General features: G+C 66.0%; 99 protein-coding genes, 1 tRNA gene, 1 other RNA gene and 1 pseudogene (2 of these 102 running past the window's edge). 45 read left to right on the forward strand and 57 right to left on the reverse strand.

The window, feature by feature from the left end; genetic code table 11:
• From RR42_RS26110 to aspA, 6 genes are all read right to left on the reverse strand, one after another.
• Positions 1-846, reverse strand: partial view of an NADP-dependent malic enzyme gene (locus tag RR42_RS26110; RefSeq protein ID WP_043354252.1) — the 5' portion only. Its footprint begins 1,449 nt before the window's first position; only the first 846 of its 2,295 coding nucleotides appear in the window; it begins with the start codon at positions 844-846; its stop codon lies beyond the left edge, outside the window.
• 114 nt (positions 847-960) lie between these two features.
• Positions 961-2,730 (reverse strand): dihydrolipoyl dehydrogenase, encoded by a 1,770-nt coding sequence (gene lpdA, locus RR42_RS26115; RefSeq protein ID WP_043354254.1) that lies wholly within the window; start codon positions 2,728-2,730, stop codon positions 961-963.
• A 13-nt stretch (positions 2,731-2,743) separates the two neighbouring features.
• The gene (gene aceF, locus RR42_RS26120) at positions 2,744-4,366 is read right to left on the reverse strand and encodes a dihydrolipoyllysine-residue acetyltransferase (RefSeq protein WP_043354257.1); all 1,623 of its coding nucleotides are present in this window, start codon (positions 4,364-4,366) and stop codon (positions 2,744-2,746) included.
• A 20-nt stretch (positions 4,367-4,386) separates the two neighbouring features.
• Positions 4,387-7,080 (reverse strand): pyruvate dehydrogenase (acetyl-transferring), homodimeric type, encoded by a 2,694-nt coding sequence (gene aceE / locus RR42_RS26125; protein WP_043354259.1) that lies wholly within the window; start codon positions 7,078-7,080, stop codon positions 4,387-4,389.
• Between the two features lie 225 nt (positions 7,081-7,305).
• A complete protein-coding gene (locus tag RR42_RS26130; RefSeq protein ID WP_043354260.1) occupies positions 7,306-8,616 on the reverse strand; it encodes a dicarboxylate/amino acid:cation symporter in 1,311 nt (436 codons plus the stop codon).
• A gap of 110 nt (positions 8,617-8,726) precedes the next feature.
• On the reverse strand, positions 8,727-10,154 hold the full coding sequence (gene aspA / locus RR42_RS26135) for an aspartate ammonia-lyase (protein ID WP_043354262.1): 1,428 nt from the start codon (positions 10,152-10,154) through the stop codon (positions 8,727-8,729).
• Positions 10,155-10,493: 339 nt separating this feature from the next.
• On the opposite strand from aspA, the gene RR42_RS26140 reads away from it, so the two are divergent.
• Both RR42_RS26140 and RR42_RS26145 read left to right on the forward strand, forming a co-directional pair.
• Positions 10,494-11,615 carry an asparaginase gene (locus RR42_RS26140; RefSeq protein WP_043354263.1) on the forward strand — a complete coding sequence of 374 codons (1,122 nt, stop codon included), beginning with the start codon at positions 10,494-10,496 and terminating at the stop codon, positions 11,613-11,615.
• A gap of 203 nt (positions 11,616-11,818) precedes the next feature.
• The gene (locus RR42_RS26145; RefSeq protein ID WP_043354265.1) at positions 11,819-12,784 is read left to right on the forward strand and encodes a LysR substrate-binding domain-containing protein; all 966 of its coding nucleotides are present in this window, start codon (positions 11,819-11,821) and stop codon (positions 12,782-12,784) included.
• A gap of 976 nt (positions 12,785-13,760) precedes the next feature.
• Here the strand turns inward: RR42_RS26145 and RR42_RS26150 are convergent.
• The 3 genes from RR42_RS26150 to RR42_RS26160 form a co-directional block, all read right to left on the reverse strand.
• Positions 13,761-14,045: a DUF883 family protein gene (locus RR42_RS26150; RefSeq protein WP_043354268.1), complete on the reverse strand. Its 285-nt coding sequence runs from the start codon at positions 14,043-14,045 to the stop codon at positions 13,761-13,763.
• 182 nt (positions 14,046-14,227) lie between these two features.
• Positions 14,228-15,691 (reverse strand): NAD-dependent succinate-semialdehyde dehydrogenase, encoded by a 1,464-nt coding sequence (locus RR42_RS26155; RefSeq protein ID WP_043354270.1) that lies wholly within the window; start codon positions 15,689-15,691, stop codon positions 14,228-14,230.
• Between the two features lie 11 nt (positions 15,692-15,702).
• Complete coding sequence (locus tag RR42_RS26160; protein ID WP_043354271.1) at positions 15,703-16,977, reverse strand: 4-aminobutyrate--2-oxoglutarate transaminase; 1,275 nt, start codon at positions 16,975-16,977, stop codon at positions 15,703-15,705.
• A gap of 167 nt (positions 16,978-17,144) precedes the next feature.
• Between RR42_RS26160 and RR42_RS26165 the strand changes: the two genes are divergently transcribed.
• Together RR42_RS26165 and RR42_RS26170 are read left to right on the forward strand one after the other, a co-directional pair.
• A complete protein-coding gene (locus tag RR42_RS26165) occupies positions 17,145-18,653 on the forward strand; it encodes a PLP-dependent aminotransferase family protein (RefSeq protein ID WP_082055114.1) in 1,509 nt (502 codons plus the stop codon).
• 469 nt (positions 18,654-19,122) lie between these two features.
• The gene (locus RR42_RS26170) at positions 19,123-20,166 is read left to right on the forward strand and encodes a rod shape-determining protein (protein ID WP_043354275.1); all 1,044 of its coding nucleotides are present in this window, start codon (positions 19,123-19,125) and stop codon (positions 20,164-20,166) included.
• Between the two features lie 108 nt (positions 20,167-20,274).
• Here the strand turns inward: RR42_RS26170 and ggt are convergent, their stop codons facing one another.
• A complete protein-coding gene (ggt, locus tag RR42_RS26175) occupies positions 20,275-22,140 on the reverse strand; it encodes a gamma-glutamyltransferase (protein WP_043354276.1) in 1,866 nt (621 codons plus the stop codon).
• A 29-nt stretch (positions 22,141-22,169) separates the two neighbouring features.
• Positions 22,170-23,042 carry a MurR/RpiR family transcriptional regulator gene (locus tag RR42_RS26180; RefSeq protein ID WP_144409954.1) on the reverse strand — a complete coding sequence of 291 codons (873 nt, stop codon included), beginning with the start codon at positions 23,040-23,042 and terminating at the stop codon, positions 22,170-22,172.
• A gap of 300 nt (positions 23,043-23,342) precedes the next feature.
• On the opposite strand from RR42_RS26180, the gene RR42_RS26185 reads away from it, so the two are divergent.
• Positions 23,343-24,845 carry a PLP-dependent aminotransferase family protein gene (locus tag RR42_RS26185; protein ID WP_043354283.1) on the forward strand — a complete coding sequence of 501 codons (1,503 nt, stop codon included), beginning with the start codon at positions 23,343-23,345 and terminating at the stop codon, positions 24,843-24,845.
• A 113-nt stretch (positions 24,846-24,958) separates the two neighbouring features.
• Here RR42_RS26185 and RR42_RS26190 read toward each other — a convergent pair.
• The 3 genes and pseudogenes from RR42_RS26190 to RR42_RS26200 form a co-directional block, all read right to left on the reverse strand.
• A pseudogene (locus tag RR42_RS26190) lies at positions 24,959-25,449 on the reverse strand (isochorismatase family protein).
• Between the two features lie 281 nt (positions 25,450-25,730).
• Positions 25,731-27,038, reverse strand: a complete 1,308-nt coding sequence (locus tag RR42_RS26195; protein WP_043354286.1) for an NAD(P)/FAD-dependent oxidoreductase — start codon at positions 27,036-27,038, stop codon at positions 25,731-25,733.
• The gene (locus tag RR42_RS26200) at positions 27,035-27,667 is read right to left on the reverse strand and encodes a hypothetical protein (RefSeq protein ID WP_043354290.1); all 633 of its coding nucleotides are present in this window, start codon (positions 27,665-27,667) and stop codon (positions 27,035-27,037) included. The genes RR42_RS26195 and RR42_RS26200 overlap by 4 nt, the downstream gene beginning before the upstream one ends.
• Positions 27,668-27,792: 125 nt before the next feature.
• Here RR42_RS26200 and RR42_RS26205 point away from each other — a divergent pair, with 125 nt between their 5' ends.
• From RR42_RS26205 to RR42_RS26215, 3 genes are all read left to right on the forward strand, one after another.
• Positions 27,793-28,791 (forward strand): LysR family transcriptional regulator, encoded by a 999-nt coding sequence (locus RR42_RS26205; RefSeq protein ID WP_043354293.1) that lies wholly within the window; start codon positions 27,793-27,795, stop codon positions 28,789-28,791.
• Between the two features lie 71 nt (positions 28,792-28,862).
• Positions 28,863-29,249: a hypothetical protein gene (locus RR42_RS26210; protein ID WP_052494977.1), complete on the forward strand. Its 387-nt coding sequence runs from the start codon at positions 28,863-28,865 to the stop codon at positions 29,247-29,249.
• Positions 29,250-29,321: 72 nt separating this feature from the next.
• Positions 29,322-30,353, forward strand: a complete 1,032-nt coding sequence (locus RR42_RS26215) for a sensor domain-containing diguanylate cyclase (RefSeq protein ID WP_082055115.1) — start codon at positions 29,322-29,324, stop codon at positions 30,351-30,353.
• 182 nt (positions 30,354-30,535) lie between these two features.
• Here RR42_RS26215 and RR42_RS26220 read toward each other — a convergent pair whose 3' ends face one another.
• The 4 genes from RR42_RS26220 to RR42_RS26235 all read right to left on the reverse strand — a co-directional run bounded on the left by RR42_RS26220 (position 30,536) and on the right by RR42_RS26235 (position 34,592).
• Positions 30,536-31,453: an HpcH/HpaI aldolase/citrate lyase family protein gene (locus tag RR42_RS26220; protein ID WP_043354296.1), complete on the reverse strand. Its 918-nt coding sequence runs from the start codon at positions 31,451-31,453 to the stop codon at positions 30,536-30,538.
• A complete protein-coding gene (locus tag RR42_RS26225) occupies positions 31,450-32,106 on the reverse strand; it encodes an RraA family protein (RefSeq protein ID WP_043354298.1) in 657 nt (218 codons plus the stop codon). The genes RR42_RS26220 and RR42_RS26225 overlap by 4 nt, the downstream gene beginning before the upstream one ends.
• Positions 32,107-32,115: 9 nt before the next feature.
• Complete coding sequence (locus RR42_RS26230) at positions 32,116-33,468, reverse strand: MFS transporter (RefSeq protein WP_052494978.1); 1,353 nt, start codon at positions 33,466-33,468, stop codon at positions 32,116-32,118.
• A gap of 374 nt (positions 33,469-33,842) precedes the next feature.
• The gene (locus RR42_RS26235; RefSeq protein WP_043354300.1) at positions 33,843-34,592 is read right to left on the reverse strand and encodes a FadR/GntR family transcriptional regulator; all 750 of its coding nucleotides are present in this window, start codon (positions 34,590-34,592) and stop codon (positions 33,843-33,845) included.
• A 500-nt stretch (positions 34,593-35,092) separates the two neighbouring features.
• On the opposite strand from RR42_RS26235, the gene gabT reads away from it, so the two are divergent.
• From gabT to RR42_RS26255, 4 genes are all read left to right on the forward strand, one after another.
• Positions 35,093-36,355, forward strand: coding sequence for a 4-aminobutyrate--2-oxoglutarate transaminase (gabT, locus tag RR42_RS26240; RefSeq protein ID WP_043354303.1), 1,263 nt, complete (start codon positions 35,093-35,095; stop codon positions 36,353-36,355).
• Positions 36,356-36,461: 106 nt separating this feature from the next.
• A complete protein-coding gene (locus tag RR42_RS26245; RefSeq protein ID WP_043354306.1) occupies positions 36,462-38,189 on the forward strand; it encodes a thiamine pyrophosphate-binding protein in 1,728 nt (575 codons plus the stop codon).
• A 26-nt stretch (positions 38,190-38,215) separates the two neighbouring features.
• The gene (locus RR42_RS26250) at positions 38,216-39,463 is read left to right on the forward strand and encodes a Zn-dependent hydrolase (RefSeq protein WP_043354308.1); all 1,248 of its coding nucleotides are present in this window, start codon (positions 38,216-38,218) and stop codon (positions 39,461-39,463) included.
• Positions 39,464-39,499: 36 nt separating this feature from the next.
• Entirely contained in the window at positions 39,500-40,999 is a 1,500-nt protein-coding gene (locus RR42_RS26255; RefSeq protein WP_043354310.1) for an aldehyde dehydrogenase, read from the forward strand.
• Between the two features lie 38 nt (positions 41,000-41,037).
• Here RR42_RS26255 and RR42_RS26260 read toward each other — a convergent pair whose 3' ends face one another.
• The gene (locus RR42_RS26260; protein ID WP_158408314.1) at positions 41,038-41,802 is read right to left on the reverse strand and encodes a DNA-binding response regulator; all 765 of its coding nucleotides are present in this window, start codon (positions 41,800-41,802) and stop codon (positions 41,038-41,040) included.
• Between the two features lie 428 nt (positions 41,803-42,230).
• Positions 42,231-42,686 carry a DUF3331 domain-containing protein gene (locus tag RR42_RS37935; protein ID WP_052495252.1) on the reverse strand — a complete coding sequence of 152 codons (456 nt, stop codon included), beginning with the start codon at positions 42,684-42,686 and terminating at the stop codon, positions 42,231-42,233.
• 559 nt (positions 42,687-43,245) lie between these two features.
• Between RR42_RS37935 and katG the strand changes: the two genes are divergently transcribed.
• The 3 genes from katG to RR42_RS26280 all read left to right on the forward strand — a co-directional run bounded on the left by katG (position 43,246) and on the right by RR42_RS26280 (position 47,298).
• On the forward strand, positions 43,246-45,483 hold the full coding sequence (gene katG / locus RR42_RS26270) for a catalase/peroxidase HPI (RefSeq protein WP_043354312.1): 2,238 nt from the start codon (positions 43,246-43,248) through the stop codon (positions 45,481-45,483).
• Between the two features lie 254 nt (positions 45,484-45,737).
• Positions 45,738-46,169, forward strand: coding sequence for a CopG family transcriptional regulator (locus tag RR42_RS26275; protein ID WP_043354313.1), 432 nt, complete (start codon positions 45,738-45,740; stop codon positions 46,167-46,169).
• Positions 46,170-46,227: 58 nt separating this feature from the next.
• The gene (locus RR42_RS26280; RefSeq protein WP_043354315.1) at positions 46,228-47,298 is read left to right on the forward strand and encodes an alpha/beta hydrolase family esterase; all 1,071 of its coding nucleotides are present in this window, start codon (positions 46,228-46,230) and stop codon (positions 47,296-47,298) included.
• A 100-nt stretch (positions 47,299-47,398) separates the two neighbouring features.
• Here the strand turns inward: RR42_RS26280 and RR42_RS26285 are convergent, their stop codons facing one another.
• Positions 47,399-47,941 (reverse strand): ureidoglycolate lyase, encoded by a 543-nt coding sequence (locus tag RR42_RS26285; protein ID WP_082055117.1) that lies wholly within the window; start codon positions 47,939-47,941, stop codon positions 47,399-47,401.
• A 252-nt stretch (positions 47,942-48,193) separates the two neighbouring features.
• Here RR42_RS26285 and RR42_RS26290 point away from each other — a divergent pair, with 252 nt between their 5' ends.
• The 4 genes from RR42_RS26290 to RR42_RS26305 all read left to right on the forward strand — a co-directional run bounded on the left by RR42_RS26290 (position 48,194) and on the right by RR42_RS26305 (position 52,609).
• On the forward strand, positions 48,194-49,513 hold the full coding sequence (locus RR42_RS26290; RefSeq protein ID WP_043357959.1) for an MFS transporter: 1,320 nt from the start codon (positions 48,194-48,196) through the stop codon (positions 49,511-49,513).
• A gap of 133 nt (positions 49,514-49,646) precedes the next feature.
• Positions 49,647-50,375 carry a FadR/GntR family transcriptional regulator gene (locus RR42_RS26295; protein ID WP_043354317.1) on the forward strand — a complete coding sequence of 243 codons (729 nt, stop codon included), beginning with the start codon at positions 49,647-49,649 and terminating at the stop codon, positions 50,373-50,375.
• Between the two features lie 119 nt (positions 50,376-50,494).
• Positions 50,495-51,691: a methyl-accepting chemotaxis protein gene (locus RR42_RS26300; protein ID WP_043354318.1), complete on the forward strand. Its 1,197-nt coding sequence runs from the start codon at positions 50,495-50,497 to the stop codon at positions 51,689-51,691.
• A gap of 597 nt (positions 51,692-52,288) precedes the next feature.
• The gene (locus RR42_RS26305; RefSeq protein WP_043354321.1) at positions 52,289-52,609 is read left to right on the forward strand and encodes a high-potential iron-sulfur protein; all 321 of its coding nucleotides are present in this window, start codon (positions 52,289-52,291) and stop codon (positions 52,607-52,609) included.
• Between the two features lie 105 nt (positions 52,610-52,714).
• On the opposite strand, the gene RR42_RS26310 is transcribed toward RR42_RS26305, so the two are convergent.
• The gene (locus tag RR42_RS26310) at positions 52,715-54,172 is read right to left on the reverse strand and encodes a M81 family metallopeptidase (protein ID WP_043357962.1); all 1,458 of its coding nucleotides are present in this window, start codon (positions 54,170-54,172) and stop codon (positions 52,715-52,717) included.
• Between the two features lie 11 nt (positions 54,173-54,183).
• Positions 54,184-55,170, reverse strand: coding sequence for a tripartite tricarboxylate transporter substrate binding protein (locus RR42_RS26315; protein ID WP_043354322.1), 987 nt, complete (start codon positions 55,168-55,170; stop codon positions 54,184-54,186).
• 163 nt (positions 55,171-55,333) lie between these two features.
• Here RR42_RS26315 and RR42_RS26320 point away from each other — a divergent pair, with 163 nt between their 5' ends.
• Positions 55,334-56,251 carry a LysR family transcriptional regulator gene (locus RR42_RS26320; RefSeq protein WP_043354324.1) on the forward strand — a complete coding sequence of 306 codons (918 nt, stop codon included), beginning with the start codon at positions 55,334-55,336 and terminating at the stop codon, positions 56,249-56,251.
• A gap of 202 nt (positions 56,252-56,453) precedes the next feature.
• On the opposite strand, the gene RR42_RS26330 is transcribed toward RR42_RS26320, so the two are convergent.
• The 3 genes from RR42_RS26330 to RR42_RS26340 form a co-directional block, all read right to left on the reverse strand.
• A complete protein-coding gene (locus RR42_RS26330) occupies positions 56,454-56,942 on the reverse strand; it encodes a hypothetical protein (protein ID WP_043354326.1) in 489 nt (162 codons plus the stop codon).
• 42 nt (positions 56,943-56,984) lie between these two features.
• Positions 56,985-57,455 carry a hypothetical protein gene (locus RR42_RS26335; RefSeq protein ID WP_052494980.1) on the reverse strand — a complete coding sequence of 157 codons (471 nt, stop codon included), beginning with the start codon at positions 57,453-57,455 and terminating at the stop codon, positions 56,985-56,987.
• 280 nt (positions 57,456-57,735) lie between these two features.
• Complete coding sequence (locus RR42_RS26340) at positions 57,736-58,497, reverse strand: metallophosphoesterase (protein WP_043354328.1); 762 nt, start codon at positions 58,495-58,497, stop codon at positions 57,736-57,738.
• A 149-nt stretch (positions 58,498-58,646) separates the two neighbouring features.
• On the opposite strand from RR42_RS26340, the gene RR42_RS26345 reads away from it, so the two are divergent.
• The 3 genes from RR42_RS26345 to RR42_RS26355 all read left to right on the forward strand — a co-directional run bounded on the left by RR42_RS26345 (position 58,647) and on the right by RR42_RS26355 (position 61,511).
• Entirely contained in the window at positions 58,647-59,441 is a 795-nt protein-coding gene (locus tag RR42_RS26345; RefSeq protein ID WP_419188920.1) for a DUF6597 domain-containing transcriptional factor, read from the forward strand.
• Positions 59,442-59,517: 76 nt separating this feature from the next.
• Complete coding sequence (locus RR42_RS26350) at positions 59,518-59,871, forward strand: VOC family protein (RefSeq protein WP_043354329.1); 354 nt, start codon at positions 59,518-59,520, stop codon at positions 59,869-59,871.
• Between the two features lie 275 nt (positions 59,872-60,146).
• Positions 60,147-61,511 (forward strand): MFS transporter, encoded by a 1,365-nt coding sequence (locus tag RR42_RS26355; RefSeq protein ID WP_043354330.1) that lies wholly within the window; start codon positions 60,147-60,149, stop codon positions 61,509-61,511.
• A 44-nt stretch (positions 61,512-61,555) separates the two neighbouring features.
• Here the strand turns inward: RR42_RS26355 and RR42_RS26360 are convergent, their stop codons facing one another.
• From RR42_RS26360 to RR42_RS26375, 5 genes are all read right to left on the reverse strand, one after another.
• Positions 61,556-62,533, reverse strand: a complete 978-nt coding sequence (locus RR42_RS26360) for an aldo/keto reductase (protein WP_043354332.1) — start codon at positions 62,531-62,533, stop codon at positions 61,556-61,558.
• A 201-nt stretch (positions 62,534-62,734) separates the two neighbouring features.
• Positions 62,735-62,875, reverse strand: a complete 141-nt coding sequence (locus tag RR42_RS40520; RefSeq protein WP_158408315.1) for a hypothetical protein — start codon at positions 62,873-62,875, stop codon at positions 62,735-62,737.
• Between the two features lie 139 nt (positions 62,876-63,014).
• A complete protein-coding gene (locus RR42_RS26365; RefSeq protein WP_052494981.1) occupies positions 63,015-63,869 on the reverse strand; it encodes a dienelactone hydrolase family protein in 855 nt (284 codons plus the stop codon).
• 26 nt (positions 63,870-63,895) lie between these two features.
• Positions 63,896-64,252, reverse strand: a complete 357-nt coding sequence (locus RR42_RS26370) for a tautomerase (RefSeq protein WP_144409958.1) — start codon at positions 64,250-64,252, stop codon at positions 63,896-63,898.
• A 104-nt stretch (positions 64,253-64,356) separates the two neighbouring features.
• Positions 64,357-64,803: a DUF4279 domain-containing protein gene (locus RR42_RS26375; protein WP_043354334.1), complete on the reverse strand. Its 447-nt coding sequence runs from the start codon at positions 64,801-64,803 to the stop codon at positions 64,357-64,359.
• 460 nt (positions 64,804-65,263) lie between these two features.
• On the opposite strand from RR42_RS26375, the gene RR42_RS26380 reads away from it, so the two are divergent.
• On the forward strand, positions 65,264-66,559 hold the full coding sequence (locus RR42_RS26380) for an MFS transporter (RefSeq protein WP_043354336.1): 1,296 nt from the start codon (positions 65,264-65,266) through the stop codon (positions 66,557-66,559).
• Positions 66,560-66,580: 21 nt separating this feature from the next.
• Here RR42_RS26380 and RR42_RS26385 read toward each other — a convergent pair whose 3' ends face one another.
• Genes RR42_RS26385 through macA form a run of 3 tightly spaced genes read right to left on the reverse strand, consistent with a single transcriptional unit; the run spans position 66,581 to position 71,128 of the window.
• A complete protein-coding gene (locus tag RR42_RS26385) occupies positions 66,581-68,005 on the reverse strand; it encodes an efflux transporter outer membrane subunit (RefSeq protein ID WP_082055119.1) in 1,425 nt (474 codons plus the stop codon).
• Positions 67,998-69,998: a MacB family efflux pump subunit gene (locus tag RR42_RS26390; RefSeq protein ID WP_043354338.1), complete on the reverse strand. Its 2,001-nt coding sequence runs from the start codon at positions 69,996-69,998 to the stop codon at positions 67,998-68,000. Before RR42_RS26390 ends, RR42_RS26385 begins: the two co-directional genes overlap by 8 nt.
• Entirely contained in the window at positions 69,995-71,128 is a 1,134-nt protein-coding gene (gene macA / locus RR42_RS26395; RefSeq protein WP_043354339.1) for a macrolide transporter subunit MacA, read from the reverse strand. Before macA ends, RR42_RS26390 begins: the two co-directional genes overlap by 4 nt.
• A gap of 504 nt (positions 71,129-71,632) precedes the next feature.
• Here macA and RR42_RS26400 point away from each other — a divergent pair.
• From RR42_RS26400 to RR42_RS26415, 4 genes are all read left to right on the forward strand, one after another.
• Complete coding sequence (locus RR42_RS26400) at positions 71,633-72,394, forward strand: MipA/OmpV family protein (protein WP_052494984.1); 762 nt, start codon at positions 71,633-71,635, stop codon at positions 72,392-72,394.
• A 54-nt stretch (positions 72,395-72,448) separates the two neighbouring features.
• Positions 72,449-73,189: a polysaccharide deacetylase family protein gene (locus RR42_RS26405; protein ID WP_144409959.1), complete on the forward strand. Its 741-nt coding sequence runs from the start codon at positions 72,449-72,451 to the stop codon at positions 73,187-73,189.
• Positions 73,186-74,391, forward strand: a complete 1,206-nt coding sequence (locus RR42_RS26410; RefSeq protein ID WP_043354343.1) for a glycosyltransferase family 4 protein — start codon at positions 73,186-73,188, stop codon at positions 74,389-74,391. Before RR42_RS26405 ends, RR42_RS26410 begins: the two co-directional genes overlap by 4 nt.
• Positions 74,392-74,465: 74 nt before the next feature.
• Positions 74,466-74,996 carry a MarR family winged helix-turn-helix transcriptional regulator gene (locus RR42_RS26415; RefSeq protein WP_043354345.1) on the forward strand — a complete coding sequence of 177 codons (531 nt, stop codon included), beginning with the start codon at positions 74,466-74,468 and terminating at the stop codon, positions 74,994-74,996.
• Positions 74,997-75,039: 43 nt separating this feature from the next.
• Here the strand turns inward: RR42_RS26415 and RR42_RS26420 are convergent, their stop codons facing one another.
• The 10 genes from RR42_RS26420 to RR42_RS26465 all read right to left on the reverse strand — a co-directional run bounded on the left by RR42_RS26420 (position 75,040) and on the right by RR42_RS26465 (position 85,138).
• Positions 75,040-75,555 carry an aromatic-ring-hydroxylating dioxygenase subunit beta gene (locus RR42_RS26420; RefSeq protein ID WP_043354347.1) on the reverse strand — a complete coding sequence of 172 codons (516 nt, stop codon included), beginning with the start codon at positions 75,553-75,555 and terminating at the stop codon, positions 75,040-75,042.
• A 38-nt stretch (positions 75,556-75,593) separates the two neighbouring features.
• Complete coding sequence (locus RR42_RS26425; protein ID WP_043354349.1) at positions 75,594-76,883, reverse strand: aromatic ring-hydroxylating dioxygenase subunit alpha; 1,290 nt, start codon at positions 76,881-76,883, stop codon at positions 75,594-75,596.
• A 14-nt stretch (positions 76,884-76,897) separates the two neighbouring features.
• Positions 76,898-78,184 (reverse strand): NAD(P)/FAD-dependent oxidoreductase, encoded by a 1,287-nt coding sequence (locus RR42_RS26430; RefSeq protein ID WP_043354351.1) that lies wholly within the window; start codon positions 78,182-78,184, stop codon positions 76,898-76,900.
• Between the two features lie 9 nt (positions 78,185-78,193).
• On the reverse strand, positions 78,194-78,511 hold the full coding sequence (locus tag RR42_RS26435) for a non-heme iron oxygenase ferredoxin subunit (RefSeq protein WP_043354352.1): 318 nt from the start codon (positions 78,509-78,511) through the stop codon (positions 78,194-78,196).
• Positions 78,512-78,585: 74 nt separating this feature from the next.
• The gene (locus RR42_RS26440; RefSeq protein ID WP_043354353.1) at positions 78,586-79,644 is read right to left on the reverse strand and encodes a branched-chain amino acid ABC transporter permease; all 1,059 of its coding nucleotides are present in this window, start codon (positions 79,642-79,644) and stop codon (positions 78,586-78,588) included.
• Complete coding sequence (locus RR42_RS26445; RefSeq protein WP_043354354.1) at positions 79,644-80,528, reverse strand: branched-chain amino acid ABC transporter permease; 885 nt, start codon at positions 80,526-80,528, stop codon at positions 79,644-79,646. Before RR42_RS26445 ends, RR42_RS26440 begins: the two co-directional genes overlap by 1 nt.
• Before the next feature lie 12 nt (positions 80,529-80,540).
• Positions 80,541-81,296: an ABC transporter ATP-binding protein gene (locus RR42_RS26450; RefSeq protein WP_052495253.1), complete on the reverse strand. Its 756-nt coding sequence runs from the start codon at positions 81,294-81,296 to the stop codon at positions 80,541-80,543.
• Positions 81,296-82,072 carry an ABC transporter ATP-binding protein gene (locus RR42_RS26455; protein WP_043354356.1) on the reverse strand — a complete coding sequence of 259 codons (777 nt, stop codon included), beginning with the start codon at positions 82,070-82,072 and terminating at the stop codon, positions 81,296-81,298. Before RR42_RS26455 ends, RR42_RS26450 begins: the two co-directional genes overlap by 1 nt.
• A 46-nt stretch (positions 82,073-82,118) precedes the next feature.
• The gene (locus RR42_RS26460) at positions 82,119-83,291 is read right to left on the reverse strand and encodes an ABC transporter substrate-binding protein (protein WP_052495254.1); all 1,173 of its coding nucleotides are present in this window, start codon (positions 83,289-83,291) and stop codon (positions 82,119-82,121) included.
• Between the two features lie 242 nt (positions 83,292-83,533).
• Entirely contained in the window at positions 83,534-85,138 is a 1,605-nt protein-coding gene (locus tag RR42_RS26465; RefSeq protein ID WP_043354358.1) for an MFS transporter, read from the reverse strand.
• 255 nt (positions 85,139-85,393) lie between these two features.
• On the opposite strand from RR42_RS26465, the gene RR42_RS26470 reads away from it, so the two are divergent.
• The 8 genes from RR42_RS26470 to RR42_RS26505 all read left to right on the forward strand — a co-directional run bounded on the left by RR42_RS26470 (position 85,394) and on the right by RR42_RS26505 (position 94,363).
• Entirely contained in the window at positions 85,394-86,356 is a 963-nt protein-coding gene (locus tag RR42_RS26470; protein ID WP_043354360.1) for an amidohydrolase family protein, read from the forward strand.
• A 74-nt stretch (positions 86,357-86,430) separates the two neighbouring features.
• Positions 86,431-87,132, forward strand: a complete 702-nt coding sequence (locus RR42_RS26475) for an Asp/Glu racemase (protein WP_173430758.1) — start codon at positions 86,431-86,433, stop codon at positions 87,130-87,132.
• Between the two features lies 1 nt (position 87,133).
• Positions 87,134-87,979, forward strand: a complete 846-nt coding sequence (locus tag RR42_RS26480; protein ID WP_043354362.1) for an alpha/beta fold hydrolase — start codon at positions 87,134-87,136, stop codon at positions 87,977-87,979.
• A 39-nt stretch (positions 87,980-88,018) separates the two neighbouring features.
• Complete coding sequence (locus tag RR42_RS26485; RefSeq protein WP_043354365.1) at positions 88,019-89,065, forward strand: 2,5-dihydroxypyridine 5,6-dioxygenase; 1,047 nt, start codon at positions 88,019-88,021, stop codon at positions 89,063-89,065.
• A complete protein-coding gene (locus RR42_RS26490; protein ID WP_052494985.1) occupies positions 89,062-89,691 on the forward strand; it encodes an isochorismatase family protein in 630 nt (209 codons plus the stop codon). Before RR42_RS26485 ends, RR42_RS26490 begins: the two co-directional genes overlap by 4 nt.
• Positions 89,692-89,942: 251 nt before the next feature.
• Entirely contained in the window at positions 89,943-92,351 is a 2,409-nt protein-coding gene (locus RR42_RS26495; RefSeq protein ID WP_043354369.1) for a xanthine dehydrogenase family protein molybdopterin-binding subunit, read from the forward strand.
• 6 nt (positions 92,352-92,357) lie between these two features.
• Complete coding sequence (locus RR42_RS26500; RefSeq protein ID WP_043354371.1) at positions 92,358-93,185, forward strand: FAD binding domain-containing protein; 828 nt, start codon at positions 92,358-92,360, stop codon at positions 93,183-93,185.
• Positions 93,186-93,193: 8 nt separating this feature from the next.
• Positions 93,194-94,363, forward strand: a complete 1,170-nt coding sequence (locus RR42_RS26505; RefSeq protein ID WP_043354373.1) for a xanthine dehydrogenase family Fe-S subunit — start codon at positions 93,194-93,196, stop codon at positions 94,361-94,363.
• Between the two features lie 112 nt (positions 94,364-94,475).
• On the opposite strand, the gene RR42_RS26510 is transcribed toward RR42_RS26505, so the two are convergent.
• Both RR42_RS26510 and RR42_RS26515 read right to left on the reverse strand, forming a co-directional pair.
• A complete protein-coding gene (locus RR42_RS26510) occupies positions 94,476-94,835 on the reverse strand; it encodes a hypothetical protein (protein ID WP_043354375.1) in 360 nt (119 codons plus the stop codon).
• A 33-nt stretch (positions 94,836-94,868) separates the two neighbouring features.
• Positions 94,869-95,669, reverse strand: coding sequence for an OmpA family protein (locus RR42_RS26515; protein WP_236702200.1), 801 nt, complete (start codon positions 95,667-95,669; stop codon positions 94,869-94,871).
• A 555-nt stretch (positions 95,670-96,224) separates the two neighbouring features.
• Here RR42_RS26515 and RR42_RS39940 point away from each other — a divergent pair.
• Complete coding sequence (locus tag RR42_RS39940; protein ID WP_144409960.1) at positions 96,225-96,548, forward strand: hypothetical protein; 324 nt, start codon at positions 96,225-96,227, stop codon at positions 96,546-96,548.
• A 650-nt stretch (positions 96,549-97,198) separates the two neighbouring features.
• On the opposite strand, the gene RR42_RS26520 is transcribed toward RR42_RS39940, so the two are convergent.
• Positions 97,199-97,825 (reverse strand): LysE family translocator, encoded by a 627-nt coding sequence (locus RR42_RS26520; RefSeq protein ID WP_043354377.1) that lies wholly within the window; start codon positions 97,823-97,825, stop codon positions 97,199-97,201.
• 201 nt (positions 97,826-98,026) lie between these two features.
• Positions 98,027-98,803, reverse strand: coding sequence for an IclR family transcriptional regulator (locus RR42_RS26525; RefSeq protein WP_043354378.1), 777 nt, complete (start codon positions 98,801-98,803; stop codon positions 98,027-98,029).
• Between the two features lie 106 nt (positions 98,804-98,909).
• Here RR42_RS26525 and RR42_RS26530 point away from each other — a divergent pair, with 106 nt between their 5' ends.
• The 5 genes from RR42_RS26530 (at position 98,910) to RR42_RS26550 (ending at position 103,631) form a co-directional block, all read left to right on the forward strand.
• Positions 98,910-99,884, forward strand: coding sequence for a Bug family tripartite tricarboxylate transporter substrate binding protein (locus RR42_RS26530; protein ID WP_043354379.1), 975 nt, complete (start codon positions 98,910-98,912; stop codon positions 99,882-99,884).
• A gap of 110 nt (positions 99,885-99,994) precedes the next feature.
• A complete protein-coding gene (locus RR42_RS26535; protein ID WP_043354380.1) occupies positions 99,995-100,678 on the forward strand; it encodes an RraA family protein in 684 nt (227 codons plus the stop codon).
• A complete protein-coding gene (locus tag RR42_RS26540; protein ID WP_043354382.1) occupies positions 100,675-101,610 on the forward strand; it encodes an NAD(P)-dependent oxidoreductase in 936 nt (311 codons plus the stop codon). Before RR42_RS26535 ends, RR42_RS26540 begins: the two co-directional genes overlap by 4 nt.
• A gap of 89 nt (positions 101,611-101,699) precedes the next feature.
• Positions 101,700-102,683: a Bug family tripartite tricarboxylate transporter substrate binding protein gene (locus RR42_RS26545; RefSeq protein WP_043354384.1), complete on the forward strand. Its 984-nt coding sequence runs from the start codon at positions 101,700-101,702 to the stop codon at positions 102,681-102,683.
• A 3-nt stretch (positions 102,684-102,686) separates the two neighbouring features.
• Positions 102,687-103,631 carry an SMP-30/gluconolactonase/LRE family protein gene (locus RR42_RS26550; RefSeq protein WP_043354386.1) on the forward strand — a complete coding sequence of 315 codons (945 nt, stop codon included), beginning with the start codon at positions 102,687-102,689 and terminating at the stop codon, positions 103,629-103,631.
• A gap of 235 nt (positions 103,632-103,866) precedes the next feature.
• Here the strand turns inward: RR42_RS26550 and RR42_RS26555 are convergent.
• Positions 103,867-103,942, reverse strand: a tRNA-Met gene (locus tag RR42_RS26555).
• Positions 103,943-104,211: 269 nt separating this feature from the next.
• A complete protein-coding gene (locus tag RR42_RS26560; RefSeq protein ID WP_043354387.1) occupies positions 104,212-104,451 on the reverse strand; it encodes a hypothetical protein in 240 nt (79 codons plus the stop codon).
• A gap of 166 nt (positions 104,452-104,617) precedes the next feature.
• Between RR42_RS26560 and RR42_RS26565 the strand changes: the two genes are divergently transcribed.
• Complete coding sequence (locus RR42_RS26565) at positions 104,618-105,424, forward strand: 5'-3' exonuclease (protein ID WP_043354389.1); 807 nt, start codon at positions 104,618-104,620, stop codon at positions 105,422-105,424.
• A 148-nt stretch (positions 105,425-105,572) separates the two neighbouring features.
• On the opposite strand, the gene RR42_RS26570 is transcribed toward RR42_RS26565, so the two are convergent.
• Positions 105,573-106,748 carry a serine hydrolase domain-containing protein gene (locus tag RR42_RS26570; protein ID WP_043354391.1) on the reverse strand — a complete coding sequence of 392 codons (1,176 nt, stop codon included), beginning with the start codon at positions 106,746-106,748 and terminating at the stop codon, positions 105,573-105,575.
• A 149-nt stretch (positions 106,749-106,897) separates the two neighbouring features.
• Here RR42_RS26570 and RR42_RS26575 point away from each other — a divergent pair, with 149 nt between their 5' ends.
• Both RR42_RS26575 and ssrA read left to right on the forward strand, forming a co-directional pair.
• Positions 106,898-107,800, forward strand: a complete 903-nt coding sequence (locus tag RR42_RS26575; RefSeq protein WP_043354392.1) for a LysR family transcriptional regulator — start codon at positions 106,898-106,900, stop codon at positions 107,798-107,800.
• A gap of 175 nt (positions 107,801-107,975) precedes the next feature.
• Positions 107,976-108,334: a transfer-messenger RNA gene (ssrA, locus tag RR42_RS38145) on the forward strand.
• Between the two features lie 151 nt (positions 108,335-108,485).
• On the opposite strand, the gene RR42_RS26585 is transcribed toward ssrA, so the two are convergent.
• From RR42_RS26585 to RR42_RS26610, 6 genes are all read right to left on the reverse strand, one after another.
• On the reverse strand, positions 108,486-110,801 hold the full coding sequence (locus RR42_RS26585; RefSeq protein ID WP_052494986.1) for a TonB-dependent receptor: 2,316 nt from the start codon (positions 110,799-110,801) through the stop codon (positions 108,486-108,488).
• A gap of 84 nt (positions 110,802-110,885) precedes the next feature.
• Positions 110,886-111,260 (reverse strand): DUF2946 domain-containing protein, encoded by a 375-nt coding sequence (locus RR42_RS26590; protein WP_043354398.1) that lies wholly within the window; start codon positions 111,258-111,260, stop codon positions 110,886-110,888.
• A gap of 142 nt (positions 111,261-111,402) precedes the next feature.
• A complete protein-coding gene (locus RR42_RS26595; protein WP_236702201.1) occupies positions 111,403-113,316 on the reverse strand; it encodes a Fic family protein in 1,914 nt (637 codons plus the stop codon).
• 139 nt (positions 113,317-113,455) lie between these two features.
• The gene (locus RR42_RS26600; protein ID WP_043354402.1) at positions 113,456-113,908 is read right to left on the reverse strand and encodes a hypothetical protein; all 453 of its coding nucleotides are present in this window, start codon (positions 113,906-113,908) and stop codon (positions 113,456-113,458) included.
• Between the two features lie 601 nt (positions 113,909-114,509).
• The gene (locus RR42_RS26605; RefSeq protein ID WP_043354404.1) at positions 114,510-114,821 is read right to left on the reverse strand and encodes a hypothetical protein; all 312 of its coding nucleotides are present in this window, start codon (positions 114,819-114,821) and stop codon (positions 114,510-114,512) included.
• A 116-nt stretch (positions 114,822-114,937) separates the two neighbouring features.
• Positions 114,938-115,343: the 3' portion of a YbaY family lipoprotein gene (locus RR42_RS26610; RefSeq protein ID WP_043354406.1), read on the reverse strand. Its footprint extends 404 nt past the window's final position; only the last 406 of its 810 coding nucleotides appear in the window; its start codon lies beyond the right edge, outside the window; its stop codon occupies positions 114,938-114,940.

Genomic DNA, 115,343 nt, shown 5'->3' on the forward strand with positions numbered 1-115,343 from the left:
GATGATCGGGTCGCGCGCCATCACCTTGACCATCTCCGGCTTGAGCACGCCACCGGCCGACAGCCCCAGGAAGATGTCCGCGCCGCCGATGATGTCGGCCAGCGTGCGCGCGGACGTGTCCTGCGCATAGCGTGCCTTGTTCGGGTCCATCGCCTCCTTGCGGCCCTGATAGACCACGCCGTTGCTGTCGGAGACGAACACGTTGCCGAGCGGCAGGCCCAGGTTGACGATCAGGTCCAGGCAGGCCAGTGCCGCGGCGCCGGCGCCGGATGCCACCAGCTTGACCTCGGCGATATCCTTGCCAACGTGCTTGAGCGCATTCAGGATGGCCGCGGCGGCCACGATGGCCGTGCCATGCTGGTCGTCATGGAAGACCGGGATCTTCATGCGCTCGCGCAGCTTCTTCTCGATGTAGAAGCACTCGGGCGCCTTGATGTCTTCGAGGTTGATGCCGCCAAAGGTCGGCTCCATGCGGGCGATGGTGTCGATCAGCGCGTCCGGATCGTCCTCCGCCAGCTCGATGTCGAACACATCGATGCCCGCGAACTTCTTGAACAGGCAGCCCTTGCCCTCCATCACCGGCTTGCCCGCCAGCGGCCCGATGTTGCCCAGGCCAAGCACCGCGGTGCCGTTGGTAATCACGGCGACCAGGTTGGCGCGCGACGTGAGGTTCATTGCCTCGGCCGGATCGCGCACGATCTCCATGCAGGCGTCGGCCACGCCGGGCGAGTAGGCGAGGGCGAGGTCGCGCTGCGTGGCCATCGCCTTGGTCGGCGTCACCGAGATCTTGCCCGGCGTCGGGTAGCGGTGGTAGTCCAGTGCGGCTTCGCGCAGGTTGTCGGTCATGTTGTCTCCATGGCGCCGTCGGGGCGCCGGATCAGGTGTGCTTGGTGCGGGATGCAAGGCCGGCGTGGCGGCCTTGATGAATGTCCTGGCGCATCGGGCTAGCGCCAGGAGGCGCTATTTCTTCTTCACCGGCGGCAGGTCGGTGCAATGGCCCTCGAACACCTCGGCGGCCATGCCGATGGATTCGCCCAGCGTCGGGTGCGGGTGGATCGTCTTGCCGATGTCGGCGGGCTCGCAGCCCATCTCGATGGCCAGGCATACCTCGCTGATCAGGTCGCCGGCGTGCGTGCCGACGATGCCGCCGCCGATCACGCGATGCGTGGCCTCGTCGAACAGCAGCTTGGTGAAGCCCTCGTCGCGCCCGTTGGCGATGGCGCGGCCGGACGCGGCCCACGGGAACACTGCCTTGCCGATCTTGATGCCTTCAGCCTTGCACTGCTCTTCGGTCTTGCCGGCCCAGGCCACTTCCGGGTCGGTGTACGCGACCGATGGAATCTGGCGTGCGTCGAAGTATGCCGCTTCACCGTGCGCGGCTTCGGCCGCCACGTGCGCTTCATGCACGGCCTTGTGCGCCAGCATCGGCTGGCCGACGATGTCGCCGATGGCGTGGATGTGCGCAACGTTGGTGCGCATCTGGCGGTCGACGTCGATAAAGCCGCGCTCGGTCACGGCCACGCCGGCCTTCTCAGCGCCGATGGCACGGCCATTCGGGCTGCGGCCCACCGCCACCAGCACCAGGTCATAGACCTGCGGGGCCGGCGCCTTCTCGCCCTCGAAGCTGACTTCGATGCCGGCCGGCGTTGCCTTGGCGCCGATTGTCCTGGTCTTGAGCATGACGTGGTCGAAGCGGTGGGTGTTCTTCTTCTCCCACACCTTGACCAGGTCGCGGTCCGCGCCCTGCATCAGGCCATCGAGCATCTCCACCACGTCGATGCGCGTGCCCAGCGTGGAATAGACGGTGGCCATCTCCAGCCCGATGATGCCGCCGCCCACCACCAGCATGCGCTTGGGGATCGACTTGAGCAGCAGTGCGCCGGTGGAGTCGACCACGCGCTCGTCGTCGGGCATGAACGGCAGCTTCACCGCCTGGCTGCCCGCCGCGATGATGGCCTTGGCGAACTTGATCACGCGCTTGCCGCCATCGGCCGCCACCACTTCCAGGTGATACGGATCGAGGAAGCTGCCGACGCCGGTCACCACCTCGACCTTGCGCGCCTTGGCCATGCCGGCCAGGCCGCCGGTCAGCTTCTTGATGACGCTGTCCTTGAAGCCGCGCAGCTTGTCCAGGTCGATCTCGGGCGCGCCGTAGCGGATGCCGTGGTCCGGCAGCGTCGCCACTTCATCCATGACCGATGCGGTGTGCAGCAACGCCTTGGAGGGGATGCAGCCCACGTTGAGACAGACACCGCCAAGCGTGTCGTAGCGCTCCACCAGGACGGTCTTCATGCCCAGGTCGGCGCTGCGGAACGCGGCGGAATAGCCGCCGGGGCCGGCGCCCAGCACCAGCATTTCGCATTCCTGGTCCGCCTTGCCGGTGTAGCTGGCAGCGTTGGGGACGGGCGCGGCGGCTGGCGCTGGCCCGGGCGGCGCCGACGGGGCCGCAGGCGCTGGCGCGGCGGGCGCGGCAACGGTTGCAGCGGCCGCGGCAGCCTCCACCACCAGGATCACCGATCCCTCGCTCACCTTATCGTTGACCTTGACGGTGATCTCCTTGACCACGCCGGCATGGGTGGAAGGGATCTCCATCGAGGCCTTGTCGGACTCGACCGCGATCAGGCTGGTATCCACGGCGATGATCTCGCCGGGCTTGACCATGACCTCGATCACCGTGACATCCTTGAAATCGCCGATATCCGGCACTTTGACTTCGACACGTTGGGTCATTGCAGCGCGCCCCTCAGAACAGCACACGCCGCAGATCGGCGAGCAGGTTGGCAAAATGGACGTTGAAACGGGCAGCCGCGGCGCCGTCGATGACACGGTGGTCCCATGACAGGGACAGCGGCAGCGTCAGGCGCGAAGCCCAGTTCTTGCCGTCGCTGGAGTGCTGCTTCCAGAAGCTCTTGCATACGCCCATGATCGCGACCTCGGGCGCGTTGATGATGGGGGTGAAGTTGATGCCGCCGATGCCGCCGAGCGAGCTGATGGTGAAGGTGCCGCCCGACATCTGGTCGGGCTTGAGCTTGCCCTCGCGCGCCAGCTTGGCCAGCTCGCCCATCTCCCGCGCGATGTCGGGGATGCTCTTCTTGTCGACGTCGCGGATCACCGGCACCATCAGGCCGTTGGGCGTGTCGGCCGCAAAGCCGATGTGGTAGTACTGCTTGAGCACCAGGGTATCGCCGTCCAGGCTCGCGTTGAACTCGGGGAATGCCTTGAGCGTGGCCACGGCCGCCTTCATCATGAAGGGCAGCATGCTGATCTTGACGCCGCTCTTCTCCAGCTCCTTGTTCATCTGCACGCGGAACAGCTCCAAGTCGGTGATATCGGCTTCGTCGTGCGTGGTGACGTGCGGGATCACTACCCAGTTGCGGTGCAGGTTGGCGCCGGAGATCTTCTTGATGCGGCTCAGTTCCTTGCGCTCGACCGGGCCGAACTTGGCGAAGTCGACCTTGGGCCATGCCAGCAGGTCCAGGCCGGCGCCGCCACCCGCAGGCGCGGCGGCGGGCCTGGCCGCGGGCGCGGCGGGGCCACCGGTGCGGGCGAACGCCTCCACGTCGGCGCGCAGGATGCGGCCGTGCTCGCCGCTGCCGCGCACCTTGCCCAGGTCCACGCCGGTCTCCCGGGCGAGCTTGCGCACTGCCGGGCTGGCGTAGGCGAGGGCAAAAGCGGCTTCGTCGACGCCACCGGATGCGGCGGCGGCGGTGGCAGCGGCGGTGGCAGCGGGCGCGGCAGGAGCAGCAAGCGCGGCTGCCACGGCGGGCGCGGCGCCCGGCGCCGCTGTCGCTGCCACCGCCGGCGCATCGCCGGTGGCCAGCGCCATGATGATGCTGCCTTCGCTGACGGTGTCGCCCACCTTGACGCGGATCTCCCGCACCACGCCGCCCAGCGGGGCCGGCACGTCCATGGTGGCCTTGTCGGACTCCAGCGACAGTAGCGCGTCCTCGGCCCTCACGGTATCGCCGACCTTGACGAAGATCTCGATCACCGGGATGTCCTTGAAGTCGCCGATGTCGGGAATGCGCACTTCGGCCAGCCCGGCGGGCGCGCTGACCGGGGAGGGCGGCGCGCTCACGCTTGGCTTGGTGGCTTGCGCCGGCTCGGCGGCGGCAGTGCCGGCCCCGGCGCCCTCGAACTGCATCAGCACGCTGCCTTCGCTGACGGCATCGCCCAGCTTGACGTGGATCTGCTTGACCACGCCGCCGTGCGGCGCGGGCACTTCCATGGTGGCCTTGTCCGACTCCAGCGAGACGAGCGGGTCCTCGGCCTTGACCAGGTCTCCCACCTTGACGAACAGCTCGATCACCGGCACGTCCCTGAAGTCGCCGATGTCGGGCACCTTGATTTCAATGGCTTGGTTCATTGTCTTTATTCCTTCGCCTGTCAGACCGTCCACGGCGCTGCGCGCTCGCTATCCACCCCGTACCTGGCAATGGCCTCGGCCACCACCGCGGGCCTGATCGCGCCGTCATCGCACAGCGCCTTGAGCGCGGCCACGGCCACGTGGTAGCGGTCCACCTCGAAAAAGCTGCGCAGCTTGGCGCGGTAGTCGCTGCGGCCAAAGCCATCGGTGCCCAGCACCACGTAGCGGCGCCCGGCGGCGTGCACGTACTCGCGCACCTGGTCGGCGTAGTTGCGCATGTAGTCGGTGGAGGCGATCACCGGGCCGTCATGGCCCGCCAGGCTCGCCTCGACCCAGCTCTTGCGGCGTGGCTCGGTGGGGTGCAGCAGGTTCCAGCGCTCAGCGGCCATGCCGTCGCGGCGCAGCTCGTTGTAGCTGGGGGCGCTCCAGATGTCGGCGGTGACGTTGAAGTCCGCCTTGAGCAGCTCGGCCGCCGCGATCACCTCGCGCAGGATGGTGCCGCTGCCCATCAGCTGCACGCGCAGCCCGCCCTTGCCGGCCTTGCCGCCGTCCTTGAGCAGGTAGAGGCCCTTGAGAATGCCTTCCTCGGCGCCGGCGCCCGCGCCCGCTTCGGCCAGCCCAGGGTGCGTGTAGTTCTCGTTCATCAGGGTGATGTAGTAGTACACATCTTCCTGCTGCTCGTACATGCGGCGCATGCCCTCGCGCACGATGGTCACCACTTCATAGGCGAAGGTGGGGTCGTAGGAGACACAGTTCGGGATGGTGCCGGCGATGATGTGGCTGTGGCCGTCCTCGTGCTGCAGGCCTTCCCCGTTGAGCGTGGTGCGCCCGGCGGTGCCGCCCAGCAAGAAGCCGCGCGCGCGGATATCGCCCGCCAGCCACGCCAGGTCGCCCACCCGCTGCAGCCCGAACATCGAGTAGTAGATGTAGAACGGGATCATCGGCACGTTGCTCGTGCTGTACGAGGTCGCGGCCACGATCCAGCTGGACATCGCGCCGCCCTCGTTGATCCCTTCTTGCAGCACCTGGCCGTCCTTGGACTCGCGGTAGTACATCAGCTGGTCGGCATCCTGCGGCTTGTAGAGCTGGCCGACCGACGAATAGATGCCCAGCTGGCGGAACATGCCTTCCATGCCGAAGGTGCGCGATTCGTCAGGCACGATGGGCACCACATGCTTGCCGATGGCCTTGTCCCTGACCAGCGTGCCCAGCATCTGCACGAAGGCCATGGTGGTGGAGATCTCGCGCTCGCCGGTGCTGTCCAGCAGGCGCTGGAAGTTGGACAGCGGCGGGATCTCCAGCGAGGCCGACTTGCTGCGGCGGGCCGGCAGGTAGCCGCCCAGCGCCGCGCGCCGGGCGCGCAGGTACTGCATCTCCGGGCTGTCCTCGGCCGGCTTGATGAAGGGCACGTCGGCCAGTTGCTCGTCGCTGACCGGAATCTGGAAGCGGTCGCGGAAGCCGCGCAGGGCGTCCTGCGTCATCTTCTTGGCCTGGTGGGCGATCATCTGGCCTTCGCCGGATTCGCCCATGCCATAGCCCTTGACCGTCTTGGCCAGGATCAGCGTCGGCTCGCCGGTGTGCTTCACGGCTGCCGCGTAGGCCGCAAACACCTTCTCGGGATCGTGGCCGCCGCGCGTGAGGCCCCAGATCTCGTCATCGCTCATGTCGGCAACCAGTGCCTTGAGTTCCTCGTACTTGCCAAAGAAGTGCTCGCGCACATAAGCGCCGCTCTTGCTCTTGAAATCCTGGTACTCGCCGTCGACGCATTCCTCCATGCGCTTTAGCAGCAGGCCGCTCTTGTCCTTGGCCAGCAGCTTGTCCCAGCCGCCGCCCCAGACCACCTTGATCACGTTCCAGCCGGCGCCGCGGAAGACCGACTCCAGCTCCTGGATGATCTTGCCGTTGCCGCGCACCGGACCGTCCAGGCGCTGCAGGTTGCAATTGATGACGAAGATCAGGTTGTCCAGCCGCTCGCGGCCGGCCAGCGAGATCGCGCCCAGCGATTCGGGCTCGTCCATCTCGCCGTCGCCCATGAAGGCCCAGACCTTGCGCGCCGCCGTGTCCGCCAGGCCACGGCCTTGCAGGTACTTGAGGAAGCGTGCCTGGTAGATCGACATCAGCGGCCCCAGGCCCATCGACACGGTGGGGAACTGCCAGAAATCCGGCATCAGCCAGGGGTGCGGGTAGGAGGACAGCCCGGTGCCCCCGGTCTCTTGGCGGTAGCCCAGCAACTGCTGCTCGGTGAGCCGTCCTTCGACAAAGGCGCGGGCATAGATGCCCGGCGCGCTGTGGCCCTGGATGTAGAGCAGGTCGCCGCCGTGGGTGTCGGTGGGCGCGTGCCAGAAATGGCCAAAGCCGATGTCGTAGAGCGTGGCCGCCGACTGGAAGCTGGCGATGTGGCCACCCAGCTCCGACGATTCCTTGTTGGCGCGCAGGATGATCGCCATGGCGTTCCAGCGGATGATCGAGCGCAGGCGATGCTCGATGGCGCGGTCGCCGGTCGATTGCGCTTCGTCCTTGGGGGCGATGGTGTTGCGGTAGCCCGTGGTCAGGGAGCGCGGCACATAGAGGCCATCGCGCCGCGCCTCGTCCACCAGCGTATTGACCAGCTGGTTAGCGCGCTCGGCTCCGCGGTGTTGGGTCACCGCTTGCAAGGACTCCAGCCATTCCGCGGTCTCGATAGGATCGAGATCGCCCGCTTCTCGTGCGCTCATAGTGTCTCCACGTGTTCTGTTTTGGTTGTGTCAGGTGCTGCAGTGGCAGATCTGTTCAGCAAGAGACATGCCACTGCAAACGCAGTAATGCGGGTTGTGCAAGTCATTGATTGGAAAGGAAACCCGCCATGGCCGGCCGGCAGCCCGGTCGGGAATCCATATTCAGGCGGGGTGATCGTTATGAGTTTTCATGCGAGGCCGTCAGGGAATACCCGCGCCTGGTGTCTAGCCGGCCCGGGGTTGTTGCGCCGGCGCTTGCGCAATGTCCCCGGCCTCCAGGGCAGCCACGGCATCGGGGTCCTGCGTGACGCCAAGCTCGCCTTCCCATTTGGCAACGACGGCCGTGGCGATGCTGTTGCCGATGACGTTGGTGGCGGTGCGGCCCATGTCGAGGAACTGGTCGATGCCCAGGATCAGCAGCAGGCCGGCTTCCGGCAGGTTGAACATCGGCAGGGTTGCCGCCACTACCACGATCGAGGCTCGGGGCACGCCGGCGATGCCCTTGCTGGTGACCATCAGCACCAGCAGCATGGTGATCTGCTGGGTCAGGCTCATCTCGATGTTGTAGGCCTGGGCGATGAACAGCGCGGCAAACGCCTGGTACATCATCGAGCCGTCGAGGTTGAACGAGTAGCCCAGCGGCAGCACGAAGCCGGTCACCTTGTTGGGCACCCCGAACTTCTCCATCTGCTCCATGGTCTTGGGGTAGGCTGCCTCGCTGCTGGCGGTGGAGAACGCCAGGATCGTCGGCTCGCGGATCAGCTTGAGCAGCGTGAACACCCGCCCACCCAGGAACAGGTAGCCCGCCGCGGTCAGCACCAGCCACAGCACCAGCAAGCCCAGGTAGAAGCCGCCGATGAACTTGCCGTAGGTAAACAGCACGCCAATGCCTTGCACCGTGATGGCGGCGGCCACGGCGGCAAACACGCCGAGCGGCGCGAAGCGCATCACGAAGTCGGTGACGCGCAGCATGATCGCCACCAGTTCCTCGATCGACGCCACCAGGTGATGGCCCACCTTGCCCTTGAACGAGGCAATGGCGAAGCCAAAGAACAGCGAGAACACCAGGATCTGCAGGATCTCGTTCTGCGCCATCGCCTCGAACACGCTCTTGGGGAAGACGTGCGTGATGAAGTCCTTCAGGTTCAGCGTGGAGGTCTTGAGGTTGGTGGCCGTGCCGATTTCGGGCAGTGGCAGGTTCAGTGCATGCCCGGGCTGCAGCAGGTCCACGAAGAACATGCCGAGCAGCAGCGATAGCAGCGACGCGGTGATGAACCAGCCGAGCGCCTTGATGCCGATGCGGCCCACGGCGCTGGCGTCTTTCATGCCGGCGATGCCCGCCACCAGCGTGCCGAACACCAGCGGCGCGATGATCATCTTGATCAGCCGCAGGAACACGTCGGTGACGATGGAGAAGTAGCTGGCGATCTCCTTGGCCATCGCCGCATCGGGCACGAAGCGGTTGCAGAGATAGCCGGTGACGATGCCCAGGACCATGGCGATCATGATCCGGGTTGTGAGCTTGTTTGCCTTCATGATGCGTTGTCTCCAGCGGTTGCGGCCAGATCCTGGTCTGACCGTCGGTATCGGGGCAGGGCGGGGCCGGCTGGGCCCTGCCTGGCGCCGGGCGCGCCTTGCCCCCCGGATCAGCGTGCGCGGGGCGCCAGGCTCAGCGGGGTCGGCTGCGTCAGCACTTCCGGGCGCAGGATCTGGTCCAGTTCATCCCGGGTCAGCAAGCCCTTTTGCAGCACGATCTCGTACACGCTGCCGCCCGTGGCATGGGCCTCTTGCGCCACGGCGGTGGCATTGGCATAGCCGATATACGGGTTCAGGGCCGTCACGATGCCGATGGAGTTCTCGACCGTGGCGCGCAGGCGCTCTTCGTTGGCGGTGATGCCGTTGACGCAGCGCTCGGCCAGCGTGAGGCAGCCGTTGCGCAGATGACTCACGCTCTTGAACAGGCTGTGCGCGATGATCGGCTCGAAGGCATTGAGTTGCAGCTGGCCGGCTTCGGCAGCGAAGCTGACGGTGATGTCGTTGCCGATGACCTCGAACGCGATCTGGTTGACCACCTCCGGAATGACCGGATTCACCTTGCCCGGCATGATGCTGGACCCTGCCTGCATGGCCGGCAGGTTGATCTCGCCCAGCCCGGCGCGCGGGCCGCTGGACAGCAGCCGCAGGTCGTTGCAGGTCTTGGAGAGCTTGACCGCCACGCGCTTGAGCACGCCGGAGAGCTGCACAAAGGCGCCGCAATCCTGCGTGGCCTCGATCAGGTTCGGCGCGGTCATCAGCGGAATGCCGGTGATTTCCTTGAGCCGCTTGAGGATCAGCGGCGCGTAGTCCGGGTGTGCGGTGATGCCGGTGCCGATGGCGGTGGCGCCCATGTTGATCTCGCAGATCAGCAGCGCGGCTTCGCGCAGCCGCTCCTCGTCCTCGCCGAGCATCACGGCGTAGGTGCTGAACTCCTGGCCCAGCGTCATCGGCACGGCGTCCTGCAACTGGGTGCGGCCCATTTTCAGGACGTGGCTGAACTCTTCGGCCTTGCGCTCGAATGCGCGCCGCAGCACGCCCATGGCATCGACCAGGCCCAGGATGCCGAACCAGGTGGCGACCTTGAGGGCGGACGGGTAGACGTCGTTGGTGCTCTGGCCAATGTTGACCTGCTCGTTCGGGTGCAGGTACTGGTACTCGCCCTTGTTGTGCCCCATGAGTTCGAGCGCGCGGTTGGCGATGACCTCGTTGGCGTTCATGTTGGTCGAGGTGCCGGCGCCGCCCTGGATCACGTCGACGACAAACTGATCGTGCAGCTTGCCGCCCAGCAGTTCCGCGCAGGCGGCGACGATGGCGTCGCAGCGGGGCTCGTCGAGCAGGCCCAGTTCGTGGTTGGCCAGCGCGGCAGCCTGCTTGATGTAAGCCAGGGCCTTGATGAGCTCGGGGTAGATGGAGATGGGGGTGCCGGTGATCGGGAAGTTCTCCACCGCGCGCAGGGTGTGCACACCGTAGTAGACGTCGGCCGGGACCTCGCAATCGCCCAGGAGGTCATGTTCGGTTCTAAAGGTTCCAGCGGTCATTGCATTGCTCCTCGCAAATTGTCATCAGGGAGGAGTTGACTCTAGGTAATCCGCCGACAGGTGGCGACCATGATGCGAATTTGTCATGGCGCGGCGCGAAATACTCATGCGGCACACGCGCTATCGGCAAGGCGCCAGGAGCGGCTGGAGCGCGGCGGGCGGGGGCCTCGCGGAGTGATGATTTTTCCGCATACTTCGCCGCGAATTTTGCATCGCCCTATCAGGGCTTATACGGATACGGGCGGTTTTTGCTTGCCGTATCATCGCCCGCTCACCACCTGTCATCAACATTTGGCGGGCGCTTACCGAGCGCCAGATATCCACCGCATGGAGACCACCATGAAGCGTTTTGCACGTCTTAATACCCTCAGCGCCTTGCTGCTTGCCGCCAGCCTGACCACCGGCATTGCCCATGCCCAGCTTGCTCCCTCCGCGCCTGCCGCCGGCGCGCCGACACAGGCCAGCGAAGCCCGCAAGGCCAATATCGTGATCATCGGCACCGGCGGCACCATTGCCGGCGCGGGCGCCGCCGCCACCAATACCGCCGCCTACCAGTCGGCCGTGGTGCCGGTGGACAAGATCATCGCCTCGGTGCCGGAGATCTCCAAGATTGCCAACGTCAAGGGCGAGCAGGTCTTCCAGATCGGCTCGGAGAGCTTCAACAACGAGCGCCTGCTCAAGCTTGGCAAGCGCGTCTCGGAACTGCTCAAGCAGCCGGACGTGGACGGCATCGTGATCACCCACGGCACCGACACGATCGAGGAAACCACCTACTTCCTCAACCTCACGCTCAAGAGCGACAAGCCGGTCGTGGTGGTGGGATCGATGCGTCCGGGCACGGCGCTGGGCGCGGACGGCGCGCTTAACCTGTACGACGCGGTGCTGGTGGCGTCCAGCCCGGAGTCCAGGGGCAAGGGCACGCTGGCGGTGCTGAACGACGAGATCCACACCGGGCGCGACGTCACCAAGAGCAACACCTTCAAGATCGAGACCTTCCGCTCGCCGTTCGGCCCGCTGGGCTACGTGGTGGAAGGCCGCACGCTGTACTACCGCCTGCCGGCCCGCCCGCACACCATGCAGACCGAATGGGACATCGACAAGATCGACAAGCTGCCTGAAGTGGCCGTGGTGTACGCCTACGGCAACGTCAATCCGGCCAGCATCGATGCCGCGGTGAAGAACGGCGCCAAGGCGATCGTCTATGCCGCCACCGGCAATGGCAGCGTGGGCGACTACATGGTCGAGCCGCTCAAGGCCGCCCGCGCCAAGGGCGTGCAGATCGTGCGTGCCTCGCGCACCGGCGGCGGCGTGGTGGTGCGCAACGCCGAGCAGCCGGACGACAAGTACGACTGGCTGGTGACCGACGACCAGCTGCCGCAGAAGGCCCGCATCCTGATGGCGCTGGCACTGACCAAGACCAACGACACCAAGGAACTGCAGAAGATCTTCTGGAAGTACTGAGCGAGCACTGAGCGCGCACCAGTCGGGTACTCGGCGCCTCGCGCTTGTTCGCGCGAGGCCGGGGAGGGATGTTGCAATTTGGGAATAATGTGGCGCAAAATTTGCATCGTGCTATCGGGCTTCCACCGATTTGTGCAGCGCCGCGCTGCCGTATGATGTGCCATAGACAGCGCGTCCCCCCCTGATGTTGAGTACATTCCATTATGGAAACCAAGTGGCTTGAAGACTTCCTGTGCTTGGCTGAAACGCGCAGTTTTTCGCGCGCGGCAGCCGACCGGCATATCACCCAGTCGGCGTTCAGCCGGCGCATCATGGCCCTTGAGGAGTGGCTTGGCGTCAGCCTGGTCGACCGCAGTGTGCATCCGGCAACGCTGACCACGGCAGGCTGGCTGTTCCGCCGGCTGGCCGCCGACCTGTTGCGTGACGCTTATGCCGCACGCGCGCTGCTAAGCAGCCGCCAGCCCCTTGCCGAGAGCGACAAGGTCATCCGCTTCGCGGTGGCGCACACCCTGGTCTTTACCTTCTTCCCGTCCTGGCTCAAGTACCTGCACGAGCGCTTCGGCTCGTTGAGCGCCTGCGTGCATGCGGTAAACGTGCCGGAGGGCGTGCAGCAGCTGGTGGATGACGATTGCGACATCCTGCTGGGCTACCACCATCAGCAACTGCCGATCCTGCTTGACCCGAACGGCTTCCCGTTCCTGATGCTGGGCGTCGAGCGGATCCTGCCGTTCTCGGCGCCGGACAAGCAAGGGCAGCCGATCTTCAGGCTGCCGGGCACGAGCGCCAATCCGTTGCCCTTCATGGCCTATTCATCCGGGGCGTTCCTTGGCAACGTGGTCGAGATGATCCTGCTCAATGCGCCGGAGCCCTACGGGCTGCAGCGCTGCTTCGAGACCCATATGTCGGAGGCCCTGAAGGCCATGGTCGTGGCCGGGCACGGGGTGGGCTGGTTGCCGGAGAGCTGCGTCAGCGACGAGATGAAAGAGGGCAAGCTGGTGGTGGCGGGGCCGGCCTCGTGGGCAACCAGCCTGGATATCCGCCTGTACCGCTCGGCGGCCAGCCCGAAGCCGCTGGTCGATGAGCTATGGTCCTTTATCAGCCACGTGCGGGACCCGCAATTGATGTTGATGGGCAAGACCGCGGAATCGAGCGACTGCGGGATGCTGTAAGAGGCAATGCTGTCTCTTTGATTGGTGATGGTTTTTGGACCCAAGGGCCGTATGACATCGCTCTGCTGGGTTGGCCGTTGTTTATTTTATCGGCGTCGGTTTTTGGACCCAACAGCCATACGACATCCCCCTGCGGGGGCTGCCGGTCACTTTTCTTTGACCGGCAAAGAAAACTAACGAAAAGAAAGCCGCCCTGCCGGGAGCAGAGCAATCAGGCTTGTCGGCCTCGGTGGTTTCGTCGTACGGCCCGGAGTGTTGGCGGGCATCTGCCGGTACCGGTTTGACTGGCCACGAGTCTGCGGGCGTCCGGGTTTCGTGGTGGTGCCCTCGGTGGCAGACATCACTTGCTTCAAGCCGTCTGTCGCTCGCGGCGCGGGCGGCCACGAAGTTGCGGGCATCCCGTTTCGTCGTGGGCGCGGTGGCTCCGCCACAATGGTTCTGAGGCATTCACCACCGCGCCCACCTCACCACGAAACCATCACGGCGCGATATATCGTGATGCTTTGAACCGGTACCGGCAGATGAGTGAATAGGCAAGAACACCGCTACCGAGCAGCCTCACCACGAAACCAGTGTTATTCACGGGATCGCGGCCATTCAAACCGGTAACGGCACGAGTCCATTAAAACCCAGGGCCTGACCACGAAACCATTGGGCTGCGCAACCCCGCCACGCCAGCCTCCTGCAAGGATCGCTTTCTTTGGGTCACCTTTCTTTACGAGTAAAGAAAGGTGACATCCCACACGTTCCAAAACGGCCAACACCGTACAGCCGCGCCAGCAGCCAGAAGCCATAAAACCCCGCCCACTCACGCCAGCCTGCGCTAGCAGCTAAAAGCGCTGACTAATACCCATCCCTCTCAAGACGTATCGTTAATTCCCCTTGAAAATGATAGCTAAGTGATAGCTGCAAGACGGGGTTCCGGGCCGCGGTCGTTGGCGGCCCGGACGGATACGTTAGCAATTGCCCCGGGGATTTATCGTCGGTCGATCAGCCAGCCAATCAGCACGCCGACAGCGGCAGCCACGCCGATAGCCGTCCACGGGCTTTCATGCACATAGTCGTCCGCGACGCGCGCCGTGTGGCGGCTCTTTTCCACGACGACGTATTGCACATCGGCGATTTTTTTCTTTGCCTTCTTCAGGCGTTCCTGCACCTTGCCCGGCGCATCCGCGGCCGGCGCGCCGGGGGCATTGGTGGCATTGGTGGCAGGCACCAACAGGCTATCGACTTCACGCAGGGCGCTACCGGTATTCGACATTTCCTTCTCCTCGTTGAATGGCTAACGCAATGAAAGACCTTATGGCGTCAATAGGTCCGGTTCATTGGGTTTAGCTAGCATAAGGAACATCCGGCGCGTAAATAAGAGCCAATCGGGATTAGTTGATGGAACCGCCTCCCGGGGCGGTCCACGCGGGCCTGTGCGCTGCTCGCGCCAGTGGATCAGCCGGCTTCCAGGCAGAGGTATTTCATCTCCAGGTACTCGTCGATGCCGTAGCTGGAGCCTTCGCGGCCGAGGCCGGATTGCTTGACGCCGCCGAACGGCGCCACCTCATTGGAGATCAGCCCCGTATTGATGCCGACCATGCCGTACTCCAGCGCCTCGGCCACGCGCCACACACGGGCCATGTCTTTGGAGAAGAAGTAAGCGGCAAGACCGGACTCGGTGTCGTTGGCCATGGCGATGACTTCCTGGTCGCCCTTGAAGCGGAACAACGGTGCCAGCGGGCCAAACGTTTCCTCGCGCGCGACGCGCATGGCAGCGGTGGCGCCGGCCACTACCGTGGGCTCGAAGAAGGTGCCGCCAAGCGCATGGCGCTTGCCGCCTGTCAGCACGCGTGCGCCATGGGCGAGCGCGTCGGCGATATGGCTTTCCACCTTGGCGACGGCGTCGGCGTCGATCAGCGGCCCTTGCGTGACGTCGCTGTCGATGCCGTGCCCGGGACGCAGGGCGCTCACCGCGCGCACCAGCCGGCTGGCCACCTCGTCGTACACGGCGTCGTGCACATAGATGCGGTTGGCGCAGACGCAGGTCTGGCCGCTGTTGCGGAATTTCGAAGCCAGGATGCCGTCCACCGCGCGGTCGAGATCGGCGTCCTCGAACACGATCAGCGGCGCATTGCCGCCGAGTTCGAGCGAGAGCTTCTTGACCGTGCCGGCGCATTGCGCCATCAGCAGTTTGCCGATGGCGGTGGAGCCGGTGAAACTCAGCTTGCGCACCACCGGGCTCTCGCACAAAACCCCACCGATCTGGACCGGGTCGCCGGTGACGACCTGCAGCACGCCACGGGGCACGCCGGCTTCTTCGGCCAGCGCGGCCAGCGCCAGCGCCGTCAGCGGGGTTTGTTCGGCGGGCTTCACGATCATGGTGCAGCCCGCGGCCAGCGCCGGGCCTGCCTTGCGGGTGATCATGGCGGCGGGGAAGTTCCACGGCGTGATCGCCGCGCACACCCCCACCGGCTGGCGCAGCACCAGCATCTTCTGGCCGGCGCGCGGGCTGGACAGTACGTCGCCGTCCACCCGCTTGGCTTCTTCGCCGAACCATTCCAGGAAGGAGGCCGCGTAGGCGATTTCGCCACGCGCTTCGGCCAGCGGCTTGCCCTGCTCGGCGGTCATCAGTTGCGCCAGGTCTTCCTGGTGCACCAGCATCAGGTCGGCCCAGCGCCGCAGCACCGCGGCGCGGGCCTTGCCGGTCAGGTCACGCCAGGCCGGCAGCGCGCGTGCGGCGGCCTCCACGGCTTGCCGGGTTTCGGCGGCGCCGCAGCGCGGGACGGTGCCGACCACATCGTGGGTGGCCGGGTTGTGCACCATCAATACGGCGCCGCCGGCGGCGCCGGTCCATTCGCCATCGATCAGGCAGGCGCTGCGCAGCAGCCCGGGTCTTTGCAATGTCAAGGTGTGTCCCATGGTGTCTCTCTTTATACGGCGATGCCGGCCAGCACCTTCGTCAGCACCACCAGTGCGGCGTCGAACTGGGCTTGCGGGATGGTCAGGGGGTAGAGGAAGCGGATGGTGTTGCCATACGTGCCGCAGGTCAGCAGGATCAGCCCGGCCTCCATGGCGCGCAGCTGCACCCGCTTGGCCAGTTCAGCGCTGGGCTGCCCGGTGGCCGGGTCGTGGAACTCCACCGCGACCATGGAGCCAAGCCCGCGGATGTCGGCGATGCCCGGGCAGGTCTGGCTGGCTTGCTGCAACGCGGCTTTCAGTTGCTTGCCAAGCGCGGTGGCGCGCTCGCAAAGGCGCTCTTGCTCGATGGTCTCGATCACCGCGTGGGCGGCGGCCACCGCCAGCGGGTTGCCGGCGTAGGTGCCACCCAGGCCACCGGGCAGCGGCGCGTCCATGATGCTGGCGCGGCCGCAAACGGCCGACAGCGGCATGCCGCCCGCCAGGCTCTTGGCCATGGTGATGAGGTCGGGCGCCACCGGGTAGTGCGACATGGCGAAGAGCTTGCCGGTGCGGCCGAAACCGGTCTGCACCTCATCCGCGATCAGCAGGATGCCGTGCTTGTCGCACAGCGCGCGCAACGTCTGCATGAAGTCCACCGGCGCCGGGTGGAAGCCACCTTCGCCCTGGACCGGCTCGATGATGATGGCCGCCACGCGCTGCGGGTCGATATCCGTCTTGAACAGCGACTCCAGCGCCTGGATGGATTGCTCGGTGCTCACGCCATGCAGGTCGCAGGGGAACGGCGCGTGATAGATGTCGGACGGGAACGGCCCGAACCCGACCTTGTAAGGCGCCACCTTGCCGGTCAGTGCCATGCCAAGCAGGGTGCGGCCATGAAAGCCGCCCGAGAATGCAATGACGCCAGGGCGCCCGGTATGCGCGCGCGCGATCTTGACCGCGTTTTCCACGGCCTCCGCGCCGGTGGTGAAGAGCGCGGTCTTCTTCAGGCCATCGATCGGCACCAGGGCATTGATGCGCTCGGCCAGCGCCACGTAGCTCTCGTAGGGCACGATCTGGTACGCGGTATGCGTGAAGCGCTCGAGCTGCGCGATCACTGCCTGCATCACACGCGGATGGCGGTGGCCGGTATTGAGCACGGCAATGCCGCAAGCAAAGTCGGTGTACTGGCGGCCTTCCACATCCCAGAGCGTGGCGTTTTCCGCGCGGTCTGCATAGAAGTCGCACATCACGCCGACGCCGCGGGGGGTGGCAAGGGCGCGGCGCTGATTCAGTTCGAGGTTCTTCATGGTCTCTCCGTGGTGCTTGATATGGCCTGGGCGGCGCTTGCCGGCCGGACTCGGTTTTCGCGGGTGGTCGCTGGTTGTCGATCGATCGCGATCGCAACGATGCAGTGCATTTCAACTTCCTTTGGCACTACAATCCAGTACCGCATTCACATATCTGATGGTGCCAATTGAGATCGATCTGTGGCGACTTGCTGCTTCAGCGCCTGGGTCCGGACGGTCCCGCAGCCCTTGCGAAGCCGTTGAACCGCAGTCTTTACGAGTGCATCCGCGGCGCCATCCTCGATGGCAGCCTGGGGCCGCAGACCCGTCTGCCGCCGTCGCGTGACCTTGCATCCGAGCTCGGCATGTCGAGAAACACCGTGATGTTTGCGTACGAGCAGTTGCTGGCCGAGGGCTATGTGCATGCCCGCACCGGCAGCGGCACCTTCGTGGCGGCCACCGCGCCGGAGGCCTATCTCAATGCCAAGGCCAGCCAGGCCAGCAGCGCGCAGGCCCGGGCCATGCCGGGTCTGTCGCCGCGCGGCGTGGAATTGCTGGCCAATGCCTCGGCGTCGCCATCGCAGTGGGGCGCCTTCATGCCGGGCGTGCCGGATGTGACGCGTTTCCCGCACCAGCGCTATGCGCAGATCGCCGCCCGCCTGTGGCGCAATCCGCCCCCCGAGTGGCTCAGTTATTGCCATGGCGGTGGCTTGCCCGCCTTGCGTGAAGCCGTGGCTGCACATTTGCGGGTGGCGCGATCGGTGCAATGCGACGCCGCTCAGGTGCTGATCACCGAAGGCATTCACCAGGGCATCGACCTGCTGGTCCGGATGCTTGGCATGTCCGGCGAGCACGCCTGGGTGGAGGAGCCCAGCTACTGGGGGATTCGCGGCTTGCTGCAGATGAACGGCATCCACATGATGCCGATCCCGGTCGATGAGGAGGGGCTGACGATCCCGGCCGGGAAGGACGCAGGCCCGCCGCCGCGCTTTATCTTCGTCACGCCATCGCACCAGTATCCGCTTGGCGCCGTCATGAGCCTGACGCGGCGGCGCGCGCTGCTCGAATACGCCCGGCGCCAGGGCAGCTGGATCGTCGAGGACGACTACGACAGCGAGTTCCGTTTCTCCGGCCAGCCAATCCCGTCGCTGCAAGGGATGGAGCCGGACGCGCCGGTGATCTATATCGGCACGTTCAGCAAGACGTTGTTCCCCGGGCTGCGCATGGGTTACATGGTCTTGCCGCGCGCGCTGGCCGGCGCCTTCCAGACCGCGCATGCCGAGCTGTACCGCGCCGGCCACCTGATGACGCAAGCCACCGTGGCCGAGTTCATGCAGGCGGGCGACTATGCCGCGCACATCCGCCGCATGCGGCTGCTGTACGGCCGCCGCCGCGCCATCCTGGCAGGGTTGATCGAGCGGTATCTGGGACCCGAAGCGCTGCACCGGTACGGCAGCAATGCCGGCTTGCACCTGGTTCTCTGCCTGCCGGACGGCGCGGATGATGTGGCCATCGCGGACGAAGCCGGGCGCCGGGGCATCCTGGTGCGGCCGCTGTCGCGGTATTTCCTGGGCGGTGCGGTGCAGCGCGGGCTGTTGCTCGGGTATGCGTGCGTGCCGGAGGAGCGGATAGGGCCGGCGTTCGAGGTATTGCTGGGTTGCCTGCGGGACGCGCGGCCGCTGGCGCACTGTGCATGACGATGAGGCTGGCCCCCGGTTCGGTCCTTGGCGCCACGGCTTGCACCGCTGGCCGACGGACGCCGTTTTTGAGCAGGAAAACCTTGGCGCAAGGTATCATTCGTTCCCGGTGAACACTCAGATCACGCGCTGGAGTGGCGCAAGTACGGCTCACGCCACTCATCAGGCCAAGGATGTTCCGGGTGAGGCTCGCCAGCCCTTTTGTGATCCTGGCGCGGTTTCAAATATGTGACCTATTCAGCGGTTGCCCGGTGGCCGATTTCGCCACTAAGCCGCACGTCGGCGATGGCCGCCCCGAGTTTTGCCGCTCATACCAAGTGACGGAGCGCCGGCCACCGCCGAAGGCCGCTCCGCTCGACGCGCGACGCATGAAGGCTTCCTGCATGCGTCGCTATTCATAGCCTGCTTGTCGCCAGAACTGGCGCCCGCCGGTTCGCATGCTTGCGAACCACCAGATGAAAGTTTCCTGATGTTTGGATTTCTCCGTAGCTACTTCTCCAACGATCTCGCGATCGACCTAGGCACCGCCAACACCCTGATCTACATGCGCGACAAGGGCATCGTCCTCGATGAGCCCTCGGTGGTCGCGATTCGCCAGCAGGGCGGCCCCAATCCCAGGAAGACCATCGAGGCGGTGGGCAAGGAAGCCAAGCAGATGCTGGGCAAGGTACCTGGAAACATCGAGGCCATCCGCCCGATGAAAGATGGCGTGATCGCCGACTTCCGGGTCACCGAGCAGATGCTCAAGCAGTTCATCAAGATGGTGCACGACACCAAGCTGCTGCGGCCATCGCCCCGCATGATCATCTGCGTGCCGTGCGGCTCGACCCAGGTCGAGCGCCGCGCCATCCGCGAATCCGCGCTGGCCGCCGGCGCCAGCCAGGTCTACCTGATCGAGGAACCCATGGCGGCCGCGCTCGGCGCGGGGCTGCCGGTGTCGGAGGCGTCCGGCTCGATGGTGGTGGATGTCGGCGGCGGCACCACCGAGGTCGGCGTGATCTCGCTGGGCGGCATGGTCTACAAGGGGTCCATCCGCGTGGGCGGGGACCGGTTCGACGAGGCCATCGTCAACTACATCCGGCGCAACTACGGCATGTTGATTGGCGAGCAGACCGCCGAGGCCATCAAGAAGACCATCGGCTCGGCCTTCCCGGGTTCCGAAGTCCGCGAAATGGAAGTCAAGGGCCGCAACCTGTCCGAAGGCATCCCGCGCGCGTTCACGGTATCGTCCAACGAAATCCTGGAAGCGCTGACCGAGCCGCTCAATCAGATCGTGTCGGCGGTCAAGATCGCGCTGGAGCAGACCCCGCCGGAACTCGGCGCCGATATTGCCGAGCGCGGCATGATGCTCACCGGTGGCGGCGCGCTGCTGAGCGACCTGGATCGCCTGCTGGCAGAGGAAACCGGCCTGCCGGTCCTGGTGGCCGATGACCCGCTGACCTGCGTGGTGCGAGGCGCGGGCATGGCGCTCGACCGCATGGACAAGCTCGGCAGCTTCTTCTCCTACGAGTAACGGCGCGCAGGTCGCAACGAAGAAGGCCGGCCCTCGGGCCGGCCTTCTTCGTTGCAGTCCCGGCGCTTCAAAAGCGCCGGGCGCACCAGCGCCACTGTGCAACCGCGCTCAATCCCCCAATGCCACCCCCTCGCGGCGCGGGTCGGCACCGCCGGCCCAGGCCCACGTGCCATCGGGGCGCTGGCGGCGCATGATGGCCTGCGTGCCGCTGGTCATCTCGATCTGCGCGACCTCATGCCCACGGTCTTTCAGGCCTTGCACCAGGGCCGGGCTGACCAGGCCGGCTTCCAGTTCCGTTGGCCCGTTGCGGCTGCCGAAGTTGGGCATGTTGATGGCCGCCTGCACGTCCATGTTCCAGTCCAGCAGGCCCACCAGCGTCTTGGACACGTACTCGATGATCTGCGAGCCACCGGGCGAACCGACGGTTGCGACCAGCTTGCCGCTGTCGCGGTCGAACACCAGCGTGGGCGCCATCGACGAGCGCGGGCGCTTGCCGGGCTCCACCCGGTTGGCGACGGGCTTGCCGTTCTCGCTCGGCACGAAGGAGAAGTCGGTGAGCTGGTTGTTCAGCACAAAGCCGCGCACCATCAGGTGCGAGCCGAAATAGCTCTCCACGGTGGTGGTCATGGAAATCGCGCCGCCGGTGTCATCCACCGCGACGATCTGCGAGGTGGACACGCGCGGCGGCGAACGGTCCGGCGCCAGCGCGACGGTGACTCCGGGTGGCACGCCGGCCTCCGCCTTGTCCATGCTCTCCTCGCCGATCAGGCTGGCGCGGCTTGCCAGGTAGTCACGGTTCAGCAGCCCCGCCACATTGACTGGCACGAAATCCGAGTCCGCCACATAGAGGCCGCGGTCCGCATAGGCCAGGCGCCCGGCCTCGGAAAGCGCGTGCACAGCGTCGATGCCCGGCTCGACACCAGCAGGCGTTGCGACCTGTTTCGGCTTGAGCGCGGCGAGCGCGTATTTCGGGTTCCTGGCTTCCAGCGCCTGCAAGGTGCCGAGCATCTGCGCGATCGCGATGCCGCCTGACGAAGGCGGCGGCATGCCGCAGATCTTCCAGCGCTTGTAGTCGCTGCAAATGGGCGCGCGCTCCTTGGCGCGGTAATCCTTCAGGTCAACCAGCGAGAGCGAGCCCGGGTTGGCGCTGCCGTTGACCTGCTTGACGATCTCGCTGGCAATCGGGCCGGTATAGAGCACGTTTGGCCCGCGCCGCGCGATCTCGCGCAGCGTCTTGGCCAGCGCCGGATTCTTCAGCATGGTGCCGACCGGCCTGGGCTTGCCGTCCGGCGTCAGGAAGTAGGCTGCCATCTCGGGCGAGGCCGGCAGGAACTTGTCGGCGGCGATCTGCGTATACAGGCGCGGCGAAATCGGGAAGCCCTGCTCTGCCAGCGCGATGGCTGGCTCGAACAGCTTGGCCCAGGGCAGCTTGCCATGCTGGCGGTGCGCCAGTTCCAGCGCGCGCAGCACGCCGGGGGTGCCCACCGAGCGCCCGCCGATCTGCCCTTCGCTGAAGCTCATGGGTTTGCCGTCGGGGCGCATGAAGAGATTCTCGCTGGCGCCGGCGGGCGCGGTCTCGCGGCCGTCATAGGCCTGCACGCGCTTGCCGTCCCAGTACATGATGAAGGCGCCGCCGCCGATGCCGGTGGCCTGCGGCTCGACCAGCGTCAGCACAGCCTGCATGGCAACGGCCGCATCGATGGCGGTGCCGCCCGCGCGCAGGATCTTGCGGCCGGCTTCGGTGGCCAGGGGATTGGCGGCCGCTGCCATGTGCTTGTCGGCGTAAGTGGTGGTCATGCCCGGCCGGTAGCCGGACGAGACTTCCGGCGCCGCGGGCAGCGCAGCTGCCGTGGGAGCGGTTTGGGCCGGCGGCACCGAGGACACGCCGGTTTGCGTCGAGCATGCGCTTAGCAGGGCGAGCGCCAAGGCCAGCGGGCTGCCCCGGCGCATCAATGAAAACTGTTGAGTGGCCATTTCATTATTCTCCTGAAAGGAAAGGCATTCTAGAAATCGATGCTTGCACCCTCGGGGGTGGCAGAGCGGCGTACGGCCTCGATGGCTTCGAGCCGGCGCTTTGCCTCCTCGGGAAAGCGGGCAATGAGCGCGGCAATCAAGGTCTCGCATTGCGCCAGCGCGGGTACCTTGGTATCGAACGGCGAGCCGGTCTGTACAAAGCTGCTTAGCGTGGCCGTGGCGAAGCTGGCAACCGGCGACTTCCACTCGTCGGTAAACAGGATGATTCTTGCGCCCTGGCGATGCGCCGCGGCGGCAAAGTCGATGACGCTCTTCTGATAGCGGCGGTAGTCGAAAACGACCAGCGCATCGTTAGGCCCGATGTCGACCAGTACCTCGTTCGCCCGCTCCAGGGCAGGCTCGACGAGCCGGACCTTGGGCCGGATATGCGTCAGGTGCGACGCGAGCCGCGAGGCCAGGAACAAGCTCGATCGTCCGCCGGTGCAGAACACGGCGGACCGCGCATTGCCAAGCAACTCGACGGCGGTGTTGAAGTCCTCCTGCGAAGCGTGCTGCGCCACGCGCTCGACCGACATCGCCAGGCTTGTCAGCGAACCCTTCTGGAAGTCTTCTCCGAGTGCTGTGTCGCACCGCGCGCCGAGCCGCGAGAGCGGCGAGTTCATTGCCTCGTCAACCTCCGCCAGGAGCGCCCGCTGAAATGACGGGTAGCCGTCGAATCCCAGCTTCACGACCAGCCGGTACACGGTCGGATCGCTGACCCCGGCTTGCCCCGCGAGGTTCGAGATGGAGGTCAGCGCGGCACTTGGGTAGCTGGCAAGCAGCGTTTCCACTACCTTCAGCTCCGACGTGGTGAAGCCGGCGGCCTGGTCTGCCAGCATTTCCCTGATTGATGACCTGGCCAAGCCGCTCTCCGAAAAGGGACTGCCTGGCCACTATGCGGTGCGGCAGTATGACGTAATGAACATTACAGAACGTGAAACAAATCGGAGAATATCATTTGGGTGGTGCAACAAAAACCGCGTGGAAACCCTTGGTTTCGCCTGACGGACACCGCGTGTATTGTTTGCCGGTGAAGCGTCTGGCTCAATTCTCAGGCTTTTTGTAGCGTACGTTACAAAGTGCCGAACGCACCATGATGTCGGTAGTGTCGGTAGTGTCGGTAGCCAAGAGCCGGGACTCAACGAGCAGAGGGAGCGAAGACGTTGAAAGAGACGCCACTGATCGACTGGCTTCTCGGGCGCAGTCACTGGGCGCAACCCGACCGAGCGGGCCTGCCCTTGAACCGGCAGTTGTTCGACGACATCCGCGGTGCGATCCTTGCTGGCCAGTTGTCGGCCGGCACGCGCCTGCCGCCGACACGCGAGGTCGCCAAAGGCCTGAGCATCGCCCGCAACACCGTCCTGTATGCGTATGAGCGCCTCACCGAAGAGGGCTATACGCTGACACACGGCGGCAGTGGGACCTACGTCGGCAAGGCACCGCCCGATCCCGCGCTGCGCGAGCGCGTGTTCGGCTTGAGCCAGGCGAGCGAGATCGCGCCGCCGCGCGCAGAATCGCGCCTGTCCGCAAGAGCCCGCGAGCTGCTCGATGGCGCCGGCGCATCGGACCGGCAGGTGGGCTCGTTCGTGCTGGGCATTCCGGATGTCAGGCAGTTTCCGCGCGCGACATGGCAGCGCCTGATCACCCAGGTCTGGAAAACCGCCTGCCAGGAACAACTGGGCTATGGCACGCGCCACGGCTGCCCGCCGCTCAAGCACGCGCTGGCGCAATACCTGGCGCTCGCGCGCGGCGTCGACTGCTCGCCCGAGCAGATCGTGGTGACGCAGGGCAGCCACCAGGCCATCGATCTGTGCGCTCGCTTGCTCGCCGATCCGGGCGATGTGGTGTGGGTGGAAGACCCCGGCTACTGGGGTGCGCGCAGCGTGTTTCGCGCCGCCGGCCTGAAGGTCGAGGCGGTGCCGGTGGACGCACAGGGCATGCAGCCCCCGGTTGCGCCGCAGACCGCGCCCAAGCTCATCTTCGTCACCCCGTCGCACCAATACCCCAGCGGCGTGGTAATGAGCCTGGCACGCCGTCGTTTGCTCACGGAGCTGGCGCATCGCTACGGCGCCTGGATCATCGAGGACGACTACGACAGCGAGTTCCGCTACCACGGTGCGCCCCAGCCGTCGCTGCAGGGCCTCGATCCCCATCGCAACACCATCTATGTGGGCAGCTTTTCCAAGGTGCTGTACCCCGGCCTGCGGCTCGGCTTCCTGATCTTGCCGCCGTCGCTGGTGGATGCCTTCGCCGTAGCGCACTCCGAGTTATATCGCGGCGGGCAGTTGCAGATCCAGACCGCGCTGGCGCTGTTTATCGCCGACGGGCACTACGCCGCCCATATCCGGCGCATGCGCAAGATCTATGGCGAGCGCCAGGCGCTTCTCACGCAGGCATTGCAGAGCCGGCTTGACGGCGAGATCGATATCGTCGGCACCGATACCGGGCTGCATCTGACCGTCCTGTTGCGCCGCGCGGACGATCACCGGGTATCGCGCGCCGCGCTTGCCCACGGCATCGTGGCCCGCCCGCTGTCGTCCTACTACGCGGATCCCGTGCGCGCGCAGAACGGCCTGGTGCTGGGCTACGGCGGGGTCAGCGAGGAAGAGATCGGCCCGGCGGTAGCCCGGCTGGCGGTGGCGATCGAGTCGGTCGGTGGGGCGTGATGCGGGTGCCGGTGCCGGCTCAAGGCGCTGCGGGCCGCCTCGGACCGCGCAAGACGACCTTGTCGCCAGCCACGAACAGTGGATGCGCGCATTCCGAGGCTGGCGACGCCGCGTCAATGTTGTGCGAACCGGCAGTCCGCCGCGTTCACCAGTTTCACGAACGGCCCGCTCAGCGTCCGGTTGTGATGCGCAATGATGGCCTGCGCCGGCAGCACCGGCGTGTCCATGCAGGTATGTCCGTCCGCGACCAGCACCGGCCTGAAGCCTAGCGCCGCGGCGGCACGGCAAGTCGTGTCGACGCAGTACTCCGTCTTCATGCCGACGATGACCAGCTCGGCAACGCCGGCATCCGACAGCCAGCCTGCCAGCCCGGTTCCGGCAAAGCAGCTGGGCCGGGTTTTATCGAACACCGTGTCCGCGACGGCATCCACCGCAAGCTCGGGAAGCAGTTGCGACAGCGCGCTTCGCGGGCTCTAGCGATGAGCGTGTTGATGGTGGCGAGGACGCGCTGCCCTTCATAGGGCGCCTCTGGGCCGTTGAACATGCCGACCTGCATGTCGATGATCAACAGGGCGCAAGGTCCGGGGCTTGCACTGCCAGGCATGGTGTTTCTCCTGTGATGCCAGCGCGGGCGCAGAAACCAAAAGGCCCCGTCCATCGCTGGCGGGGCCTTGGGGTTGAAGACTTGAGCGGTTTATTCCTGGCTCATGGTCCGACCACACGACCCGCCATCAGCGGTCGTGGTAGTGATAGTGGTCGTGGTGTCGAGAGCCAGGAAGTGCATTGGCGGATCATGCAGCAGGCCGGGCGGGGCGTCAATCTCCGGCGTGGCCTGCTGACACTCGCCGCGCAGAAGCCCGGTCTGGCCGGGCTGGTGGTCAACGCTCAGTGCAGCCGAGTGCCCGCCGCCAGCAAACGTTCCAGCCCCTGGGCCAGCGTCATGCCCAGCGCGCGTCCCCAGCCGTGGATGGCGAGCACGTGGCGGCGGTAGACGGCATGGTGGAGCAGGGCGGCAAACCTGCCTTCGATATGCCAGCCGCTGTCCTTGCCCGGCGCGGCCAGGTTGGCGATGGCGCTGCTTCCCGCCAGGCTGACCAGCGAGCCATAGTCGCGATACCGGAACCCCTCGGCGTGCTTGCCCGCCAATCGCCGTGGCAGCGCTTGCGCAAGATACAGCGCTTGCTGATAGGCAACCTGCGCGCGCGTCGGGAGCTCCGCATCGAGGTCCTGGGGCCGGCAACTGGCGCAGTCGCCGATCGCGTAGATATGTTCGTCGTCGACGCTCTGCAGGGTGGGCAACACGCGGATCTGCCCTTTGGCATTGACCGGCAGCCCGAAGCTGGCCAGCATGCCCGGCGCAGCGATGCCAGCCGCCCACACCACGACATCCGCCTGCATGGGTGCCTGGCCGGCCATGGTCAGGCCGCTCTCGCTGACTGACGTCACGCGGGCGCCGCACTGGACGCGGATGTTCAGCCGCGCCAGCTGCTCGCCGACGCGATCCGCGATCCGGGCGCCGAGGCCGGGGAGCACCGCGGGCGAGGCTTCGATCAGGCAGATGTCCACGCCCGTCACCGGGTCGAGCCGGTGGATGCCATAACGATTCAGCACGCTGGACGTGCGGCGCAACTGGGCCGCGAGCTGCACGCCGGTGGCGCCCGCGCCGACGATGGCGACGCGGACTGTGCCGGTGGTTGCTTGCGGCTGTGCATGAGCCTGTGCGGTCTTGCGGCGCAAGGCGGTGAACAGGCGCTCGCGCACCTGCTCCGCGCTGCTCACGCTGTCCAGCGTCAGGGCGTGCTCGCGCGCGCCGGGCACGCCGAAGTACTGCGTGACGCCGCCAACGGCAAGCACCAGCTTGTCGTAGCCGATGGACTGGAGCTGTCCGCCCTCGCCATGGCCGGTGCCGGAGATAGCCACGGAGATGGTGCGGTTGATGCGATCCACGGCCTGCAGGTCGCCCTGCACGTAGCAGAAGCGATGGCGCTCGGCCTGCAGCGCGAAGGACGTATGGTGAACCACGGGCTCGAGCCTGCCCGCGGCCACTTCATGCAGCAGTGGCTTCCACAGGTGCGTGGGGCTGCGGTCGACCAGCACGATTTCGGCGAGCCCTGGCTTGCCTAGCCGCCTGGCGAGGCGGGTGGCGAGCTGTAGTCCGGCGGCGCCGCCGCCGACGATCACGATGGTGTTCATGGGAAACTCCGTGATTGTTGTCTTGTTGCCGCGAGCGCGTCAGGCCGCCGATTGCCGTCCACCATGCACTCCAACGCGTGGAAGTCCGGCCAGAGCGCATCCGGCGAACCTGAAAGCACGGCAGATCCCCCTGCCTGGCGCGGTGCATCGTCATACGCCGGCTGAACGGTGGCGGTGTGCATGCCGACGGCTTGCGCGGCGCGCAGGCTGCTCGGCGTGGCGCCGACCAGCAAGGCGCGGTGCGCCGGCACATCGGCCGTGCGCAGGATCAGCCGGTAAAGCTCGATCTCGGTTTCCCGGGGCAGCAGCGCGTCCGCCGTGGCGACGACAGTAAAGCGGTCCATCCAGTCCGGGCCGATGGCGCTATCGAGCAGGATGTGCAGCGTGCGCGATGCGAGCGGCGCGGCAAGCGCCAGCCGCGCGCCGCCCAGCTCCGCGCTGCGCATGAGCTGCATGGCCTGGGCACGGATTTCGGCCGGCTTGCCGGCACGCGCGCCGGTGCAAGCATCCTCATGCAAGTGGAGCGGGGTGTCGCGTTCTCGCGGTGCTGCGCCGAAGCCGGACTTGCGCAGTTCGTCCGCGCGGATGAGTACATCGTCCAGGGTAAGCACCAGCAATTCCAGCGACATTTTTCGTCTCCCTATGCACTACGTTTCGATACGCGGACGCGATTGCGTTTCCGGTCAGGGCACTATAAGGTAGCCGCTTCATATTGAAAAATTGGTTTATAAAACCGACCAATAGGTTTTCTACTATGAATCGAACCACCACCTTCCGGCAGCTCAATGCCATCGATGCCATTGCCCGCCTGGGCGGCGTTTCCCGCGCGGCGGAGGAGTTGCACATCACGCAGCCAACGGTGTCGCTGCAGCTCAAGCTGCTCGAGGAGGCGATCGGGGCACCACTGCTGCAGCGCGCGGGCCGGGGCACGCAGCTCACGCCCGCCGGTGAGGTGATGGCGGGCTACGCCGGTCAGATCCTGCGGCTGTGGCGCGAAGCCACCGAGGAGGTGGCGGCGCTCAAGGGCAACCTGGCCGGCACGCTGCGGGTCGGCGCCATCACGACGGCGGAGTACCTGCTGCCGTCGATGCTGGTGGCATTCACCGCGGACCAGCCCGACGTCAAGATCAAGCTCCATGTGGGCAACCGTGAGGAGATCGTGCGGATGCTGGCCATGCATGAGATCGATCTTGCCATCATTGGGCGGCCGCCCACGGACATCCGCACGCAGGCGACGCCGTTCGCCAAGCACCCCATGGCATTCATCGCGGCGCCGGACCACCCATTGATGGCGCGCCGCAATCTCACGCTGCAGGACCTGGTGGAGGAGAACCTGCTGGTGCGCGAGCGCGGCTCGGGCACGCGCAATACCGTGGAGCGGTTGTTCAGGGAGGCCGGCCTGCGGCTGCCCCTGGGTTCTGAGCTGTCCAGCAACGCGGCGATCAAGCGGATGGTGTCGGCAGGGTTGGGGGTCGCATTTCTCTCCCTGCACGCCTGCACACTGGAATTCCAGGCCGGCCTGATCGGGCTGTTGCCGTTGCAAGGCAATCCCATCGAGCGCGACTGGTACGTACTGAACCTGCCGGGCGTGCGCCTGCCGCGCGTGGCGGTTGCCTTCCGTGGCTACCTGGTGGAGCAAGGCCAGGCGGAAATCAACCGGCAGCTGGAGTCCTTTGACGTGATACTGCGCCGCCTGCACGCGCGCGCCCGGCGCCAGCGCAAGGCAACGCCCGCGCAAGGGGAGCGGGGATGAGACCCGGCATGCCGATGCTGGCGCGTTGGCGTATGGGAAATCCCTCGGTCTGGGCAATCACTTAACAATAGATGAAGAACAAGTCCCTTCTGATTGCCGCAGCGGCAATCGCCACAATCGCCATCCTGGCTTACCCCGCATATCTCTACTGTTATGACGGCGTGGCCTACGGCGGCAAGGCGTACAGCCCTAACGGGGCCTTCTACTATCAGAAGTACAAGCTGGCCAGCTGGCGTAGCTGGGTGCCGATCATGGCCTTTCCGGGACAAGGCTCGGACAAGCTCTACTATGTGAACGGCTATGTGCGGGTGTACACCGCCGCGGGGAAGCAGATCGGCCAGGCATCGGCGCGCGGCGTGCCGCTGGCGGAGGTGTTCTGGGCTGGCGATGCGTTGGTGGTGATGGATGGCAGCGCCGATGAGGATGGCCCCATCATGCTGCCGGGGCGCTCGGACTGAGCGGCGCAAGGCATTCAAGTTTGCGGATGGCTCGCCGTTAGCAGGGGCAACCGTTGATTTCGAAAGTAGACCTTGCGCCTCACCACTGAATACGACCGCCCCGCCAGCAGGCTGCTGCCGGCCGAGATTGACGCCAGCGCGCAGCATGCCGAGCCGTCCGTCATCGACTGGCTGCTGCACGATGACCAGGTGATCCGCGAGTGCTTTCGCCATGCCGCCGCGATCCTGAAGAATGCGACGGGTGCCGCCATGACGGCGGTCACGTTGCTCGACGAGGAGCACCAGCACTATCGGGCCGCGGTGGGCATGCCGCTTTCGCCTATCTCGCGCAAGCATTCGCTTTGCGATCATGTGGCGCGGCACGGTGACCTGTTCGTGCTCGAAGACGCGCTGGCCGATCCACGCTTTGGCGAATGCGTGCTGGTCAGATGCTTCCCCTTCGTGCGTTTCTACGCGGCGATCCCGATCAAGGGGCCCTGTGGCACGGTCGTCGGTGCGCTCTGCGCGATGGATTCGGCGCCGCACCGCATCACCCTGGCGCAGTGCGAGGTCTTCAGGCACCTGCGTGCCATGGTCGAGAACGACCTGAAGCTGCGCACCGCCACCGCGATCGATCCGCTCACGCAACTGTTCAACCGGCGCGCCATGCTGGAGAGCGTTCGCCGCAGATGGCATGAAACGGCCGACGGAGAAGAAATCGGCGCGGTCATGGTCGACGTCGACTGGTTCAAGCGATACAACGACGCCTACGGGCATCCGGCGGGCGACACCTGCCTGCGCGAGGTCGCATCGGTGCTGCAATCGATTGCGGATGCGCATCGCATGATTGCCGGGCGCCTGGGCGGGGAAGAGTTCGGGCTGCTTCTGTGCGGCGCGCCACGGCCAGCGCTGGAGACGGCGCTGGAAGACCTGCGCCTGAGCGTGGAGCGCTTGAAGATCGAGCACCGCGGCTCGCCGTTCGGCAGCGTGACGCTGAGCATCGGCGCCTCGCTGGCGCGCAAGAAGGGTGCCGTCGAGCCCGGGTCTCGCGAGGGGGTCGCGCTTGCGGACCGCGCACTCTATATGGCCAAGGCCGACGGCAGGAACAAGGTGGTCATCATCTAGTGTCCTGAATCACAAATTCGTTGAGTAAGTCGTCCGATAAGACGCACGATCCGTCGTCACGAATGCTCGCAAGGCACCAGCCTTGCTGCGCTTCGCTCCTAGGCTCGCACGCCTTCTCGGACAACTTATTTCTTCAACGAATTTCAGACTCAGGACACTAGAAAGGCTAACGCGCTGACTGGCTAACTCGCTAGCAGGCCGCCGCACCTAGCGGCCTGCGCCCATTGCACGAACCCGGCATGGCGCGCCAGCAGGCGGCGTGCCGTGTTGTAGTCCGGCGAATCGATGCGCGGGCCCTGCGCGGGCTTGCCGTCGCGCGCCGCCTCGTACCTGCCAACCCTGTCTTGCGCCTGCGCGACCTGCTGCGCCGATGGTGTCAGCGCGGCGTGTATCGCGGCGACCTGATGCGGGAACACCGTGCATTTCGCCTTCAGCCCGATCCGCCGGGCCCAGGCGAGGTCCGCAGCCAGCGCCGTAGCATCCTGGTAGTTGAACGGACAGTCGATCGGCACGCAGCCTGCGGCGATGCAGTCCACCAGGAAGCGCGCGCGCACATGATGCAGCTCGATGCCGTCCGGGCCGCGCACCGCGTCAAGATCCGCGCTCAGGTCTTCCGCCGCCAGCAGGCAGGCACTGACGCGCGGGCTGGCCGACAGGATGGCTGGCGCGGCAACGATGCCCCGCGCTGATTCCAACGTCGGCACGATCTCGGTGTGGCCATGCGGCAGGCCAAGCTCGCGCTCAAGGCCGGTGATCTGCTGGTCGAGCGCCAGGATCTGCGCGCCCGACTCGGTGTGCGGCAGCAGGACCGCCGCGGGCGCACCCGGCAGCACGCCGTGCAGGTCATCCAGCCCGTCGCCATCCAGCTTGTTGATGCGCACGGCGCCGACAATGCCGCGTGCCCGGCATTCGCCCATCAGGGCGGCGATCCGCGCGCGCGCCGCGGGACGGTCCGCGGGGCTGGTGAATTCCTCCAGGTCGGCGACCACCACATCCGGGCCGCTTTCCAGCGCCGCGTGCTGGCGCACGGGGTCCAGGCCGGGCACGAACAGCCAGCTGCGCCGCAGTCCTGGCGGCCGTCTTGTCGCTTGGGCGTTCATGGCGTTTCTCCCGTGGCGGGCGCGTGGCCATCGCCCTGGAACAGCACGGCACTGGCCGGCTCGCCCGCCTGCAGCCGGGCCAGGATTGCCGGCTCGGCTTGATCGGAAGCCAGCGCCTGGCCGATGATGCCGGCGGCGACTTCCGGCGCCAGGAACAGCACGCCGTTGTCATCCGCCAGCACGATGTCTCCCGGGTTGACGGTGACGCCGCCGCAGATCACCGGCGCATTGACGGCGCTGCCGCCGTCGTCGATGCGCTTGGTGGTCAGCACGCTGGTGCCGCGCGCGAACACCGGCATCCCCATGGCGCGCAGCTCCAGGATGTCCGTCACCACGCCGTCCACGATGATGCCCCTGGCGCCGGCGCACAAGGCCGCGGTGCCGGTGACGGCGCCAACGGGGGCATGCGCATGGTCGCCGCAGGCATCGATCACCAGCACATCGCCGGGCGCGAGGCTGGCCAGCGCCCGGTTCACGGCAATGGCGTTGGGCGTGGCCAGGCGCAGCGTGACGGCACGGCCAACGACCTTCACGTTGGGCGCGAGCGCGCGGATCTCGTGGCTGGCAAAGCCGTCTTCAAGGAAGTGCCCGAGCGTGGGGAAGCTCACGCGTTCAAGCTGGCGCAGCAGCGCCGTGTCAAGTCTGGCTTGCATGGCGCTCACTCAGGACAGCGAGGTGGTGGCGTCCACCCCGGTGGCCGCCGCCGGGGCATGCCTGCTGAGCGTCTCGGCCAGCAGCAACAGCGCGACGGCGGAAATCAGCGCGGAGCCGATCATGTACCACGCAACGGAAGAGCCGCGGCCCGTGGCGGACAGCAACGCGGTGGTGATGATCGGCGTGGCGGCGCTCCCCAGCAGCCCGGACAGCATGTAGCTGATCGACAGGCCCGAGTAACGCACCTTGGTGCCGAACAGCTCCGCCAGGAACGTGGCGATCGGGCCGTAGTTGGCCGCGAAGGCGCTCATCATCAGCAGGTAGCCGAGCAGGGCGAACGAGAACACCTTGGTGTCCAGCAGCCAGAACAGCGGGAAGGCCAGCAGCGCCTCGGCGATGATGCCGCCGATGATCACCGGCTTGCGGCCCACCTTGTCCGACAGCAGGCCAAACAGCGGCAGCAGCACGATGCACAGCGCGCACGAGAGCAGCGCGATGGTGAGCATCTGATTGCGGGAGAAGCCAAGCGTCTGCGTGCCGTACGTCAGCCCGAACGCCACGATCAGGTTGAAGGCCGTGCCGGTCGACATCGTCGCGATGCCGCCCAGCAGGACCTGCTTCCACGATTTCGTCAGCACTTCGGCCAGCGGAATCTTCACCTGCGCGGCGGTGGCCTTGACCTTGCTGAACGACGGCGTTTCCGACGTGTTCAGGCGGATGTACATGCCCACGCCCACCAGCAAGACGCTGGCCAGGAACGGAATGCGCCAGCCCCAGGACAGCAGCGCCTCATTCGGCAGCACGGCATTGCAGAGCAGGAACGCCAGGTTGGCGATCAGCGTGCCGGCGGGCACGCCGATCTGCACCCACGATCCGTACAGGCCGCGCTTGTCGGCCGGGGCGTGTTCCACCGCCATCAGCACCGCGCCGCCCCACTCGCCGCCCAGGGCCAGGCCCTGTATCACGCGCAAGGTGAGCAGCAGGATGGGCGCCCAGATACCGATCGAGCGGTAGTCCGGCAGCAGGCCGATGGCAAAGGTGGCCGAGCCCATCATGATGAGCGAGATCAGCAGCATGGACTTGCGGCCGACCTTGTCGCCGAAGTGGCCGAACAGCGCGGCGCCGAGGATACGGGCCAGATAGGCCGATGCGAAGGTGCCAAAGGCGAGCAGCGTGCCGGTGAGCGGGTCGAAGGCCGGGAAGAAGACCTTGTTGAAGACCAGGGCCGAGGCCGTGGCGAAGATAAACAGGTCATACCACTCGACCGTGGTGCCGATGACGCTGGCCGCGGCGATCTTCTTCATGTTGCGGGGCGCTCGCCCGGCTTCGGGCTGGTGGATGGGGGCGTGGTCGGGGTTCATGAGGCTTTCCAGTAATGCGCGCAGGCTTGGGCACGCGTGAGGTAAGGGGGCCGGTGCTAGGTGATGCTTTAGGTATTTTTGTTCGGGTGGTCAGGCCAATATAGCGTAGATGGCCGATAAATTAAGCGTAATAGGTAGTTGTTCTAGGTCAGGTGGGCGGGTGGTCCGGCCTGTTGTGGCGAATTTCACCACTTCGGCTTCGTTAACGCAAGCCACGTGCCAACAACAAAAGTGCCTAAATAGCACTTTTCGTTAAGGTCTGCGTGTGGAATTGGTGCGAAAGTGGGCGGCTGGGGGAGCCAGGTTGGGCCTGGCTTGCACCAGCGATGTGCGCTCGGACCCGGTATGTCCGGCCCGGCAAGGGTCTGTCTGGCCTACTCGGCGATGTCTTCGGACAGGCGCGACACAATCGCCAGCAGGTGGAACGACATGGCGTGGCGCGCCCGGATGGGGTCCCGCGCCACAATCGCGCTGACGATGCGGTCGTGCTCGCCAACCGCCGCGCGCCAGGCAGACGCGTCCACAAAGTGCTTGTCGAGCCGCTTATACAAGGGGCTGGCTTCGCACAGATCCCATACATGGGTGACCACCGATGCCAGCGCCGCATTGCCGCAAGCATCGGCGATGGCCTGGTGGAAGGCTCGGTCATGCGCGAAGTCGCCAGCTTCCGGCGACTGATCGGGGTTCATCTTCCGGTGCGCCTCTTCGATGGCGGCGATCTGCTCGGGGGTGCCTTGCTGGGCCGCCAGCGCCGCGCATTCCGGTTCGAACAGCGTGCGCGTCTCGATCAGCTCGAACGGGCTGGCTTCCAGCGCCGCGCCCAGGCGGGCATCGATCTCGGCAGCCGGATCGGGCTCGGTGCCGTTGGTGGCGGCCTGCCCGTTCTCCTTGGGTTCCAGCACGAATACGCCGCTGCCGACGCGCACCTCGATATAGCCGCCGATCTCGAGCGCGATCAACGCTTCGCGCAAGGTCGAGCGCGCGACGTTGAGCTGCTCGGCCAGCTCGCGCTCCGCGGGCAGGCGCTCGCCGGGGGCGAACTCGCCTGCGCTGATTTTCTTGGCAATCTGGTCGGCGATCAGCCGGTAAAGGCGCTGCGCTGAAACCGCTTGAAGTAAGGACATGAAGGCAAGGCCGCTGCAAATTGACTGATGGTCTGATCAATACAGCAAAACCCGGTGTCTGTTCAAGGGGCAGGGTGGGTTTCTCCCCGCTTTCCGGGGCGCCTGCGGGAGTGGTCCGGCCAATATGGCCTCGGATTGGCGGCAATCCGGGTGTGCGCTTCGGGTGCTTTCGGTCAACTTTCCCGCACATCGCTGTGCGTGTTCCGGGCAAAACGTGAAGTAATCGCCATCAATTGGACTGACCACCCTGTCAAAAAATCAAAAGTTTTGGCATTTTTTCTGCGAAAGCCATAGAATTGGTCCGGCCATCGGTTGAGTTACAAGCCAGGCGACGCAAAAAGCGGCTTTAGCGCCATCCGACGGGTCGCACTGGTCTGACCCTAAGCCTGACCCGGAGTGCTTTCCCCCGATTTCCCGGCCGGCCCCTCGTGGCGCTAGCCGTCCAGATCCAGATCCAGATCCAGACAAGACAGCAGGACACCAATGCAATGGAGCATGCAATGAAGAACGCAGACCTGGTACGCCGCAAAGATGCCGCCACGCCCCGTGGCGTTGGTGTGATGTGCAACTTCTATGCCGAGCGCGCCGAAAACTCGGAACTGTGGGATGTCGAAGGCAACCGCTACATCGACTTCGCGGCCGGCATCGCCGTGCTCAATACCGGTCACCGCCATCCGCGCCTGGTGCAAGCCATGCAGGCGCAGATGGAGCGCTTCACGCACACCGCCTACCAGATCGTGCCCTACGCCAGCTATATCGAACTGGCCGAGAAGATCAACGCCCGCGCGCCGGGCGCGTTCGCCAAGAAGACCGCGTTTTTCACCACCGGCGCCGAGGCCGTCGAGAACGCCATCAAGATTGCCCGTGCGGCCACCGGGCGCCCTGGCGTCATTGCCTTCTCTGGCGGTTTCCACGGCCGCACCATGATGGGCATGGCGCTGACCGGCAAGGTCGTGCCGTACAAGGTGGGGTTTGGCCCGTTCCCGGGCGACGTGTTCCACGCGCCCTACCCGTACGGGTTGCATGGCGTGAGCGTGCAGGATTCGATCAACGCGCTGCACCAGTTGTTCAAGGCGGACGTGGACCCGAAGCGGGTCGCGGCCATCATCTTCGAGCCGGTCCAGGGCGAGGGCGGTTTCAACGTGGCACCCGCCGAGTTCGTGCGCGCGCTGCGCGCCATCTGCGACGAGCACGGCATCCTGCTGGTGGCCGATGAGGTGCAGACGGGATTTGGCCGCACCGGCAAGCTCTTCGCCATGGAGCACTACGACGTCACGCCGGACCTGACCACCATGGCCAAGAGCCTGGCCGGCGGCATGCCTTTGTCGGCCGTTTGCGGCCGGGCCGAGATCATGGACGCGCCGGCCCCCGGCGGGCTGGGCGGCACCTACGCCGGCAACCCGCTGGCGGTGGCTTCGGCGCTGGCGGTGCTGGACGTGCTGGAGAGCGAGAAGCTGATCGAGCGCGGCGCCGCGCTCGGCCAGCGGCTGCAGGACAAGCTCGATGGCCTGAAGTCGCGCGTGCCGGAGATCGGCGAGGTGCGCGGCGTGGGCGCCATGATTGCCGTGGAGTTCCGCAAGGCCGACGGCCGCCCCGATCCCGAATTCACGCGGCAAGTGCAAGACCGCGCCCTGGAGCGCGGCCTGCTGCTGCTCTCCTGCGGAGTCTACGGCAACGTGGTGCGCTTCCTGTTCCCGCTGACCATCCCCGATGCCGTGATGGACGAAGGGCTGGGCATCCTGGAGGCCGCGCTCCTGCAGTAACCGCCGGCGCGCAAGCCCAGGCCCGCAAACATCGCATTCAAGACTTCGAAGGATCGCCGCACCCAGGCTGAAGCGCGCGGCGATCGCAAAAACGGAATTCACGACCATGAACAAGCAATCGCCGCAAGCACTGCCGGCGCGCACAGCGCGCAACGGCGGCCAGATCCTCATCGACCAACTGATCATCCAGGGCGTGAAACGCGTCTTCCTGGTGCCGGGCGAAAGCTATCTGCCTTGCATCGATGCGCTGTACGACCATCAGGACAAGATCCAGCCCATCGTGTGCCGGCAAGAGAGCGGGGCGGGCTATATGGCGGAGGCGCAAGGCAAGCTGACCGGCGAGCCCGGCATCTGCTTTGTCACGCGCGGCCCCGGCGCCACCAATGCCAGCATCGCCGTGCACACCGCCTACCAGGATTCGACCCCCATGATCCTGTTCGTTGGCCAGGTCGGCAACGATTTCTACGAGCGCGAAGCGTTCCAGGAGGTCGACTACCGCCGCATGTTTGGCCAGATGACCAAATGGGTGGCGCAGATCGACCGCACCGAGCGCATTCCCGAATTCATCGCGCGCGCCTTCGCGGTGGCCACCAGCGGGCGGCCCGGCCCGGTCGTGCTGGCGTTGCCCGAAGACACGCTGTGGGGCAAGGCCACGGTGGCCGACGTGCCACGTTACCGCCGTGCCCACAGCGCGCCGACGCCCGACGCCGTGGCCTCGCTGGCCGAACTGATCGAGCAGGCGGAGCGCCCGTTCCTGCTGCTGGGCGGATCGGGCTGGACGCCGGCGGCCTCGCGGCAGATGGAAGGGTTTGCCGAGCGCTTCGCGCTGCCGGTCGGGGTAGCCTGGCGCCGCCTGGAGTGCTTCGACAACCATCATCCCAACTTTGCCGGGCACGTGGGCTGGGCCATGCCCGAATCGCTGCGCAAGCGCGTACAGGAAAGCGACCTGCTGATCGCCGTGGGCACGCGCATGGGCGAGGCCACCAGCGAGGGCTACACGGTGGTGGAAAGCCCGCTGCCCAGGCAGAGGCTGGTCCATGTGTACCCCGACGCCAATGAGCTTGGCCGCGTGTTTCATCCCACGCTGCCGATTGCCGCGGACGTGGTTTCGTTTGCCGCCGCGGTGGCCGAACTCTCCCCATCGCGTTCCCCGGGGGCGCGCAACGCCGGGCACGACGCCCACCAGGTGTACCTGGCCGAGCAGGAACCCAAGGCCGCGCCGGGCGCCCTCAACCTCAACGTGGCCGCCTGCCACGTCCGCGACAACGTGCCGCAGGACACCTGCATTACCGTTGGCGCGGGCAACTATGCCTTGTATCCGCATGCCTACTACCGCTTCAAGGGCGTTGGCACCAGCCTCGCGCCGACCGTGGGATCGATGGGCTACGGCCTGCCGGCGGCCATTGCCGCCAAGCTCGAGAACCCCGATCGCACCGTGATCTGCTATGCGGGCGATGGTTGCTTCCAGATGAACCTGCAGGAACTCGGCGTTGCCATGCAGTACCGGGTCGGCATCGTCGTGCTGGTCTTCAACAACGGCATCTGGGGCACCATCCGCGCGCACCAGGAGCGCGAGTTCCCGGGCCGCACCGTGGCGCTTGGCTTCGACAATCCGGAGTTCAGCGAACTGATCCGCGCCTATCGCGGGTATGGAGAAATTGTCGCCAGCGATGAAGCGTTCGGTCCCGCTTTTGCGCGTGCCCTTGCATTCGCCAACACCCAGCAGCTGCCTGCCTTGCTGGAGCTGCGTTATGACGCGGACGGCATCGCGCCGGGCATGACCTTGTCGCAGATCCGCTCGGACGCACTTGCCCGGCAAGCGGGCGCGAAGTAATGGCCACGACGGCAAGGAGAGAGACCATGAGCATGCTGGCAATCAACGGCGAGCGCCTGTGGCAGTCACTGATGGACCTCGCCGCGATCGGCGCCACGCCCAAGGGCGGCAATGCGCGCCTGGCGCTGACGGCGCTGGATGGGCAGGGGCGCGACCTGGTGACCGGTTGGATGCGCGCAGCCGGACTGAGCGTGACGGTCGACCAGGTCGGCAATATCTTTGCCCGCCGGGCTGGGCGCAACAACGCGCTGGCGCCGGTCATGACCGGCAGCCATATCGACACGCAGCCCACCGGCGGCAAGTTCGACGGTTGCTATGGCGTGCTGGCCGGCCTGGAAGTCATGCGCACCCTGAACGACCACGGCATCACCACCGAGGCCCCGCTCGAAGTGGCCATCTGGACCAATGAAGAAGGCTCGCGTTTTGTCCCGGTGATGATGGGTTCCGGCGTGTTTGCCGGCGTCTTTGCGCTGCAGACCGCGCTGTCGGCCACCGATGTGGCGGGCAAGCGGGTGGCGGATGAACTGGCGGCCATCGGCTATGCCGGCGACGCGGAAGTTGGCCGCAAGGTTGGCGCCTACTTCGAAGCCCATATCGAACAGGGGCCGGTGCTCGAGGCCGAGGGCAACGTGATCGGCGTGGTGACCGGATCGCTGGGCCTGCGCTGGTACGACGTCACCGTGACCGGCATGGAGGCGCACGCTGGCCCCACGCCGATGCCGCTGCGCATGGACGCGCTCTATGGCGCCACGTTCCTGATGCAGGAAGTGATCCGCATCGCCAACGACTTCGCGCCGCACGGGCGCGGCACGGTGGGCGTGGTCAAGGTCCATCCGTCGTCGCGCAATGTCATTCCCGGGGCGGTGACGTTCACGGTCGACCTGCGCCATCTCGACCCGGTGCGGCTTGCCGCGATGGATGCGCGCTTTCGCGCGGCTTGCGCCGCCGTCGCGGACGGCACCACCACCGGCGCGGCCCTGGATGTGGTTGTGCAAGACGTGCAGTACTTCGCGCCCACGCCGTTCGCGCCCGAGCTGATCCGCCACGTGCGCCAGGAAGCCGCCGCGCGGGGCTACAGCCATCAGGACATCGTCACGGGCGCGGGCCATGACGCGGTCTATATCGCCGGCGTGGCGCCCACCGCGATGATCTTCGTGCCATGCAAGGACGGCATCAGCCACAACGAAATCGAAGACGCCAAGCCGGAGCATCTGGAAGCCGGGGCCAATGTGCTGCTCGGCGCCATGGTGGCGCAGGCGAACGCGAGCGCCTAAGCGGGCCGAAACCCCAATGAATGCCAGGAATCCACGATGAGTGACTTGAGAGATCTCGCCTATTGGCGCAAGCAGGCAGCAACGGTATCGATCCGTTCGCAAGCCTATATCGATGGCCGCTGGGCCGACGCCGCCGACGGCGCCACCTTCGAGACCATCAACCCCGCCACCGGCAAGGCGCTCGCCCGCGTCGCGGCCTGCGGCGCGCAGGACGTCGACCGCGCGGTAGCCGCGGCGCGCAAGGCGTTTCAGTCCGGCGTCTGGTCGGACACGCCGCGCAGCGCCAGGAAGGCCACGCTGCTAAGGCTGTCGCACCTGATCGAGACGCATCGCGAAGAGCTTGCGTTGCTGGAAACGCTCGACATGGGCAAGCCCATTGCCGAGACGCTGCAATACGACATCCCTGAAGCCGGCCGCACCTACGCCTGGTATGCCGAAGCCATTGACAAGATCTACGATGAGATCGCGCCGACGGGCCCCGGCGTGCTGGCCACCATCACGCGCGAGCCGCTAGGCGTGGTGGCGGCGGTCGTGCCCTGGAACTACCCGCTGCTGATGGCCAGCTGGAAGGTGGCGCCCGCGCTGGCCGCCGGCAACAGCGTGGTGCTCAAGCCCGCGGAGCAGTCCCCGCTCACTGCGCTGCGGCTGGCGGAACTCGCCGAAGAAGCGGGCATCCCGGCGGGCGTTTTCAATGTGGTGCCAGGTCTTGGGGCCGCCGCCGGGCAGGCACTGGGCCGCCATCCCGACGTGGACTGCATTGCCTTTACCGGTTCCACCGCCACCGGCAAGCGCTTCATGGAGTATTCCGGCCAGTCCAATCTCAAGCGCGTCTGGCTCGAGTGCGGCGGCAAGTCTCCGCATATCGTCTTTGACGACTGCCCCGACCTGGACCGCGCCGCGCAGGCCGCCGCCATCGGCATCTTCAGCAACCAGGGCGAGATCTGCATCGCCGGTTCGCGCCTCTATGTGCAAAGCGGCATCTACGACGCGTTCATGGAGAAGCTGGAAGCGCACGCAGCGCGCATGCAGCCGGGCGACCCGCTCGACCCCGCCACCGCCATGGGCGCCATCGTCGACGGCGCGCAACTGCAGCGGGTGATGTCCTATGTGAAGAGCGGCGAGGACGAAGGCGCCCGCCTGCGCGCCGGCGGCAAGCGCGCGCACACGGACAGTGGCGGCTTCTACATGCAGCCCACCATCTTCGAGTGCCCCACGCAGTCGCTCACCATCGTGCGCGAAGAGATCTTTGGCCCGGTGCTGGCGGTGACCCGCTTCGAGTCCGAGGAAGAGGCCATCCGCATGGCCAACGATTCGCCCTACGGGCTGGGCTCGGGACTCTGGACTTCCAACCTGTCCCGCGCCCACCGGGTTTCGCGCAAGCTGCAGGCGGGGCTGGTGTGGGTCAACTGCTATATGGACAGCGACGTGACGGTGCCGTTTGGCGGCGTGAAGCAGTCGGGCTCGGGGCGGGACAAGTCACTGCATGCGCTGGACAAGTACACGGACCTGAAGACCACGTGGATCAGCCTGGCGTGACCAGGCAATGCGCCGGCCGGCCAAGGCCGGCCAGCCGCTCAGAGCAGTTCCATCTGCCGCACGGTGGGGGCGTGGCGGCGTGCCAGCGCCAACGCCGGCACGCCGCCAACCGGCCACGCCAGGCTAAAGCCTTGTTGCCGTGCCTTGTAGGCGGCCTCTTCCTTGCCAGCCACCTGGAGATGCCTGTACATGGCGCGGGCATGCGTCTTGACCGTCGGCGCCGAGATATTCAGCAGGCGGCCTACGGTCTTGACCGCATGCCCTCGGGAGAGCAGTACCAGCACGTCATACTGGCGTTGCGTCAATCCCAGTTGCGTTGCTTCTCGTGTCAGCCGCTGGCTCCCGGCGGCGGGCCGCGGTGCCAGCGCAGCCGAGGGCAAGGCGGGCAAGGCGGGTAAGGCGGGGAACAGTGAAAGCTGGCTCGCGCCGGCACGCTCCGGCTGACGGGTGGCGATACGCCGGATGGCGGTCCTGAGCACGTCGAGCGGGGCGGATTTCGGCAGGCAGCCGCAGAAGCCTTCGGTGATCTCGCCTTGCGGCAGCTGCAGCGGCACGGTATCGCAGAGCAGCAGCACGCGCGGCGCGGCCCATAGCCTGCGTGCCTGGCCGAGCCATTGCCAGCCCGTGTCGGCATCGGCGGGCATGCCAAAGACGATCAGGTCAGGGCTGCCGCCGGCGTGCAAATGCGCAGGGATTTCACCCGGGTCGATGGCAGCGACTTGCGCGATGCCTGCAATACTCTCCAGCAGCGTGAGCATTGCAATCCGGAGCAATGGATGGCTTTCAACGAGCACCACGTTCATGCCGTAACTCCCCGTACAAGCGCAAATACAAATGCAAGTGCAACGGAGACAGGCTGAACCCACGGGGATGGCACGACACTGCCAGCGCCGACCAGCGCTTGCGGCAGGATTTTGCAATCCCCGGATTTCCGACCCTGCCCTGGCGGACCCGCCAGGGCGGCTCTGTGCGTCGTAGAGCCTGCCCGAATATGTCATGTTTTTTATCTTGAAAGATATTAGGTTCGGATCATGCTTGAAATCAAGTAGGCATGTTGCGTGGATGAAACTTGACATTCCGATCAAACTGCTCGATATGCGTGTCAAATGCGCTCTTCTGACTATCTTCGTGCAGCGGTCACGGTGTCAGGCACCTCGCGCCTCACCGGCCCGGGTCGCGATCTTGGCGACGGAGTTGCCCCAGCCGACGCACGGGGCGGGCCGCGCGTGCCTCATGCCGCCAGGGCATCCTCGCCGCAGGCGTCGGCGTCGGTCCCGCACGCTGCATGTAGCGCAGACGCGAGGATCATGGCTTCGGCGTTGCGCGGCGGCGGCCGGCAGGGGCGCGGGCGGTAGACGGCCTGGCCCTTGGCGATGGGCAGGCCGCTGAGGGCGCACACGCCAGCCTCGCGCGCCGATATCGCAGCCCAGATCTGAGCGCCGTAGCGGCAATGGGTGGGGTCGCGCCAGCTGATCACCGCCAAGGTGGGGCTGGGCCGCTCCACCACGCTGACGATGGCGGTGTGGCGGCGGCGCCGGGGATCTTCCTCATCGGGCCAGGCGCAGTCGGCGTACAGCTGGAAGGCCTGACGCGCATTGAGCAGGCCGATGGTGCTGTCCCACGGGTCGGGGCGGTCCGCTTGCGCACATGGGGTGGATGATGTGGCGGGATTCGGGTGCGCTGGCATGGTCAGCTCCGGATGATGGAGGCGGGCGGGGGAGGCAGCCGGCCCCGTCGCGCGGATGAAGGCTGGCGTGTGGACGCCGACCATAAGGACATCTTATGACGCGCTGCGCGCCGCACGCAGTTGTCCATCGGTGCAGGCGCGGTACGACATTGAGATGGCCGGGTCATACGAACGTAGGAGGCAGCCCGCCGCGCCGGGAATAAGGCTGCTGCTGGTGGGGCGGGCTATCTGTTTATTTTTCGGTGGGGATTCATAGTCAGGCATTTAGGCAATGCATCCGTGAATTGGTTGACTCACAATCAGGTTGCGCTCGGATGGTTCAGTTCGTGGGCGGAAAGGACACAAAAGCCCTGCGCCATGAAAATCCGGCATGTCAGGGGGACACCCTATCCTTTGGTTTGATTGACAGCTTCTCGCCGCCGCAACGATCATCGGCTCGCACCGCGCCCCACCGGGCACACAAGTGTCCAGGGGCCATGGCCGCTGACTGATTCTGGATGGAAGGCAGACTTCACACTTCGGATCAGGCGTTTAGTGCTACCGCAATAGGAGAGAGTGCATGTCCAGTGAAGCAAAGTGTCCGTTCAATCATGCCGCCGGCGTCGGTACGACAAATCGCGACTGGTGGCCGAAACAGTTGCGGTTGGACTTGCTTGGTCAGCATTCCGGCAAGTCCAGCCCAATGGATGAGCGCTTCAGATATGCCGAGGCTTTCAAGCGTCTCGACCTCGCGGCGGTAAAAAAGGACCTTGCTGCGCTGATGACCGATTCGCAGGATTGGTGGCCGGCGGACTTTGGCCACTACGGTCCACTCTTCATCCGCATGGCTTGGCATAGTGCGGGTACCTACCGTGTCGACGACGGCCGGGGAGGCGCCGGACGCGGCCAGCAGCGTTTCGCACCGCTCAACAGCTGGCCCGATAACGTCAGCCTGGACAAGGCACGTCGCCTGCTCTGGCCGATCAAGCAGAAGTACGGGAACAAGATTTCCTGGGCCGACCTGCTGATCCTCACCGGCAATGTCGCGCTTGAGACCATGGGGTTCAAGACCTTCGGCTTTGCCGGAGGTCGTGAAGATACCTGGGAGCCGGACAATGACGTCTACTGGGGCAACGAGAAAACCTGGCTTGGCGGCGATATCCGTTACGGCAAGGGCGCGGCCGGCAACGATGGGGATCCGCGTGGCGCTGGGGCGGGCTACCCGGAAGACGGACGAAACCTGGAAAATCCACTGGCCGCGGTGCAGATGGGCCTTATCTACGTGAATCCGGAAGGCCCCGACGGCAATCCGGATCCGATCGCGGCCGCGCGCGATATCCGCGAGACCTTCCGCCGCATGGCCATGGACGACGAGGAAACCGTCGCGCTGATCGCCGGTGGCCATACTTTTGGCAAGACGCACGGCGCGGGGCCGGCCGGCAACGTTGGCCCGGAGCCGGAGATTGCTGACCTGGAGCAGCAGGGGCTGGGCTGGAAGAGCCGTTTTGGCACCGGCAAGGGAGCCGACGCAATCACCAGCGGTCTGGAAGTGACCTGGACCGCGACGCCGACGACATGGGGCATGGGATTTTTCGAGAACCTGTTCCGCTACGACTGGACGTTGACCAAGAGCCCGGCCGGCGCGCATCAATGGGTGGCAAAGGATGCCGGTGAGACGATCCCGCACGCGCATGATCCGTCGAAGAAGCTGCGGCCTACGATGCTGACCACCGACCTTTCGTTGCGCTTCGACCCGGCTTACGAGAAAATCTCGCGGCGTTTCCTGGAGAATCCTGACCAGTTTGCCGACGCCTTCGCCCGCGCCTGGTTCAAGCTGACCCATCGCGACATGGGTCCGCGCGCCCGTTACCTTGGCCCGGAAGTGCCTGCGCAAGCCTTGATCTGGCAAGACCCGATCCCCGTCGTGGACCATCCGTTGGTCAACGACCAGGATATCGTTTCGCTCAAGCAGACGATTCGCGCGTCGGGGCTGTCTGTCGCGCAGATGGTGTCGACGGCCTGGGCATCGGCATCGACCTTCCGTGGCTCGGACAAGCGCGGCGGTGCCAATGGTGCGCGCATCCGCCTTGCACCGCAGGTTGAATGGCCCGTCAACCAGCCTCGGCAATTGGCGAGGGTGCTGACGGTCCTGGATGGCATCCAGGCCGAGTTCAACCGCGCGCAGTCTGGCGGCAAGAAGATTTCACTGGCGGATCTGATTGTGCTGGCCGGCGCAGCCGGTATCGAGCTGGCAGCAGAAAGGGCCGGCCATCGGGTGATCGTGCCGTTCTCGCCAGGCCGCATGGACGCGTCGCAGGAACAGACCGACGTGCCATCTTTCGGGGTGCTTGAGCCGGTTGCAGACGGCTTTCGCAATTACCTCAAGGGAGAGTACAGCGTTCCTGCGGAGGCGTTGCTGATCGACAAGGCCCAGCTGCTGACGCTGAGCGCACCGGAGATGACCGTTCTGATCGGCGGGCTTCGTGTGCTGAACGTTCATGCCGGAACGCAGGCTCACGGCGTTCTCACCGACCGGCCGGAGACGTTGACCAATGACTTCTTTCGCAACTTGCTCGACATGCGCACGGAATGGAAGCCACTTTCAGCTTCTCGCGAAGTATTCGAGGGATACGACCGCAAGACCGGTGAACTGAAATGGACGGGCACGCGTGTCGATCTGATCTTCGGTTCGCACGCACAGCTCCGCGCGCTTTCCGAAGTCTACGCAAGCGAGGACGCCCAAGAGAAATTCATTCGTGACTTCGTCGCGGCATGGGTCAAGGTGATGAACCTCGATCGGTTCGACCTGGCCTCCTAGCGTCTGGCAGAGGCACGTTCCTCCAGTCTCGCCATTCGCACCCATTCGGCTGACGGGCTGCACATGTTCACTACAGAACATGCTGCGCCCCCCTGGTTCCCTGCTGCCCTGAATGCCAGGGTGGGCAATGCTGCCGGATACCGTGGGCCGCACTTTTATGTGCGATTGCAGCAAAAATCGGCAATCGTCCTTGAACAATGGGTCGTTCCATCCTATAACCATCCCATTGGATGGTATTTGGATGGCGAACGGCGATGGGTGAGCAACAAAAGGCACTTGTGGCGCAACCCCGCCCGAAAGGCGGCGAAACCGAGAAGATCACGATCAATCTCGGCCCGGTCGATCTCGGCCAGATCGACCTGCTGGTCGAGGAAGGCTTTTACTCGAACCGTACCGACCTGATCCGCACCGCGATCCGCAACCAGCTTGCGATCCACGCGCAGGCCGTCAGCGAGACCGTGACGCGGCGCGCGCTGGTGCTTGGCCTGCAGCATTTCTCCCGCCAGGACCTGGAGGCGGCGCAAGCCGCGCACCAGCGCCTGGATATCCATGTGCTGGGACTGGCCAGCATCGCATCCGATGTCACGCCCGAGCTTGCCCTCGCCACGATCGAGTCGATCGTGGTGCTGGGCGCTTTCCATGCCTCCGCCGCCGTCAAGGCCGCGCTGGCCGGCCGCATCCGCTAAGCCGCCAGGCAACGGGAAGCCTAACGCCAAAGGCACGTGGAAGGACACCAAGGACACCATGACGAAGAAGAACGAAGAATTTCTGGCTTCCATGCAGGAAGCCATGGCGCTGCTGCGCACCGCGGGGCCGCTGGAAGCCACCGAGGTCATTGCGCGCGCATTGCGCGGCAACAGCGCAGTGCCCAATGCCGGCTTCCAGCCCGCGCAAGTTGTCGAGGCGCTGCTGCCACGCCAGGCGCAGGAGAGCGCAGCGCAACCCGACGTGCGGGACACAGGCCACTTCACCACCTGGCGCCATGCCGGACACGCCGGCCAGCGCGCCTACAAGCTCTACGTGCCCGCCGGCTTCGAGGGCCAGCGCCTGCCGCTGGTGGTGATGCTGCACGGCTGTACGCAGGACGCCGACGATTTTGCGGCGGGTACCCGCATGAATGCGCTGGCGAAGCAGCACGGTTTCCTGGTTGCCTACCCGATCCAGCCCGCGGCGGCGAACCCGTCCAAATGCTGGAACTGGTTCAATCCGGGCGACCAGCAGCGCGAGCTGGGCGAGCCGTCGCTGATCGCGGGCATCACGCGGGAAGTCATGGCCAGCCATGCGGTCGATCCCGATCGCGTGTACGTGGCCGGCTTGTCCGCCGGCGGCGCCATGGCTGCCGTGATGGTGCATGCCTATCCCGACCTGTATGCCGCGGCGGGAATTCACTCCGGCTTGCCGTATGCCAGCGCGCATGACTTGCCATCGGCGCTCGCCGCGATGAAGGGTGGCGCGCTGGCGGGCACGCACATGGCGAAAGCGCAGGCCGCGCCGTTGCGGCCCCTGATCGTCTTCCAGGCAGACGCGGATACGACCGTGCATGTGTCCAACGCCGACCGGCTGCTGCGAGCATTCCAGCATGACGGTGAGCAGGACGGCCCGCGCCGGGGCAGGCAGAACGGGCGCGCCTTCACGCGGCGTCAGTTGAAGTCACGCGACGGCGTTGACGCTGAGTATTGGCTGCTTCATGGCGCATCGCATGCGTGGGCGGGTGGCAGTACGCATGGCTCGTACACCGATGCGAGCGGGCCCGATGCCAGCGCGGAGATGGTGCGGTTTTTCCTGGCGCATCCGTTGAATCCGTTGAAGAAGTAAGCAGTGGCACGGGCGCGCAGACCTGAATGCCCTGCACGCCTCGAGCCTTCGTGCGCGCCGCCAGTGCTTGCGCAAACTCCAGCGACAGGCGACGACGCCTTTACCCCGCCACCTGGTAGTTGCCGCGCAGCTCGGTGACGTCGCAGTTGTGGCCCTCGCCGCCGCGGTCCACCACCAGGAAGCGCGCCGTGCCTTGCGTGACGATCAGCGAGTGATGCCAGGCGCCGCGCTTGTAGTTCACGCCTTGCCTGCCGTTGGTGACGAACACGCGGATGGCCGATTCGTCGATCTGGTCGCCAACGGGCGCCACGACCACGAGGAAGGCGGCCTCGTCCAGGGGCACGAAGGCCTGGCTGCCCAGCGGGTGCCGCTCCATGGCGCGGATGCCGAGCGGCAGCGCATAAGGCTGCGCGTCGAAGAAGCTGATCAGCGCCCGGCCGCCCTGCGTGCCGACATCGACGCTGGCAAGGTCGTCATAGCGCAGCGTCATGCCGCCATTGATCACCATCGGCGCGCGCCCCTCGCTTTCGATGACATCGCCAAACGGGGCGAATGCGGCTACGGTCAGTGGCTCCACCTGCAGGCACACCGGCGCTTGGGATGGCAGTGGGGGCTGGATCGCCGTCTCGTCGGGAGCAGACACGTTTTTCCTCTTGTCATGGGTAAGAAGTGGCCGGGGAAGGCGCCTGGCCAATCTCCGTGGATCAACTGGTAATACCAGTGGTGCCAGTATCCGATTGTCAATGAGCGGCGTCAAGGCGCTTGTATTACAGGGTTTACGCCGCTTTCCTTGTGGAAATGCCGTGACGTATCCTTCGCCATCTCCAAGAAAACAGACTGGTAATACCAGTTGAGATAACGAGCCGAGCCACCCGAGGAGGAAACCGCCGTGTCCCTGACCACCGCCCCATCGCTAGCCCCCGAGCCCGCCGCCGCCCACGCGGCGGCGCGGGAAAACGCCGTCTACCGCAAGGTGGCGTGGCGCCTGCTGCCGTTCCTGATGCTCTGTTATGTCGTGGCCTACCTGGACCGCGTCAACGTGGGGTTTGCCAAGCTGCATATGCTTGGCGACCTGCAGTTCAGCGAGTCCGCCTACGGGCTGGGCGCCGGCCTGTTCTTCATCGGGTACTTCTTCTTCGAAGTGCCGAGCAATGTGCTGATGCACCGCATCGGCGCCAAGGCGACCATTTCGCGCATCATGATCATGTGGAGCGTGATTTCGGCGGCGATGGTGTTCGTGCAGACCACCACGCAGTTCTACGTGCTGCGCTTCCTGCTCGGCGCGGCCGAGGCGGGCTTTTACCCCGGCATGATCCTGTACCTGACCTACTGGTTCCCGTCGCACCGCCGCGCGCGCATGGTGGCGCTGTTCATGTGCGCGATCCCGGTGTCGGGCATCTTTGGCGGCCCGCTCTCCGGCTTCATCATGGAGTCCATGCAGGGCGTGGCGGGGCTGCGCGGCTGGCAATGGATGTTCCTGATCGAAGCGCTGCCTTCGCTGCTGGTCGGCGTTGCCGTGCTGGCCTACCTGGACAACAGCATCCGCTCGGCGCGCTGGCTCACGCAGAGCGAGAAGGACCTGCTGGAGCGCAACATCGCCAACGAGAACGCCACCAAAGGCGGGCACATGACCATGCGGCAGCTGTTCTCGGACCGCCGCATCATCAAGATGGCCTGCATCTGCTTTTGCACGGTGATGGGCCAGTACGGACTGACGTTCTGGCTGCCGTCCCTGATCCGGCAGGCCGGCGTGAGCGGCGCGCTGCATATCGGCTTGCTGACGGCCATCCCGTTCTCCGTCGCCGTGTGTTCGATGATCCTGGTCAGCCGCAGCTCCGACCGCATGCGCGAACGCCGCTGGCACCTGATCGTGCCGTTTTGCTGCGGCGCCGCCGGCCTGGCGCTGAGCGCGATCTTCAGCGACAACGTGGTGCTCTCGCTCGCCGCGCTGGCGCTCGCTGCGGGCGGCAGCCTGGCCACGTCGCCGTTGTTCTGGAGCCTGCCGACCGCGCTGCTGTCCGGTGCGGGCGCCGCTGCCGGCATCGCCATGATCAACTCGTTCGCCAACCTGGCGGGTTTTGTCAGCCCTTACATGATCGGCCTGATCAAGGATGCGACGCAGAGCACCAACCTGGCCATGTTCGTGCTGGCTGGCGTGCTGCTTTGCGGCGCGGCGCTGACCTATACGGTGCCGGCGCGGCTGGTGAACAAGTAAGTCGGGCAGGTATGCGATGGCGCTGCCCGGGGCGTGCTCCGGGCGGGCCGTCGAGTACAATTTGCCGTCGATCCGGCGGCCAAGCGCCGGCCCCCCATCTTTCACGATTCCGCGCCGGACTTCATCGCACCCAATGGTCACAGCTACCGCCATCTCCGCCAACGCCGCGAACCTGATCCGCGAGTGGATCGAGGGCGGCAAGTACCCGGCCGGCTCGCTGTTGCCCTCGCAGCGCGACCTGTCGGAGCTGCTCGGCATCAGCCGCACCTCGCTGCGCGAGGCGTTGTCCACGCTGCAGGGGCTCGGGCTGGTGGTCTCGCGCCCCGGCAAGGGCGTGTACGTGGCCGCCGACGCTGGCGACGGCACGCCGCCGCCATGGCGTTTCTCCAAATCGCATTCGCTGACCGATATCTACCAGTTGCGCTTCGCGCTGGAGGGCTTCACCGTGGGACTGGCCGCGGCGGCGCTGCTGCCGGAAGACATCGACGCCCTGCGCGAGAACACCGAGGCCATGCGGGTGTGCATCGACGCGTCCGACTTCACGCAGGCCGCCCGGCTGGACTTTGATTTTCATATGCGCATCATCGCGATCGCCGGCAACCGCGCCATCGCCGATATCCTGCGCAACAGCACTGACGTCATGCAGGAAAGCCAGCGTTTGCCGTTCTACCAGCGCGGCAGCCGCCTTGCCACCTACACCGAGCATTGCGCCATCATCGACGCCTTGGCCGCGGGCGACGCCAGCCTGGCCCAGCGCGCCATGTCGGATCACATCGTCCGGGCGGCCCAGCGCGCGGGCGTGCATTTCCCCGCGGGCAGCCGCGCGGGCGACGGGGTGGCGCCGGGCCATCTCCCCGGCTGAGCGGGCCTGGCGCACGGAGCCGATAAAGGCATCCAGGATTTCTCCTAAAGTTTCCGCGCGCATCGCCGTTATCCAGACGACGAAGCAGGCGTGGTCCACTAAAAAGGGGAGATGCAGCAATGATGTCATTTGCCAACCTGACCATCCGTACGCGCCTTGGCGTGGGATTCGCGGTGGTTTTGCTCTTGATGGCCGCGGCAATCGCGGCCGGGCTGGACCGCTTACCCGGAGCCGGCGGCGGTGACGCGCAGCAAGCCATCGATGGCGCGCGTACATTGATGTTTACCCTATGGCTTGTCGCGCTTCTGGTGGGCGCCGCCTTTACCTACGGCATTGCGCGCAGCATCGCCGAGCCGCTAGGCGAGGCTGTCTATATCGCCGAGACCGTGGCCTCCGGCGACCTCAGCAAGGAATTCGAAACCGAGCGCAAGGGCGAGTTCGGCCGCTTGCTGGCCGGCATGGGCGAGATGGAGGACATGCTCACGGACCTGGTGACCCGCATCAAGGAATCGACCGATTCCATCACCGATGCCTCCAGGCAGATCGCCGCCGGCAATGCCGACCTCTCGCAGCGCACGGAGGAGCAGGCCTCGGCGCTGCAGGAAACCGCATCGAGCATGGGCGAGCTGACCGCCATGGTCAGGCAGAACACCGAGCGCGCGCACGCGGCCAATGAGCTGGCGGCCAACGCCTCGCACATTGCGCAGCGCGGCGGTGCCGTGGTGGGCGAGGTGGTGGAAACCATGCAGGCGATCAGCGCCAGTTCCAAGAAAGTCGTCGACATCATCGACGTGATCGAGGGCATCGCGTTCCAGACCAATATCCTGGCGCTCAACGCTGCCGTGGAAGCGGCGCGCGCGGGCGAGCAAGGGCGTGGCTTTGCCGTGGTGGCCGGCGAGGTGCGCACGCTGGCGCAGCGCAGCGCCGCGGCGGCCAAGGAAATCCGCGGCCTGATCGGCGACTCGGTTGAGCAGGTGCGCAACGGCTCCGCGCGGGTGGAGCATGCCGGCCAGACCATGCGCGAGATCGTGACGGCGTCCGGCCAGGTCACCACCATCCTGGGCGAGATTTCGGTGGCATCGGCGCAGCAGAGCGGCGGCATCGAGCAGGTCAATCAAGCCGTGATGCAAATGGATGCGGTCACGCAGCAGAATGCCGCGCTGGTGGAACAAGCCGCCGCCGCCGCATCGGCCCTGGCGGAACAGGCGCACCAGTTGCAGAACGCGGTGGGCGAGTTCAAGCTGGAAGCCACCCCCGACGACGACGCCCCTGGGCAACATCGCTTTGCCGGCACGCTGCAGGGCGCGCACGCCTGAGCGCTGGCGGCAGGCCTTGTGATGCGGGCGCGGCTTGCATGCCGCGTCCCGGTCAAATCGGGTTGTATTTCTTACACGGATGGTGGGCATTTACCGCCATGGTGTTCTTGCCAGTCTCCCTGCGCACTCCATTTTTCCTCCGCGCAAGCAGGATGCGTGCCTGATTTGGCATCGGCGCGGATTACCACATGGTCGCGCCAAATGGGGCGATTGTGGATGTGGGCGGACGGCGCTAGCACGTTCTTCCCTGCCTGATCCGGCCTCATGCGATCCGGCGGCCGGATTCCGGGTGCGCGCAGGGCATGGATCGATCGCATTCCATGACGACGCGCAACGTCAACGCAATCGGCGTCGTCTAAACTCAATCGGGATACAAGCCTGGAGCCGGCCACGATGGCGGCTCCGGGTGCAGGCTGCGCGCACATTGAACCGACGTGTCTGTTACTTTGTTTCTTGCCGTGGCGTGGCCTGCGTCCGGGCTGGTATCCGGCGAGCGCCGTCATGGGCGCGCCGATGGTTGACGGACGGTGGCTTGCGTGGTCGCACAAGGCGCGGCCCTGTCCGGTTTGTCCCCCACAGAAAAAAAGAGGATTAAAGATGTCAACTCGTCGTCATTTCTTGAAAGGCATTCCTATCATCGCGGCGGCCGGCGCGCTGGGTGTTTCCCTGCCAGCCCGGGCACAGGGAAGCGGCCCGATGGTGGATGAAAAGGACCCGCAGGCGGTCGGCCTTGGCTACAAGGCGGATTCGTCGAAGGTGGACAAGGCCAAGTACCCGAAGCACGACGCCAGCCAGCATTGCGGCAACTGCCAGCTCTTCCAAGGCAAGGCGGCGGACGCAAGCGGCGGCTGCCCGCTGTTCGCCGGCAAGCAGGTCGCGACCAAGGGCTGGTGCAGTGCGTGGGTGAAGAAGGCGTGAAGAAAGCTTGATGCAGCTTGATGCAGGTTGATGGCGGCTTGATGCCGGCTTGATGCCGTGAAGGCGGCGCTCGCGCGTTTGGGCGCGTGCGCCGCCTTTTTTCGTTCAGGCATCGATCGGCCACTTGGGCCGGTGAATGTGCCGATAGGGCAGGGAACGCAAATCGAGCGAGACCGAGCCTGGCGCGTCCGCATAGATGACATGGCGCGCAATCCGCGAGAACGCGGTGTGGAAGTGCTGCGCGGACTTGACGACGATCAGCGTCTTTTCGGGCAGACGGCAGCCGAGCTGCGTGAAGACATCGGTGTCCAGCGCCTGCGCGCGCCGCGTGATCAGCACGATCTCGATGCCATCCGCCTCCACCAGCGCCGCGTTGCCCACCGCCGCCGGCGCGCCCGACAGCCCAGTCATGATCATGTCCGGGACCAGCGCCTTCACGGTGCAAGCCAGGTCGATGGGCGCGCCGGACATCGGGCTGACCTTGCCGCCGATGCGCAGCGCCAGGCGCGCGCCCACGCCGGCACTAAAGGCAATACGCACAGCGATGGGATCCCACAGGGGGCCCACCGCCACGTTGCCGATGCCCCGCTCGCGCAAGCGATGCAGCAGGAACGTGGCATCGCCCGCCGCGCCGCCGCCGGGGTTGTCGGCCGCATCCGCGATCACCACGGGCGCGCCGCCCGGCGCCTTGGCCAACGCCAGCGCCTGGTCGATGGCCGCATCCGGGCCAGGGTAAGCGGGCGTCAGGGTCTCGCGCATGCGGATCAGCTCGTCGGCCAGGCGCCGCGCCAGCCGGCGCGCGGCTGCGCCGTCGCCATCCGCGTACACCAGCAGCTTGGTGCCCATGTCCGGCACGTCGCCCCAAGGGAAGCCATGTGCCACGGAGACCGAGAGGATGCCATCGTGTCCCTCCAGTGCGATCAGCCGGTCGACATAGCTGCGTGCCGGCTCCTGGTTGGTCCGGATGGTGACGACCATCGCGCAGTCGGCCACCGCCGCCACGGGGGCGATGTGTCCCGCCACCTGCGCCGCGCATAGGTCGACCAGCTCCAGCGCTCGCTCGCGGATATCGGTGTGCGGATATTCCTTGTAGGCCACCAGGATGTCGGCATGCGCCACCATGTCATCCGACAGGTGGCAGTGCGGGTCCAGCTCGGCGCCGATCACCACGCCGGGGCCAACCAGCGCGCGCACGCGGGTGAGCAGGTCGCCCTCGCAGTCCGCGTAGCCATCGGCCACCATGGCGCCGTGCAGGCCCAACACCACCATGTCGACGGGCAGCGCCCGCCGCAGGTCGCCGAGCAGCTCATCGCGCAGTGCCTCATAGGCGTGGCGCGTGGTGACGCCGCCAGGCTGAGCGCCCGCGGCCATGCCCTCGATCACCACCCAGCCGCGCGCGCGGCCGCGTTCTCGCGCGGCCCACAGCGGGCCGCTGAACACGGTCATCTCCGGCGGGTGCGTGCCTGCGGGAAAGTAGCCGCGGTCGACGAACGCATCGAGCGCGGTCGGCAGCGGGGCGAAGGTGTTGGTCTCGGTGGCCAGCGAGCCGGTAAAAACGCGCATGATCCGCCGGCCTAGTCCGCGGTGGCGCCAGAGGCCTTGACCACCGCGCCCCATTTGGTGATTTCCGAGCCGACAAACTGGCGCAGCGCCTCAGGCGTGCCGCCGCCCGGCGTCGCCACCATCGCGGCGAGCTTCTCGCGGGTCTCCTTCTCGGCCATGATCGCGTTGACTTCCTTGTTCAGCGTATCGACGACGTTGCCCGGCGTGCCAGCGGGCAGGAAGAGCGCATACCACGACACCACTTCATAGCCCTTCAACCCGCCCGCATCCACGGTGGGGATCTCCGGCGCGAAGGGCTGCGGGCTGGCGCTGGTCACGGCCAGCGCGCGCAGCTTGCCGCTCTTGATCAGCGGCATGACCGACGGCGCCGTATCGAACATCACCTGCACCTGGCCCGCCATCAGGTCGGTCAGCGCCGGCGCCGGCGCGCTGCCCTTGTACTGCACGTGCTCCATCTGGATGCCCGCCATCATCTTGAACAACTCCGCCGACAGCCGCGTGGACGAGCCCGCGCCGGACGAGGCGAAAAAGATGCCCTTGGGATGCGCTTTGGCATAGCTGATGAACTCCGCCACCGTCGTGGCCGGCACCGACGGGTTCACCGCCATGATGTTCGGGAAGCGCGTGAGCAGCACCACCGGCGCGAAGTCCTTCTGGAAGTCGAAGGGCAGCTTCTTGTACAGCGAGACATTGATGGTGCTGGCATTGGAGCCTAGCAGGATGGTGTAGCCATCATTGGGCGAGCGCGCCACGCCGGCCGCCGCGATATTGCTGGCCGCGCCAGGACGGTTCTCGACCACGAAGCTCTGCCCGAGCCGTTCCGACAGCCGGTTGGCCACCAGCCGCGCCACGGCATCGGAGGAGCCGCCGGGCGCGTAACCGACCACGATCTTCACGGGTTTGACCGGGTAGGCGGGGTCTTGCGGCGCCGCGCCCGCGGTCTGGTGACAGAGCACGCCCAAGGTTGCGGCTGCCAGGATTGAAGCGAAGGGTTTCATGCTTTGTTTGCTCGAAGGGGATCGTGGTCGCGGATTTGCCGCCCGCACATTATTCGCAATTCCAGTCGTCCGAATCAATGTAAGCTTGCTGGGAAATTGTTGCCTATTTGGCAACGATTTGCGGAGTTTGAGGCGGCCAGGAAACGTGAAACAGGAACGGAACATGGAAGGCGGACTGAGCGCGCGGCGCCTGCAGTATTTCTTCGAAGCGGTCAACACAGGGTCGGTGCGCGGCGCGGCCGAGCGCCTTGGCGTGGAGCCGTCGATCGTCAGCCGGCAGATCCAGCTGCTGGAGACTGAGCTAGGCGTGGCGCTGCTGGAGCGCAAAGGCCGGGGCATCGTGCCCACGGAGGTGGCCGCGATCGTGATGGACCATTGCCGCGACCGCCAGGCCAGCGAACAAGCGCTGATGGCCCGGCTCGATGAAGTGAACGGCCTGCAGCGCGGGGATATCCAGCTGGTGGCCAGCGAGGGCTTTGTCGATATCCTGATGAGCGGGGTGGTGGACGCGTTCTGCCGGCAATATCCCGGCATCCGCGTCTCGCTCAAGGTGGCGGGCGCCTCCGACGCCGTGCGCGCGGTGGCGCACGACGACGCGCATATCGGCGTCGTGTTCGGCGCGCCCGCGGACCCCGCCGTTCGCGTGGTCACGGCGCGCACGCATCCGCTCTGCGTGATCGCCTGGCCCGACCATCCGCTCGCGCGGCAGCGCAAACGGCCCGCCTTGAAGGACGTGGCGCGCTATCCGGTGGCGCTGATGGCGCCGGGATTCGGCTTGCGCCAGCTGATCCAGATGGCCGAGATGTCCGAGAACATCGTTCTCACGCCCAGCTTTGTCGCCAACTCCATCCTCACGCTCAAGCGCTATGTCGAGTGCCGCCTTGGCCTGACCTTCACCTCCTCGAATTCCGTGGTGAAGGAAGTCGCCAGGGGCGAGCTGGTGGCGCTGCGCACCACTAACCCCATCTTCGAGGCCGCGCAGTCGCGCCTGATCGTCAGGGCCAACCGGCCGCTGTCCAGCGCGGCACGCGGCATGCTTGAGCGCATCGAAGCGTCGCCGTTGTTTTGTGGCGGGCAATGAGGGCCAGCGGGCTTGCCCGGCGCCAGGCGGGAGATGCCGGGCGCCGCGAAAGCGCGGCGCTTGTGAATGTCTGGTCCGGGCAGGCGAACGAAGAGAACGCCTTGTGCCACTCCCGGCTTTCCCGCTTGAGATTGACCGCATCGAACGTGCGCTGGGCGATCCGCTCGAAGCCCGGCTGGCTGCTCGCAGGCATGGCAGCGGCTTAGCCCGGCATGGATGCCTGGGACAGGCTCGCCGTGGCTGGCGCCGCGGCGAGCCGTGCCGCGCGGCAAAGCGCGGTGGCTGTCGCAAGGCCCTGCGCCACGACGGCCATTGGCCGGTACAGCGCCGTGGCCAGCACCGAAGCCATGCGCTCTTGCGTCAACGGGCCAAATGCGGCAAGGCACCTCTCCAGCGGCGGGGACGTCTCGGCGGCGATCAGGAATGCCAGGATTTCCGTGCCGGCCTCGCCCAGGCCGGCGGCTTGCGCCAGGGCCGTGGCGCGGGGCCAGGCCGGATATGCGGTGATGTAGGCGGGGTCGGCAGCGTAGCGGACGGCTTGTGCGATATCCGGGTCTTGCGCCGCCAATTGCACCCGCCGAGGATCTTGCGCCAGCTCCGCGCGCCGCAACAGGCGTCGTATCCAATGGCAGACCACGGCGGGCGGCGGCATGTCATTCGTCATATCGGCGCTGGGTGCGGCAGGGAGCATCGGGGTTCCGCTTTGTTGATTTGTATGTGGGTTTGCTTGTTTTCAGTGGGCCAGTTCCACCCGGCGTTCCGCTTGGCGCCCAAGCCGCACGCTGTGGTCGTGCAGCGTGGCCTTCATGCGCCTGAGCGAAGCCGTCAGCGCGTGGCGTTCCTCTGTGCTGAAGGGGGCCACGGAGACGGAGTGGAGCGCCTTCAACCCTTTCCAGACGCGGTCTACCTTAGGCTCGGCCCACGCGGGAATCATCGGCCGGCCGGCGGGATCGTATGCGATCCAGCCGTCGGCATGCAAGGCGTCCAGCAGGCTTTCCGAGTGCGCCGCGGATATCAGCAACTGGCCCAGGTAAGGCTCATGGCGAACGAACTCTTCCTGGCGGATAGCGCGCAGCAAGATCCATTTCGGATAGTCGAGTCCAGCATCGCACAGAGTCTGGTCCAGCACGCGCTGCCATTCGCGCACGCTGTCCATCAAGGCAAGAAGTACGGATTCCGTCGGTTCGAGAGCCTTAGGCTGCATTGCTTTATCTCCTGTCTTTCGGGCTTGCCGCCAGACCAGGGGCCGGTGCTTGGCCGGCCCGGGCGGCGCAGGGGATGCGGCGGGCGTCGCCTGCCTTGATTTCCTGCGGAGCAGACATTAGCAGACAACCTCTGCTATGGCGAAGTGTCCCTGCGGGTCAACGGGTCTGATAGTGCATTACGCGGCGCAAACCAAGGGAAAATCCCGAGCGGCTTGTCCGGTGCGCATCACGCCGGCGTTCGCGCCGTGAACTTCGGTGCGGCTGCGGGCCGGCGTTGTTTTACAGTTCGATGACAAGGCCCGGATTGAAACCCGGGTTTTCGAGCTTGCCTTCCCGTGCGTAGCCGCGCGGGTTGCACACCACGCGGGTGGCGCCCAGGCGATAGTCGAAGCTGTCATGGGTGTGTCCGTGCACCCAGAGCGCAGGCTGCCATGCCGCGATTTCCTGGCGCAGGTCGGAGACGAAGCTGGCGTTGAGGTGCGAGCCGGCGAACTTGGGGCTGATGCTCAGCGGTGACGGCGCGAAGTGCGTGATGACCACGGTCTGGCCGTCGTGGGGCGCCTGGAACCGCTGCGCCAGCCAGGCTACCGAGTCCCTGAACAGCGCCTGCGACGTGGCGGGCGTGAAGCGCTCGTCGAAATCCGGCGCAACGCGGATGCGGGAGAAGTCGCGCATCAGTGACTGGGCGTCGCGCAGGCCATCCTCGCGCTGCTGCGGGGAGGCGAACAAGCGGTAGTCGGACCACAGCGTGCAGCCGAGAAAGCGCACGCCACGGTAATGCCATTCCGAGCGCTCCAGCACCTGTACCTGCGTGCCGGCCGCGCCGGCGCGCAGGGCGTCCATGGTGGTGGCCAGGTCGCTGCCGTAGAACTCGTGGTTGCCAGCCACGTACAGGGTGGGCAGGGTGGCGGCCGCGGCCCATGCCATGGCTTCCCGGGGGCGCCAGATGTCGCCAGCCAGTATCATCACGTCGACATCGGGATTCGGAAAGTCCATCGGATAGACCGAAAGATGCAGGTCCGAAACCAAGCCAATTTTCATGCGTCTCTCCTTGGGGGGATCTGGCGATGCCAATCCCGGCACCATGCCTGAATTGCAATCCATCACCATCAATGTCCGCGGGGGCCCATAGAGTAATGCTACAGCCGGATTCGCGATCTTCACCGGACGTTCCCGCGCTGGCAGGCACGGTGGGGCGCTACTGCGAAGCCCGGCCCTGGGCTGAGCTCCAGCCGCACTTTCAGTGCGTGTGGACCAGCGTCTTGCCAGCTGACCACGCCGGTGCGATCGCCGTCGTGCCGGACGGCTGCGTGGATGTGCTCTGGCGCGCGGGCCGGCTGCTGGTGGTCGGGCCTGACATCACCGCAGCCCGGCCGGACCTGGCGCCCGGCGCGGCGGTGCTGGGTGCGCGCTTTCAACCGGGCGCGGCGCTGCCCTGGCTGGGCCTGCCCATGTCGGAGATTGTCGGGAGGCAGGTCGAGCTGGCCGAGCTGTGGGGGGCGCGTGGGCGGGAATTTGCCGGGAGGATGGAGGAGGCCGCGGCTGCAGGGCGCGAGGTGGAAGTATTCCAGAGCCAGTTGGCACAGATGGCGTTGCGCGTCGACGCCCCGAGCCGCGAGGCGGCAGCCATTTTCGCGCTGGTGCAGGCCAATGCCGGCATGGCGGGCGAGACGATTCCCCTGCTCCTGCGCCGGCTGGGCCTTGGCGAGCGCACGCTGCGGCGCCGCAGCGTCGAGCATTTCGGCTATGGCGCGAAGACGCTGGAGCGGATCCTGCGGTTCCAGCGTGCGTTGTCGCTGGCGCACGACTCGACGCAGCGGGCAGGCAACGGCGCAGGCAGGGCGGACAGGTCTGATTTTGGGCTGGCCGCGCTCGCGGCGGATGCGGGCTACGCCGACCAGGCCCACCTGAGCCGGGAGATCCAGTCGCTGTGCGGCATGACGGCGTCGGCCCTGCTGCGCCAGTTGCGCGCGCCAAAGGCTTGATTGGCCGTTTTGTTCAAGCCTTGCCGCGGCATCCGGGTGAAAATGGAGTTCCTTATCCATCACCAGGGAGTTCGCCATGGGCACCAGAGGCCAGGACCGGCAGATCGACAACATCGAGTTCAATGTCAGCGACATCGCGCGCAGCAAGGCGTTCTATGGCGCAGCCTTCGGCTGGACCTTTACCGACTACGGCCCCGCCTACTGCGAGTTCACCGATGGCCGGCTGACCGGTGGCTTCACCACCGGCGAAGCGGTTCGCCCCGGCGGGCCGCTCGTGATCCTGTACGCGGATGATCTGGCGCTGGCGCAGCGGGGTGTGGAAGCTGCCGGCGGCACCGTGGTCCGGGCGGTCTTCTCGTTCCCGGGCGGGCGGCGTTTCCACTTCCGCGACCCGGACGGCTACGAGCTGGCGGTGTGGTCGGCGGCATAGCGCAGGCGCGCAGCCAGGCGCCGCCTTAGTCATCATCCTGGTCAGCTGCCTATCCGCCGGCGACGCCGTCGCCTGCAGATATTCGCGTTATCCCGTATTGTGTCGGCTTGCCATGCCCTCTCTCGCATCGGGAGGGTGAGCCATGGTGCATGTATCAAACAATCGGGCAGGGCGCCGGCGCATCGCGCGCGGCTTCCCGGGCGCGGCGGTAACTGGCAAAGACAGTGTCGAACACAGCAGAATCCAATCTCCCCCCTCGCGTGGCGGACGCGCCCATGACGCCGCTGGAGCGCCGCGGCATGGCTGCCATCCTGGTGGCGGTCTCACTCGCTACGCTCGATACGGCAATCGCCAACACCGCACTTCCCAACATCGCGGCCTCGCTGCATGCCACCCCGGCGGCATCGGTCTGGGTCATCAACGCCTACCAGCTCGCCATGGTGGCCACGCTGCTGCCGTTCGCGGCGCTGGGCGGCATCGTCGGGCACCGGCGCGTGTATCTCGGCGGCCTGATGCTGTTCATCGCCGCATCGGTAGTCTGCGCGCTTTCCTGGTCGCTGCCCACGCTGGTTGCAGCCCGGTTGCTGCAGGGCGTGGGCGCCAGCGCCATCATGAGCGTGAACGCGGCGCTGATCAGCGCGATCTTTCCACCGCACCGGCTCGGGCGTGGCGTCGGGCTCAATGCGCTGGTGGTTGGCGTGTCGTTTGCGGTGGGGCCCACGGTGGCCTCGATCATCCTGTCGCTGGGGCCGTGGCCGTGGCTGTTTGCCGTGAACCTGCCGATCGGCTTGCTGGCGCTCTACATCGCCTGGCCCGCGCTGCCCCGGACGATGCGCGGCGCGCACCGCTTTGACCGCGTCGCCGCGGGGCTCAACGTGGTGATGTTCGCCTCGCTGATCTTCGCGCTGGGCGAGGGCGCGCAACGCGCGCCGCTGGGGCAGTCGCTGGCGGCGCTGGCCTTGTTCCTGGTGGCGTTCGTGCTGATGCTGCGCCGCGAGCGCGGCCATCCCGCACCGATGCTGCCCGTCGATTTGCTCAAGCGGCCCATGTTCGCGCTGTCGACCATGACCGCGATCTGCTCGTTCGCCGCGCAGGGGCTGGCCTTCGTGTCGCTGCCGTTCTACTTCGAGAGCGTGCTGGGGCGCAGCCCGATCGAGACGGGTTTCCTGATGACGCCGTGGTCGGCGGTGGTGGCGCTGATGGCGCCGCTGGCCGGGCGGCTGTCCGACCGCTATGCGCCCGGTTTGCTCGGCGGCGTGGGGCTGGCGGTGATGTGCATGGGCATGGCGTCGCTGGCGCTGCTGCCGGCCCATCCCAGCGCCCTGGATATCGGCATCCGCATGGCGATTTGCGGCGCGGGATTCGGCTTCTTCCAGTCGCCCAACCTCAAGGCGCTGATGTCGAGCGCGCCGCGCGAGCGCGCCGGCGGCGCCAGTGGCGTGATTGCCACCGCGCGCCTGCTCGGCCAGGCAACCGGTGCGGCGCTGGTCGCGCTTAGCTTCGGCATTGCGGGCCGCTACGGCCCCACCCTGGCGCTGGCGATCGGCGCGGGCTTCGCGGGCGTGGCCAGTATCGCCAGCGGGCTGCGCCTGATCACGCGTGAGGCGGGCGCGGCTGCGCTGCAGCCCACGGGCAAGTGACCGGCAGCCGGTAGTTCAGCGGCGCCGTCGTTGCCGTTGCTGCCTCAAAAGCCCACCGGCGCGTGTGGCACGTAGGGCGCCTCCAGCGCGGCGATTTCCTCGGCGGTGAGGCCGAGCGAGAGCGCTGCCACGGCATCCTCGATATGGTGGGGCTTGGATGCCCCAATGATCGGCGAGGTGATCTCCCGCTTCTGCGACAACCACGCCAGCGCCACCTGGGCAGGCGGTACGCCGCGCGCCTGCGCAATGGCGTGCACCTGTTCCACCACCACACGGTCCGACGCCTCGGTATCGCGGTACAGCGTCTTGCCAAACGTGTCGCTCTCCTCGCGGGCGCTGCCGGCATGCCACGGCCGGGTCAGGCGGCCGCGCGCCAGCGGGCTCCACGGCATCACCGCGATGCCCTCGGCGGCGCACAGCGGCAGCATCTCGCGCTCCTCTTCGCGGTTCAGCAGGTTCACATGGTCCTGCATGCTGGCGAACTGCGTCCAGCCGTGCAGGCGCGAGGTGTAGATGGCCTTCGAAAACTGCCAGGCATACATCGAGGACGCGCCGATATAGCGCGCCTTGCCCGCCTTGACCACATCGTGCAGCGCTTCGAGGGTTTCCTCGATGGGCGTATGCGGATCCCAGCGGTGGATCTGGTACAGGTCGACGTAGTCGGTGCCCAGGCGGCGCAGGCTGTTGTCGATCTCGGCCAGGATGGCGCGGCGCGACAGGCCGGCCCCGTTCGGGCCGGGGCGCATGCGGCCGTGGACCTTGGTGGCGATCACCACGTCGTCGCGGCTGGCGAAGTCTTTCAGCGCGCGGCCGACGATTTCCTCGGAGGTGCCGTCGGAATAGACGTTGGCGGTATCGAAGAAGTTGATGCCGGCCTCGATCGCCTGCCGGATCAGCGGGCGGCTGGCTGGCTCGCCAAGCGTCCAGGGGTGGTTGCCGCGCTCGGGCACGCCGTAGGTCATGCAGCCCAGGCACAGCCGGGAGACTTTCAGTCCCGTCGCGCCAAACCTTACATAGTCCATCTTGCCTCTCCTTGAATGCGTCGCTGCCGTCGCTGCCGGGCGGTGGGCCCGCGGCGGACTCCGGCATGGTATGCCAATTCCAGCGAAGACGACGGTGCTCAGGGCAGCACGTAGCCGCCATCGACGAACAAGGTGGATCTGGTCATCGGCCGAGGCGATCTTGGGCGCGGCTTCGTGCACGGCGTGGTACTGGCCCCGGAACTAGCTGCGAAATGGGCTTTCCACCGCATCGTGGCCATCGCTGTGGATGGACGCGACCTGGTAGGCGGCGCCGGGTGCGAACAGGTAATCGAGGCGGGCGATCCTGGCGAAGAACGCTGCGACCGATTCGCGCTCCGTCATATCGACCACATCCACAGCGTTCGGCGAAATAGGACGGCGACCACAGTGCGCCGCCCCAGCGTTTCTGGCGCTTGCGGCAGCGAGAGCCAGGCGTTGATTTCCGGGCGACCGTTGAAGCGTGTCGATGCCCTATCGCGGGCTAAGGGGTTGCCGGCTTGAGGTTGGGGCTTCGGCGCGCCTCGCCAAGGCGCTGCACAAAGAAGGACAGGATTTCGTCGCGTGCGGCTACTGTCGGTTCGCCAGCTTCGTCAATCAGGTGGACGGTGACGACGCTGTGCGGGCAAGGCACGTGCTGGGCAAAGAAGGCAGGGGCATCGGGGTTGGCGGCACTGTCTGGCAGCGCGCGTCCCACGAACCGCTCGCCAAGGGCCTCGGCATAGGCGGCAAAGCGTTCTGCCCTGCAAAACCGATCGCCTTCAAATCGATACGCCAGCACCGTGAGATCCTCCCGCTCGAGCCGCTCGCGTACCGCGGCGAGCTCCCCGGGCGCCATTTCGATGCCGCCCGGATCCTCCAACGGCAACGAAGGCTGGCAGATCACCGGCGCGAGCATCGCCGGCTCCAGCATCATCGACAGTGCGAAGTTGCCGGTGAAACACATGCCGATGGCGCCGACGCCGGGGCCGCCGCACTCCTGGTGCGCCTGCTTTGCCAGCGCCCTCAGCCACTGTGTCACCGGGCTCGATTGATTGGCAGCAAATGCGCGAAACTCCGCGCTAACGCAGGCGCGGCGAAAGACCGCAGCACCTGCCTCGGCGTCCGGCACGGCGCCGTCGCGGCCGAAGAGCGACGGCATGTAGACCGTCAAGCCCGCATCGCGTACCCACCGGGCAAAGCGTGCGACGTGCGGGCTGATGCCCGGCATCTCCGTCATGACGATCACGGCTGGCCCTGTGCCGGCCACGTGGACCACCTTGGCCACGCCGTCGAGCGTGATCGTGCGGTGCGTGAAATCGTCAAGGCGGTCTTCTTCCTTCATGCTGCGTATCACCATGGCATCGTCTCCCGTACGCTGGATGGTCAGGCCGCATCGGCCAGATGCTGCAGGTGCCCGTAGCCGGCCACCTTCGCGAAGCGAGGCAACTGCCAGACATCCCCATTGCCCCCCCAGGTGCCGTCCGGCACATCGTGGAGCTTCACCGAGGTGGCCAGCCGCCGCTGGTCGTCGGCTGGCTGTGCCTGCTGGAAGGCATCGTGCATCAGCCGCACGTACAACGCCCTGGCCGGCGCATCCAGCACGCCAGCGGGCACATGGACCGTCGCGAGCCAGGGCAGCACCTGCGATGACATGTCGACGCCGCCGCACGTCCACAGGCCGGCCTGCGCTTCTTCGATCACGACCCAGATTGCGAAGCGCTTGTGCGGGTCGTCGGGCATGCACTCCGCCACAGCGGCGGCGTCGCTGATGCGGCGGGCGTTACCCCCAGCCAATATCGAACGGCGGGTGAAGGGCCTTGACGCGGGGCGTCATCGGCGACCATTCAATGGCGCAGGTGATGTGGCGCATCCTCGTCGCCGTCTTCGGGGCCTAGGGTCGCCGCAGGCGCCCAGGTGTCGATGGAAAGCGCCGCGTCGATCGCAGCCAATTGGCGGAGCGTTTGCGGCGAGACGTGGACGCCGACGTTTTCGATATCCCCCTCGCAGAACAGAAAGCACAGAATGTAGCCATCGCTGCCGAGCGCCACACGGATGTGCTGATACATGGGGGAGATCTTCTCTATCAGCGACATGATGTGCTCATCCGCTGAAAATCCCTCGATCTCGTCGCGGGAAGTCATTTTCAGGACCGAGTGAGGAACGACGCCCAGCGCTCGGAGTTCCCCTTTCCGAGAATAGTCATAGGTGCTGAGCCCTAGGGTGTCGGCAAGCGCCTCGGGATCGAATTGATCGCCATAGAAACAAAGGCTCGCATACATTCTGGTTAGCATTTTTCCCGTTCCGTGCGTGCAATGTCTTGAGACTGTCTCGTCATGGCTTGATCTCCGGCGCAGCCTGGTGCTCTCGCTGGACGCAATCATGGGTGCCACTTCCGATCCTGGATTCGCTACTTGGGTTCAACGCCGGAGAACAGTGAGTGTCCGCAGGATCTCGTGAGACATCGGCACCGGGCCGCGGCCGGCATTCACGCTTTATCGGTTGGGGAGATTGTACAAAGAACTGCGCGAATAAAGATGGTGCGCGCGGATGGGCCAGCGGGAAGTCGGGGCCCGGATACGCGCGTCGGCTTGCTGGCTGTCCGTTCGTGGCTCCCCCGCCGAACGCAATCCGTGCGTCATTCGTTTTTCTTCTTCCGCCCCCTTTTTCCCCTTTCCCCCCTTCCGGGCCAGCCGGCCAGCCGCGAGAGTAGAATCTCGCAAAATTTTTCGCTCGTGGCGCACGGGAATCGACATGACACAAGGCAACGCCAATGCCAACGCCGCTGCGGTGACCGGGCTGGAGCCGGCCGCGGCAGCAAATCCACCGCACGGCCGGCAAGGCCTCACGGAACAGGAGCAGGGCGCTTACGCCCGCAAGGCCGTGATCGCCTCGGCGGTCGGCTACGCGCTGGACGGCTTCGACCTGCTTATCCTCGGCTTTATCCTGAGCGCGGTGTCTGCCGGCCTCGGGCTGACCAGCACCCAGGCGGGCTCGCTGGTCACCTGGACGCTGGTGGGTGCGGTGGCCGGCGGCATCTTCTTCGGCATCCTGAGCGACTACGTGGGCCGGGTGAAGGTGCTGACCTGGACCATCCTGCTGTTTGCCGTCTTTACCGGGCTGTGCGCGCTGGCGCAAGGCTACTGGGATCTGCTGGCCTACCGGACCATCGCCGGCTTTGGCCTTGGCGGCGAGTTCGGCATCGGCATGGCGCTGGCCACCGAGGCCTGCCGGCCCGGCCAGCGTGCCCGCGTTTCCTCCTATGTGGGCCTTGGCTGGCAGGCGGGCGTGCTTGCCGCGGCGCTGCTGACGCCGGTGCTGCTGCCTTATATCGGCTGGCGCGGCATGTTTGCCATCGGCGTGCTGCCGGCGGTGGCGTCGTTCGTGGTGCGCCGCTTTGTCGGCGAGCCGGAGGTGTTCGTTGCCAGCAACAAGGTGGCGCGCAAGGGCAACCCGCTCAAGATGCTGGTGGCGGATGCCGCGACCGCGCGTGCCAGCCTGGGCGTGGTGGTGCTGTGCTCGGTGCAGAACTTCGGCTACTACGGCCTGATGATCTGGATGCCGACCTACCTGGCCAAGCAGTTCAATTACTCGCTGACCAAGTCCGCGCTGTGGACCTCGGTGACCATCGTCGGCATGGCCTTCGGGATCTGGGTGTTCGGCCAGCTCGCGGACCGCGTCGGCCGCCGGCCCACCTTCCTGATCTACCAGGCCGGGGCAGTGGTGATGGTCTTTGTCTACTCCCAGCTGTCGACGCCCTATGCGCTGCTGTTCGGCGGCGCGGTGATGGGCCTGTTCGTCAACGGCATGATCGGCGGCTATGGGGCGCTGATCTCGGAGCTGTATCCCACGCAGGCCCGCGCCACCGCGCAGAACGTGCTGTTCAATATCGGCCGTGGCGTGGGCGGCTTTGGCCCGCTGGCGGTCGGTGCGCTGGCCGCCAGCTATTCGTTTGGCACCGCGATTGCCGTGCTGGCGTCGATCTATGTGCTGGATATCCTGGCTACGCTGTTCCTGATTCCGGAGCGCAAGGGCACCGCGCTGGAGTAGCCGGGACCCTTAGTCCAACCCTTAAGCTCCGCTCTGCACCGCCGGCCCTCCCAGCGCCTTGTACAAGGTCGTGATGTTCACCAGCCGGTCGAACCGGTTGCGCGCCGCCGCCACCGCTGCCTGGCGCAACGTCTCCTTGGCATCGAGCCAGGGCTGCAGCGCGGTGGCGCCGGCGCGGTAGCGCGCCGCGCCAAGCCGCTCCGCCCGGCTCGCGGACTCCAGCGATTCCCCCAGCCGATCCGCGCGCACGCCCAGCCCCGCATGATCGGACAGCGCGTTTTCCACTTCGGCAAAGGCCGTGTACAGCGACTGCCGGTATTGCACCACTGTTTCCTGGTACTCGTTCTGCGACACCTGTATCGTCAGCTGCGTGGTGTTCCATTGCAGGAAGGGCAGGCTCAGCCCGGCGCCGAGCAGGGCGGTGGGGTCGCGCAGCAGCGAAGCCAGCGCCGCGCTGCCGGTGCCGACGATGCCGGTCAGCGTCAGCTTGGGGTAGAAGCTGGCGCGGGTCGCGTCGGCGTTTGCCAGGGCGGCGCGCAGGCGCCATTCGGCCTGCCGCACGTCGGGCCGACGTCCGACAACCGCGGCGGGAATGCCGGCGGCGATGCGCGGCAGCGCTTCGACGGGCAAGGCCTGCGGCTCGGCCACGCCGTGCCCGGGCGGACGGTTGAACAGGATGGCCAGGGCCTGGCGGTTTTCGCTGCGCTGCTGGTCCAGCACGGTACGCTCGGCCAGCAGGGCGGCCAGTTGCTGCTCGGCTTGCGCCAGGTCCAGGCCGGACACCGCGCCGGCGCGGTAGCGCGCGGCCACCAGGCCAAGCGTGCGCCGTGCGTCCGTCAGGCTTTGGCCGGAGATGTCGATCAGTTCGTTCAACAGCCCGGCGCGCCAGTACAGCGTGGCCGTGGTGGCCGCCAGGGCGATGGTTGCGGCTTCCAGGTCGGCCGCGCTCGCGCGCGCTTCCCAGTCCGCCGCGCCGCGCAGGCTGGCCAGGCGCCCCCACAGGTCGATCTCATAGTTCACTGTCGCATTGATCCCCCCTTCGTCGCGCCGCCCGGGGCCGTCCAGGCTCCATTGGCGCGTGCCTCTGGCCTGCGCGCTCAGTTCGGGCGCGCGGTTGGTGGCGGCCAGCCCTGCGCGCAGCCGGGCGCGCTCGAAGCGCAGCGCGGCAATGGCGAGATCGTTGTTGGTTGCCAGCGCGGACGCGACCAGCGCGCTCAGCTGTGGATCGCCAAATGCCTCCCACCAGGCGTGCGGCGCCAGCGCCGTGCCCGGCTGCCCGGCCGTGTCCTGCCGGGGCGCATGTTGCCAGTGCTGCGGCACGTCCAGCGCGGGATCCACCTCTGGCGTGCGCAGTCCGCTGCAAGCACTCAGGGCAACGGCAATCACCGGCAGCGCGACGAGCAGGCGCACTGGTCGCCGTGGCGAATGCGGACTGCGCCTATTCATGGCCAAGCGCCTCGATCGGTTGCAGGCGCGCGGCGTTGCGCGCCGGCATATAGCCGAACACCACGCCGATCAGTGTCGAACACAGGAAGGCGCCGGCAACCGCGCCCGCGGAGAACACCATCTGCCATTGCGGGATCAGCAGCGCCAGCGCCAGCCCGACCAGGTAGGCCACGGTGGTGCCGATCACCCCGCCCAGCAGGCATACCAGCACGGCTTCGGTCAGGAATTGCATCAGCACGTCGCGCTGCCGGGCGCCCACGGCCATGCGGATGCCGATCTCGCGGGTGCGCTCGGTCACCGAGACCAGCATGATGTTCATCACGCCGATGCCGCCGACCAGCAGCGAGATCACGGCGACCGCCGACAAGAACAGCGTGAGCGCTTGCCCGGTGCGTTCCATGGTCTTGACGATGCTGTCCATGTTGTAGGTAAAGAAGTCCTTCTTGCCGTGGCGCAGCGTCAGCAGGCGCTCGATGGCTTGCTGGGCCGCCGCGCTGGGCTGGCCGTCGCGGATGCGCACGGACAGCTCGTCGAAATGCGACTGGCCGAAGATGCGGCTGCCCGCGGTGGTGTAGGGCAGCCAGATATTGAGGCTGCTGCCGTTGTCGTCGAACATGGTCTTCTTCTCGCGCGCCACGCCGATCACCACGCAAGGCAGGTTGCCCACCAGGATGACCTGGCCCAGCGCGCTCAACGCATTGCCGAACAGCTTGCGGCGGGTCTTTTCGTCGATCACGGCCACTTGCGCGTGCCTGCGCAGCTCGTCCGGCAGGAAGGCCGCGCCTTGCGTCAGGCCCAGGCCACGCACGCGGAAGAAGCTGGCGCCCACGCCATGCACGGTGGCGTTGACATCGACGCTGCGGTACCTCAGCCGCTGGACCTTGCTGGTGATCGCGGTGGCGCTGTCCACATACGGCAGCGCGTGCAGGGCCTCGATATCGGCGGCCACCAGGGTGCGGATGCCGGCGGCGCGGTCGTCGCCAAAATCCTTGCCGGGGAAGATCTCGAGCGTGTTGGCGCCGATGGCGCGGATATCGGCCATCACATAGCGCTTGGCGCCTTCGCCGATGGCCACGATCGACACCACGGAGGCGATGCCGATGATGATGCCCAGCATGGTCAGCGCGGTGCGCATGCGATGCGCCATCAAGGCGCCCCAGGCCATGGAAAAAGCCTCGGTGAAGCCCTGCCAGGCGCGTGCACGCCGCAGCGGGGCCTCGGCGTTGCCGCCGGCCCCCGGGGCCTGAGTGGCCGGCTTGGCTTGCACGAGGCCGCTGCCCGGCTCATCCTCGGCCTGCGGCGGCCGGTTGGCGCGGTCGGCCACGATACGGCCGTCGGCGATCTCGATGATGCGCTCGGCGTTGCGCGCCAGTCCCATGTCGTGGGTGACGATGATCACCGTGTGGCCGAGCGCATGCAGCTCGCGCAGGATGGCCAGGACTTCCTTGCCGCTATGGCTGTCGAGCGCGCCCGTGGGCTCGTCCGCCAGGATCACCTGGCCGCCGTTGATCAGCGCGCGGGCAATGCTCACGCGCTGCTGCTGGCCGCCGGAGAGCTGGGATGGGCGGTGCCCGGCGCGCTCGCCCAAGCCCAGCCGCTCCAGCAGTTGCAGCGCGCGGGCACGGCGCGCGGCGCGGTCGGTGGCGGCGTAGATGGCCGGCATTTCCACGTTGTCCGCGGCGCAAAGCTGGGCCAGCAGATGGTAGCGCTGGAAGATAAAGCCGAAGCGCTCGCGGCGCAGGCGGGCCAGTGCGTCATCGTCCAGGGCCGCCACGTCCTGGCCTGCCACCAGGTAGCGCCCGGCGTTGGCCTGGTCCAGGCAGCCCAGGATGTTCATCAGCGTGGACTTGCCGGAGCCGGACGCGCCGACGATGGCGACCATCTCGCCCGCGCAGATGGCCAGGCTGACCTGGCGCAGCACGGGGATGTCCTGGTTGCCGGCGCGGAACGTGCGTTCCACATGCTGCAGCAGCAAGAGCGGGGCTTGCGTCATGGCCTGGTCTCCGCGTTGACGACGCCGGCATCGCCGGTGATGACGCGGTCGCCTTGCGTCAGGCCGCTGAGCACTTGCGCGTGCGCGCTGTTGCTCAGGCCGGTGCGCACCTGCACCGTCTCCACGCGCTGGTCCGGGCGCAGCACGCGGACTTCCATGCTGCCGTCCCGGCCGCGCGGCCCCAGCGCGGCCAGGGGCACCAGCAGCGTGTTCCTGGCTTCGCCCAGCATGATGGCGACCTGCGCCGTCATATCGATGCGCAGCCTGCGGCCCGGATTGGGCACGTCGAACAACGCATTGAAGAACACGGCGTTGTTGATTTTCTCCGGCGACGGTTGAATGGCCTGCAGCGATGCGTGGTAGCGCCGGTCCGGCTCGCCCATGATGGTGAAGTAGACCGCCTGCCGGTCGGCGATGCGGATCACATCGGCCTCCGACACCTGCGCCTTGACGGTCATGGCATCCAGGTTGGCCAGCTTGAGGATGGTCGGTACCTGGTAGGACGCCACCACGGTCTGGCCCTCGAGCGTGGTGAGCGCCACCACCTCGCCGTCCATCGGCGCGACGATGCGGGTGTAGCCAAGGTCGATGCGGGCGGACTCTGCCTTGATGCTGAGCTGCGCGATATCGGCGTCCAGGGCGAGCAGCTCTGCCTCCAGCGAGCGCAGGTCGGCTTCGGCGATTTCAAGGTCCTGGCGCGAGGCCGCCTCCTGCGACTGCAGCTCGCGCTGGCGTTGCCAGTTCAGGCGGGCCTGGCGCAGGCGCGAGCGCTTGGCGTCACGCTGGGCCTTGCCGCTGGCCACGGCGGCATTTGCCTGGCGCAGCGCATTCTCCAGCAGCACCGGGTCGATCTGGGCCAGCAACTGGCCCTGCTTGACCTTGTCGCCGAGCTTCACCTTCAGCGATTTGAGCTGGCCATTGACCTGCGCGCCGACTTCAACCTGGCGGATGGGCTGCAATACGCCATTGGCCAGCACGGTGACTTCGAGGTCGCCGCGGGTGACGGTGGCGGTGATGTACTCGGGGTGCTTGCCGGGTGTCAGGCGCCAGGCCGCCAACGCAATGATGGCGGACAGGGTGAGCACGGCGATGATCAGGCCGTGCCTGCGGCGGTTTGGGGGATGAGCCATTAGCGTTGCGGGGATCTACGGAAAAAGGATCAAGGTCAGGAGGCAATCTGCGGCGAATGTCTTGGGGAATAGGCGTAGAGGCTTATTCTTGAAATCAAAGGCTGTGGCGATGCATGAGGGGATTGTGAACGGACAGGCCTGCCGCGTCTGTGGGCAATCTATCCCCGCTTGTATGAAAGTGTGGCGATATGTGCGGCTTTGTCTTCGCGCCTGTGTTGGCGGCGCGCGCGGGGCGGTGGCTCGAAGATCCGGGCGCGCTTTGGCGGCGGGCGGACGGATCTCGCCGGGTGGATCGCATTGGTCTTGCCCGGCCAATGCGAATCGATTCTGGAGGCCAACGATTGCCCTGAAGCAGCGAAAATCAACTCAAGACAATTGCGCACAATTACGCACACTTTCGCGTCACTTTCCAACAGACACCGCTAGGCCCTGTCCCTAGACTCTGGGGCTTGATCCATGGGGGCTCAGGTGAATCGCATGTTGAGAAGAAGATTGGAGAGATCAATGTGGGCCGGCGCTTTTCTGGCCAGCGGCCTTGGCTGTGCCAGCGCGTATGCCGACAATGTCTACACGGTCGGACTGGGCCTGGGCGCCGCGCCGCGCTATGAGGGCAGCAACGAGTACCGGCTGATCGGCGGCCCGCTGTTCAGCGCGGAGTTCGGCAATGGGTTCTTCATCAGTCCGCTGCGCGGCGGCGCTGGCTACGGCCACACGTTCTCCAACGGCATGTTCGCGTCGTTTGGCCTCGACTACGACCTGGGCCGCACCGACAGCAAACGCTTCGACCTGCCGGGCTCCGATCACCTGAAAGGCATGGGGCGGATCCCGGGTTCCCTGGTGGGGGCGTTGCAGGTCGGCATGCCGGTGTACGGCGCAGCCGTACTCAGCGTGACGCTCGACGCGCCGATGACCAACCGCGACCGTGGCCTGAGCGGCCATATCGACCTGTCCGTGCCGGTGTACAAGGCCGGCAAGCACCTCGTCAGTGTCAGCCCCAGCCTGCATTTCGGCTCGCGCAAATACACCCAGACCTTCTACGGCGTGACCGATGCGCAAGCCGCGAACAGCCAGTTCCGCCCCTACACCACCAAGGCGGGATTCGACCGCGCCAGCGTGGCCGTGTCCTGGGAATACGAGATATCGCCCTCCTGGTCGGTAAACAGCACGGTGGCCGTGACCCGCTTGCTGGGTGACAGCGCCAACAGCCCGATCGTGCAGTCGAAACAGTCGTTCGTTGGCCTGGCTGCACTCAAGTACCGCTTCTAGCCGCACCGGCTGCGTAACTCCGTTCTGCTTTGCTCCTGTTCGCCGAGGGAAGACATGACACCGCGAATCCCCATCCTGATGTACCACCAGATCGATGCGCCGCCGCCGCGCGGCACACCGATGCGCAGCCTTGTGGTGGCCGCGCGCGATTTCTCCTGGCAGATGCGCCTGCTCCGGCTGATGGGCTATCGCGGCCTGGCCTTGCGCGACCTGCTGCCCTACCTGCGCGGCGAGAAGGCCGGCAAGGTGGTGGGCATCACGCTGGACGACGGCTACCGGAACAACCTGGAGCATGCGCTGCCAGTGCTGCAGCGTTGCGGGTTCAGCGCTACCTGCTATGCGGTCAGCAGCCTGGTGGGCAGGACCAATGCCTGGGACACGGCCATTGGCGTGCCGCAGACGCCGCTGATGACCGTGCCGGAACTGCGCACCTGGACCCGTGCGGGCATGGAAGTCGGCGCGCATACGCGCACCCATGTGGACCTGACCAGGATGGATGGCGATGCCGCGCGCGACCAGATCGCGGGCAGCAAGCTCGCGCTGCAAGATGCGCTCGGCGTGCCGGTCCGGCACTTCTGCTATCCCTATGGCGCATTCAATCAACCCGTCGCCGACCTGGTGCGGGAAGCCGGCTACCACAGTGCGGTGACCACGCAGCGCGGCCGCGCCGCGATCGGCGGCAACCTGTTCGGCCTGCCGCGCGTGCTGGTCGCGCGGTCCTCGCATGCCGGGCATGTCTTGCTGAAGCTGGCGACTGCCTATGAAGATCGCCGCGGCGCGGAGGTAGTGTCATGATGCATGCTGACCGGGTCGCCGCGCTGTCCGCCGGCCAGCTGCGGGTGCTGGTGCTGAACTCCCGGCTGGATGGCGGCGGCATCGATTCGCACACGCTGTCGCTGTGCCGGGCCCTGCGGATGCAGGATTGCCTGGTGAGCCTGGCCGCGCCGGCGCGCGCCCGCTGGATCGACGCGGCGCAGGCCATGCCCGGCATCCAGGTGCTCGCGCTGGATGCCGGGCGAGCGGTCTGGCCGCTGGCGCTGTCACGCTATATCCGCGAGCAGCGCATCGATGTCATCCACGCGCATCACGGGCGCGATTACTGGGTAGCGATCGCGGCCTGGATGCTGTCCGGGCGAACCGCATCGGTGGTGGTGACGCGCCACCTGATGACCCAGCTCAAGGAGCGCACGCGCCGCTACCTGGCGGCGTTCTCCAACGTGATCGCGGTGTCCGATGCGGTGCAGGAGTCGCTGCGCCGGGTCGATCCGGAGCGTGCCCTGCGGCTGCGGCGGATCTACTGCGGGATCGACACCGAGCGCTTTCGCCGCATCGCCATGCGCGGCGATCGCGTGCGCGAGGCCCTTGGGCTGCCGCAGCACGCGTGGGTCTACGCGATGATCGGCGGGGCGCAGCGGCCCGACGGAAAGGGGCAATTCTACTTCGTCAAGGCTGCGGCGAAGGTGCTGGCACGGCATCCGCATGCGCATTTCCTTTGCGTCGGCGAAGGCGACCTGATCCCGCAGTTGCGCCGCCAGGCGCAGGCGCTGGGCCTGGCCGGGCACATCCACTTCCTGCCGTTCGAGCATGATGTGGCGTCGCTGATGCAGGCGATCGATGTGCTGGTGCATCCGGCCGTGGGCAGCGAGGCGCTGGGGTTGGTGATACTGGAAGCGCTGAGCTGCAGCAAGCCAGTGATTGCCACCGCGCTGGACGGGATCCCCGAGACCTTTCTTGACGGTGCGCACGGCGTGCTGGTTCCGCCGCGCGACACGCATGCCCTGGCGCAGGCCATGTGCCAGCTGGCGGCGGACCCCGGGCGCGCGGCCCGCATGGGGCGGCGCGGGCGCGGCTGGGTGGAGGTGAACTTCTCGCTGGCCTCGCTCGGGCGCGAAACCGTGCAGTTGTACCGGGACTGCGTGACGGCGGCGCGGCATCGGGACAGGGCGCGCATCGCGCAAAGCGGGCAGGCCGCGCGGGCAACGTCGGAGCGGACCTGAAACGGTGCGTTTCGGCACCAGGGTGGGGACAGTCGTCTATACTTGTCAGCATGCTAACAAGTTTGGTGAGTTGAATGTCCTCTGCAAAACGTCAAACGACGCGCTCCGCTGCTCCGATCGAGGATCCGGTGCAGTCCGAAGCGGACCCGGCCAAGGAGCTGCTCTGGGCGCGGCCCGGCTTCCTGGTGCGTCGCCTGCACCAGATCCACGTGGCCATGTTTTTCGAGGAATGCAAGTCTCCCAGCATCACGCCGGTGCAGTACGCCATCCTGACGGTATTGTCCGTGCTGCCGGGGCTGGACCAGACCGCGTTGGGGCAGGAAGTTGGTTTTGACCGCACCACTACCGCCGACGTGGTGCGCCGGCTGGAAGAACGTGGCCTGGTCGAGCGCAAGGACAATCCGGCCGACCGCCGCATGCGCCACGTGCACCTGACCAAGGAAGGGCAAACCGTGGTGGCGTCGCTGCGCGCGGACATGGAGCGTGCGCAGGAGCGCATGCTGGCACCGCTGCGCCCGGCGCAGCGCAAGGTGTTCATGGACTTGCTGTCGACGCTGGTCGAGGCCAACAACGACTATAGCCGCACCGTGTTGCGCATCATGTAGGGACAGCGCGCCGGCATGGCGCCGGCGCCTGGACTACACCTGCTCATACCGGATAGACCAGGTCGTTGGCGATGATGGTGGTGTCGTACACGACCTGGCGCTCGGCCAGCAGCAGCTTGCCCTCGATGCGGGCGAAGCGGTCGTGATACGTGCCCGCCATGTGGATGGTGGTGGGACCCTCGACCAGCGTTTGCAGCAGCAGGAAGCTGGCCTGCGCCTGGATCTCGCCATACTCGCTTTCATCGGTGACGCGCGTATTGGTGACGAGGTGCAGCATATAGCGCGGCGCGAACATCTGGGTGCGCGCAATCGCCACCGCCCGGTCGTGCATCATGCCGCGGCCTTCGGCATAGACCAGCCCCACCGGCAGCCCGAGTTCCACGTTCTCCCGTGCGGTGACGCGGTAGATGCAATCCTCGGTAAAGAACTCGGGCCACGTTTCCACCATGCCGGCATCGAGCACGGCGCAGTATTCGCTGTGGAAGGCGTCGATCTCCATGCGCAGCGCTTGCGCGCGCGCGGGGGCCAGCTTGCAGGGGCGAAAGAGGCTATGGGCCATCGGTGTCATGGTTGGGGTGATTGTCAGTGTCATGCGGCTCAGAACCCCATCACGCTGCGGTAGTACTGGTACATGGCGCGGATCGCGGACTCCGAGATCAGCGAGTTGGCGGTGCCCACGTGTCCGGGATCGAGCTTCAGCACATTGCGCTCGGTGCTGGAGCGGCGCACGCCCTCCTGCACGAACTTCATCGCCTCGTTGTCCTCCAGGCCAAGGAAGCCGGCCGGGCCCATCAGGTTGCCCTGGCGCAGGCGGTGGCGCGTCATCTCCTCGGTGTCGTCCTCATAGCCGAACATGGTCCACTGCATCAGCATGCTGTCCGGGCCGTTGGGCACGATCTGGCGCACGCCCAGCGTGTTCATCTCGCGCTGCACGATCAGGTTCGGCCAGATGGTCTGCATGGTGACGGACCACGGCGAATCGAACTCCTTGATGTACTCGAGGAAGCGGTCGTCCTGCAGGCGCATGCCTTCGTGGTAGGAGCGCATCTCCTTCTTGTTCTCGTCGCTCACCGCCGCGTACTTGTCTTCCTTCTTGGCCGAGGCCATGGTGCCGTGGCGGCCGTGCACCGGGTCCGCGATCATGGCGGAGTCGTTGCCGGCGACCAGCAGGCCAAACACCACCAGGAAGGAGTGCAGCAGCGTGGCGTGGTACGGGTCCTTCAGGTTCTCGTGGTACATCTTCCAGTTGCAGGGCAACTCGTTCTTGTAGTACCCGAGGATCTTGAGCGGCTTGCCGTTGAACACCACGTCGAAATCCTTGAGGATTTCCGGCGTCATATACACGTCCAGCGGTTCCATGTCGTTGGCGTAGGAGGCGAAGATCACTCCGTTGCGCGTGGCCACGTTCAGCTTCACCAGGCCATGGTCTTCATTGCGGAAGTCCTTGGGCATGCCGCCGGCACGATTCACGCCGCGCTTGAACGGCACACCCTGCAGGTTGCCTTTCAGGTCGTAGGACCACTGGTGATACGGGCAGACGAACTCCTTGGCGTTGCCCTGGCCATGCCGGCAGAACTCCGCGCCGCGGTGTGCACAGCGGTTCTCGAAGACATTGACGCTGCCGTCTTCAGCGCGCGCCACGACCACGGGTGTCGGCCCGACGTAAGAGCGCTTGAAGTCGCCCGGGTTGGGAATCTCGGCCTCGAGCGCGACGAAATTCCATGAGCGGCCGCGGAAGATCTTCTCCAGTTCCAGGTCGTACACGGCATTGCTGGTGTACACCCAGTCCGGGATGAAATGCAGGGCGTCCTCCGGCCACTGGCAGGCGGCCAGTTCGGCATCCTTGGCGCGCGGCGTGCGGTTGATGACCGCATGGGTCTGGTACATGTTTCGTTCCTCGTTCAGGATTGGGTCTCGCTCGCGCGCACGGCGGTGGCTTCGCGCGCCGCCTGCTTCAAGGGCAGGGCGGTGTCGCACAGCAAGCCGATATCGCAGGCGGTGCCTTGTTCGATCAGGTTGCGCAGCGGGCGCAGGTCGCCGCCCGCGTTGACGGCGATGGCGTGGCGCAGTTGTGCGCCGGCCATGCCAAGCAGCAGGAATCTGGGGGGCGTGTCGGCGCCGGGGGCTTCCATGCTGCCGCGCAGCGTGTAGCGCAGCGCGGGGTCCATGGCGCCCAGCATCTGGATATTGCAGCCGAGCTGGTCGGTCCAGAACCAGGGCAAGGCGCTAGGGGCTGTCGGCACGCCGAGCATGGCGGCCGCGGCGATGCGGGCCTGCTCATTGGCGTTCTGCCACGACTCCAGGCGCATCTCCTGGCCAAACAACGGCTGGTACTGGCTGGCGCAATCGCCGGCGGCAAACACACCCGGCGCGCTGGTGCGGCAGTGCGCGTCGACCTGGATGCCGCCGTTGCCCGGGTGGAGCGCAAGCCCGGCGGCCTCCGCCAGGCCCACATTGGGGTGCAGCCCGATGGCCACCACCGCCAGCGGCGCGCGCAGCGCGGTGCCGTCGGCCAGCATGACGGCAACCTCGTCCGCGGCCGGCGGGATCGACGCGATCCCGCAGCCCAGGCGCAGGTCGATGCCGAGGCCGCGCACGCGTTGCGCCAGCCAGTCCGAGAACACGCTCGGCACGGCGCGCTGCAGCAACAGCGGCGCGGCTTCGACCACCGTCACCGCCAGCCCCATGGCGCGGGCGGTGGATGCGGTTTCCAGTCCAAGGAAACCGCCGCCGATCACCAGCACCGCGCGCTCACGGCGCAGCGCAGCCCGCAAGCCGCGCGCATCGGCGAGCGAGCGCAGGTAATGCACCCGGGGCTGCCCCTCGGGCAGGGCGGGCAGGGCGCGGGCACGCCCACCGGTAGCCAGCAGGCAGCGGCTGAAGGAAATCGCCTGGCCATCGGCGCAATGCGCCGTGGCGCTGGCGGGATCGAGCGAGGCCACGGTGGTGGCCAGGCGCAAGTCGATGCCTTGCTCGGCGTAGAAGCCCGGCGCGTGCACGCCGATGCGCTCGTCTTGCTGTTCGTCCGCCAGCACGGCCTTGGACAGCGGCGGGCGCTCATACGGCGCATGGGCCTCGCCGCCGACCATGACGATGCCACCGTCATGGCCCAGCGCGCGCAGCGCGGCTGCGGCCGTGGCGCCAGCCTGGCCGGCGCCGATGATCAGGATGGGAGCGTCCTGTGACATGGCCGGCGCTCAGGCGGTGACCATGACATCGACCAGGACATCGCTGTCCACGATCTTGACCGGGTAGACCTTGATGCCCTGGGTGGCGGGCGCGCACATGGCCTGGCCGGTGCGGATATCGAAGCGCGCCTGGTGCAGCGGGCATTCGATGCAGCCATCTTCCAGGTAGCCGTCGGACAGCAGCGCGTACTGGTGCGTGCAGACGTTGTCGGTGACGAAGTACTCCCCTTCGCTGCGGTACAGGGCCAGCTGCGCTTCGCCAAGCGTGAGCGGCATCACTTCATCGTCCTGAAGCTGGCCGGTGGTGGCGATCTTGGTCCAAGCCATGATGCATCTCCTTTAATCAGTATGCTGAGTATTAATGATCAGTGTACTGATTTAAATTGCCGACTGAATCAGCGTTAACCCTCGAGTGTCGCCGAGGTGGCGGAATGGCCGTGCAGGGGCGTGGCGGCGCTGTCCGGGGCAGGGCGCGCCAGTGCGGCCCGGCGCTCCAGCAGGGCTTGCACCTCGCCCATGATGCCGCGGCGAAAGGTGAGCACGCAGACCACGAAGATCAGGCCTGTGACCATGCTGACCGACTCGCCCAGCGTATTGAACCAGTCCACGCCCGTCATCGCGGCCAGGCTGCTGCCGGCATCGCCGAGCTTGTTCTCGACCGCGACGATCACCAGCGCGCCCAGGATCGGCCCGGACAAGGTGCCCATGCCGCCCACCAGCGTCATCAGGATGACGGATCCGGACATGGCCCAGTGCACGTCGGTCAGCGTGGCAAAGCCGAGCACCAGCGTCTTCAATGCGCCTGCCAGGCCCGCCAGCGCGGACGACAGCACAAAGGCCAGCAGCTTGAACCTGTCCGTGTCATAGCCCAGCGAGATGGCGCGCGGCTCGTTTTCCTTGATGGCCCGCAGCACCTGGCCGAAGGGCGAGTTCACCACCCGCGCGATCAGCAGCAGTGCGGCGCCGGCCACGATGGACACCACGTAGTACATCGTCAGGTCGCCTTCCAGCGAGATCAGCCCGAACAGGCTGCCGCGCGGCACCGCCTGCAAGCCGTCCTCGCCGCCCGTCACCGGAGCCTGCAGGCAGAAGAAGTAGAACATCTGCGCCAGCGCCAGCGTCACCATCGCAAAGTAGATGCCCTGGCGCCGGATCGCCAGCGCGCCGAAGGCCAGGCCGAGCAGCGCGCCGAACGCCGTGCCGGCCAGCAGCCCGAGCTCCGGCGTGGCGTGCAGGGATTTCATCACGTAGCCGCAGGCGTAGGCCGCGCCGCCAAAGAACGCGGCATGGCCGAATGACAGCAGCCCGGTAAAGCCCAGCAGCAGGTTGAAGGCGCAGGCAAACAAGGCGAAGCACATCAGTTTCATCGCCAGCACCGGGTAGGCGCCGAGCAAGGGTGCAAGCGCGACGGCCGCCATCAGCAGGGCGCCGGTCAGTCTTGCGCGAGAGTCAGAGGTCATTATTTTTCCTTTCCGAACAGGCCGGCGGGGCGCACCATCAGCACGCACACCATGGCCACGAAGACGACGGTTGCCGAGGCTTCCGGGTAGAACACCTTGGTCATGCCTTCGAACACGCCCAGGCCCAGCCCGGTGAAGATGGAACCAAGGATCGAGCCCATGCCGCCGATCACCACCACGGCGAACACGGTGATGATCAGGTTCTGGCCCATCAGCGGCGAGATCTGCATCACGGGCGCGGCCAGCACGCCGGCAAAGGCGGCCAGCCCCACGCCGAAGGCGTAGGTCAGCGTCACCAGCAACGGCACGTTGATGCCGAATGCTTCCACCATGCGCGGGTTCTCCGTGCCGGCGCGCAGGTAGGCGCCAAGCCGCGTCTTCTCGATCACATACCAGGTGGCGAAGCACACCACCAGGGAGGCCGCCACCACCCAGGCTCGGTAGTTGGGCAGCACCATGAAGCCCACGCTGGTGGCGCCCGTCAGCGCTTCGGGCGTGGCGTAGGACAGGCCGGAGACGCCATACGCCGAGCGCAGCAGCCCTTCGATCAGCAGGCAGATGCCTAGCGTCAGCAGCAGGCCATAGAGGTGATCGAAGCGATAGAGCCGGCGCAGCATGGTGCGCTCCAGCACCACGCCCAGCACGCCGGTGACGAGCGGGGCGAGGATCAGCATCAGCCAATAGCTCAGCCCCAGGTAGGCCAGGCCCATCCAGGCCAGCACGGCGCCCAGCATGAACAGGGCGCCATGGGCAAAGTTGATGATATTGAGCAGGCCAAAGATGACTGCCAGCCCAAGGCTCAGGATGGCGTAGAACGAGCCGTTGACGAGTCCGAGCAGCAACTGGCTCAGCAGGGCGGGCATGGGTATGCCAAAAAATTCCATGACGATGGTTCCTTACACGCCAAGCAGGGCGTTCAGCGTGGGCATCTTGCGCGCGAGCGCGCTGGCGTCGAAGCACTCCACCATGCGCCCGTGCTCCATCACGTAGAAGCGATCAGCGAGTGGCGCGGCGAAGCGGAAGTTCTGCTCCACCATGACGATGGTGTAGCCGCGTTTCTTGAGCGTGGTGATCATGCTGGCGAGGGTCTGGACGATGACGGGGGCCAGGCCTTCGGAGATTTCATCGAGCAGCAGCACGCTCGCGCGGGTGCGCAGGATGCGGGCGACGGCCAGCATCTGCTGCTCGCCGCCCGACATGCGCGTGCCCTGGCTCTTGCGGCGTTCCCACAGGTTGGGGAACATCGCGTAGATCTCGTCCAGCGGCATCGGCTCGCGGCCCGACGTTGCAACGTCAGGCTTGAACACCGGCGGCAGCATCAGGTTTTCCTCGCACGACAGGCTGGAAAAGATCGCGCGTTCCTCGGGGCAATAGCCCAGGCCCAGCGGCGCGATGCGGTGTGTCTTCATGCCGATGGTCTCGGTGCCGTTGACGCGGATCGAGCCCTTGCGGGCGCCGGCCAGCCCCATGATGGCGCGCATGGTGGTGGTGCGGCCCGCGCCGTTGCGGCCCAGCACGGTGACGACCTCGCCCGGGTTGACGCGCAGGTCCACGCCGTGAAGGATGTGGGATTCGCCATACCAGGCGTGCAGGTCCTGGATCTGCAGGGCCGGGGTGGGCTGGCTCGTGGGTTGGTTCGTGAGTTGGCGCATCATGCGGCCTGCACCGGTTCGCCGTCGGCCGTGCCCATGTACGCTTCCATCACTTGCGGGTTGCGCGTCATTTCCTCGTACGGCCCCTCCGCCAGGATGGCGCCGCGCTGGAGCACGGTGATGCGCTCGGCGATGGACGACACCACGCTCATGTTGTGTTCCACCATCAGCACGGTGCGTCCCGCGCTAACCTGCTTGATCAAGGCGGTCACCACCTCCACATCCTCGTGCCCCATGCCTTGCGTGGGCTCGTCGAGCAGCATCAGCTCGGGGTCCATGGCCAGCGTGGTGGCGATCTCCAGCGCGCGCTTGCGGCCATAGGCCAGCTCGGCGGCCGGCAGGTCGGCAAAGCCTTCCAGGCCGACGGCCTTGAGCAGCGCGACCGCGCGGTCGTTGAGCTCGTCCAGCGAGCGCTTGCTCTTCCAGAAGTGATAGGCGGTGCCGAGCTTGCGCTGCAGCGCCACCCGCACGTTCTCCATCACGGTGAGCTGCGGGAACACCGCCGAGATCTGGAAGGACCGGATCACGCCCTTGCGGGCGATCTGGGCGGGGCGCTCCCGCGTGATGTCCTCGCCGTTGAACAGGATGGTCCCGGCGGAGGGCGCGTGGAACTTCGTCAGCAGGTTGAAGCACGTGGTCTTGCCGGCGCCATTGGGCCCGATCAGGGCGTGGATGGCGCCGCGCCGAACGCGCAGGTCGACCTTGCTGACGGCGGTGAAGCCCTTGAACGCCTTGGTGAGGCCTCGGGTTTCAAGGATGACGTCAGCCTGGCTCATGCGTGCTCCGCTTTTGGGTCTTGGCAGGTTGGTTCTGCATCGCGGCTCACTTCTTCACCAGTGCGCATTCGCTGGCGGACAGCGGGCGGAATGCCGAGTCGCCGGGGATGGTGCCGAGGTACTTGACCAGGTCCCACGGGCCTTTCGACTCCGCCGGCGTCTTGGCCTGCGCCAGGTACATGTCATGCACCATGCGGCCATCCACGCGCACCTTGCCGGCATGCACGAAGTCGTCGTTGACCGCGAGGGCACGCATCTTTTCCGCCACCGCCGGGCCATCCACCGTCCTGGCCGCCTCAACCGCCTTCAGGTAGTGCAGCACACCGGAATACACGCCGATCTGCCCGTGCGTCGGGTAAGCCTTGTGCTTGGCGTAGAAGCGCTCCACGAAGGCCTTCGACCTGGCGTCGAGGTCGAGCTTGAACGGGTCCACATAGGTCAGGCCCTGCGCCACGCCGGGGCCCAGGCTCTTCAGGTCGGTGATGAAGGTCGACGGCGTGATCACGGTCTGTCCGCCCTTGATCAGGCCGAACTCGCCCGCGGCCTTGACGCCGTTGATCATGTCGTTGCCGGCGTTGGCCAGCACCACCACCTTGGCCTTGGACGCAGAGGCGGCCACGATGGGGCTGCTGAAATCGCTGGCGTTAAGCGGATGCTTGGTGCTGCCCACGTTCTTGCCGCCGCTGGCCTCCACCTCCTTGCGGAAATCCGCTTCCAGCGACTGGCCCAGTGCGTAGTCCACGGTGATGTAGTACCAGCTGTTCTTGCCGTCGGCGATCAGCCGCTTGACCAGCGGCGCCGACACTGAATACGTATCCCAGCCCCAGTGAAAGCCGGTGGGCGAGCAGTTCTGGTTGGTCAGCGCCATGGCGCCGCCGGTGGAGACGATATTGATCTTCTGCTTTTGCCTGGCGATTTCCTGCACCGCCAGCGCGGTGGAGGAGTTGGGGAAATCGATCACCATGTCCACGCCATCGGTGTCGAACCAGCGGCGCGCCAGCGACGAGGCGATGTCCGCCTTGTTCTGGTGGTCGCCGGAGAGCACCGTGACCGGCTTGCCGAGTGCCTTGCCGCCGAACTCGTCCACGGCCATCTGCGCCGCGAGCACCGAGCCGCGGCCCGAGAGATCGGCGTAGGAGCCGGACATATCGGTGATCACGCCAACCTTGACGCCGTTGGCATCCGCCAGCGCGGAGGTGCTGCATAGCAGGGCGATCAGGGCGGGGATCAGCGCAGAAACCGGGGCAGAAACCGGGGTATGGCGTGCGTTGTGCAGAGACTTCATGGGGGCGCTCCAGACAGGGTGAATTGGGGTTCGGGAACCGGGGTGGAAAACCAGATGGCTTCGTCTTGGTGCAGCGTTCAGTATGCTGACTATTAAATACAGTGTACTGAGCAAATTTCGCGCCAGAGGACGAAGCCGGGCTACAGGGCTACAGGGCTACAGGGGGCACGGCGGGCTCAGGTATCCAGGTTGCGGCCACGGGTCTCGGGCACGAACACCATGCCGACGACAAAGGCGATGGCGGCGATCGAGACCGGATACCAGAGGCCGAAGTACACATTGCCGCTGGACACGTTCATCGCCGTCACGACGAACGACAGCATGCCGCCCACCCAGCCCGCACCGAGGTGGAAGGGCAGGGACAGCGACGTGTAGCGGATGCGCGCCGGGAACAGCTCGACCATGAACGCCGCCAGCGGGCCGTACACCATGGCGAGCAAGAGAATGGGGATCAGCAACATCAGGAACAGCATCGGGCGGTTGATGGCGGCCGGGTCTGCATGCTCTGTCCAGCCGGCGGCCACCAGCGCCTGCTTGATCGCCGCTTTGTCAAAGCCCTGCAGCGTGGTGCCGCCGATGCGCAAAGCAGGCTGCGCGCCGGCATCGATCTGCGTGAATTCGTAGCCGACGCCAAGATCCGTCAGGTAGCCCTTGACCTTGTCGCACGCCGACACCGGCTCGGCAAACAGGCGGAAGTGGCAATCGCCGGCGCGCAGCTGCACCGTGTTGCGCTGCTGGAACTGCTCCAGCGCCGGGTTGGCGTAGTGCGTCAGCGCCCTGAAGATGGGCTGGGTGGTCAGCGCCGCCAGCAGGCAGGCGGCCATCATGATGTGCTTGCGGCCGATCCGGTCCGACAGCCAGCCGAAGAACAGGTAGCAGGGCGTGGCGATCACCAGTGCGATGCCGATCAGCAGGTGCACCAGCTCCAGCGGCACGTGCAGCGTCTTGTTGACGAAGAACATCGTGTAGAAATGACCAGTGCCGAAGATGGCGCCGAGCCCGGATGCCACCACGAACAGCAGCAGCACGTACTTCAGGTTGGCCCAGTTCGTGAAGCTGTCCAGGATGGGGGATTTCGACGTGGCATTGCCGGCCTTCATGCGCGCGAAGATCGGCGACTCATGCAGCTTGCCGCGGATATAGACCGACACCACCAGCATCAGGAACGAGACCAGGAACGGCAAGCGCCAGCCCCATTCGCGGAACTGCGCCTCGGTGAGCAATGTCTTGAGCAGGTACACGACCAGCAGCGACGAGAGCAGGCCGAGTGTGGCCGTGGTCTGCAGGGAACTGGTGTAGAGGCCGCGTTTTTCCACCGGAGAATGCTCGGCGACGTAGGTCACCGCGCCACCCACTTCGCCGCCCAGCGCCAGCCCCTGCAGCAGGCGCAGCACCACCAGCAGGATGGTGGCGGTGATGCCGATCTGGCCATAGGTGGGTAACAATCCGACGCCCACCGTGGCGATCCCCATGAGCAGGATCGTCACCAGGAAGGTGTGCTTGCGGCCGATCTTGTCGCCCAGCCGGCCGAACAGCAACGCCCCGACCGGGCGCACCAGGAAGCCCGCGCCGAAGGTGGCAAGGCTGGCGAGGAAGGCCGTGGTCTCGTTGCCGGGCGGGAAGAACAATGCACCAAAGTAGACCGCCAGCGCCGCGTAGATGTAAAAGTCGTACCACTCCATCAGCGCCCCGAAGGACGACGCGAGGATCACCTTGCGTTCTTCCCTTGTCATGCCCTGCTTGCGCACGGCGGCACCGTCATTGGCCAGGCTGATCGTCATGGTCGTTTCTCTCCGGGGGCAGGTCAGCCTGCCCGTGTGTGTGCTCCACACTGTCAGCATGCTGAATAATTTCAATCAGTGTACTGAGCAGAATTTGTCAGTGTTATGGGGGTTAACCCTTTTGGCTCCGGCTAGACATTCCTCAACCTCGTTGCTATATTAAAAATGCTCAGCATACTGATCAATTAGCTAGACCCGAGCTAGACCCGTGCTAGCCCCCCAGCAAGCCCCCACCCAGACAGGAGTCGCCACAGCATGACGAGAATTCGGAAGATTGCCCTGGAAGAGCACTTCATGGCCCCCGGCTTCCAGGCCTATTCGAAGGGATACCTCCAGCACATCGACGCAGCGGTCATGGCCGATCTCGCCAGGCGCCTGGCGGATTTCGACGACATCCGCATTGGCGAGATGGACCGCGCCGGCATCGATATCACCATCCTGTCGCAGACCGGCCCGGGCGTGCAGGGCGAGACGGATCGCGTCGCCGCCATTGGCCGCGCCCGTGAGAACAACGACTTCCTGGCGGCGCAGGTGGCGCGCCACCCCACGCGCTTCGCCGGCTTTGCCGCGCTGCCGATGCATGACCCCGCGACCGCCGCGCAGGAGTTGGAGCGCGCCGTGACGCAGCTTGGCTTCAAGGGCTCGCTGGTCAACGGCCATACGCAGGGCGTGTACTACGACGATCCTTCCTATGACGTGTTCTGGGAGCGCATGCAAGCGCTGGACGTGCCCATGTACCTGCATCCGGCCGATGCGTTTGTCGCGCCGCATGTGTATTCGGGCCATCCGGAAATCAGCGGCGCGGCCTGGGGCTGGGGCGTGGAGACGGCCAGCCACGCGCTGCGCCTGGTGTTCAGCGGCGTGTTCGACCGCTTCCCCCGGCTCAAGCTCATCCTTGGCCATATGGGCGAAGGGCTGGCGTTCCAGCGCTGGCGCTTCGACAGCCGCTTTGCGGTGTACTCGCATGGCATCAAGCTGGCGAAGAAACCGTCGGAATACATCGGCAGCAATATCGTGATCACCACGTCGGGCGTGTGCTCGCCGGCTGCGCTGAATGGCGCCATTGCCGAGATGGGCGCGGAGGCCGTGCTGTTCTCGGTCGACTATCCCTACGAATCCACGGCGATCGCGGCGGATTTTATCGAGCAGGCGCCGATGGACGAGGCCACCCGCCGCCTTGTCTGCCATGGCAATGCCGAACGCATTCTCAAGCTTTGAACCCCGAAACAACGGAGCGCCCCGTGCAAAAGACTTTCCGGATCGGCCAGATCGTGCCGAGTTCCAACACCACGATGGAAACCGAAATCCCCGCGATGCTGCTCGCGCGCCAGCAGGTGCGGCCCGAGCGGTTCACCTTCCACTCCAGCCGCATGCGCATGAAGAAGGTGGTCAAGGAAGAGCTTGCCGCGATGGACGGCGAGTCCGACCGCTGCGCGCTGGAGCTGAGCGACGCCCGCGTCGATGTGCTGGGCTATGCCTGCCTGGTGGCCATCATGGCGATGGGCCACGGCTATCACCGCGTCTCGGAGAAGCGCCTGCAGGCCCATACGGCGGCCAACGGCGCCGACGCGCCGGTGGTCACCAGCGCCGGTGCGCTGATCGACGCGCTCAAGGTGATCGGCGCCAAGCGTATCGCCGTGGTCGCGCCCTACATGAAGCCGCTGACCGAACTGGTGGTGGACTACATCCGCAACGAAGGCTACGAAGTGGTGGACTGGCGCGCGCTGGAAATCCCCGACAACCTTGAGGTCGGCCGCCACGACCCCGCCAGGCTGCCCGGCATCGTCGCGCAGATGAACACCAGGGATGTGGACGCCATCGTGCTGTCCGCCTGCGTGCAGATGCCATCCCTGCCGGCGGTAGCCAAGGTCGAAGCGATGACTGGCAAGCCGGTCATCACCGCCGCCATCGCCACCACCTACGCCATCCTCAAGCAGCTCGACCTGGAGCCCGTGGTGCCGGGCGCTGGCGCCTTGCTCTCGGGCGCTTACTGAGATGAGTACCTTTGTTTGCGGCGGCAACGTACACGCCAACGGCATCCGCCAGCACTATCTCCGCTATGGCGGCCGCTGCGGCGAGCGCGTGACGCGCGATCCGGTGATCGTGGTGCCGGGCATCACCAGCCCGGCCATCACCTGGGGCTTCGTTGGTGCTCGCCTGGGCGAGCAGTTCGATACCTATGTGCTGGATGTGCGCGGACGCGGCCTGTCGTCTGCGTCTGACACGCTGGACTACAGCCTGGACGCCCAGGCGGCCGACGTGTTGGCATTCGCGCAGGCGATGAACCTGCCCAGCTACAGCGTGGTGGGCCATTCGATGGGTGCGCGCATCGGCATCCGTGCCGCACGCGGCCAGCCTGCCGGGCTGGCGCGGCTGGTGATGGTGGATCCGCCGGTGTCCGGTCCGGGCCGGCGCGGCTATCCCGCGCAGCTCGCCTGGTATGTGGACTCCATGGCGGTGGCGCGCCACGGCGTGGACATCGAGACCATGCGGCGCTTCTGTCCCACCTGGACCGACGAGCAACTGGCGTTGCGCGCCGAATGGCTGCACACCTGCGACGAGCGCGCCGTGCTGGCCAGCTTCCAGGGCTTTCACACCGACGATGTGCACGCCGACTTGCCGGGCATTGGCATTCCCGCCTTGTTGATGGTGGCCGGCCGTGGCGATGTGGTGCGCACGGAGGATATCGAAGAGATTCGCGGGCTGCTGCCGCAGCTTGAAGTCAGCCATGTGCCGGGCGCCGGCCACATGATTCCCTGGGACGACGAGGACGGCTTCTACAACGCGCTGGGCGCCTTCCTCGGCGCCGAAATCGTCCCCCGGCAACAGGCCGCGGCCTGAACTGCCGATCTGCCGATCGACCGATCATGAGGAGAGAACATGCCAGTCAGTGACCACGCCCTGATCCAGGCCTGGAAACAGGTCCTCACGCTGTCCCGGCTCGCGCCCGGGCAGACCGTCACCATTCTTACCAGTGCCGCCACGCATCCGCAGACGCTGTCTTGCGCGCTGGTTGCCACTCAGGCGATGGGCGCCATCGTCAATCGCCTGGACCTGCCGCCCGTCAACGCGGACAAGGCCTTGAGCCGCGATCCGCTGGCTTACCTGGGCACGACGGCGCTCACCGGCAACCGCGCGGCCATTGCCGCGCTCAAAGAGAGCGACCTGGTGCTGGACCTGATGACGTTGCTGTTCTCGCCCGAGCAGCACGATATCCTCAAGACCGGCACCAAGATCCTGCTGGCGGTGGAGCCGCCCGAAGTGCTGGTGCGCATGGTGCCCAGCGAAGCCGACCGCGAGCGCGTGAGCGCCGCCAACGCGCGGTTGTCACGCGCGAAGGAGATGACGGTGACATCTGACGCGGGCACCGACCTGCGCTGCCCGCTCGGCGAGTTTCCCGCCATCAGCGAGTACGGTTTCGTCGACGAGCCGGGGCGCTGGGATCACTGGCCCAGCGGCTTCGTGCTGACCTGGCCGAACGAGGGCGGCGCGAGCGGGCGCATCGTGCTGGACCGTGGCGACATCCTGCTGCCGCAGAAGGGCTACGTGGCGGACCGGGTGGCGCTGACGGTGGAACGCGGCTTTGCCACACGCATCGAAGGTGGCCTGGACGCCGAGTTGCTGAACGACTACATGGCGTCGTTCAACGATCCGCAAGCCTATGCCATCTCGCACATCGGCTGGGGCCTGCAACCGCGCGCGCGGTGGTCCACGCTGGGCCTGTATGACAGGGAAGCCTCGATCGGCATGGACGCGCGCGCCTACGAGGGCAATTTCCTGTTCTCGCTCGGCCCCAACAACGAGGCAGGCGGCCGCCGCACCACCGCCTGCCATATCGATATCCCGTTGCGCAACTGCACCGTGAGCCTGGACGGCGAGGAAGTGGTCCGGCAAGGCAAGGTACTGGACGGATGGAGCAGCAAATGACGAGACATGGCGAACTCCCCACCTACGAGCGCCAGGGCTTCGGCACGCAACTGCCGCTGCAGGGCCCCGCAGGCCTGCTGATCGTCGACTTCGTCAACGGCTTCGCCGATCCGGCGATGTTCGGAGGCGGCAATATCGGCGAGGCCATCGCCAACACGGTGCCGCTGCTGGACCACGCGCGGGCACAGGGCTGGGCGGTGGCGCACAGCCGCATCGTGTTTGCCGACGACGACGGCGATCAGAACATCTTCACGCTGAAGGTGCCCGGCCTGCTGACGCTGAAGGAGCAAGGGCCGGCCAGCGCGATCGTTGCGCAGCTGGCCGCGCGCGATGGCGAGCTGGTGGTGCGCAAGACCGTGCCGTCCGCATTTTTCGGCACGTCGCTGGCGGCGTGGCTGACGCAGCGCGGCGTGCGCACGCTGGTGGTGGCCGGCGCGGTCACCAGCGGCTGCGTGCGCGCCAGCGTGGTCGATGCCATGTCGCACGGATTCCGCCCGCTGGTGGTGTCGGACTGCGTGGGCGACCGCGCGCTCCAGCCGCACGCGGCCAGTTTGTTCGACATGGAGCAGAAGTACGCCGCGGTGATGCCGCGCGAGCAGGCGCTGGCGGCGCTGGCCCGGCTCTGAGCGGCGCCCGGTGCGCACGCTGATGCGCACCATGCGCGTGCATCGGCTGAAGCCCCAATTGACGGACGCGGCCTGTTTCGTCAATGTGTCGATAAGCTCAGTGCACTGAATATGTCCCGCTGGATGTGCAATCAGGCAGGTGCGCGGAAATTGCTTGCCGGCCTGCTGGTTGCCCGGCTATCGGCTACCCACGAACCCACGAACCCCACGAAGCAGTCACGGACGGCGGCAAGCCCGGGCTGGAGCAATGTATGGACAAAGACCACATCGAGAATCAAGGCGGGCAGGGCGTAGGCGCGCGCGTGGCGCGCAAGGAGGACGCGCGCCACCTGCATGGCAAGGGCCGCTTCGTCGCCGACATCGCCATGCCCGGCCTGCAGGAAGTCGCGTTCCTGCGCAGCCCAATGGCGCATGCGCGGCTGCTGGCGCTGCACAAGCCGCAAGGGCTGGAGCATGCGGTGATCGGGCGGGACGATATGCATGGCGCGCTCGATATCGTGGCCGACTCGGCTTTCCCGTCATACCAGCCGTCGGCGCAGCCGCCCCTGGCCGCCGGCAAGGTCCGCTTTGTCGGCGAGCCCATCGCCATGGCCTTCGCGCCGACCCGCGCGCAGGCCGAGGACATCGCCGAGCGCATCGTCGCGGAGCTGGATGAGTTGCCGGCGCTTACCGATGTGGATGGCGCACGGCAGGCCAGCGGCACCACGCGCGTGCACGAGCACTGGAAGAACAACCACTTCCTCACACTCACCGCCGACAAGAATTTCGACACGCTCAGCAAGACGGCCTCCGTGGTAGTCAGCCGCAAGATCGACCTGGCGCGCCAGTGCATGGTGCCGATGGAAGGCAAGGCTGTGCTGGCCTACTGGGACCACCAGTTCGACCAGCTGATCGTCTACAGCGCCACCCAGGTGCCGCACATGATCCGCACGGTGCTGAGCCATTGCCTGGGCCTGGAGCAGGAAAAAGTCCGCGTGATCTCGCCCGACGTGGGCGGCGCCTTTGGCTACAAATGCGTGCTGCAGCAAGAGGAGCTGTGCATCGCCTGGCTGGCCATGACGTACCGCAAGCCGTTCCGCTTTATCGAAGACCGGCGCGAGCACCTGACCGCGGGCGCCAACTCGCGCGAGCACCACTACGAGGTCACGGCCTACGCCGATGCGCGCGGGCGCTTGCTGGCGCTGGACGCCAGGATCGCCATCGATGGCGGCGCCTATTCGGTGTGGCCCTTCACCATCGGCCTTGAACCCGGCCAGGCCATCGGCAACCTGCCGGGGCCGTACGCCTTCGACGGCTACCGCTGCATCACGGAATGCGTGGCCACCAACAAGCCCGGCTTTGTCCCGTACCGGGGCGTGGCGCGCACGGGCGTGTGCTTTGCCATGGAACTGCTGATGGATGCGCTGGCGCGCGAGGTCAAGCGCGAGCCGTGGGAGATCCGCTGCGAGAACCTGGTCCAGCCGGAATCCATGCCCTATGTCAACGTCACCAACAAGCACTTCGATGGCGGCGACTACCCGGCCAGCGTGCGCAAGGCCGCGCAGATGATCGGGCTGGCGGGCATCCGTGAGCGCCAGCGTCAAAGGCTGAACGATCCTTCGGCGGGCTCGCGCTATCTCGGCGTGGGCTTTGGCACCTACACCGAGCAATCGGCGCACGGCACCTCGGTGTTCGCCGCCTGGGGCACGCCGGTGATTCCCGGCTTCGATTCCGCCACCGTGCGCATCACGCCGGATGGCGGGCTGGAAGTGCGCGTAGGCGTGCACTCGCATGGCCAGGGCATGGAAACCACCTTTGCCCAGATCGCCAACGAGATCCTCGGCATCGATGTGTCGCGCGTGAAGGTCGTGCACGGGGACACCGGCGTGACGCCGTTCTCCACCGGCACCTATGCCTCGCGCTCGCTGGTGATGTCGGGCGGCGCGGTATCGCGCGCTTGCAAGGCGCTGGTGCCGCGCCTGCTGAAGATCGGCGCGCATATGCTGCAGCGTCCCGAGGGCGAGGCGACGCTGGCTGGTGGATCGGTCAAGGCGGGCGACGCCGCCGTGCCGATCAGCGAAATCGCCAACGCCTGGTATATCAACCCGCAGCGGCTGCCCGCCAATGTGGATCCCACCGGGCTGGAAACCACCATGGGCTACAAGCCCAGCGTGGATACCGGCAGCTTCACGTACTCCACCCACGCCGCGCTGGTGGAGGTGGACACCGATTCCGGCCACGTCGAGATCCTCGACTACGTGGTCGTGGAAGACTGCGGGACCATGGTCAACCCCATGGTGGTGGAAGGGCAGACTTATGGCGGCGTGGCGCAGGGCATCGGCACGGCCATGTTCGAGGAGATGCGCTACGACGGCAACGGCCAGCCGCTGGCCTCCACGCTGGCCGACTACATGCTGCCCGGCCCGACCGAAATCCCCTCGATCCGCATCCACCATTTCGAGACGCCGTCGCCGCATACGGAATTCGGCGCCAAGGGCATGGGCGAGGGCGGCGCCATCGCGCCCCCCGCGGCCATCTTCAACGCGGTCAACGACGCGCTGGGCAGTTTCGGCGTGGAGTTGCTGGAGACCCCGCTCACGCCGCGCAAGGTGCTCGAAGCGCTGGCCCGCGCCGAGCAAGCCCGCGAGCCGCAAGCCACGCCAACCAGAGAGGCGGCCTGAACCATCATGAAAGCAGCTGCATTCACCTATCACGCGGCCCCCACGCTGGCCGCCACCTGCGCCGAGCTGGCGGACCGCACCGACAACGCCAAGGTCATGGGCGGCGGGCAGTCCATGGGCCCGATGCTTAACCTGCGCCTGACGCGCCCCGATGCCATCTACGATCTGTCGAAGCTAGCCGAGTTACGCACGGTCACCCTGCTGCAGGATCGCGTGCGCATCGGCGCGGCGGTCACCCATGCACAGATCGAGGATGGCGAATTCCCGGCACTGCGCGGCGGCATGCTGCAATCGGTGGCGAGCGGCATTGCCTACCGCGCCATCCGCAATCGCGGCACCATCGGCGGCAGCCTGGCGCACGCCGATCCCGCGGCGGACTGGGTGGTGGTGCTGACCGCCGTCGGCGCGCAGATCGAGCTGGCATCGAAGGCCGGCACGCGCATCGTCCCCATGACGGCGTTCATGCTGGGTGCGTACACCACCGCGCTCACCGAAGGCGAGCTGATCTGCGCTGTTCACGTGCCGAGCCAGCCCGATACGGCACGCTGGGGCTACCACAAGCTGTGCCGCAAGACCGGCGAGTTCGCCGAGGCCAGCTGCGCCGCGTACTTCGATCCGTCCACGCGCTTCGCCCGCATCGCGCTGGGCGCGCTCGACGGCGCGCCGGCGCTGCTGCGCGGCCTCGCCAACGACATTGCCGCCCAAGGCCCCGCCGCGCTCACGCCGCAGGCCGTGCTGGCCGCCGTGACGCAAGCCACGCCGGCCAAGGATGCGATCGACCGCAAGCTGTGCTGCGCAGCGGTTACTCGCTGCATCGAACAACTATTCAACTGAGGGCCGCGGTGGAAACCATCACACTGACAATCAATGGCCGCGCCGCTGCCGGCGCCTGCGCGCACCGCACCCACCTGGGCGACTTCCTGCGCGACGCACAGGGCCTGACCGGCACCCACCTGGGCTGCGAGCACGGGGTTTGCGGCGCCTGCACCGTGCTGGTCGACGACAAGCCCGTGCGCTCGTGCATCACCTTTGCCAGCGCCTGCGCCGGCAGCAACGTGGTGACCATCGAAGGCTATGACGACGACCCCGTGATGCGCGACCTGCGCACCGCGTTCAACCAGCACCACGCGCTGCAATGCGGCTACTGCACGCCCGGCATGCTGGCCACCGCGCGCGACATCGTGCTGCGGCTGCCGGATGCCGACGAGGCCACCATCCGCCATGAGCTATCGGGCAACCTCTGCCGCTGCACGGGCTATATGGGGATCGTGGCCGCGATCAGCTCGGTGCTGGCACTGCGCAAGCCGCCTGCAGCGGGCAAGGCGGCGCAAGCCGTAGCTGCGACCGTAAAACGCGAATTCGCTTGCTTCACGCCTGCGGCCGACAGCGCCGTCCAGGCCCACGCCGAGCCTGCCGCCAGGGAAGAAGCCGAGCGCAGCGCCGACAAAAAGGGCTGGTCGCGCATCGACGGCAGCTTCAAGGTGCCGTTCCCGGCCGATGACGTGTGGCGCTTCATGGCGGACCTGCCGGCGGTGGCAAGCTGCCTGCCGGGCGCGGCGCTCACCGAGCAGGACGGCGATCGCGTCAAGGGGCACGTGGCGATCAAGTTCGGGCCGATGGCGGCGCGCTTCAACGGCGCGGCGCGGCTGGAGCGCGACGACGCGAACCGGCGCGGCGTGCTCAAGGGCGCGGGGCAGGATTCGCTGAGCAACTCCAAGGCCGCCGGCGATATCACCTATGTGCTGCAGGCGATATCGGCGGGCGAGACCGAAGTGCTGATCGACCTGCAGTACGCCCTGCAAGGCCCGCTGGCGCAGTTCTCACGCTCGGGGCTGGTGCGCGATTTCGTGCGGCGCATGATGGCGGACTTCGGCAAGAACGTCGCCCGCAAGATGGACCCGTCGTTGTCGCAGAGCGAGCGCAGCCAGGCCACGCAGATGAACCCGGTATCGATGATGCTGGGGGTGATGTGGGAGAGGGTGAAGCGGCTGTTTGGCGGCGGGCGGGATTAAGGCCCCGGGGCAGGGATGGAGGGTGGCAGCGCTTGCCTATGCAGCGGTGATAGCCAGAGAGATGCGGCATGCGGCAGCGATTTGATGATGCAGGCATCGGATGGCCCTATTTTCAAACGGCGTGTGCGGTGTCTGCGGTGTGTGTCAGCAGTGACTTGTTCCCGAAGATCACAAGGTGTGAATTCTGGTCGGCAGCGGACGCCACCAAGCCGGGTTTCAGCAGCGAGCCGGCAGCGAACGGTCCGGAGATTGCCCGCAGCGACGCCGTCAGCCGTCCGAGTGCGAATGCGAGGACCGGGCCACCGCCGACCACCTGCGATTGCCGGTGAGCCGCGCACCAGGCCGCAATACCGGTCTGTCTGTCGGGGCGTGTCGTCAGCAGGATCACGCGATTGTCGGGCGACACCCGAACCGTCACGCCCTCGGCGCGGAAATCGACCAGCTGGCCCCGTGAATTGATGGCGTATTGCACACGCCCCCGTCCAGGAACCGCAGGTCGCGCGAGTCAATGCCCGCGATGCTGATTTGCTCTCGCCCGAGGAATTCCCACGGTTCGGCTATCTCGATCCCGGCAAAGGTTTCCAGGTTCAGTTCGACGCGCGCGCCGGTTTGCCACGCGGGCCCCAGGGGTCTTGTTGTCCGTCAGCGGTTCGGTGTCGCCCTTGCCGATAGCTTCGAGGCGCCCTTTGTCGACGCCCTTGCGGGCCAGGTACTCACTGACCACTGCGGCGCGCTCCTTGGACAGGGCCTGGTTCGAAGCATGGCGGGCACTCTTGATCGGCTGGTTGCCGCTGTGGCCGGTCACCTGCACCTTTCCCTGCACCCTGTTGATCTCGGGCGCCACCTTGTCCAGCGTTGGCAGCAGCGTTGCGCTGACCTCGGCCTTGCCGGCGCCGAACATGGCGTCGCCCCGGAATATCACGGTGCTGCGGCGGTCGTCGTCCTTGACGGCTGCCACGCTGCGCGCAATCTCATCCTTCGGCAACTCGGCCAGGCGCAGCGCCGTCGGTGGCGGCGGTGGCTTCATGTTGCCGATCGCGCCGTTAATCGCGGCGACGCGGGCCTCGATGGTCTCGCCCGCGGGCAGGGACGCCGGGTTGGGCTCCCGCTTCTCCTGGCCCGTCACGGCCAGCTTCGCGGAGGAGCCGGGCGCCGGCCGCCCTTGCTGCGGCGCGGGGCTAGTGCTCTGAATCACAAATTCGTTGAGTAAGTCGCCCGATAAGACGCACGATCCGTCGTCACGAATGCTCGCAAGGCACCAGCCTTGCTGCGCCTCGCTCCCAGTCTCGCACGCCTTCTCGGACAACTTATTTCTTCAACGAATTTCAGACTCAGGACACTGGGGAAATGCTGATTAAATCGGTGCGCGAGTCATCGCGGTATTGAGTGCGTTGTCATAGGTGTATCTATGATTCAGGTCCGGTGATGAAGCGGCAGATCAGCTTGGCGCAAGCAGAAGGCCACGGCAAAAAAGGGGGGTGACGCGCCGTCAGCGCTTCCTTGGCAGTGGCCAAGCCAATCCGCACTGTAAGTGCCAGGCAAAGATAATTATTTTAGGCGAGGCATTATTTATAAAAACAGCGCCGCGGGTTGTTTCAAAAATGAAACTTTTTTATTAAGCGAACGTACATGCCATTTATTGATTTTGCAAATTCATTTAATAATCAATGAGTTGCTTTTCATGGCCCGTATTTTGCTTCCTTCATCACGGAACCCATCCAAGGATCGTTGACGCAGTTCGGCCGAGCGCAGCGCCAATCATTGAGCGCCGCAAGTTAGGTAACTCGCACATCCTGTGCTACGGAGTTCTGCTCCATGTTTCCTCAGTGACCCAGTTTCCATGTTTGAAAAGGAGCCACTCATGAATCTTAAACGCCATTTTCCCGCACAGTCGACGTGGCGATTTGCCTTTGGCATCACGACGATGTGTATCACCGGCGTTACGCTTGCCGAGTCTGCGGTTACACCTGAGCAACACTTTCCTCCTGGCTACCTGGAATCTGTCGCCCATGGCTATGAAAACACACAAGGTGCACAAACACTGCCAACTGACGAAACACGAGAACTCCCTGCCCTCAAGCCAGAAGAGTCGCGTAAAACGGAACCTGGCCTACTGAAAAATGCATCCTTCCTGGTGGCGCCAGAGGCTCCACCTTCTTCCCGAGGCAAGACAAAGCAGAAGTGACAAAGGAAACCTCACCGAGGAAGCTCCTTAACTTGCGGAACCGTCCGAGGGTGAGGAAATGGTTGGGAGTTACCGGGCAAAGCCTAAACGTGCATCGCCAACAGCTTGCGCTCATATATCCACAAACTGGCTATGACGCAATTCGTTCCTAACTACTACGTTAGCGGCCAATCAAAATGGGCAATTGGGCCGAGAATGCGGCATCGGTACGACTAGCTAACGTCCGGGAGCCATCGTGTGGCCGTGGTTCCTGGGGCGGCAGCGGCCGCGAGGTGCTAGGCGCCACGCTGGTTCGCCCATATTTCTCTCAGCGATCCTCGGTAGTCTGCCCACTCGCAGCGGGGATTCCGGCTGAGTCAGGCGCTACGCGCTTCCGCCATCGGCCCCGGTGACTCGGCGCTTTCGCGTGACAGCAACACCTTCTTTCGACTCACCGCCGAAGTTCGTTCGCCCTTGCGGGGCGAGCGCCTGAACCTGACTGACGGACGCCGCTCGGCACCTGGATGGTGGATATTGCTCGCTTGTAGACAATTTGCATGCAATACACATCGCACACTGCCCCCGGCCTACGGTGCCTGCCCCAAGCCCAACAGACCTTGCGTACGAATCAGCGGAACGGGACACTGAAACGCTGCCCCCCCAGCTCTGCCCTACATCCTCGACGACGCCAGCCGCGCGGCCAGCCCCAGGAAGACCACCCCCGCAAACCAGTTCAGCGCGCGCTGCGCGCGTGCCGAGCGCAGCAGCAGGGCGCCGAACATGGCCGAGCAGCAGGCGATGACGGAAAAGACCAGCAGGGTGGCGATGATGAAGACCACGCCGAGCACCATGATCTGCAGCGCGACATGGCCACGGTCCGGCGCGACGAACTGCGGCAGGAACGCGAGGAAAAAGATCACCACCTTGGGGTTGGTCAGGTTCATTACCACGCCACGCCGGTACATATGCCCCACGCCAGCCTTGTCGCCGTTGCCCTGGCCCATCGCGCCCACCGGGGCGCGCAACGCCTGCCAGGCAAGATAGGCCAGGTATAGCGCGCCGGCGATCTTGAGCACCATGAATGCGAGCCTGGACGCGGCGAACAGCGCGGCCAGGCCAAGCGCGACCGCGGCCGTATGCACCAGCAGCCCGGTGCACAGGCCGAGCACCACGACCATGCCCGCGCGGGGCCCCCGCATGGCGGATTGCAGCAGGACAAAGACATTGTCCGGGCCCGGGGTCAGTCCAAGCACCACGGCGATGCCGAAAAATGGCAATAGTGTCTCGAACGGGGGCATGCGCTTTACTCCTTTGCTGTCGCGGATATCGCGTTGTCGGGTCAGGCCCGATACCTGGTACCCGGTACCGGGCACGATCGGGCAAAAGGCATGGCCGGAGCATCCGGCGCGCCCACCGAATATTGCCAGCCAGACAGCGTTTTGTGTCAGCCAGGCGCTTTGGCGGGCTCTGGCTGGGTCTGGCGGGCGCCGGCAGGCCAGTCAAGGGTGCCAGGTCGCCGGACTGCCCGAGGCTGCCTGCGGCGCCGGCCGATGGCTTCCCGCCATCGCATACGAGAGCTGGTTGGCCGCATCCATGACGGTCTGTGCCAGCGCGAGCAGCCTTTGCTCGCTCAGGCGCGAGGACGGGCCGGAGATGCAGGCCGACCCGAGCAGCTTCCAGTGCAGCCCGAACACCGGCGCCGATACGCTGGAGACTTCCGGTTCGCGCTCGCCCATCGACAGGTGATAGCCCCGCCGCCGGATCGATTCATAAGGCTCGCCCGGCTCCCCTGAGAACGCCAGGATGACGCGCCCCGGCGCGCCGCTGTCCAGCGGCAGCGCGGAGCCGATGCGCACGTGGTGCCGGATGGCTTGCGGCCCTTCCACGCGCACCAGGCACATGCGCTGCTGGCCCTCGCGCACGTAGAACGAGGCGCTTTCCCCGGTCTTGATCGTCAGCTCCCGCAGCACCGGCTCCACCACTTCGTACACGTTGAAGGTGGCCTGGTAACACGCGCCCAGCCAGCCGGCGGCGCGTCCGAGCCGCCAGCTGCCGTCCTCCTTCTGGACCAGGTAGTCGTCGGTTGCCAGCGTGCGCGCGAGGCGCAGCACGGTGGTCTTATGAAAGCCGGTGCGGCGGCTGAGCTCGGCCAATGTGAGTTGTGCGTCGCTCACACCGAAGGCTTCCAGGACGCGCAGCGCCCGCCGTACCGCGATGACGCCACCGCCGGCGTCGTCAGCCGCCTCGCCGGCGACGGGGGGATTGGAGGAGTCCATGGTGTGGAATGGGTTGCGTACAGTGAAACTGTATTGTACTACGTGCAACGACCATCCAGAATCCGTTCCAACAAATCCAACAATCAACGAGATCTGGAGACAAGCAATGACGCTGCTGCGCCGCGGCCTGACCACCGCCATCCTTTGCGCCCTGGCCATTTCGGCCCTGGCGCAGGCTCAAACCTATCCCGCCAAGCCCATCCGCGTGATCGTGCCGTTCCCGGCCGGCGGCGGCACGGACATCATTGCCCGCGAGGTCACCAACAAGGTGGCGATGGCGCGCGGCTGGCGCTTCGTGGTGGACAACAAGCCGGGCTCCGGCGGCAACCTCGGCGTGGATGCCGCGGCCAAGGCCAGCGGCGATGGTTACACCATCGTGCTGGGCCAGACCAGCAACCTGGCCATCAACCCCACGCTCTACCGCAAGCTGCCCTACAACGTGGCGAAGGACCTTACGCCGGTGGGCCTGGTCGCCAGCGCGCCCCTGGTGCTGGTGACCAACGTGGATTCGCCCTACAAGACGCTGGCCGATGTGGTGGCTGCCAGCAAGGCGCATCCGGGCACCATCAACATGGCCTCGCCGGGCAACGGCACGGTGGCGCACCTGACCAGCGAGCTGTTCCAGAAGGCGGCCGGCATCAAGCTCACTCACGTGCCATACAAGGGCGCGGCCCAGGCCGTCAACGACCTGATCGGCGGGCAGGTGCAGTTGTACCTGTCGTCGGTGCCGACGCTGATCGGCCATATCCGCAACGGCAAGATGCGCGCGCTGGCTGTCACCTCGGCCACGCGCATGGGCGACCTGCCCAACGTGCCCACCATCGCCGAGTCCGGCTACGGCGGGTTTGAGGCCGTGACGTGGTTCGGCTTCGTGGCGCCCGCCGCCACGCCCAAGGACATTGTGGCGAGCCTGAATGCCGAGTTCAACAAGGCGCTGCAGGTGCCTGAACTGAGGAAGAAGCTGAGCGACCAGGGCGCCGACGTATTGGGCGGCACCCCCGAGCAGTTCGGCGCCCTGATGAAGAAGGACACCGTGCGCTGGTCGGCCGCCGTCAAGGCATCCGGCGCACAGGTCGACTGATTCCCGCATCCGTCGCCATCCCTCTCTACCCGCTTACGTGCTTACGTGCTTACGCGCTTACCCGCTTACGCACCTACCCGTTGCCATTCCCGAATCCAAGGAGTCATGCCATGAGCCTGCCCAACATCGTCAAATCCTTCGACCGCGTACCCGCCGACATCGTCGCCAAGGCCGCGAAATTCCAGCCCGCGATCCTGGCCGACGTGGCTGGCCGCCGCGGCGCGCTGCACGGCCGCATCAGGGCGCTGCGCCCGCATATGAAGCTAGCCGGCACCGCCTTCACCGTGGAAGTGCGCCCCGGCGACAACCTGATGATCCATGCCGCGATGGCGCTGGCGCAGCCCGGCGACGTGCTGGTGATCGACGGCAAGGGTGACCAGAGCAGCGCGCTGATGGGCACCATCATGATGAATGCATGCCGCCAGCGCGGCATCGCCGGCGTGGTGATCGACGGCGCGGTGCGCGACAGCCTGGAAATCGACGAAATGGACTACCCGGTGTTCTCGGTGGGCACCAATCCCAACGGCCCGACCAAGGAAGTGGGCGGGCGCATCGGCCACCCGGTCTCGGTCGGTGGCGTCACCGTGCACCCTGGCGACTTCATCTGCGGCGACGCCGATGGCCTGGTGGTGGTCGAGCGTGAAAAGATCGCATCGCTGCTGCCGCTCGCCGAGCACAAGGAAGCCGCCGAGGCCCGCCGCATCGCGCAGATCAAGGAAGGCAAGACCAGCGCCCCGTGGCTGCTCTCTTCGCTCGTCACCGCCGGCGTGCTGAAAGAGGGAGAGACGCTGTGAGCACCAAGCCAGCCATCCTGGTCACCGCGGCCGACCTCGCGCCGCAAGCCGAGGCACTGCTCGGCGATTTTGAGATCGTCTACGCCGGCAAGACGCCCCAGGCCGCCGATCTGGTGGCGCTGGCGCAGCGCCACAACCCGGTCGGCATCATCGTGCGCTACGGCGCCGTGACGCCGGAGATCATGGACGCCGCGCCGGCCCTGAAGGTCATCTCCAAGCACGGCAGCGGCACCGACACCATCGACAAGCCCGCCGCCGCCGCGCGCGGCATCGCGGTCACGGCTGCGGTTGGCGCCAACGCGGCCGCGGTGGCGGAACAGGCCATGGCCCTGTTGCTGGGCTGCGCCAAATCCTTGGTGCAGCTCAACGAACGCATGCATGCCGGCCATTGGGACAAGGCCACGCACAAAAGCGTCGAGCTGGCGGGCCGCACCATTGGCCTGATCGGCCTCGGCGCCATTGGACGGCGCTTTGCCAGGATGTGCGATGCGATGGGCATGCGCGTGATCGGCTTCGATCCGTTCGCCGCCGATCTGCCCGGCTACATCGAGCCGGTGGACCTGGACGCGATCTGGCGCGAAGCCGATGCGATCTCGCTGCACTGCCCGCTGACCCCCGGGAACAGGGCGATGATCAACGCGCAAACGCTGGCCCAGTGCAAGCAGGGCGTGATCCTGGTCAACACCGCGCGTGGCGGGCTGATCGACGAACCTGCGTTGCTGGCCGCGGTGCAGTCAGGGCAAGTGGCCGTGGCGGGGCTGGACAGCTTCGCAGTCGAGCCGATGACGGTGCCGCACATCTTCCACGGCCAGCCTGGCTTTCTGCTCAGCCCGCATATTGGTGGCGTGACCAGCGCTGCTTACGTGAATATGGGCGTGGCGGCGGCGCAGAATACGCTAGGCGTGCTGGCCGCGTTGAGCGTAGCCGGCTGAGCAGGGCCAACGTCGCGCACGGCGACGACAGCCGGGCAAGACGCACGAAAGCGCGTTTGGCCCCAGGAAACAAACAGCAGGAGACAACCATGAACACCAGATCAACCCGCGCATCGGTTCCGCGCCGCTGCGCGCTGGCAGCGATCGCCTTCATCGCCATGTCGGTGCACGCACAGACATGGCCTGAAAAGCCCGTCAGAATCGTCGTCCCTTACCCCCCGGGCGGCGCCGTCGATGCAGTCACCCGCAAGATGGCCCAGCGCCTCAGCGAGCAAACCGGCCAGAGCTTCGTCGTTGAGAACAAGGCCGGCGCCACCGGCACCATCGGTACCACGCAAGTCGCCCGCGCCCCGGCCGACGGCTACACGCTGCTCGCCAACGACACCACGTACTCGCTGCTGCCGCACATCTTCAAGAAGCTGCCGTTCAACTACGCCAACGACCTGCAGCCCGTGGCCGCCTTCGTGTTCGCGCCGATGGCCGTGGCGGTCAAGGCCGACGCCAGATACAAGACCATGAGCGACCTGATCGCCGCCGCGCGCGCGGGCGACGGCAAGGTGAGCTATGGCTCCGGCGGCGCCGGCACCACGCCGCATTTCGCCAGCGAGGCCCTGGGCGTGGCGACGGGCGTGCACTTCATGCATGTGCCGTTCAAGGGCGCGGGCGAGGCCACGCTGGCCTTGCTCGGCGGCACCGTCGACTACCAGATCGCCTCCACGCCCGGCCTGATCGGGCAAGTCAAAGGCGGCAGCCTGCGCCTGCTGGCGGTCAGCGGTGACAAGCGCCTTGCCGCGCTGCCCAATGTGCCGACCTTTGCCGAGGCAGGGGTCAAGGGCTATGGCGTGGTCAACTTCACCGGCCTGTGGGCGCCCAAGGGCACGCCGCCGAAGGTACTGGAACGGCTTCAAAAGGAAGTGGCCGCGGCCATGGCCTCCCAGGACATGAAGACCTTTGCCGAAGGCATTGGCGCGGAGCCAGGCTATTGGGATGCCTCCGCATTCTCCAGGCAGCTTGCCGAGCGCACGGCGTTCTGGGGCAAGGTGGCGGCCAATACCGCGTTTGAGAGGCAATAAGCCATGTTCCTGCTGAACGCCCCAGAAGTCCGCGAACTGGATCCGTTCACCCGCATGCCCGCACGCTATCGCCAGCCCAGGCGCACGGTCTGGGCCGATGCCAACCAGGGCGGGCGCGAGATCGATGCCTTCCTGGAGGGGCCCGTGTTTGACGGCGCCGGCAATCTCTACGTCACCGACATCCCTTATGGCCGCATCTTTCGTATTGACCCGAAGGGCGACTGGGAAATGGTGGCGCAATGGGACGGCGAGCCCAACGGCATGAAGTTTCTCAACGCGCACGAACTGCTGGTTACGGACTACCGCAACGGGCTGATGCTCGTCGACGTGCGCAGCGGCAGCGCCAGGCCGTATCTGGCCCGCCGCAATACCGAGAGCTTCAAGGGCGTCAACGACCTCACCATCGATACGCAAGGGAACATCTACTTCACGGACCAGGGGCAGACCGGGCTGCACGATCCTACCGGCCGGGTCTATCGGCTGAGTGCCGCTGGCCGGCTGGAGCTGCTGCTGTCCAATGTGCCCAGCCCCAACGGCATCGTGCTGTCCCCCGACGAGAAGTTCCTGTTCGTGGCGGTGACCCGCGGCAACTGCGTCTGGCGCATGCCGATCCTTGCCGATGGCGGCGTCTCCAAGGCGGGCCAGTTCTTTACGTCATACGGCCCGAGCGGCCCGGACGGGCTGGCCATGGATGCCTGCGGCCGGCTGCTGGTGGCGAACCCGGGGCTGGGCTATGTCTGGGTGCTGAACCACCGCGCCGAGCCGCTGCAGGTGCTGCGTGGCCCCGCCGGGCATTCCCTGACCAATCTCGCCTTTGGCGGCGCGGCTGGCAAGACGCTGTTCGTGACGGACTCCACGGCGGGTGACATCCTGCGCATCGAGATGGATGTGGCGGGGCTGCCGATCGGCCCAAGCAGGAATGCGACGGGGGACAAAGCAAGCGGCTGAACTGGATTGTCGACACCAGGCTTGCTTGCAGGCGGACAACCCGGCGGTGGAACTGGCGGTGCCGAAGCCGCTGACGCCGTCGCCGATCCGCGGCCCGCGCCTGTCACTGCACGCGCATTGCGTGTTCAAGAACGGCAGCCATCAACCTGGTCGGGCCCTTCGGCTTGGCTTGAGGGCCCGGCCCCGGCAATGCAAAAAGCCCGTGCGGCGTGAACCGTACGGGCTTTTCAGGATCTGGTTGCGGGGGCAGGACTTGAACCTGCGACCTTCGGGTTATGAGCCCGACGAGCTGCCAACTGCTCCACCCCGCGGGCCGAAATATACGCGGGTTGGTGCGCCATGGATAGTCCTGATTGGGATTATTTCCAGAAATGGTCTCGGCGCATTGCCAGAATCAATGCTGTTGCCGCAAAAATGAGCATGGCATCCGCGCTTTGCCGGGTACCCGGCCGCTGGCCGGCCACGTCGCCGGGTAACGTATTCGCCATGCGCGCAGCATCCACGGACACGATCGCCCGTGGGCTCGGCGGCGCACATGTTCCGGATCCTGGCGCCGGCCTGGCAGCAACCACCTTCGCGCTTACCCTCCGGCGGCATCCTTCGGCACCGGAGCCAGGCGGAACTGCGCGGACAAGTCGGCCTCGGCGCCAAGCTGGGCGTCGGTCTGCACGACGCCTTTCGCGGCGAGCTTCGTGAGTGTCCGCGCCGCTTGGATCGGGCTGACGCCCGTGGCCTTCGCGACCTGATATGCATCCATTGGGGTGCCCGTCTTTTGCAGGGCGTCGATTACTGCCTGGCGAGTGTCGTGATTGTTGTTCATTTCCGGGCGTAGGTTGAGTCTGCTCAGACTAGACGAGGCGGACCGCCGGCGCAACCCCGCATTCTTGCTGATCCTCCCGACCGAAAAGGTTGCGCGACGGGCTTCGCACGTCAAAATAGAGGGTCTGATCGCACGCATCGCAAGAATTGCAAGAATCGCAAGAACAATGAAGCACACTTTACTGCTGATCGACGGCCTGAACATCCTGCGCCGGGTCTACGAAGCCAACCCGGCCGAGGACATTCCGGCCAAGGTCGAAGGCGCCGTACTCTCGGCGCTGGCCTCGTTCCGCCGTGCCCTGACCGAATGCAAGCCGACGCACGCGCTGGCGGCGTTCGATACCGGCGGCAAGACCTGGCGCCACGCGCTGTATCCCCAGTACCGCCAGCACCGCAAGCCCATGGATCCGGAGCTGGCGGAGGTTCTGCCTGACTTCCGCCTGACGCTGACGGAAGTGCTCGGGCTGCAGACCGCCATGATCGAAGGCTACGAGGCCGACGACATCATCGCCACGGCCTTCTATCGCTGGACCGCGAGCAAGGAGGGGCAAGTGATACCGGTGAGCACGGACAAGGACGTGCTGCAGCTCATCGCGGACGGCGCTATCGTGCGCAACCACTTTGCCACCGCGAAGAACGGGGAGCCATCCTGGTTCGATGAACGCTACGTCATGGACAAGTTCGGCGTGGGCAGCCACCAGCTTGCCGACTATCTCGCCCTGCTGGGGGATAGCACGGACGATATCCCCGGCGTCGAGAAGGTCGGGGCGAAGACCGCGGCCAAGCTCTTGCAGCGCTACGGGGACCTGGAGGGCGTGCTTGCCAACGCCGCCGAGGAAAAAGGCGTGGTCGGCAAGAACCTGGCGGAACAGGCGCACCTGGCCCGGCTCTCCCGCCAGTTGCTCTCGCTGAAGACCGATGCCCAGCTTGGCCTGACGTGGAACATGCTGCGGGTGGGGGACACGGCTGAGTAGGGGCGCCGAATAGGGGCGCGGAATAGGGACGCCGAATAGGGGTGCGGAATGGCGGCCCCGGCCGCACGCTGATCGCCGTCACGCCGTTCCTGAAAACCTGCGGCATTCCCGAGCCGGTGGTCGGCGGGGAGTTGGGTAGCCATATCGCTCATCGCATCGCCGGCTCGTGCCCATAGACGGCATCACGCAATTCCGTCACGAAGCGGCCGGACATGCCTTCATACAGGGTGTTGGTGAACGCGGCCACGCTCAGGCCCCGGGCGCGGTCGACGAACCACGAGTGCCCGTAGGCGCCGCCCCAGCGCCAGGTGCCGGCCGACTCCGGCGAGCCGGCCGCGGCCGGATCTTGCAACACCGAGAAGCCCAGGCCGAAGCCGGTGCCTGGCGCATCCGGCGGGCCCCATGCGCCGGTCTGGTTGCGGCCCATTTCATCCACCCAGGCCGCGGGCATCAATGGCTCGCCGCCCTGGCGCAGGGCTTCCAGCAAGCGAAGGAAATCGCCGGCGCTGCCAATCATGCCGGCGCCGCCGGAGGGGAAGGCACTGGTGTCCAATGCGCGCGCCGGCGCGTAGTGGATGCCGGCCGTGCCGTCGACGACGGGGACCACATCGTGCGCGCGCATGCGGCGCGGCACCGGCGTGTCGTTGACGTAGGCGGTGGCCAGCCGCCCGGCGTCGGCCGCGGCAAAGCCTGTGTCGCTCATGCCCAGCGGACCCGTGACCAGCGCGTGCACCGCTTCGGCCAGCGGCGCGTCGCAAACGCGTTCGATCACGGCGCCAAGCACGTCCGTGGCCAGCGAATAGCCCCAGGCGCTGCCTGGCTTGTAGAGCAAGGGAGCGCTGGCGATGCGGCGCAGGTTCTCCGCAAGGGTGATGCCCGGCTGGTCCATGCCGTCCGAGACGCCGGCGCGGGCATAGGGCCCGTGCTCGTCGGCTTCGAAGAAGCGGTAGCCCAGTCCGGCGGTATGGGTCATCAGTTGCCGCACGGTGAGGATGGCGGGGCTGCCGTCGGCCAGGCGGGGCGTGAAATCCGGCAGCCAGCGCGCCGCGGCCTCGTCGAGCCCCAGGCGGCCCCGCGCCACCAGCACCATCGCTGCGCTCGACACGATGGGCTTGGATACCGACGCCAGGCGGAACAGCGTATCGGTGCGCATGGGCCGGCCGGCCTCACGGTCGGCCAGGCCCGCGGCGCGGCGGTAGATGACTTCGCTGTGGCGGGCAACCAGCACGACGGCGCCGACCAGGCGGTGGTCGGCAAGGGCTTGTTCAATCACCGCGTCGACGCGGGCGGACAGGGTGGGCAGGGCGGACAAGGGGGACGACATGCGTGTTTTCCTTCGTCGCAAGACAGGAATGGGATCAAGCAAACGATAAGAAACACTGGACTCGGGAAAAAGTAGGCTAGAGTTCCTGGTTATCCGGACAGCTTTGTCCGTAATCGAAGATCAAGGCGCCTGGAATGGCGGGAAAGCCAATGGACAGCCTGAGTGGCTTTACGGTGTTTGTGCAGGTTGCCGAGACCCGCAGCTTCGTGGTGGCCGGCCGCCAGATGGGCGTGTCGGCGTCGGCCGTGGGCAAGAGCGTGGCAAGGCTGGAAGAAAAGCTCGGCACGCGGCTGTTTCACCGCAGCACGCGCAGTATCACGCTGACCGCGGAAGGCGCGCTGTTCCTGGAGCGCAGCCGCCGCATCCTGGCCGAGATCGAGGCGGCGGAGCAGGAGTTGTCGCGCGCCGCGCAAGCGCCGCGCGGGCGCTTGCGCGTCAGCCTGCCGCTGGTGAGTTCGCTGGTGCTGCCGGTGCTGGGCGACTTCATGCGGCAGTATCCGGAGATCGAGCTGGACCTGGATTTCACCGACCGCATGGTGGACGTGATCGAGGAGGGTTTCGATGCCGTGGTGCGCACCGGCGAGCCAGGCGACTCCCGGCTATCGGCGCGGTGCCTCGGCGCGTTCCGGGTCCTGCTGGTGGCGTCGCCGGCGTATCTCGCGCAGCGCGGGGAGCCCATGCAGCCCGCGGACCTGGCCGTGCACGCCTGCTTGCAATACCGCTTCCCGAACAGCGGCAAGCTGGAAGCGTGGCCGCTGCGCCGCGCAGCCGTTGATCCGGAGTTGAACCTGCCCACCTCGATGATCTGCAACAACATCGAGACCCGTGTGAGCTTTGCGCTGCAGGGTCTCGGCATCGCCTGCTTGCCGGACTTTGCCATCCGCGAGGCGCTGGCCGACGGCCGGCTGCGCAACGTGCTGGATGACTACGTGGACCGTAGCGGCACCTTCCGCGTGCTGTGGCCGGCCAGCCGGTACCTGTCGCCCAAGTTGCGCGTGTTCATCGATTTCCTGGGCGAACGGGTGTTTCCGGGCGGCGGCATTGCGCGCTGAGGGTTGAATCAACGTCGTCGCGCCCCAGCGCGTGTAGCCGTTCTGCTCTTGGCGTAGCGCAGGCCACGCAAGGCCTGGATAGCGCCTGCCACGCGTTCGATGTCCTGTAGCGAGTGCTTGGAAAATGCGGCGAACAGTTCACCCGCGGCATTCGGCACCAAGCCGCGCGCGATGTTGCCAAATCCCATCTTGACGCCGCCGGCAAGAGGCGTAAAATCTTGAAGGTTGGGGCCGCAAGGTTCCCAATAATGGTTGTAAACCTTCTTCTTGAAGGCCTTCTGGACGGCGGTTCGATTCCGCCCAGGTCCACCAGAAGCACATTGCACGGGTAGTGCGCTTCTGATGGGCCTGACCTGGTTTCGACAGGGGGAGATAGGGTCGTGAGGCAACTCGTCAGAGAAGACGCTAAAACTAAATCGAAGTAAATGCTAACGACGAAAAGTTCGCATTGGCCGCTTAATTGCCGCCTTGGGTTGTAACTGACCTCGAAACAGAAAAGTTACTGACAGGGGCTCCTTCGGGGGCCCTTGTTCATTTTGGCGTCGGCACCTTGCGGGTGGTTGAGCGCTCATCGCGTGACTCGTCCAGTTCGATGGAGCGCTTGCGTAGCGATTCGAGTCACTCCAAAAAGTACCGCTTGCTACACTTTTAGATTGCCTCCAGGTATCTTTTCCTCCCACCGATGTCAAAGGGTGTACTTCAGGCTCAGGTAGAACGTGCGCTGCGGGAAGGGGTGGAACAGGAAGTACTTGTGATTGTTCAGGTTGTCCACGCCCAGCGCACCGCTCCAATGCTTGTCTAGCTGGTAGTGCATGCGCGCATCCATCACGAAGAAGCTCTCGAAGCCCTGGTAGGTCGCGGGGTTGATATCGGTGTTGTCGACCGTCGCGTACACGCGGCTGCTATAGCGCGCTGCCAGCGTGTAAGCCCATTTGTTGTCAGGCCGATAGGTTGCCGCCACCGTGCCGCGCCACGTGGGCACGTAGGGCACGCGCTTGCCGACCGCCGTCGCGCCGGGCGTGGTAGGCACATAGCTGTCGTCCGAGAGAATCCGGGAGTTGACATAGGTGACGTTGCCCGAGAGCGTCAGGCCGTTGATCAGCACATGGTCTTGCTGGCCGGCCAGCTCGAGCCCCAGTTGCCGTGTCTTGCCCACGTTCTGCGTAAAGGAGACAGGCGTGGCGAATCCGGCAATGGTCGAGGTCTGGGAGATCAGCGCGTTCCTGACGTACTCGCTGAAGGCGGAAACGCGCAGCTTGCCCTCGCTGGTGTGGCGCTCAATGGCAAGTTCGCCCGACAGGACGCGCTCCGGTTGCAGGAACGGATTGGCCTGGGTGAACGTCGTCCCGGTCTGCACGCTCTGGTAGAGCTCGCCGACCGTCGGGAAGCGAAGCGCCTTGCCGAACGAGCCGGTCACCGACCACAGCTGGCTGGCCTCCCAAGTCAGCGACGTCTTGGGGGAGAAGCCGGATTTGTCCACGCTGGGCTGCTGGATCGGCACCCCCACGCCGTTGCTGCCAATGGCGTAGTTGAACCCGTCATGGGCGCGCCACATCTCATAGCGGCCGCCCAGCGTAGCCTGCAGGCTCGGTGTCATGCGCCAGACGTCCTGCAGCCAGAGCGCGCCGGTCTGCGTCTTGCCCTGCGAGGTGCTGAACAGCGCGCCATTGCCACCGGAGACCCAGTTGGTGGTGCTGTAGGTCGGGCTGCTCAGCTTGAACTGGTCGTAGTGGGCGCCAAAGCTGACGATGTTCGCGCCGGCGATGCCCTGCGGCCGCCAGATGCCCTTGACGTCGAGGGTGGACCAGCCGGAGCCGCTCATGTCGGTGGTCCGGCCCGGCCCACCCGTCAGCGCCGCCGGATAGAGCCCGGTGGACAAGCGGCTCGAATCCTGCAGATAGTAGAAATTGCTGACAATGGCCTCCCAGTCGAACAGCCCCTGCGTGCGGGTCCCGACCTTCAGGCTCTGCATCAGGTGCTCCTGATCAACGTTGTTGCTGGAAAACTGGCCCGCGATGGTGCTGGCGCTGTACGCGAATCCGCCGATATTGACGTTGCCGCCCGACGCGCCGTAGAAGGGCGAGCCGGATGTCGTGCTCAGGTAGGTTTGCGCGCTCGCCTTCGAACTGTTCTGCCAATAGCCCAGCGTGTAGACCGCGCTCAACGTCGGCGTGAAATCGTAGCCCAGCTTGACGGTGGCGTTGTCCTGCAGCGTATGGATGAAATTGCCCGCGCCGATTACCTGGATGGCGCCACCGGTCCGGTTGCGGTCGGCGTATGCGCCCGTGATGACCGGCAGGCCGGCGCCGGCGGCGGCCGTCGACTGGCCGACGGTGGCGAAGCTGAGCGGCTGGCTGAAGCTGTTGAGGTGGTTCGCGCTGAACCACCACGAGAACTTTCCGGTGCGGTCCCCCAGTGTGGCGCCGACCTGCTGCGCCGGCTCGTTCTGGTCGGTGCCGTATTTGCTGAACTGCTGGATGGCGCCCGTGACTTCCAGGTTGCCCTCGAACGTCTTCGGCATGCGCGTGGTGATCTCGGTCACGGCACCATAGGAGTTGCCCGGATACGCTGCGGCGAACGGGCCATACATGACGTCGACCCGGTCGATCGATTGCGGCGTCACCATGAACCACTGCGGGGAGCCGTTGCCGTTGTTGTTGTTGATCAGGGTCGACAGCAAGACCCCGTCGGCATAGATCAGGCTGCGCGCGCTGGCGTTGATGCCGGTGGTGCGGGTCGCCATCGGAGACTGGGTGTCGCCGATAAAACGCTTGCGCACCAGCACGTCGGGCAGGTATTTCAGGGCATCTTCCGCGCCCATCACGTTGATGGCCTGCGCGGCTTGTTCGCCGGTGATGCTCGCGGTGGTCTGCGGCAACTGGTTCTTCTCGGCAAACGAGCGGGTCTCGGTCACCTGGACCGCAGGCAGGCTCTGTTCGTCGGCGGCCTCGGCCAGCGTGCCGATGGTGCCAAGGATGACTAGGGGCAGCAGCGTGCGCATGATTGGGTCTACCTCAAATCGTTGTCCGGCGCCCGCGCGCAGGTGCGTGCGGACGCCACGATCACGCCAAAGGGCGTGCGTTGCTTACAGACTGGATCGAGGTAGGGCCGGAGGGTCCCTGGGGCGTCCTGAAGGAAAGGCCCCGAGTGGCGTGAAGCGGGTGACCAGCACGTGCGGCGTGGCGACCACCAGCAGCGGGATTGCCGACAGCGCCGCGGGCGCAAGGGTAGGCAGCGGCACATGGTCCGCCAGCAGATCGCAATAGCCGCAGGCGTTCAGCGAGCTGCCCGGCATGTCATGCGGCGCATTGCCCGGGTGGGCGGCCGAGCAGATGACGGCTTCGGGATCGCTGGCCTGGGCCGCGGCCACGAACTGGCTGACTGCCGGCGCAAGCACGATGAGCCACATGGCGATCAGGCCAAGCCATGCGGTCAAGCGGATGCGGCGGGTAAGCGTCATTGTTATAGGCGAGCGGGCGCGGCGCAGTCTACCCCAGCCAAGCCGAGGTGTGATCAGGCAGGCTGCGCGTCATTTTGACACAGGCAAGGACCTGGGGATGGGCGGGGTATGGCCGTCAAGCAGCGAAATCGTAGGGTTCCGCTCATTGAGCTGGCCTCGCCGGTTGCGCCGAATGCGCCGTTTGCCAGGCGGCGAACTCGGACGGCCGCAGACCGTACCTGGCCAGCACACCCTCGTGCAGCCGCCGCAGCTCCTCCACGATCAGCGCCTGTACATTGCTGCGCTCGGCTTGCGGCACATTGGCCATGACGGCCAGGTGAATCAGCGAGAGCGCATCCTGGCCGGGATGGGTTACCACTTCGCGGATGGTCTGCTTGATCAGTTCACGCCAGGCCAGGCGTGCCGGGTCCGGTTCCGCCAGGGCTTGCTTGATGGCCAGGTACTCTTGCGTCGATCGCTCGTAGGACCAGACGTAAAGATCGCGCAGCAATTCCACGCGTGTCATTTCATACAAGCCGAGGATGGCCCGGCTGTAAGCGTGATCGGGTACATCAAGAAAGGTAAGCGGACATAGGTTTGCGCGGAAGAGCGGCAAATTGGCGGCCAGCCGCGAGGTCCGCTTGTTGATGTCCGCGAACGGTTGCAGGTAAGGCAGGTGCACCATCACGAAGAAGGATTGCTCGAAAGGGTCGGTAATGCGATTCGCTTTGTCCAGCAGGTTATCCAGTGCCTCGTCGAGCTGTTGAGGCGCCGATAGCGGCCGATACACGCTTTTGCCGATGTCCACGGCATGTTGCCGGATCCGGCCTTCATCGGTCGGGTTGGGTAACAGGTTCTCCGACAAGGCGCTATGCAGGTTCATCAGCATGTAGCGATCGAACCTGGCTGTCCCGATGTTCTCCACCAACAACTCGATGGCGGTCTTGTGGTTGAGGATCATCTGGGTTTCGATGGCCGCCTTGCCTTGCGCAGCCTTGCCATGCTCGATCAACTCGAGGGTATCGAGCCGGGAATAGGTATTCCCTTCCAGATGGCTCGACGCCCAAGACAGATCGATCAGCAGCCGGCTCAGGATGGCCCGGCTGTATGTGCCCGCGGGCGCGTCAGCCTGTGCGGTCTTGCCCATCTTGTGCAACTGGCGGCGCAGCGATTCCGACAGGTACCAGGTGACGTTGGGCTGATAGGCGTCAAGAAAATCGTGCTGGTAACCGACTGGCTTGCGTGCCTGCGGCGGTTGATCGATGTATGCCAGGATATCCCGGCTGTCGGCTGACAGTGGGATGAACCCGGGGAAGCGGTCTTGCTCGATGGCCAGGGCGGCTGGCGCTGCGGATCCCACCACAAGGTAACGGCGGGCGCGGCCTTTGCCTGCCGGACAGATGATGCCCGCATCGACCCATTGGCTTAGCCAGCGTTGCGCTGTCCGGCGCGCCACCAAGGGGTGAGCCGCCAGTAATTCCGCCAGAGTCAGTCCGGCCGGGGAGGCTTGAATGCTCTTCAGTATTTCGTGGTCTGCGGACATGGGAGGTTGGGCGTTCGGTTCAGTCGGTGGCGCGATTGTGGCGCGATTTGTCCAATCGCGCCACTTCGATGGCGCGATTGTGGCGCGATTGTGGCGCGATGACCGAAACCGCGCCACCGCACGGATATGGGTCATTCTGGCGTCCAACGGCAAAAAAGCTGTATTAATATGATCTATAAGGCATTTTTCGCAATGAGCCCGCGTAGCAGATATGCAGCTTTCCGAACAGCAGGTCCTGGCGCTCGCGCCAGACAGCGGTGCCGCCAGCATGGCAATTGCTGGGCTGAAGCGATCCAGAAGCAGGACGTGAGCCTGTGGGCAGCGAAACAAGGGTTCGTGACGAATCGAGCAGAGCAGGGCGCGGCCGACTTTGTGATCCGTCGGGGCGAGTCGGGGCGGCGACTCGAAGCGCGGGGAATTTCCATGTTCGGCGGTGCCGATCCCACATTCCTTGCGCGGGCCGCCCGGTAAGACGAGGCAAGAGTGCACGGCCGGAGCTACGTGCGCCACGAAACCTGGCTCGAAAGCGGCCAATGCCCCGGGTTGCAGTTCGAGGAATTATGCTTTTTCCTCAGCTATTGCTGGAGGGTGTCGGCAGACGCAGTCTCAGCGGCCGCCCCGGTTTCGATCAATCCGGCGCACATTTCTCGCAATCAAATCCTGTTCTTTCCCCTCACGGCGTCAGGCACATCCGTGCAAACTCTCTGCAATCGTCGTTCGCGGCGGGATGTCGCAGCACCGCGTCAAGCGCATCCACGAAGGCCGCAACGGTTGGGCCGCCTTGCGCCTCGCGCTCGGCTTCGTCCATGCGCATCATGCGGTCCAGGAACGCTACCACTTGCGTGCTCGGCTGCCGCTTTAGCGACGCCAGCAACTGCGCTGCATAGGCGCCCACGGGCTGGCGCTCAATCAGCGACCCGAAGGGGCCAGGGCCACCATAATCCAGCTCGGGATACGTTTCGATCAGGGCCAATATGCGCGCCAGGACATCTTGATAGTCTTGGCTTTCGAGCGCATCCAGGTGTTCGTAGATGCGATCGATCACAATCCATTTGTCACCCTGTGCTCGAGCCTCCGCGGCCGCCTTGTCGAGGTTGGAAAAAATTGAATCGGAATCTGGATTCATTGTCACGCTCCGGAGTAACAGGTAACAGGTAACAGGTAACAGGTAACAGGTAACAGGTAACAGGTAACAGGTAACAGGTAACAGGTAACAGGTAACAGGTAACAGGTAACAGGTAACAGGTAACAGGTAACAGGTAACAGGTCGGAAAGCAGGTCGGAAAGCTTGTTTGAGTGAGGGCTGAGCGCTACCGCCCACGACGGCAATCCGCCGATCCGGTTGACGAGGTGATGGGTGATGCGATCGGCACGTGGCGTGATAACACGCGACGAAAGATGCACTTTACCCCTGGGCTGTGTGGCTTGTCTGCAAAATGGGGCGTTTTCTTGATGGTTCTCGGCGGGGGGGGCGCCGATCAGTGGCTAGTGCGCTGGCCGCCAATCATCCGGTCGACCTCATCGTCCGTCGCCACCACGGCGCGCGGCAGGTCGCGCAGCGCGCCCAGCACCGGTCAGGCCCGTATCCGCTGCGAGGCGGCCGCAGTCACCTGCGCGCAAGCCAGGCCTGGACTTCAGCGTGAGTCCTGCATGGCAACACTCGGGCGAGCAATGGATCGCGCTGCGTCAGGGTGTGCAACTCCCGGAAATTGCCGGGAGCACGGAAGTTACCCCCGGGACGCACGCCGGATAAACCAGCCGGTCAGGACAGACGTCACGCTCATCGGCACGAAGATGCCCAGAAAAATCACGGGCCACAAGTCGCCGAGATCCCAGCCGCCGGAGTGTGCCCAGTTCGGTGTCACGCACCAAAGTACAGGGAGGCTCGCACACACTGCAGACAGACCAATGGATTCGATGATTGGATGGGCCGCCCCTTTGATCAGAAAGCCGGCGAGGATACCTGCAAAAATAGGAACAACGAGAACGAAGTAAAGAGTGGGATCCATGCGTATGTGGGCATTGAGCGTACCGCCCATGACTTGCGCATCGGCCGGAATTCAGCAATCTACCTAATTTTCTGTCGGTAAATCGTCAAAAATTGCAAATTCAGCAATATTTAACGAATCCGAACTTTTCGATGGACAGCGCTCTTCTACCGCAGCGCTACCGCCTCGAAGCTTGCCACCACGGCATTGCCGGCGCCGAGCAGGTCGAGCTGGCGGCCCGCAATGCGGTAGCGCCGTACCGTTTCCAGAGCGTGCAGGAACTGCGTTTCCTGGGCCATGCCCTGCGCGCAGGCCATCATGGTGCCCGCCAGGCCTTTGAAGCGAAGCTGGTCGCCATCGGCTTCATAGCCGCCCATCAGGCTGTTACAGCCGCCATTGCCTGACAGCCGCGCTTCGTTCGTGGCGAGGATCAGGTGCGGTTCGCGCTGGCGCTCCGCCACGCTGACCGGCGCATCGCCCAGCCGCGTGAGCTTCCAGTAGGTCCCGCGCAACGGGCTGTCAGGCACCTGTGCCGTTGGCTTCTCCGATGCCTTCCCCTCGCCCCTGGAAGCC

The organism is Cupriavidus basilensis (genome assembly GCF_000832305.1).
In the GTDB taxonomy this organism is placed as follows: domain Bacteria; phylum Pseudomonadota; class Gammaproteobacteria; order Burkholderiales; family Burkholderiaceae; genus Cupriavidus; species Cupriavidus basilensis_F.

Coding starts and splice junctions, on each gene's coding strand:
- RR42_RS40520 (WP_158408315.1), bottom strand. CDS start 62,875: ATGACGGAGCGCGAATCGGTCGCAGCGTTCTTCGCCAGGATCGCCCGC.
- RR42_RS26415 (WP_043354345.1), top strand. CDS start 74,466: ATGTCCTCTGCAAAACGTCAAACGACGCGCTCCGCTGCTCCGATCGAG.
- RR42_RS26575 (WP_043354392.1), top strand. CDS start 106,898: ATGGACAGCCTGAGTGGCTTTACGGTGTTTGTGCAGGTTGCCGAGACC.
- RR42_RS26360 (WP_043354332.1), bottom strand. CDS start 62,533: ATGGACTATGTAAGGTTTGGCGCGACGGGACTGAAAGTCTCCCGGCTG.
- RR42_RS26230 (WP_052494978.1), bottom strand. CDS start 33,468: ATGAACCCCGACCACGCCCCCATCCACCAGCCCGAAGCCGGGCGAGCG.
- RR42_RS26530 (WP_043354379.1), top strand. CDS start 98,910: ATGACGCTGCTGCGCCGCGGCCTGACCACCGCCATCCTTTGCGCCCTG.
- RR42_RS39940 (WP_144409960.1), top strand. CDS start 96,225: ATGAATCTTAAACGCCATTTTCCCGCACAGTCGACGTGGCGATTTGCC.
- RR42_RS26195 (WP_043354286.1), bottom strand. CDS start 27,038: ATGAACACCATCGTGATCGTCGGCGGCGGCGCCGCCGGACTACAGCTC.
- macA (WP_043354339.1), bottom strand. CDS start 71,128: ATGGCTCATCCCCCAAACCGCCGCAGGCACGGCCTGATCATCGCCGTG.
- katG (WP_043354312.1), top strand. CDS start 43,246: ATGTCCAGTGAAGCAAAGTGTCCGTTCAATCATGCCGCCGGCGTCGGT.
- RR42_RS26480 (WP_043354362.1), top strand. CDS start 87,134: ATGAGTACCTTTGTTTGCGGCGGCAACGTACACGCCAACGGCATCCGC.
- RR42_RS26255 (WP_043354310.1), top strand. CDS start 39,500: ATGAGTGACTTGAGAGATCTCGCCTATTGGCGCAAGCAGGCAGCAACG.
- RR42_RS26560 (WP_043354387.1), bottom strand. CDS start 104,451: ATGAACAACAATCACGACACTCGCCAGGCAGTAATCGACGCCCTGCAA.
- RR42_RS26435 (WP_043354352.1), bottom strand. CDS start 78,511: ATGGCTTGGACCAAGATCGCCACCACCGGCCAGCTTCAGGACGATGAA.
- RR42_RS26315 (WP_043354322.1), bottom strand. CDS start 55,170: ATGAAACCCTTCGCTTCAATCCTGGCAGCCGCAACCTTGGGCGTGCTC.
- RR42_RS26590 (WP_043354398.1), bottom strand. CDS start 111,260: ATGACGCTTACCCGCCGCATCCGCTTGACCGCATGGCTTGGCCTGATC.
- RR42_RS26400 (WP_052494984.1), top strand. CDS start 71,633: ATGTGGGCCGGCGCTTTTCTGGCCAGCGGCCTTGGCTGTGCCAGCGCG.
- RR42_RS26495 (WP_043354369.1), top strand. CDS start 89,943: ATGGACAAAGACCACATCGAGAATCAAGGCGGGCAGGGCGTAGGCGCG.
- RR42_RS26380 (WP_043354336.1), top strand. CDS start 65,264: ATGACACAAGGCAACGCCAATGCCAACGCCGCTGCGGTGACCGGGCTG.
- RR42_RS26450 (WP_052495253.1), bottom strand. CDS start 81,296: ATGCGCCAACTCACGAACCAACCCACGAGCCAGCCCACCCCGGCCCTG.
- lpdA (WP_043354254.1), bottom strand. CDS start 2,730: ATGACCCAACGTGTCGAAGTCAAAGTGCCGGATATCGGCGATTTCAAG.
- RR42_RS26600 (WP_043354402.1), bottom strand. CDS start 113,908: ATGAATCCAGATTCCGATTCAATTTTTTCCAACCTCGACAAGGCGGCC.
- RR42_RS26245 (WP_043354306.1), top strand. CDS start 36,462: ATGAACAAGCAATCGCCGCAAGCACTGCCGGCGCGCACAGCGCGCAAC.
- RR42_RS26225 (WP_043354298.1), bottom strand. CDS start 32,106: ATGCAAGCCAGACTTGACACGGCGCTGCTGCGCCAGCTTGAACGCGTG.
- RR42_RS26335 (WP_052494980.1), bottom strand. CDS start 57,455: ATGCAGCCTAAGGCTCTCGAACCGACGGAATCCGTACTTCTTGCCTTG.
- RR42_RS26420 (WP_043354347.1), bottom strand. CDS start 75,555: ATGGCCCATAGCCTCTTTCGCCCCTGCAAGCTGGCCCCCGCGCGCGCG.
- RR42_RS26370 (WP_144409958.1), bottom strand. CDS start 64,252: ATGCCCGACGACCCGCACAAGCGCTTCGCAATCTGGGTCGTGATCGAA.
- RR42_RS26145 (WP_043354265.1), top strand. CDS start 11,819: ATGGAAACCAAGTGGCTTGAAGACTTCCTGTGCTTGGCTGAAACGCGC.
- RR42_RS26605 (WP_043354404.1), bottom strand. CDS start 114,821: ATGGGCGGTACGCTCAATGCCCACATACGCATGGATCCCACTCTTTAC.
- RR42_RS26260 (WP_158408314.1), bottom strand. CDS start 41,802: ATGAACGTGGTGCTCGTTGAAAGCCATCCATTGCTCCGGATTGCAATG.
- RR42_RS26425 (WP_043354349.1), bottom strand. CDS start 76,883: ATGTACCAGACCCATGCGGTCATCAACCGCACGCCGCGCGCCAAGGAT.
- RR42_RS26465 (WP_043354358.1), bottom strand. CDS start 85,138: ATGACGATCAGCCTGGCCAATGACGGTGCCGCCGTGCGCAAGCAGGGC.
- RR42_RS26150 (WP_043354268.1), bottom strand. CDS start 14,045: ATGTCGAATACCGGTAGCGCCCTGCGTGAAGTCGATAGCCTGTTGGTG.
- RR42_RS26140 (WP_043354263.1), top strand. CDS start 10,494: ATGAAGCGTTTTGCACGTCTTAATACCCTCAGCGCCTTGCTGCTTGCC.
- RR42_RS26475 (WP_173430758.1), top strand. CDS start 86,431: ATGGAAACCGAAATCCCCGCGATGCTGCTCGCGCGCCAGCAGGTGCGG.
- RR42_RS26280 (WP_043354315.1), top strand. CDS start 46,228: ATGACGAAGAAGAACGAAGAATTTCTGGCTTCCATGCAGGAAGCCATG.
- RR42_RS26490 (WP_052494985.1), top strand. CDS start 89,062: ATGACGAGACATGGCGAACTCCCCACCTACGAGCGCCAGGGCTTCGGC.
- RR42_RS26235 (WP_043354300.1), bottom strand. CDS start 34,592: ATGTCCTTACTTCAAGCGGTTTCAGCGCAGCGCCTTTACCGGCTGATC.
- RR42_RS26200 (WP_043354290.1), bottom strand. CDS start 27,667: ATGTCGCTGGAATTGCTGGTGCTTACCCTGGACGATGTACTCATCCGC.
- RR42_RS26525 (WP_043354378.1), bottom strand. CDS start 98,803: ATGGACTCCTCCAATCCCCCCGTCGCCGGCGAGGCGGCTGACGACGCC.
- RR42_RS26160 (WP_043354271.1), bottom strand. CDS start 16,977: ATGAAGAACCTCGAACTGAATCAGCGCCGCGCCCTTGCCACCCCCCGC.
- RR42_RS26155 (WP_043354270.1), bottom strand. CDS start 15,691: ATGGGACACACCTTGACATTGCAAAGACCCGGGCTGCTGCGCAGCGCC.
- aspA (WP_043354262.1), bottom strand. CDS start 10,154: ATGACCGCTGGAACCTTTAGAACCGAACATGACCTCCTGGGCGATTGC.
- RR42_RS37935 (WP_052495252.1), bottom strand. CDS start 42,686: ATGCCAGCGCACCCGAATCCCGCCACATCATCCACCCCATGTGCGCAA.
- RR42_RS26305 (WP_043354321.1), top strand. CDS start 52,289: ATGTCAACTCGTCGTCATTTCTTGAAAGGCATTCCTATCATCGCGGCG.
- RR42_RS26565 (WP_043354389.1), top strand. CDS start 104,618: ATGAAGCACACTTTACTGCTGATCGACGGCCTGAACATCCTGCGCCGG.
- aceF (WP_043354257.1), bottom strand. CDS start 4,366: ATGAACCAAGCCATTGAAATCAAGGTGCCCGACATCGGCGACTTCAGG.
- RR42_RS26210 (WP_052494977.1), top strand. CDS start 28,863: ATGAAGAACAAGTCCCTTCTGATTGCCGCAGCGGCAATCGCCACAATC.
- RR42_RS26275 (WP_043354313.1), top strand. CDS start 45,738: ATGGGTGAGCAACAAAAGGCACTTGTGGCGCAACCCCGCCCGAAAGGC.
- RR42_RS26455 (WP_043354356.1), bottom strand. CDS start 82,072: ATGAGCCAGGCTGACGTCATCCTTGAAACCCGAGGCCTCACCAAGGCG.
- RR42_RS26390 (WP_043354338.1), bottom strand. CDS start 69,998: ATGACGCAAGCCCCGCTCTTGCTGCTGCAGCATGTGGAACGCACGTTC.
- RR42_RS26440 (WP_043354353.1), bottom strand. CDS start 79,644: ATGACCTCTGACTCTCGCGCAAGACTGACCGGCGCCCTGCTGATGGCG.
- RR42_RS26430 (WP_043354351.1), bottom strand. CDS start 78,184: ATGTCACAGGACGCTCCCATCCTGATCATCGGCGCCGGCCAGGCTGGC.
- RR42_RS26485 (WP_043354365.1), top strand. CDS start 88,019: ATGCCAGTCAGTGACCACGCCCTGATCCAGGCCTGGAAACAGGTCCTC.
- RR42_RS26350 (WP_043354329.1), top strand. CDS start 59,518: ATGGGCACCAGAGGCCAGGACCGGCAGATCGACAACATCGAGTTCAAT.
- RR42_RS26300 (WP_043354318.1), top strand. CDS start 50,495: ATGATGTCATTTGCCAACCTGACCATCCGTACGCGCCTTGGCGTGGGA.
- RR42_RS26585 (WP_052494986.1), bottom strand. CDS start 110,801: ATGCGCACGCTGCTGCCCCTAGTCATCCTTGGCACCATCGGCACGCTG.
- RR42_RS26500 (WP_043354371.1), top strand. CDS start 92,358: ATGAAAGCAGCTGCATTCACCTATCACGCGGCCCCCACGCTGGCCGCC.
- RR42_RS26545 (WP_043354384.1), top strand. CDS start 101,700: ATGAACACCAGATCAACCCGCGCATCGGTTCCGCGCCGCTGCGCGCTG.
- RR42_RS26365 (WP_052494981.1), bottom strand. CDS start 63,869: ATGGTGATACGCAGCATGAAGGAAGAAGACCGCCTTGACGATTTCACG.
- RR42_RS26250 (WP_043354308.1), top strand. CDS start 38,216: ATGAGCATGCTGGCAATCAACGGCGAGCGCCTGTGGCAGTCACTGATG.
- RR42_RS26170 (WP_043354275.1), top strand. CDS start 19,123: ATGTTTGGATTTCTCCGTAGCTACTTCTCCAACGATCTCGCGATCGAC.
- RR42_RS26535 (WP_043354380.1), top strand. CDS start 99,995: ATGAGCCTGCCCAACATCGTCAAATCCTTCGACCGCGTACCCGCCGAC.
- RR42_RS26445 (WP_043354354.1), bottom strand. CDS start 80,528: ATGGAATTTTTTGGCATACCCATGCCCGCCCTGCTGAGCCAGTTGCTG.
- RR42_RS26355 (WP_043354330.1), top strand. CDS start 60,147: ATGACGCCGCTGGAGCGCCGCGGCATGGCTGCCATCCTGGTGGCGGTC.
- RR42_RS26410 (WP_043354343.1), top strand. CDS start 73,186: ATGATGCATGCTGACCGGGTCGCCGCGCTGTCCGCCGGCCAGCTGCGG.
- RR42_RS26385 (WP_082055119.1), bottom strand. CDS start 68,005: ATGAATAGGCGCAGTCCGCATTCGCCACGGCGACCAGTGCGCCTGCTC.
- RR42_RS26310 (WP_043357962.1), bottom strand. CDS start 54,172: ATGCGCGTTTTTACCGGCTCGCTGGCCACCGAGACCAACACCTTCGCC.
- aceE (WP_043354259.1), bottom strand. CDS start 7,080: ATGAGCGCACGAGAAGCGGGCGATCTCGATCCTATCGAGACCGCGGAA.
- RR42_RS26470 (WP_043354360.1), top strand. CDS start 85,394: ATGACGAGAATTCGGAAGATTGCCCTGGAAGAGCACTTCATGGCCCCC.
- RR42_RS26550 (WP_043354386.1), top strand. CDS start 102,687: ATGTTCCTGCTGAACGCCCCAGAAGTCCGCGAACTGGATCCGTTCACC.
- RR42_RS26520 (WP_043354377.1), bottom strand. CDS start 97,825: ATGCCCCCGTTCGAGACACTATTGCCATTTTTCGGCATCGCCGTGGTG.
- RR42_RS26295 (WP_043354317.1), top strand. CDS start 49,647: ATGGTCACAGCTACCGCCATCTCCGCCAACGCCGCGAACCTGATCCGC.
- gabT (WP_043354303.1), top strand. CDS start 35,093: ATGAAGAACGCAGACCTGGTACGCCGCAAAGATGCCGCCACGCCCCGT.
- RR42_RS26375 (WP_043354334.1), bottom strand. CDS start 64,803: ATGCTAACCAGAATGTATGCGAGCCTTTGTTTCTATGGCGATCAATTC.
- RR42_RS26340 (WP_043354328.1), bottom strand. CDS start 58,497: ATGAAAATTGGCTTGGTTTCGGACCTGCATCTTTCGGTCTATCCGATG.
- RR42_RS26330 (WP_043354326.1), bottom strand. CDS start 56,942: ATGCTCCCTGCCGCACCCAGCGCCGATATGACGAATGACATGCCGCCG.
- RR42_RS26130 (WP_043354260.1), bottom strand. CDS start 8,616: ATGAAGGCAAACAAGCTCACAACCCGGATCATGATCGCCATGGTCCTG.
- RR42_RS26570 (WP_043354391.1), bottom strand. CDS start 106,748: ATGTCGTCCCCCTTGTCCGCCCTGCCCACCCTGTCCGCCCGCGTCGAC.
- RR42_RS26220 (WP_043354296.1), bottom strand. CDS start 31,453: ATGAACGCCCAAGCGACAAGACGGCCGCCAGGACTGCGGCGCAGCTGG.
- RR42_RS26405 (WP_144409959.1), top strand. CDS start 72,449: ATGACACCGCGAATCCCCATCCTGATGTACCACCAGATCGATGCGCCG.
- RR42_RS26320 (WP_043354324.1), top strand. CDS start 55,334: ATGGAAGGCGGACTGAGCGCGCGGCGCCTGCAGTATTTCTTCGAAGCG.
- ggt (WP_043354276.1), bottom strand. CDS start 22,140: ATGGCCACTCAACAGTTTTCATTGATGCGCCGGGGCAGCCCGCTGGCC.
- RR42_RS26205 (WP_043354293.1), top strand. CDS start 27,793: ATGAATCGAACCACCACCTTCCGGCAGCTCAATGCCATCGATGCCATT.